This window comes from Rubneribacter badeniensis (genome assembly GCF_002899695.1).
Lineage (GTDB): Bacteria > Actinomycetota > Coriobacteriia > Coriobacteriales > Eggerthellaceae > Rubneribacter > Rubneribacter badeniensis.
In genome coordinates, this window is record NZ_PPEL01000001.1 from 57,672 (window position 1) to 154,742 (window position 97,071).

Sequence of the window (97,071 nt, forward strand, 5' to 3'; positions counted from 1 at the left end):
GGGTCCCTGCGGATCTCACGCGATTCCAATGCGGTTCAAGCATGAAGCTTGCAAAAAGTAATCCCAGATCAAGTGCTATATTTGCGCTGGAAAAGACAGGGGTTGCGTGTTAGAATCTTCCGCGTCGGCGATGTCCGTGCCCGGCGGGTGGCGCCTCGAGAGAGGAGGAACCCTATGGATAGTTTCAACGTGGTCGCAGGAGTATGCTCCGTGCTGTCGTTTCTCATGGCGGCAGCCGACTGGGTGAGGCGAAGGCGGAAGACGAAGGGCAGCGCGAAAGCGAAAAAAATAGGCGGCTAGAGAGGCAACTCTAACCGCCCAATCTACCCAGCGTCACCCGTCCGGAGCTTACAACCTCACGGGCATCGCCGATGCCTTCATTATACATATCGGCCCGCACGGTGCAAGGCCGTCCGCGAACATCGCGGAGAAAGCGCGTCGGGAGGAGCGGCTGGGCGGCGGGGTGCTATGATCGAGGCGGGCAGGGTTCGAGCGAAAGGGGCGGGAATGGCGGGCATCGAGGCGGCACAGGCGGCGCGGGAGGCGCTACGGCGGCATTTCGGATACGGAAGCTTCCGGCCGGGGCAGGAGGGCGTGGTCTCGGCCATCCTTGGCGGCCGCGACGCGCTGGCGGTCATGCCCACGGGCGCGGGCAAGTCGATCTGCTATCAGGTGCCCGGCATCGTGCTGGACGGCCTCACGCTTGTGATCAGCCCGCTCGTGTCGCTCATGGGCGATCAGGTGCGCGCGCTCATCGACGCGGGCGTGCGCGGGGCGTATCTGAACTCCACGCTCACGCCCGGCCAGCAGGCCACCGTGCTGCGCCGTGCGGCGCAAGGGGCCTACCAGATCATGTACGTGGCGCCCGAGCGCCTTTCCGATCCGCGCTTCCTCGAGTTCGCCCAAGCCGCGCGCGTCCCGCTCGTGGCTGTGGACGAGGCGCACTGCGTGTCGCAGTGGGGGCAGGATTTCCGCCCGTCGTACCTCGCCATCGGCGACTTCATCGCGCAGCTGCCCACGCGTCCGGTCGTCGCGGCGCTCACCGCCACGGCCACCGCGCGCGTGCGGCGCGACATCGTGCGCCTTCTGGGTTTGCGCGACCCCTACGAGGCGGTGACCGGGTTCGACCGCCCGAACCTCTTCTTCGGCGTGGAGCGCTTGGAGCCGAAGCGCAAGCTGGCCCGCATCGCCTCCTACGCGCTGGAACACGCCGCGGAAAGCGGCATCGTCTACTGCTCCACGCGCAAGGATGTGGAGAAGCTGCACGAAGCGCTGGTGGCGGCCGGCGTGCGCGCGACGCGCTACCACGCGGGGCTTTCCACGGCCGAGCGGCAGGAGAACCAGCGCGCGTTCATCGCCGACGACGCGCCGGTGATGGTGGCCACGAACGCGTTCGGCATGGGCATCGACAAATCGAACGTGCGCTACGTCATCCACCACAACATGCCCGGATCCATCGAGGCGTACTACCAGGAGGCGGGCCGCGCCGGGCGCGACGGCGAACCGAGCGAGTGCCTGCTGTTCTGGAGCGACGGAGACGTATCCACCTGCCGCTTCTTCATCGAGCGGGAGCTGGGCAACGAGGAGCTTTCACCTGTGGAGGTCGATGTCGTGCGTGCCTCGCGTCGCCGCCTCTTAGAGGCGATGTGCGGCTACTGCCTGACGACGGGCTGCCTGCGCAAGTACATCCTGGAGTATTTCGGGGAGCGCGAGCGGGAGGAGGAGGCGGAAGGGGGAGCCGCCGAGGAAAGCGGCGCGAACGGCGGGTCCGCCTCGGTGGAGAAGGCCGACGGAACCTGCTGCTCTAACTGCTCGGGAGACTTCGAGGCGGTGGACGTGACCGAGATGGCGCGGGCCGTGGTGCGGTGCGTGCACGAGCTGCGCGGGCGGTTCGGCAAGGGCGTCGTGGCCGACGTGGTGCGCGGCGCGGACACCGCGAAGGTGCGGGAGCTGCGCCTTGACGCGGCGGCCAGCTACGGCACGGCCGACGCGCCCGCCGCGCAGCTGAAAGAGGTCATCGAGCTTCTGGCGGCGGCGGGCTACCTCGACATCACGGAGGGATCGTACCCGGTAGTGGGCTTGGGCGCGCGCTTCCGCGAGGTGGGCGGCGAGGGCTTCAAGTTGGAGATGAAACGCGTGGCGCGCAAGCCCGCCCGCACCGGTGCGGGCGCGGGGCGGGTGTTCGGCGGTTCCGGCTCCGCGGCGTCCTCCGAGGCCGACCCTGCGCTGTTCGAACGGCTGCGCGCCCTGCGCAAGCGCATCGCCGATGCGGCCGAAGTGCCGCCCTACATCGTGTTCTCCGATGCGGCCCTGCGCGACATGTGCGCGAAGCTGCCCGCCACCGACGACGAATTCCTCGAGGTCAGCGGCGTGGGGGCTACGAAGCTCGCTCGATACGGTGAGGCTTTCCTCTCTGAAATCGCCGCATACGGCCGCGAGCGCGGCATCGAAGGGGAGTGAGCGGGCGAAAGGCGGGGTCTGCGGGAGGATGGGCGATCCGGCGCGTTCGGTCGCTGCGCGGGCGTGGAAGTCCGCGAGGGACGGGGTAGGGTCGCCCTTGACGTCAAGATGTCCGTTCAGTGTTGGTCCATTGTGTCGAGCAGGTCGAGAAGCTGCTGCTTGCTGTGAATGTCAAGCTTGCCGTAGATGTTCTTCACGTAGGTGCGCACGGTGTTTTCGGAAATGAACAGCTTTTCGCCAATGGCGGTCTTGCTACGGCCCTGCGCCAGGTGGCGGACCACTTCGCATTCGCGTTCGGTGAGGAAGCGCCTTTCCCGTAGCAAAGCGAGTTTCGCATCGAGGGGGTCGGTCAGCGCAGGGGGCTCCTTCTTCGAGGAGCCGAACGCCGCCTGAGCGGTTCGAACCTGATCGCTCGGATGGAGCAGTTCGGCGAACAGGGGACGGGCAACGGGCGTTTTATCGCTGAGGAGGAAAGCCATGCTCGCAGCCAGCAGAAGAACGATGACGGCGGCGACGGCCATCGCCGCTTCGGTGCGGGGCTCGGCGGCCCAGATGAGCGCTCGGCCCGTCTCGCGCGGCGCGATATGGGCGACCCACGCCAGACCCAGCACAATGGGGGCGGGCAGACTCGTGTGGCGGGCGAGATCGTAGCAACTGAACCACAGAAGCCCGACGGCGAAGGTGTTCGCCACCGCCACCGCTGCCGCACCCCAAGGCTCCACGTTCGGCTGCGCGGCGGCCAACGTGAGCGCTCCCAAGACGATGAAGGTCATCGAGACGTTCCACAATGCCGAGAACCCCAGCCTTCTTTTGGCAACGAGCGCTCGCCAGATCACGTATGCGCAGAGGATGGCGACAGACGCCTGATGGATCGCTTGAAAAGGCGTGGGAAGATCGATGGACGAGCCGTGGGGAAACCCTCTGGCCATGCCGAGCGCGAGGTTGAACAGGACGATGCCGAATATGAGGCGGACGAACGTCGAGCGCGGCTCCTCGTCGTACACGGTGTCGCGTGGGGCGTCGAGGTTCCGCTCGTCGAGAAACCTCTCGGCCCGTTCGTAGGCCAGATACGAAAGCGGCGGCATGAGCATGGCCAAGAGATAGGTGACGTTCTCGGGCATGAGCCCAAGGAGGAATCCGACCAGCGCGCTCGCTCCGAGCGAGGCGAACGCGTACAACAGGGCCTCGTCGGTCGAAAGTCGCACGTACAGGCATATCCACCGCCCGCCGCCCCAGGCGATGCCGAACCCGGCCAGAAGGCATGCGGTCCACAGCAGCGAAGGGGAGGGGGCCGCCGTGTTGGCGAGGAAGAGCGCGCTCGCAAGGGTCATGGCCGCTATCGACGCGGCGAACAGGCGGCTGCGGGCGCGCTCGGTGAACTCGCGTTTCATGACGAGGGAGATGAGGGCGAGGATGACCATGACGCGAAACAGGTTCGACGCTATGGTGACGATGCCCGAATCGGTGGAGAGGTAGCGGTCGTAGAGATTGCATTGGATCCAGATGCGAACCGCCACGAGCCCGAACAGACTAAGGGAAAGCGCCGGGGCGCACGCGATGATGCGCCCCAAAGCGCTCTCTTTCCTCTGAGCGTCCATGCCCCTCCTCGACCGTTCGCCGTAACGGGGAAAGCATATCACAACGTTGGGCTCTAACTCGGCTTGTCAAGGCTCGGAAGGGAAGCCGGGTTTCAGCTTGGAGCGTTTACCTGGAGATGCCGAGGTAGGCGACGGCGCTTTCGGCTGCGCGATGCCCGAACACGTTGATGTCGCAGATGGCGTTGCCTCCCAGCCGGTTGCCTCCGTGGATGCCCCCGGTCACCTCTCCTGCTGCGAACAGGCCGGGGATGGCGTTTCCCGCGGTGTCGAGCACCTTCGCTTCCGTGTCGATGCGCACGCCTCCCATGGTGTGGTGGATGCCTGGCGCCACCTTGACGGCGTAAAACGGCGGCTCGTCGATGGGGTAGCGGCTTTTCCAGCGTCCGAGCGGATCGTCTGCTCCCGAAGAGATGGCCCCGTTGTACGCCTCCATCGTAGCCAGGAACGACTCAGGGACGGTCTCCATCTGGGCGGCCAGGCCCTCAAGCGTGTCGGCCGAAAGGGCAAGCCCCTTCTTCTCGAACTTCTCTTTGATGCTCTTGTTCTCGTCGTACACCTTTCGGTCGAATACGGCGTACGCCCAACCGCCCGGCTGTTCCCATTCCGCAGCCGATACCACGTCGCGCGTGAGCAGCTCGTCGGTGAAACGGTTTCCCTCGCTGTTCACGAGCACCGCGCCGTCTCCGCGGATGCCTTCGCTCAGCAGGATGGACGTGCTCTGTTCCACGGTGGGGTGCACCTGGATCTGCTCGATGTCCACGACGTCGGCGCCCACCGCCTGCGCGATCAGGATGCCCTCGCCTTGAGCGCCCGGTTGATTCGTGGTCACGGCGTTCAGAAGCTCGGGGCGGTACTGCGCGAGCATTTCGTGGTTCGCTCCGAATCCACCGGAGGCCACGATGACGACCGGGGCGCGGTATTCGGTGACGTGGCCGTTTCGGTCGTCGAGGGCCCGCACGCCTGCCACCTTGCCCTCTTCCATGATGATCTCCTTGGCCGATGTGCGGGTGGCGATTTCGATGCCCTGCTCTTGGCAGCGCGCGCAGAGGTGCTTCACCAGGTATTTGCCCACGGCGCTGCCGTCTTCGGGGCGGTGGATGCGCGGCACGCTCGCGCCCCCGGATGTGGAGAGCTTCGTGAGGGGCATGCCCCGCTCGGCCAAGCGCTCGAGCGCCTCGTTCGAGTGCTCGCACATGTAGGTGACGAGATCCGGGTTTCCCAGATTGTGGCCTCCTGTGAGCGTGTCCTCGACGAAGAGCTCGACGCTGTCCTCGATGCCCTCATCGGATTGCGGTTGCGTGCAGCAGGCGTTCATGCCCCCTTCGGCGAAACAGGTGTTCCCGCCCGGCACGAACATCTTCTCCAGCACCATAACGCGCGCCCCCGCATCGCTCGCTCCCAGGGCCGCCGTCATGCCCGCCCCTCCTGCTCCGACGATGACGATGTCGAACGTTCCTCCCGAATGCACCTCGCTCGCGTCTGCCGCGCGCGGGGCGCAGCCCGTTAAGCCTCCCAATCCAAGCGCTGCGAGCGCGGATGCCCCAAGCGCGCCGGCAAGGAGCGTGCGGCGGTCGATGGGCCGATGCGGATGGCTTTCGGCACCTTTCAAGACCTGCTCTTGTTCTTGGCGCATGATGGAATCCCCTTTCTTCGAACGCGGCTGGCGCGAACGGCCGACCGCATGCCTTGCAACAAAGGGAAAGGCTAGGCCGAATCGCGTTTTCGCGGCAGCGAAGATACGGGGGAGTCCTACACCCGAATCGGGTGGTTTCTGGTTGATTCAGCTTTTTCCTCAGGACGGGCGACTTTTCCTGACGAAGGAAGGCGGGCGGCTCGCCTCTTCCCCTACTTTCCGCCGAGGGCCTTCACGACGTCCTCGGCCGACGCGCCCAGACCGTCGGAGAGGGCCGAGGGGACGGTGACCACGGTGCCCCCGGACTTCTTGATACTCTCGTACAGAAGGTGCATCGTGCGGATCTTCAAGGCGGCCTCGTTGCCGTCGTAGACGCCGCTTGCGCTCGCGATCATCTCGGAGATGTCCTCCTCGGCGCTGGCCAACACGAGGCGCGCGTTCTTTTCGCGCTCGGCCTGGGCTTCGAGCGACATGACCTCCTGCAGCTCGGCGGGGATGACGATGTCGCGCACCTTCACCGACAGGATGGCGATGCCCCATGGCTCCGTCTCGCGTTCGATGGACTCTTTGAGTTCCTTGTCCAGCTGCTCGCGCGACAGCGCCACCTCGGCCACGCTCATGCGCCCGATGGCGTCGCGCATGGCGGTCTGCGCAACGTAGAGGACGGCGGCGGGGTAGTCCTCCACCTCCATGCACGCCTTCTGCGCGTCCCACACCATCCAGAACAGCACCGCGTCGATGTCCACGGGCACAAGGTCGGAGGTGAGCGTCTTCTCGGCGCCGAACGACGTGGTCACGGTGCGCAGGTCCACATGGCACGCGGCCTGCTCCACGATGGGCACCATGAAGATGAGGCCCGGTCCCGCCACGCGGTTGAACGCGCCGAAACGGCAGATGACCACGCGCTCCCACTCCATGGCGATGTGGATGCACAGCGCGAGCGCCACGGCCAAAACGAGCGCCAGCGCAAGCACCCACGGCCCCATGATGCCGAACCCGAAATACGCCACGGCCACCACGGCCGCGAACACGGCGGCCGCGAGCGCGAGCGAGAACAAAACGACGCCGTTTCTCGTGGCCTTCATGGGCGCGAACGGAGCGGATGCGGGCTCCACAAGGGCCGTCTGGCCGGACGGGCGCTCTGCCGGGGCGGATTTCGTGCGGTGTGCGTTCATGGCTTCCTCCGATGCGGTCGATCGTGCGGACGGCGGCCGAAGGCCGCTCACGCGTCCCCTTTGAATCCCTCGAGTGCCTTCGCGAAGCGGCGCTCCACGTCGTCTGCGGTCATCCCCAGCTCAAGGCATTGGCGGATGGCTTCGACGAGCACGGCGTCGCCCGACGTCACGTCCTCTTCGGCGTCGCCCTCCTTGCTGACGAACGCCCCGCGTCCGCGCTTCGAGCTGATGTAGCCGTCGTGCTCGAGGCTCGTGTACACCTTGTTCACCGTGTGGTAGTTCACATTGAGGTCGGCGGCCAGCGCCCGCACCGTGGGCAGACGGTCGCCGTTTCGGTAGTGGCCTGAGTCGATGAGGTACATGAGGCGGTTGCGCAGCTGAACCCAGATGGGTATGCCGCTGCGTTCGTCCACCTCGATCAGGGCCACGTCCTCACCTTTCCTCGCACCTTCGGGATCCATCGCCGAGCCGACCGTCTCGCGCTACGTCCAGGGCACGTTGACGATGCAGTACCGCAGGAAGAAGCCGCCTGCCAGCACCAAGGGCACGGCGGCGGCAGCCAGCGCGACGCGACCGCATCCAGTGTAGGAGAAATCGAGGGCGAGCGGGAGCGCGAGCGCGCACGCGACGAACCCAATCCAGAAGAACCACATGCCCGGGCCGAACAGGAACGCTTCCACCGCCTCGGCCTGCCCCGATCCGAATGCAGCCGAGGCCAGATAGGCTGTCAGCACAAGCGCTTCGACTGCGATGACCGCGCTGTCGGCCCGCGCGAGCGCGCGCAGAAGACGCGGCGCGCGGCGCGCATCGGGCAGCGCCGCCGCCATCGCGCAGGCGACGCCCACGGAAAGCGACGAGCAGGTGAACAGCGCGGGCAAGAAGGGGCTTCCCCACAGGGGGACGAACCCGATCTGCGCGAGCAGCACGCCGGTGTAGGCGGTGGTGGCCAGGCCGAGCGCAAGGGCTGCCCACTCGAGCGTCCGCACGAGGGCGACGGGCGTCCGGGCGCTTCCGAACAGCGCGATGCCGCCGAGCGCCGCCGCGCAAACGATGGTGGCCGCCAGCACGTACGAGCCGAACGTCAGCACGGAGGCCGTGGGGAGCGCGAGCACGTACAGGAACCGCTCGGGACGCCCGAGCTCGAACAGCAGGCAGAGCGCGCCCAGGACAAGCGCGACGGTCGCTGCGAGGTAGCCGCGCGCGAAGAGGGGCCGCGAGAGCTCGTCGGTCCAGGCGAGGCGATCGCTCCGACCGAGCCTGGATCGGTGGGCGAACAGCAGGTCGCATGCGGCCAGCACCGCCGCCGCTCCCGCGCCGCCGCCTCCGAGGAACAGGTACCAGATGATCGAGTCGCCGAACACGGATCCTCCCTACGCCCGCCTCTGCGCTTTCGCGCGGCGATCTCGGTTTCGCTTCGCCGCGAGGCCCGCGGCTGCGGCCAGCGCCGCCGCGGCCGCTCCCGCGCCGGCCACGACCGCGGGGTTTCCCTTGCCGACGCGGCCGTCGGCGGTCTGCGATCGCGATGCGGGCGCGTAGTAGCGCTCGGTCACCACGCGCCCTATGTCGAGCCCGCGCCCGCCGTCGGCGTAGAGGACGCCCGTGCCGGGGACGGGCCGCGCGCCCGTTTCGGCGGCGAAGGCGCTCGCGGGGCTTTCGGGGTCGTCGAGGTCGCCGAAGGCGCGCGCCTCCACGGGGCATGCCCCCACGCAGGCCGGAAGCAGCCCGACCTGCACGCGCTCGATGCAGAAGGTGCACTTCTCGGCCACGCCCACGCGCCCCTCTCCTTCTATCTCGTAGGGAGCGGGCGACGGCGCACCGAAGTGCCACGCGTCTTCGCGGTTGAGGGTCCGCGCGCCGTAGGGGCAAGCCGTCAGGCACACGCCGCAGCCGATGCAGCGCGCCTCGTCGATGCCCACTGTGCCGTCGTCGCGCTTGTGGCTGGCGGCGGTGGGGCACACGCTGACACAAAGGGGCTCGTCGCAATGCAGACAGGCGTGGGGGAGGAAGGCGTGATCGGCATCGGGCCAGCGGCCCCATTCGAGCGCGTCGACCGCGCACCACGCCACGCCGGGCCTGAGCGCATGGTGCATCTGGCATGCCACCACGCAGGTTTGGCAGCCGGTGCAGCGCGCCATGTCGATGGCCATGCCGAACCTCGTCACGTCGCCTCCTTCGATTCCCTCGAAGGCATTCTACCAGGTGCCGGGCGAAGGCGCCATCGTCGGCGCTCCGCCGCGAGGCTCGTCAGCCGAGCAGCTGTTCCACGAGCGCGCGGTCCTCGTGCAGGTGCGCGACGAGGAGGAGCGCGACGCCGCGGTAGAAGTCCGTCCGGGCGGTTCGCTCCATGGTCTCGGCGAACACGGGCACCCAGTTCAGCAGATGCCGGTCGAGGAAGCTCGTCTGCTTCGACAGCAGGTCGTCTGCGGCCCCTTCGTCGTTCGCCGAGGCCGCCTCGACCGTGCGCGCGGCGAGCGTCTGCATGAACTCGAGCTCGAGCGCCACGTGGTCCTCTCCGAGCCGCCACGCGTCGGCGGCCCTCACGCCCTCGGCGCGAAAGAGGGAGCGCACCTCGTCGCGGGCCCCGTCCATTCGCAGGTGCTCTGTGGAGGTGTGCACCGACTCGTTGGGGTAGGGGGCCGCGCTCTCCGAACGCTTGCGCACGACGAACAGGCGCGCGAAGTCGACGGCCAGATCCGTGAGCGCGCGCTGCGCGTCGCCGTCCTCGTTCCCGATTCCGGCCAGGTAGCCCCCCATGAGGCGGTTGCCCTCGTCGAGATCCGCGCTGTACGCGGCGGTGGGGAGATCCGCAGTGTTGTCGCGTCTGCCCGGATCGTCCGCGTCGCTCGCGTCGTTCGGGCGAACGGCTTCGTCCGCGGCGAAGGGCAGCGCGCGCAGCTCGGCGAGCAGCTCCTCGTCCACCTCTCGGTTGAGCAGACGCGCGAGCAGCCCGTAAGCGGCCGTGCGGCCTTCGAGCGCGCTGCGCAGCATCTCGTCCATGTTCGCTCCTTCCTCCGTTGCCCTTCGTCGTCCTTCATCGATCCCGCTTCTCGCGGTTGCCCCCGAGGGCGTCTTCGACGCCGTGCGACCGGCGGGAACCCGTTCGGCGCTGGCTCTCGGCCGCGCAAGGGAGAACGGGCTCCCGCCGATCCGGCCTTTCCGCCCTTGTGCGGCGGGCCGTCCCGACCTCGCGCCGAGGGTGCGGCGCGAGGTCGGGGGAGGGGCCGAGCGCTAGATCTTCTCGATCTCGCAGAGGGCGTCCTTGAAAGTGGGGAAGCCCGATATGGGGTCGAACGTACGGTCGATGAGCAGACACGAGTTCGCCTGCTCCCAGCCGTGGAGTATCTCCACGTTGCCGGGGTGCAGCATGTTCGTGACCTCCACCTTGGCCTGGATCTCGCCCAGCTGGTTGAACATGCGCGCCCGGTCGCCGTCGGCAAGCCCGCGCGCTTCGGCGTCCTCGTGGCTCATGCGGATGAGCGGCTCGGGCATGAACTGGTTGAGCCAGGGCGTGTGGCGGTACTTGCTGTGCACGTACCACGGCACGCGGTTGCCCGTGGTGAGGATGAGCGGGTACTGCTCGAAGAGCTCGGGCGTGGACACGGGGCTCACCGAGGGCTCCTCGTAGACGGGCAGCCCTTCGAAGCCCAGCTGCTCGAGCATGCCCGATTTGAACTCGACTTTGCCCGACACCGTGCCGAATCCGGTTTGCTCGTACTGCCTCGGTTGCCACTCGCCCGACATCGGCAGTTCGTAGACGCCGGGCAGGGCGGCCTGGATGTCCTCGACCGTGGCGCCCGATCCGCCGGCGTCGAGGTAGGCTTGCATGCACGCATGCAGGTCGCCGTGGAAGCACTCCTCCTCGAAGCCGAGCGCGCAGCCCAGGTCGAGCAGAAACTGCCAGTCCTCCTTGGCTTCGCCGGCGGGCTTCATGGCGGCTTGGCTGCCGATGATGCCGTTCGGCTGCGCCTGGAAGGGGGCGACGCGCTCCCAGCACACGGCGGCGGGCAGCACCATATCCATGTAGTCGTGCGTCCAGGGGTTCAGGTGGATGTCGCAGGCCACGGCGAAGTCGAGCGTGGAGACGGCCTCCTGCAGAAGCGGGGTCTGGGCGAAGTTCATGAGGTTCGTCCCCAAGAACAGCCCCGCGTGGATGAGCCCGTCGTTGATGTACTCGAGCAGGCCGTTGTTCTGGTAGTACGTCGACATGGCCGACCACACGGGCCAGCGATCGACGCCGGCGCGGCCGGGTGCGAGCTCGGCGATCTTGTCGGCCAGCTGAAACGCCGAGTCGTCCGTTCCGGTGACGCCCGGGGCCACGGTGCGGCAACCCTCGTAGTCCCAGTAGCCCATGAGGGCCGGCAGCAGCGTGATGGCACGGGTGCTCTGCACGCCGTTGGTGTGGTGCGTGGTGGAGTGCGGGCTCACCCACATGGTGCCGGCGCCCGCCTCGGCCCACATGCGCGCCGCCTCGCGGATCTTGTCGGCGGGCACCCAGGTGATCTCCGCGGCCTTCTCGGGCGTGAACTCCTTCACGTACTCGGCGTACTCGGAGAAGCCCTCGGTCCAGTTCTCGACGAAGTCGTGGTTGTAGAGATCCTCCTCTATGATGACGTTCGCCATGGCCAGCGCCAGCGCGCCGTCCGTGCCGGGGCGCGGCTGCAGGTAGAGGTCGGCCAGCTGCACCGCGGTGGGGGTGAGGCGCGTGTCGATGACGATGTACTTGCATCCTGCGCGCTTGGCGTCGAGCATGCCCTTGTACGCGGTGGGCTGGGGATACATCGACCAGGCGATGTTGGAGCCCCACTGCAGGTGCACCTTCGTCTGGGCGGCGGGCATGGTCATGATGGTGTTGCCGTAGTTCAGGATGCTTGCCATGGCCAGGGCGAAGGCGCATTGCGCGCCGCCCCATGACACGTTCGGCGTGCCGAAGAGCGCGGCCACGCGGCAAAACACCGGCAGGTGCTCCTTCGGGTCGCCCGAATGGAACGTGACCGACGCCGCGCCGTAGGTCTCCTTGGCCTTGTTGAACTCCGAAGCGATCGTCTCAAGCGCCTCGTCCCAGCCGATGCGCTCCCATTTCGGATCCTCTCCGATGCCCTTTTTGGGATTCGTGCGCTTCACGGGGTACAGCAGGCGGTTCGGATCGTAGACGTTCTGCAAGCTCGTGAGGCCCTTGAGGCAGGGCTTGGGCTTGGAGTGCTGGTCGTTGCCCTCCACGCGCACGAGCTTGCCGTCCTTCACGGTGCCCTTGAGGCCGCAGAACACGGACTGGTTGCACATGGGGCAGGACGTGTAGACGTACGTCTCGCCGCCCGCCTCCTCGGCGAAGGCGTCCTCGGGGGCCGCCGCCTCAAGGCCGCCCGCGGCCAGCGCGGCCGTGCCGAGCGCCGCCGCTCCCATGAACGCGCGCCGCGAGAAGGTGATGTCGTTCAGGCTCTTCATGCTACTCGTCCTTTCCCTCGACGCGGTCGGCCGCCTTCTTCCCCCGGGCGTTGCCGGCCGCGAAGCCCGCGCCGGCCGCGACTGCGGCCACCGCCACGGCGCCGACGCCGATGACCGCCGCGTTCGGCGCCTGCTGCTCGCCGACGGGCCCTGCGGACTCCGCTTCGTCGGCGATGATGTTCGGCACGTTCGAGACGTTGGTCATAAGCGCCTCGCGCAGGTTGAGGTCGTGGCCTCCCTTCACATAATACAGCGACGTGCCGCGCAGGTTCTCGGCGTTGTTCTGCTCGATGTAGGCGCTGACGTCGCTTGCGGGATCCTCCACGTCGCCGAACACGCGCGCGGCCATCGGGCATGCCTCCACGCAGTGGGGCAGCGCGCCGTCGTCCACGCGGCTGGCGCAGAAGACGCACTTCTCGGCCACGTCCGCGTGCGGCGTGCCGTAGCTCTCGTAGGGAGCCGCCTCGGCGGCGTCGAAATTCCAGCCGTCCTTGAAGCTGATGGTGCGCGCCTCGTACGGGCACACCATGACGCACGCTCCGCAGGCCAGGCACGTGTCGTAGTCCACCGTGACGATGCCGTCGTCGCGCTGCACGCTGGCACCGGTGGGGCAGACGTTCACGCACGGGGCGTCATCGCAGTGCATGCAGGAATGGATGAGGTAGAAGCGGTCGACGTCGGGGTAGATGCCCTGCTCGACGCTGTCGACGGAGCTCCACTTCACTCCCGGCCTCTGGTTGTTGTGCATCTGGCACGTCACCACGCAGGTTTGGCACCCCGTGCAGCGCGTCAGATCGATCACCATGCCGTACTTGGCCATGGTTCCCCCTTTCTTTGAGAATGTCTCATCTCGTCCTCGCGTCCGCGCGTCTGCGCGGACGGCGCTCCCGCGCGGATGAGTCCGAGCGGGCCGGAGGCATGTCGGCGTGCGCGTTTCTCCTCCCTTCGGTTCCCCGTGCCGATCAGATCGCCTCCTTTGTTCTATCGTTATATTATTCTATATAAGTAGAATAATCAAGGGGGAAGGTTCGCATCTCCCGCATCGCTGCGGGCCGAAAGGTCTGCTATCATGGTCAGGTCATGTTTTCACCCGCTCCACCAACGTCGGCCGACCATGCTCGCGGCGGCGTTGCGTGAAAACGAGAGAAGGAAAGAGCAGCCCTATGGCCCAACACCTCACCGAGCGCGACGTCCGCGGCATCGCGGAGTACGCGCGCATCGGGCTGGACGAGGCCGAGGTGGCGCAGATGACCGCCGACCTCAACGCCATCATCGACAGCCTGAAGCCCATCACCGAGTACGACCTTGCGGGCGTCGAGCCCACGTTCCATCCCATCGGAGGCCTTTCAAACGTCATGCGCGAGGATGCGGAGGAGCCCGGCTTCGCGCAAGAGGTGGCGCTGGCGAACGCGCCCGCGGCGCAGGACGGGTGCTTCCTCGTCCCGTCCATCTTGGGCGAAGGGGGCGATCGCTGATGGCCGCCGCAGAACGCGCCTTCCCGGCGATGGGCGTCCGCGAGATCCGCGCCGGCCTCGCCGCGCGCGAGTTCAGCGCCCGCGAGATCGCCGAGGCGTCGCTTGCGCGCATCCGCGCCCTCGACGGCGCGACGCACGCCTACCTCGAGACGACCGAGCGCCTTGCGCTCGATCAGGCCGAGCGCATCGACGCGGCCGTGGCCGCGGGCGAGCTTTCCGCGTGCGGTCCGCTCGCCGGCGTGCCCGTGGCGTTCAAGGACAACATGAACCTCGCGGGCACGCACACCACGTGCTCGTCGGCCATGCTCGCCAACTACGTGTCGCCCTACACGGCCACGTGCGTCGCGCGCACCATCGAGGCCGGCGGCATCCCGCTCGGCAAGCTCAACATGGACGAGTTCGCGTTCGGCTCCTCCACGGAGACGAGCGCGTTCGGCCCGAGCAGAAACCCCTGGGACCTCGAGCGCGTGCCCGGCGGCTCGTCGGGCGGCAGCGCGGCGGCGGTGGCCGCGGGGCTGGCCACCGTCGCGCTCGGCTCCGACACGGGCGGCTCCATCCGCCAGCCCGGCAGCTTCTGCGGCACCGTGGCCGTGAAGCCCACGTACGGCGTGGTGAGCCGATACGGCGTGGTGGCCTTCGGCAGCTCGCTCGATCAGGTGGGGCCGTTCGCCCGCTCGGTGGAGGACGCGGCGCTGGCATGCAACGCCATCGCCGGGCGCGACGCGCTCGACTGCACGAGCCAGGACGTCCGGACCGACTTCACGGCGAACCTCGCCGAGGGCGTGCGCGGCATGCGCATCGGCGTCGTGCCCGCGTTCATGGAGGCCCAGGGCCTCACCTCCGAGGTGAAGGCCAAGGTGGAGGAGGCCGCGAATCATCTGAGCGCCCTCGGCGCAAAGCTTGTGGAGGTGGATCTGCCCAACGCGCAGGCGGCCATGAGCGCCTACTACGTGCTCGGCCCGTGCGAGGCGTTCTCCAACCTGGCCCGTTTCGACTCGGTGCGCTACGGCTATCGCGATCCCGGCCACAAGGACTTGGGCGGCCAGTACGAGGCGAGCCGCGCCGCGGGCTTCGGCCCCGAGGCGCGCCGCCGCATCATGCTGGGCAGCTACCTTCTGTCCGCGGGCGTGTACGACACCTACTACTACCCCGCGCAGCAGGTGCGCACGCTCATCACGCAGGATTACGCGCGCGCCTACGAGCAGGTGGACTGCATCCTCGCGCCCGTGTCGCCGCGCACGGCGTTCCGGTTCGGCGAGGTGAGCGATCCCACCGACATGTACCTGTCGGACATGTTCACCATCTCCATCAACATCGCGGGCAACGGCGGCATGAGCATGCCGGTCGGCCTCGGCGCCGACACGAATCTGCCCGTGGGCGTGCAGCTCATCTCCCCCCAGTTCAAGGACGAGAACATGCTGCGCGCGGCCGCTGCGCTTGAAACGGTGTACGGCCCGGCTCCCGTGGCCCCGGGCTTCGCGCCCGACGCCGTCGAGCCGCTCGGCAGACCTGCGTCGCTGCCCGATGCGGCCGACGCCGTCGCGGGGGTCGACCTGCCGGGGCTGGCCGGCGCGGACGGAAAGGCGGGTGAGTAGCATGCGCGTGCTCGAAGAGGTGCTGCGGGATTGGGAGGCCGTCATCGGCCTGGAGATCCACGCGGAGCTGACGACGCTCGAGACGAAGATGTTCTGCGGCTGCAAGCTGGAGTTCGGCGCGCCGCCGAACACGCACACCTGCCCCGTGTGCCTGGGGCTTCCGGGTGCCCTGCCCGTGCCGAACAAGGCGGCCATCGAGTCCATCGTGTTGGCGGGCCTCGCCACGAACTGCGACATCGAGCGCCGCAGCATGTTCTACCGCAAGAACTACATGTACCCCGACATGGCGAAGAACTTCCAGACCACGCAGGGGCCGGTGGCGTTCTGCATGCGCGGGCACCTCGACCTTGCGGTGGACGGCCCGGCGGCGCGCGAGCGCGTGGACGCGGCGGCGCTTTCGGAGGGCGAGGCGCTTGGCAACATCGTGCGCACGGCCGAGGGCTACACCGCGCACGTGGGCATCACGCGCATCCACATGGAGGAGGACGCGGGTAAGATGGTGCACGTGGGCGGCGGGGAAGGGCGCATCGCCGGAGCCACGCACTCGCTCGTGGACTACAACCGCGCCGGCACGCCGCTCATCGAGCTCGTCACCGAGCCCGATCTGCGCACGCCCGAGGAGGCGCGCCTGTTCATGCAGAAGCTGCGCCAGATCTACCTCGCCATCGGCATCTCCGACTGCTCGATGGAGGAGGGGAGCCTGCGCTGCGACGGAAACGTGAGCCTGCGCCGCCGCGGCGAGGCGGAGTTCGGCGTGAAGACCGAGCTCAAGAACATGAACAGCTTCAAGAACCTCCACGACGGGCTGGCCTACGAGATCTGCCGTCAGGCCGAGGTGCTGGAGGAGGGCGGGCGCGTCCTTCAGGAGACGCGGCATTGGGATCCTTCGGCCAAGCGCACCATCGTCATGCGCACGAAGGAGACGGCCGACGACTACCGCCTGTTCCCCGAGCCCGACCTCGCGCCGTACAACCTGTCGGAGGAGTTCGTCGAGCGCGTGCGCGCGAAGCTGCCCGAGCTGCCCGACGCGCGGGCGGCGCGCTTCGAGCGCGACTTCGGGCTCTCGCCCTACGACGCGCGCCACCTCGTGGAGAGCGCCGAGGTGGCGGCGTTTTTCGAGGCGTGCATGGACGAGGCGGCCGCCGAGGCGGGCGCGCTTGCGAAGCCGGTGGCGAACCTGCTCATCAACGACGTGACCGCGCATCTGAACGCCCATGCGGGCGAGGCGCTGGCCGACCTTCCGCTCACGCCCGCGCGCGCCGTGGAGCTGGTGCGCCTCGTGTCCGAGGACGCCATCTCGTCCAAGCAGGGCAAGGAGGTGTTCGCGGCCGTCCTCGCCGAGGACGAGGATCCCGCGGTCATCGTGGAGGCGCGCGGCATGCGGCAGGTGAGCGACGCCGGCGCCATCGAGGCCGTGGTGGACGCCGTGCTGGCCGCCAACCCCGACAAGGTGGCGCAGTACCAAGGCGGCAAAACGGGGCTCATCGGGTTTTTCGTGGGACAGTGCATGAAGGAGATGCGCGGCCAGGGCAACCCGAAGGTCATAAACGAGCTTCTGGCGAAGAGGCTCGGGTAGGAGCGTCCGTTGTGCCGCGCCCGCCGCGCGGCACAACGGACGATGAGAAAAAGGAGGCTTATGGAAGAGATGCTCATCGGACTGACCGGCCAAGTCAGTGATTTTCTGTACACCTACATATTGGTGATCCTGCTCGTGTTCACGGGCGTTTCGTTCACCATCCGCACGAAAGCGGTCCAGATCCGCTACATCAAGGACATGTTCACGCAGCTGACCGAGCGCAAGCACGTGAAGGGCGAGCGATCCATCTCGTCGTTCCAGGCGCTCATGGTGTCCACCGCCAGCCGCGTGGGCACCGGCAACATCGCCGGCATCGCCACGGCCGTGGCCACGGGCGGCCCAGGCGCGGTGTTCTGGATGTGGGCCATGGCCGTGGTGGGAGCGGCGTCGGCGTTCATCGAGTCCACGCTCGCACAGATCTGGAAGGTGCGCGGCAAGGACGGCGAGTTCCGCGGCGGTCCGGCGTACTACATCGAGCGCGCGCTCGGCAAGCGCTGGCTCGGCGTGCTGTTCGCCATCCTGCTCATCATCTGCTACGCCTACGGTTTCAACGGGCTGCAGGCGTTCAACATGGCGAGCGCGCTCGAGTACTACATCCCCGACTACGCCACGAACGGCGCGGCCGTGGCGCTCGGCATCGTGCTCATGGTCATGACCGCGTTCGTCATCTTCGGCGGCTCGAAGCGCATCAGCGTCATCGCCTCCATCATCGTGCCCGTCATGGCCATCGCCTACGTTGGCCTGGCCATCGCCATCACCGTCATGAACATCGGGCTTCTGCCCGAGGTGTTCTCCGTGATCTTCGCTTCGGCGTTCGACTTCCAGGCCATCTTCGGTGGGTTCGCCGGCTCGGTGATCATGCTGGGCATCAAGCGCGGCCTGTTCTCGAACGAGGCCGGCATGGGCTCGGCGCCGAACGCCGCGGCCACGGCCAGCGTGTCGCACCCGGTGAAGCAGGGCCTCGTGCAAAGCCTGTCAGTGTACATCGACACGCTTGTCATCTGCACGTGCTCGGCGTTCATGGTGCTCATCTTCTACGTGCAGTCCGGAAACACGTTCGGCGACCTCAACGGCATGCCGCTCGTGCAGATGGCTGTGAACGCGGGCGTGGGCGAGATGGGCATCCACTTCGTCACGTTCGCGATCTTCGCGTTCGCGTTCTCCAGCCTCATCGGCAACTACTTCTACGCCGAGGGCAACATCCGCTTCATCACGAAGAGCACGACGGTGCTCACGGTGTTTCGGCTCACGTGTCTGGCCGCCATCATGGTGGGGTGTCTGAACAACTTCACGCTCGCGTGGAACTTCGCGGACATCACCATGGGCTTCATGGCGATCGTGAACCTCGTGGCCATCCTGCTTCTGGGCAAATGGGCGCTCAAGGCGCTCGACGACTACACCGCCCAGCGCAAGCGGGGCGAGGATCCGGTGTTCGTGGCCGATCGCGTCGAGGGCATGCCGAAGACCGAGTGCTGGCATGTGGACAAGCTCAATGACTACGGCGAGCCGCCGGTGAAGGAGTACCTCGACGAAGCGTTCGATGCCGAGCGCGCCTGACGCAGCTCGAAGCGGCGAGAGGACGAGAGAGCAGTGCCGCATCGGCGGCGAGGGAAAGGAACCGGCATGGGCGAAGACGGCAGAAGGCCCGGCGATTGGCAGAGGCGCGAGGAGCGCGAGGCGGCAGACGATCTTGTGCGTTCGCCAGACGAGCGGAAGTGGTACGACCAGACGTTTTGGATCGTGTTCTTCCTCGTCGTGTTCTGCCCTGTAGGGCTTGTGCTCATGTGGCGCACCGGCTGGAACGTCGTGGTGAAGGCGGTCGTGACGCTGTTCGTTGTGGCGGCCGTGTGCTTCAACTTCGCTATGGTACAGTCGGTTCAGCAGATGCAGGGGTGATGCCGCGTCGCCGTTCGCCTGCGAGAGGCGCCCGTCTCCTTCGGGGGACGGGCGCTTTTTCGTGGATGCGCGCTGTTCGGGGGCGCGACGGCTGGGGATACCCGCGATGCGAACCTCGACGGCGAGACGAACCGTTCGCGAGGGCGGCGCACGACGGCTGGAGGCTGGTTCTTGCTCGCAGGCGTCGGCTCTGCGCGGCGGTGTTGCGATGTGCGATGCCCTTCGTCCGCGTATCGGGCGCATCACGGTAACGAATCTGATGTTTTTCGATGATATTTTACCATGACTGCTCCCGTATCGGATGTCACGGTAAAGATTCAAGAATGTTGGGAAAATATTTTACCGTTGGCAGCATATGAAGGGTGGATTTCGCTGATTTTCGCTTTACGGGGCGGTCTGTTCGAGGTGCTGCGGTCAAATATGGATGAAAATATCACAAATCATTACCGTTACGAAATGCCTATCGAATGTGGGGCGTTCGTGCGCTGGCTCGTGGGGTCGAGACGAGGGTTCTTGATCGGTTGCGGAAGGGGATCGTGCGAAGGAATGGGCTCAGGCGGGGGGATCGCCGCGCGCGGAGGCGCTTGTCGGCGTGCGGCTCCGTCGTTCAGGGTGGTGTCGGAAATCTCTACGCTAAACCAGGATTGACATGGGCTGGGTCGGCTCGCCGAACGGAGCCCCGCGGGCATCGCAGGAGGTCCCGCCCGCACAGGAGGGGGCCTTCCGAAGCGCTCGGTTAGAGAGAGGGGGGGTCGGCTCGAGAGTTGATGGACATAAGCTCATGTCAATTTTGGCTTGACGTAGAGTCGGAAATCGTTTGGCACCTCGTGGCGCGACGGTCGGTCGGCTGTGCGGTTTTTTCGTAACCGTGCGGTGACGCTGTCCTTTATGCGGTCGGTGCGCTATCATTCCGATCGAAACAACAACCCAACCGCTACGAATTCGACAAGGATGTTCCCATGACCCGATTCATCAACGGCCGCACGACGGTCCTGGCCGGGCACGGCTTCGACGATGCGACCGGCCCGTACCTGCTCGTCAACGACGTGGACGCCAGAGAGCAGCACCGCTTCGCCGTGCGCGGCCGCACGTTCTCGCTACGCCGTCTGCCGCGCCGCCGCTGCGTCGGCCGCTTCGATCTGGCCACCTACGAGAAGAGCTGCTGTCCGCTCAACGTGGAGCTTCTTCCCGATGCCAAGGAGACGATGTGTCCTGCGTGCATCGAGGCAACCGGCTTCAACCCGTCGTTTTACTACGCCGACTTCGTGTCGCCGCAGCAGCGCGCCTACAACCTTACGCCGCATTTCGCCTACCTCGCGTATTTCTCGCCTCAGCATGTGAAGGCCGGCATCTCCTCCGAGACGCGCGGCATCGAACGGCTGCTCGAGCAGGGTGCGCGGGCGGCGCGCATCGTGGGGCGCTTCTCGTGCGCCGACGAGGCGCGCGAGCTGGAGGCGGCGCTGTGCGCGCAGCCGGGCATCCTCGAGACGATGCGCGCGTCGCTCAAGACGCGCCTGCTCGTGGAGGAGCGCTACGACCCTGCCGAGGCCGTGCGCGTTTTGGACGAGCGGGCGGCGGGGCTTGCCGAGGTTCCCGCGGTGGCGCAGACGGGGTTCGCCCCCGAGCCGGCTCAGGATCTCTCGCCGCATTATTTCGGCGGGCCGTCGCCCGACTGCCACGACCTGCAGGTGCCCGAGGGCCACGACGGCGAGTGCGGCGGCCGCTGCATCGGCATGGTGGGCGGCGCGCTCGTGTTCGAGCAGGGCGGCGCGAACTACGTCGTGTCCGTGAAGGAGTGGGAGTCCCACGAGGTGGAGCTCCTTGTGGACGAAGTGGTCTGCGAGTACGACTTCGAGCCGCAGCAGTTCTCGCTGTTCTAGGGCGCCGGCGCCTTCGGAGGAGCCGGCCTCCTACGGTCGCCCGCGAGTCTGCGGCTGCGGAATGCGGCGGTTGCGAAGGGCGTCGTCGTCGCGCTCGAGGCCCAATCCGCACGAACGGAACGAGGCGTGGCCGAGATCCGATCCGCACGATCGGCTGCGAACGCCGTCTCCTTTGGCAAGAGGCGACCGCAAGCCGCGCGTCCAATGCGCGCCTCGGTTTCCGAACGACATCGTCGGGAGGCCGAGGCGCGGCCCTTTTTCGATGTCCCCGACGCTTCTGTGTCGTAAAATCATGCAGATCGGAAAATCTCGTCACTTTATCACTCTACTGTGATAAAGTGACGGCAACGAACATGCCGCCTGCAATGCGGCAGGCGATGACGGACGAAGGGAGGCGGGGCATGGACCTGGCGACGCCGGCGGGGTTTCGGGACGTGCTGCCCGATGAGGCGACCGCGCGCGAGCGCATCGCCCGAGCGGTGCAGGACGCGTTCGCCGCGCGCGGCTACGCGCCCATCGAGACGCCGACGCTCGAGATCATGGACGTCATGCGCGCGGGCGGGCGGGTGAGCGCGTCGCCCTTTAAGCTCTTCGACGCGCGCGGCGACCTTCTGGCCATGCGCCCGGACGTGACGATGCAGGTGGCGCGCATGTGCGCCACGCGCTTGGTGGACGAGCCGGGGCCCTTGCGCCTGCGCTACATGCAGCGCGTGTTCCGCGAGGCCGACGGCAGCATGCGGGCCGAAGCGCGCGAGATGACGCAGATCGGCATCGAGTGCGTCGGCGCGTCCGGCGCCGAGGCCGACGCCGAGGTGGTGGGGCTGCTCGCAGAGGCGCTCTCGCTGACGGGGGCCGACGAGTGCATGCTCGCGCTCGCCACAGTGGGCGTGCTGCGCGCGCTCCTTGCGGCGTGCGGCGCGTCGGCCGCTTGGAAGGAGCGGGTGCTCGACGCCTACCACCGCTCGAACTTCGTGGAGCTCGACCGCCTCGTCGCCGAAGGCGCCGGCGACGGGGGAGCGCCGCCTGTGTTCGCCGAGGCCATTCGGAAGCTGCCGCGCATTCGCGGAGGCCGCGAGGCCATCGGCGAGGCGCGCGCGCTCGTCGGGCCTTTGGGCTGCGAGGACGGCCTCGATGCCTTCGAGGCGACCTTCGACGCGCTCGAGCGCCGCGGCCTAGGCGGGCGGCTGCTCGTCGACTTCTCGGTGATGAGCTCGTTCGACTACTACACGGGGCTCGTGTTCGAGGCGTACGCGCCCGGCATGGGCACGCCTGTGGGAAGCGGCGGGCGCTACGACAGCACGATCGCCCCGCGCGGCGTCGCGCGTCCCGCCGCAGGGTTCGCCTTCTTCCTCGAGCGCGCCATGGAGGCCGCGTCGGCGACGGGGCGGCCTCGGGCCTCCGGAAGGCCGGGAGAGAACGCCGCACCGCGCGAGGGGTCCTTCGACGGCGCGGTGGATCCCCCGCTGCGCATCGCCGTGCCCAAAGGGTCGCTCAACGCCGACGCCGTCGCGGCGCTCGCGGCGGCCGGCCTCGACGTGACGGGCCTCGCCGACCCTGGCCGCGCGCTCATCGTGCGCAACCCCGGCGTGGAGTACGTCATCGTCCGGCCCACCGACGCGCCCGCGTTCGTGGCGTCGGGGGCGGCGGACTGCGGCATCTGCGGCGAGGATTCGCTGCTCGAGGCCGAGCCGGACGTCGTGGAGCTGGTCGACCTCGGCTTCGGGGCGTGCCGCTTCGTCGTGGCCGAGCCCGCCGGCGCCGCCGCGGACACGCTCGAGCACCAGCGCCGCCTCGGCTCCATCCGCGTGGCCACGAAGTACCCCCGCATCGCCGCCGCGCACTACGCGCGACGCGGCGCGCAGGTGGAGATCGTGAAGCTCCACGGCAACATCGAGCTGGCTCCGCTCACGGGGATGGCCGAGCGCATCGTGGACATCACGGCCACCGGCACCACCCTGCGCGAGAACGACCTCGTGGTGGTCGAAGAGGTGCTCTCCTCCACCGCCCGCTTCTTCTCGAACACCTGCGCGTTTCGCACGGACGCGCGCATCATGCACCTGGCCGACGAGCTCGCGCGAAACGTGCGCCGATCGTCGACCGCACGCGAGGAAAGGAAGTAAGACATGCGCCGCATCATCCTCGAATCTGGCGAGGCGTTCACGAACGCCCACCTCAAGCGCACAGGCGCGTTCAACGCCGAAGCGCTCTCGACCGCCACGGCCATCGTCGCTGACGTGCGGCAGCGCGGCGACGTGGCCCTGCGCGAGCTCACGGAGCGCTTCGACGGCGTGCGCGTGGAGGACTTCCGCGTGAGCGAGGACGCCCTCGCCGAGGCGGCGTCCCGGATGGATGCCGACGTGGCCCGCGCGCTGCGCCAGGCCGCCGAGCAGATACGCGACTTCCACGAGCGCCAGAAGCAGCAGAGCTGGTTCTTCGCGCGCGAGGACGGCGCGCTCGTGGGCAGCAAGGTGGAGCCGCTCTCGTCCGTGGGCATCTACGTGCCGGGCGGGCGGGCGCTCTATCCCTCCACCGTGCTCATGAACGCGCTTCCGGCCGCCGTGGCGGGCGTTGAGCGCATCGTGTGTGTCACGCCTCCCGCGAAGGACGGTACGCTCGACCCCGCCATCGTCGAGGCGTGCCGCATCTGCGGCGTCACCGAGATCTACATGGTGGGCGGCGCGCAGGCCGTGGCCGCGCTGGCCTACGGCACGGAGTCCATCGCGCCGGTGGACAAGATCACCGGTCCCGGCAACGCGTACGTGGCCGCGGCGAAGAAGGTGGTGTCGGGCGATGTGGGCATCGACATGATCGCCGGCCCCTCCGAGGTGTGCGTGGTGGCCGATTCCACGGCCGATCCTTCGCTTGTGGCCATCGACCTCATGGCGCAGGCCGAGCACGACCCGCTGGCGGCGTGCTACCTGGTCACGTTCAGCGAGGAGTATGCCGATGCGGTGGAGCGCATGGTGAAGCGGCACCTGTCCTCCTCCACGCGCGCCGAGATCACCTCGGCCTCCTTGGCCGATCAAGGGCTTGTCGTGGTGTGCGCCGACCTGCCGCAGGCGCTCGAGGCGGTGAACGTCATCGCGCCCGAGCATTTGGAGCTGCACATCGACCACGCCCTCGACGCGCTCGGCGCCGTCCGCAACGCGGGGGCCATCTTCCTCGGCGCATGGACGCCCGAGGCCGTGGGCGACTACGTGGCCGGCCCCAACCACACGCTGCCCACCGGCGGCACGGCGCGCTTCTCCTCGCCGCTTTCCACCGACGAGTTCGTGAAGAAGTCGAGCGTCATCCAGTACTCGCCGGCGGCGCTCGCCCGCGACGCGGACGCCGTCATGGCCATCGCCCGCCACGAGGGCCTATGGGCGCACTCCATGAGCGTCGAGATGCGCAAGAGCCTGCTGGACGCGGGCGGCGCCTCCGAGGCGGGGGCGGCGGGCGCGTCTGCCGGAGACGGAGGGCGCGCGAAAGGCGGCGCCGATGCGTAGCGTCCGGCCAGCGGCGCCGCAGCTGGCGGGGCTTGAGCCGTACGACCCGAAATACCTGCCGGCTTGCGCGCTGCTCTCCGCGAACGAGAACCCTCGCGACGTGGGGGAGAAGCTGCGCCGCGAGATCATGCGCGAGGTGGCGCGCGTGCCGCTCAACCGCTATCCCGACCCGCTGGCGAACGACCTGCGCGACCTTATCGCCGAGGCCAACGGCCTGTCCCGCGAGCAGGTGCTCGTAGGCAACGGCGGCGACGAGCTTTTGTTCGACGTGGCGCTCGCGTGGGGCGGGCCGGGGCGCACGTTTCTGAACCTGCCGCCGACGTTCTCGGTGTACGAGGCGAATGCGCGCCTCACCGGCACTGCCGTGGCAAGCGTGCCGCGCCGTGCGGACTTCTCCATCGACGAGGAGGCCGTGCTCGCGCGCCTGGCCGAGGGCGATGTGGACTACCTTGTCATCACGAGTCCGAACAACCCCACGGGCGCGCTCGCGCGCGAGGAGTTCGTGCTGAGCGTGCTTGACGCCACCGACGCGCTCGTGGTGGTGGACGAGGCGTACTTCGAGTTCTCGCGCAGGACCGTGCGGCCGTATCTGGCGCAGCACGAGAACCTCGCCGTCTTGCGCACGTTCTCCAAGGCGTTCAGCTTGGCGGGGGTGCGGATGGGCTACCTTCTGGCCGGCGAGCGGGTGGTGCGCGAGCTTGCGAAGGTGCGCCAGCCGTACTCGGTGGACGCCGTGTCGCAGGCCGTCGCGCGCGTCGTGTACGAGAACCGCGCGGAGTTCGAGCCGGGCATCCAATCCATCATCGAGGAGCGCGCCCGCGTCGCGGAGGGGCTGCGCGCCATCCCCGGCGTCACGCCGTTTCCGTCGGATGCGAACTACGTGCTCTTCCGCATGGAGGACGCTTCGAGCGCGTGGGAGGCGCTTTACGCGCGCGGCGTGCTCGTGCGCGACTTCTCGCGCGCGCCGTACTTGGAGGGCTGTCTGCGTGCGAGCATCGGAACGCCCGAGGAGAACGACGCCTTCCTGCGCGCCCTGCGCGAGGTGGCGATGGGGAAGTGCGACGTGAGGGTTCCGTCGGCGAGGACGACGGAACGGGCTGACGCTGCGGAACCCCGCGCTGACTGATTCGGACTTGCGAGAGAGAAGGGATTCATGACCAGAACCGCCGCCATCGCCCGGGCCACCACCGAGACGGACATCGAGATCTCCCTCGATCTCGACGGCGTCGGCGCGGCCGACGTCGAAACCGGCATCGGGTTCTTCGACCATATGCTCGAGGCATTCGCCCGCCACAGCCTGATCGACCTGACGGTGCGCGCGCAGGGGGATTTGCACGTGGACGGCCATCACACGGTCGAGGACACGGGCATCGTGCTGGGGCAGGCGATCCTTCGCGCGCTCGGAGACAAGCGCGGTGTGCGTCGCTTCGGGTCGCTCGCGCTGCCCATGGACGAGGCGCTTGTGCTCGCAGCCGTGGACGTGTCGGGCCGCGGCCAGCTGCACTGGGACGTGGCGGTGCCGCCTGTGATGATCGGCGCGTTCGACGCGTCGCTTGCCAAGGAGTTCTTCATCGCCCTCGCCGCGAACGCCGGCATCACGCTGCACGTGCGCAGCCTTGCGGGCGAGAACGCGCACCATGTCGTGGAGGCGTCGTTCAAGGCCGTCGCGCGCGCTCTGCGGCAGGCCGTCGAAGCCGATCCTCGCATGGGCGACGCCCTGCCGTCCACGAAAGGAAGCCTGTGATGGCACCGCGCATCGTCGTCGTCGACTACCACAAGGGGAACCTGAAGAGCGTTGAACGCGGTCTTGCGGCGGCGGGCGCGGAGGCGTTCGCCTCCGACGATCCGGCTGCCATCGTGCGTGCGGACGCCGTCGTGCTGCCGGGCGTGGGCGCGTTCGCCGATGCCGCTGCCACCATGGAGGCGCTTGGGCAGGCGGAGGCCGTTCGCGAGCGCATCGCCGCCGGTGCGCCGTTTCTCGGCATCTGCCTGGGCATGCACCTCATGTTCGAGGAGGGGGTCGAAGGCGCTCCCGAAGAGGACGACGAGGCCTCCACGCACAACGCGCGCGGTCTGGCCGTGCTGCCGGGCGTGGTGGGGGCCTTGCCGAAGTCCGATGCGGCAGGGCGCGCGTACAAGGTGCCGCACGTGGGGTGGAACACGGTGGTTCCACCGGATTGCCAGCTGTCGGAGCTGCTCGACGTTGCGGTTTTCCCCAGCACCCGACCTTCGCGCGATCCCGGAATGCCCTGCCTCGGCTCTGCCGAGCAGGGCGCGCCCGCTCGGGCGCATAGCGTGGGATCGAACGGCCCGTTGGGTTGTTCGATGCGCACCGAAGTGCGCGGCGCCTCCGCGATCCCGCGAATCTCGGGCGTTGGGGAAACCCTCGCTGACGTTGATGGATCTGCGAGCGATTCAAAGTTTTCATGTCCCCTCTTTGAGGCGATTCCCGCAGGAGAGTATTTCTACTTCACGCACGGCTACATCGCGCCCGACGGGCCGTTCGTCATCGGAAAGACCGCGCACAGCGTGACGTTCCCAAGCGCAGTGCAGTACGGTGAAGCGGCGTTCGGCGTGCAGTTCCATCCCGAGAAGAGCTCGGATGCCGGCGCGCAGCTTTTGCGCAACTTCGTCAACATCGTGAAAGGGGCGTGAGCCGTGTACCTGCTGCCGGCCATCGACATCTTGGGCGGCAAGGCCGTCCGTCTCGCCAAGGGCGACTACGACCGCGTGACCGTGTACCATGACGACCCTGCCGCGCAGGCGCAGCTGTTCGAAGAGGAGGGCGCGACGTGGCTGCACGTCGTCGACCTCGACGGCGCGCGCTCGGGTTCGCCCGAGAACGTGCGGCACATCGAGCGTATCCTGGAGAAGACGCGGCTTCGGGTGGAGGCGGGCGGCGGCGTCCGCTCGCTCGACACCATCGCGCGCCTCGTCGACGCGGGCGTGTCGCGCGTGGTGCTGGGCACCTCGCTCGTGGCCGACCCCGCCTTCGCCGAGGCCGCCGTCGCGCGCTACGGCGAGCTGCTTGCGGCCGGCATCGACGCGCGGGGCGGGGAGGCGGCCGTGGCGGGTTGGCGCGAGGGCTCCGGCGTGGCGGCCGAGGAGCTGGCGCGCCGCGTGGCCGACTTGGGGTTCCACCATCTCGTGTACACCGACATCGCGCGCGACGGCATGCAGACGGGCATCGATCCGGCGGCTTACGAGCGCATGGCGCAGGCGTTCGGGCATCCCGTCATCGCCTCGGGCGGGGTGGCGGGCCTCGCCGACATCGAGGCGCTCGGTCGGGTGGCGGGCTGCATCGAGGGCGTCATCGTGGGCCGCGCCGTGTACGAGGGCGCGCTCTCGGTGGCCGACGGCGTGCGCGCCTGCAGGATCGCGTCGGCTTGACGGCCGACGCGATCTGCCGACGCTGCGGCTTTCCGCGGCACCCCGCCTCGCGGCGAAGCCGAAGGCTCGCGTGCCGAAGCGCGCCACGCCTTCGCCTTCCCTGCGATTCGAGACGCTGCGGAAACCCTTGCCGACATTACGAACGACCAGCGAGTTTGCCACTGTTGAAAGGAGGCGCGCCATGCTAGCCAAACGCGTGATCCCCTGCATGGACGTCAAGGATGGGCGCGTGGTCAAGGGCGTCAATTTCGTGAACCTGCGCGACGCGGGCGATCCCATCGAGCTTGCGCAGCGCTACGACGAGGAGCGCGCTGATGAGGTGATCTTCCTCGACATCACGGCCACGAGCGACGACCGCGCCACCACGGTGGACCTCGCCAGCCGCGCGAGCGAGCAGCTGCACCTGCCGTACTGCGTGGGCGGCGGTTTCCGCAGCGTGGCCGACATCCGCACGATGATCGCCGCCGGTGCCGACAAGGTGTCGGTGAACTCGGCCGCGGTGGACAACCCCGCGCTCATCACCCAGGCCGCCGCCGCATTCGGCAGCCAGGCCATCCTCTGCGCCATCGACGCGAAGCGCGTTGCGGGCGCGGGAGACAAGTGGGAGGTGTACGTGCACGGCGGACGGGTGGCCACGGGCATCGACGCCGTGGCCTGGGCGCAGGAAGCCGCCCGCCGCGGGGCGGGGGAGATACTGCTCACCAGCATGGATCGCGACGGCAGCCGCGACGGCTTCGACTGCGCGCTCACCCGTGCCGTCGCGCGCGCGGTGGACGTCCCCGTCATCGCGAGCGGCGGCGTGGGAAAGCTCGAGCACTTCGCCGAGGGCGTCATCGAAGGCGAGGCCGACGCCGTGCTGGCCGCAAGCGTCTTCCACTTCGGCGAGCTCACCGTGCGCCAAGTGAAGGAGCATATGGCAAGCCAGGGCATCCCCGTTCGCTTGTAAGCGTCTCGGCATGCGATAAGCATGCGTATTGACAGCGAACAATTGTACTGATATTATGGGTAGAAGGTTGGCGAACGCCTAACCGGAGCCTGCAGAGTTCGCAGCTTTTGGGACAGCCCATGATTCTGTCGAAGCTGGAGAAAGGGGCGTCTCATGCTTGCGAACAGCGACGAGTATATGGATGTGCTCGAGCGTGCGAAACGCGAGATCGCAGAATCGCGTCAAAGGGCGGTCACGAGCACTAATGCCGAACTGGTGTTTCTGTATTGGCGCATAGGGACCCTAGCCAACGAGCGCTCGGAGTGGGGAAACGGCTTCGTCGAGTCTTTGTCGAGGGATATCCGCGCTGCCTTCCCTGGCTTGAAGGGCTTTTCGGTTCGCAGTTTGAAGTACATGGCGAAGTTCGCTCGAGAAGTGAATTTGGAATTGTGCAACAGCTGTTGCACAATTCCCTGGGGGCACATCACGCAGTTTCTCGACAAGACGAAACCCGGTCCCGAACGCGAATGGTATGTGAACGCAACCATAGAAAACGGTTGGAGCCGCGCGGTGCTCGTCCATCAAATCGAATCGAAGTTGTACAAGCGGCAAGTGCTTGCGGGCAAGGTGGACAATTTCGAGCGAACGCTGCCTGCTCCCGAAAGCGAGCTCGCGCAGCAGGCGCTCAAAGATCCGTACATCTTCGACTTCATCACCGCGCGGCAGGGTGCTGTCGAGCACGAAGTCGAGGAGAGGATGATGGAGAATCTCACCGGTCTTTTGCTTGAGCTCGGCACCGGGTTCGCTTTCATGGGCAGACGGCACCATCTTGTCGTAGGAGGCCAAGATTTCTATATCGACCTGCTGTTTTACAATGTCAAACTGAGAAGCTGCATCGTCGTCGAGTTGAAGAACGCCCCGTTCAAACCGGAGTTCGTCGGGAAGCTGAACTTCTACCTGTCAGCCGTCGACGATCTGCTGTGCTCGGAGCATGACAATCCGAGCATCGGTTTGCTTCTGTGCAAGACGAAGGACAACGTGGTGGCCGAGTACTCGCTTCGCGACGTCGAAAAGCCCATCGGCGTGAGCGAATGCCGGCTCGCCGACGTCCTGCCCGAGGGGTTCGCCGATCTGCTGCCGTCGGCAGAGGATATCGAAAAACGCCTTTGATCGACCGTTTGGGTGTTCGGTCGCGAAAGGGCTGGTGCATAATGGTTTGTCGCAGAACAAAAGGAGGAGAGCATGCCGAACCTTCCCGAGCTGGCCTACAACGCCGACGGCCTCGTCCCCTGCATCGTGCAGGACGCGGACACGCGCGAGGTGCTCATGATGGCGTGGATGAGCGCCGAATCGCTTTCGCTCACGCTCGAGCGCGGCGAGACGGTGTTCTGGAGCCGCAGTCGCCAGGAGCTCTGGCATAAGGGCGCCACGTCGGGAAACGTGCAGAAGGTCGTGGAGCTGCGCTACGACTGCGACGCCGATACGCTGCTCGCGCTCGTGCGTCCGGCCGGGCCCGCCTGCCACACGGGCGCGCGCTCCTGCTTCTTCCGCCCGATCGGCGCGGACGGCTGACGGATCCTCGCGCGGCGTCTCGCATGCCGTGCGATCCGCCTCTTTCCGTTCGGTGCCCCGCGCATCGATCCGTAGCCCCGCCTCCACCGCAAATCCACGAACAGGCCGCCTTCGCGCTTGAACGAAGGCCGGACATGCGATACTATAAAACTCAGTTCTGACGTCTTCCAAAGGAAGAAAACCCATCACAATGCATCTCCCCATCACGGAATCCTGCGCGCATCCGTGCGCGCTTTCGAACCGGAAAGCCAACCTATAAGGAGGATTGGGTGAAGTTCTTTCTCGACACCGCCGATCTCGCCGAGATCGAAGAGGCGGCCAGCTGGGGCGTGCTCGCGGGCGTGACCACGAACCCCACGCTCTACGCGCGCACGGGCGGCAAGCTCGCCGACTTCCACAACCACATCAAGCGCATCTGCGAGATCGTGGACGGTCCCGTGTCTGCTGAGAGCGTGGCCATGACGCGCGACGAGATGATCCGCGACGGCCGCGAGTTGGCCGCCCTCGCCGACAACGTGGTGGTGAAGCTGCCCACCATGATCGAGGGCTTGGCCGCCACGAGGCAGCTGTCCAGCGAGGGCATCCCGGTGAACATGACGCTGTGCTTCACCGTGCCGCAGGCCATCATGGCCGCCCGCGCCGGCGCCCGCTACATCAGCCCGTTCGTGGGCCGCTTCGACGACATCTCCGAGAACGGCCTTGCACAGCTCGAGGATGTGGTGGCAGCTGTGAACAACTACGATTTCGGCCACGAGGTCGAGATCATCGCCGCATCGGTGCGCAGCGCGAACCACGTGGCCCAGGCCGCCCTCATGGGCGCCGACATCGCCACGGTGCCCTTCGCTGCGCTCAAGAAGTGCGTGCAGCATCCGCTCACGGATCGCGGGCTCGATGCGTTTCTGAAGGACTGGGAGAAAGTGCAGGGCGCATGAGCGAAAACGAAGCGGTCCAAACGCACGCCGCCCCTGCGGGCGCTGCCGAGCAGAAGGAGAAAGCGCCGACGCGCCGCCGCACCACGAGCGTGAAGGCCGTCAAGCCCGCCAAGGAGGCGACCGACGCCGCCAAAAGCGATGCCTCGTCGTCCGTCCGCGCTGCGCGCACGCCGCGCAAATCGGTGAAGGCCGTCGGCCAGGGCGCGAGCCAGGGCAAGCGCCCAGGCGGCGCGGGTGCCTCTGGCAAGCAGGGCGCGGGCGGGAGCGCCCGTCAGAGACAAGGCGGCGGCCAGGGCAAGCAGGGCAACGGTCGAAACGGCGCCCAGAACCCCCGCCGCCAGCGTCGCCAGCACGGCAACCAGGGGCCGCGCGAGGTGCAACCGAGCGTGTCGCGCGAGGATCTGGCCAAGCTCAAGGTGGCCGAGCTGCGCGAGAAGGCCGCCGAGTTGAACGTGGACGTGACGGGCCTGAAGAAGGCCGAGCTCGTGGAGGCCGTGTTCGAGGCTAGCGTGCGGGCCGAGGGCTTCATCGAGGTGTCGGGCATCCTCGACATCCTCGCCGACGGCTACGGCTTTCTGCGCACGCAGGGCTATCTGCCCAGCGAGACGGACTGCTACGTGGGGCTGTCCACCATCCGGCGCAACGGCCTGCGCAAGGGCGATCTCGTGTGCGGCCAGACGCGTCCGGCGCGCGAGAACGAGAAGTACGCCGCCATCCAGAAGGTCACGTCCGTGAACGGCACGCCGGTCGACCAGCTGGGCGCGCGCGTGCGCTTCGGCGACCTCACGCCGGTGTATCCGGACGAGTGCCTGATCATGGAGCACGGCAAGCACACCGTCACCGCCCGCGTCATCGACCTCGTCAGCCCTATCGGCAAGGGCCAGCGCGGGCTGATCGTGAGCCCGCCCAAAGCGGGCAAGACCACCATCCTGAAGGACATCGCCGCCTCCATCAGCGCCAACAATCCCGAGGTGCACCTCATGTGCCTGCTTGTGGACGAGCGCCCCGAAGAGGTCACGGACATGCAGCGCTCCATCAAAGGCGAGGTGATCTCCTCCACGTTCGACATGCCCACCGAGAACCACATCGCCGTGTCGGAGCTCGTCATCGAGCGTGCGAAGCGCCTTGTGGAATGCGGCAAGGACGTCGTCATCCTGCTGGATTCGCTCACGCGCCTCGCGCGCGCCTACAACCTGGCGCAGCCCGCGTCGGGCCGCATCCTGTCGGGCGGCGTGGACTCCACGGCGCTCTACCCGCCGAAGAAGTTCCTCGGCGCCGCGCGCAACATCGAAGGGGGCGGCAGCCTCACCATCCTCGCCTCGGCGCTCGTGGAGACGGGGTCGAAGATGGACGAGGTCATCTTCGAGGAGTTCAAGGGCACGGGCAACATGGAGCTCAAGCTCGACCGCAGCCTGGCCGACCGGCGCATCTTCCCGGCCATCGACCCGGTCGCCTCCGGCACGCGCAAGGAGGATCTGCTGCTCGACCCGCAGGAGGCGCCGCTCATCTGGGCCGTGCGCCGCATCTTGGCCAACACGAGCAGCACCGAGCGCGCCATGGACATGCTCATCAAATCGCTCAAGCAAACCGACACCAACCAGGAGTTCTTGCTGCGCACGGCCAAGAAGGCCCAGCACAGCAAGGCCGACGGCGCCATCGAGTTCTGATCGGCCCCTCGCTTCCGCTGCCCGATCGAGCGCGGGCGGCGGGGCGGCTTCGAAAAGGAAGGGAGAAGGCGGGTCGCGCTCGTGGAGATGCCCGGGACAACCGCTTTCGACCGACGCGGTCTTTTGAGTTTCGCGGTAGTATGGTTCCACGTCCGACTGAGGAGGGAGCATGTCCCAAGACAATGGCAACTGGCAGCAGCAGGTGTGGCAGCAGCCCGCCTCGCAGCCTGCGTGTCCACCGCCAGTTCCGGGCGCGTTTCAGCAGCCCGCCTACGCGCCGCCGCCGAGGAAAAGCCGCGGCTGGATCGTCGCGCTCGTGGCGGTTCTGTGCGTGTTCGCGCTTTCGGCCATCGGCATGGTGTCGTGCACGTCGATGTTCGCATCGTCCATGGGCTCTTTGGGCTCCGGCGGCGCGAGCGACCTCGACTACCTCACCGGCGATGCGGTGGCCGTCATCGACATCGAGGGGACCATCCAATACGACGGCACGACGTGCAGCCCCGAGGGCTTGAAGGCGCAGCTCGACGTCGCCGCGGACAACGACCACGTCAAGGCCGTGGTGCTGCGCGTGGACTCCGGCGGCGGCACCGCCACAGCTGGCGAGGAGATGGCCGCCTACGTGCGGCAGTTCCGCGAGGACACCGGCAAGCCCGTCGTGGTGTCGAGCGCCTCCATGAACGCGAGCGCCGCCTACGAGATATCCTCGCAGGCCGACTATATCTTCACCGCCAAGACCACGGCCATCGGCGCCATCGGCACGGCCATGCAGATCACCGATCTGTCCGGGCTCATGGAGAAGCTCGGCATATCGGTGGACAACGTCACGAGCTCCGACAGCAAGGACTCGAGCTACGGCACGCGCCCGCTCACCGAGGAGGAGCGCGCGTACTACCAAGACCAGGTCGACCAGATCAACGAGACGTTCATCCAGACCGTGGCCGAGGGTCGTGGCATGACCGAGGACGAGGTGCGCACGCTGGCCACCGGGCTCACGTTCACCGGCATGGAGGCTGTGGAGAACGGTCTGGCCGACGAGATCGGCACGAAGGAGGATGCGGTGGCGAAGGCGGCCGAGCTGGCGGGCGTCGAACGCTATGCGACGACCGATCTGGGGCCGGCGGGCGACGGCCTGTCCAGCTTGCTCGACCTGATGTCCGCACGCGGCGCCTCTGCCGACGATATCGCACTTGCGTTGAAGGAGCTTGAAGACGATGGCAGCATCGCACACTAACACAGAACGCACGTCCTGGCCCAAGCGGGCCGTCGTCACGGCGGGCATGCCCTACGGCAACAAGGCCCTGCATTTCGGCCACATCGCCGGCGTGTTCGTGCCGGCCGACGCCTTCGCGCGCTTTCTGCGCGACCGCATCGGCGCGGCGAACGTCCGCTTCATCAGCGGCACGGATTGCTTCGGCTCGCCCATCAACGAGGGCTACCGCAAGCTTGTGGAGGCGGGGGAGTTCGACGGCACTATCGAGGAGTACGTGCTGGCCAACCACGAGCGCCAGAAGGCGACGCTTTCGGCCTTCGGCATCAGCCTCGACATCTACGAAGGCTCCAACATCGGGCATTCGGGCGATGTGCACCAGCTCATCAGCGAGAAGTTCATCGAGAAGCTGCACGAGAACGGGCATCTGCACAAGCGCGCCACGCTGCAGTTCTACGACGCCGAGGCGGGCACGTTCCTCAACGGCCGGCAGGTGCAGGGCCGCTGCCCCGTGCAGGGCTGCAAGTCCGAGCACGGCTACGCCGACGAGTGCGACCTCGGCCACAGCTACGCGCCCGAGGACCTCATCGCGCCGAAGTCGACGCTCACGGGCACGGTGCCCGAGATGCGCCCGGTGGAGAACTGGTACTTCGACCTGCCCGCGTTTGCCGACTTTCTGCGCGATCACGTGGCGGCGCTCGAGGCCGACCCGGACGTGCGCGCCATCGTGCCGCAGACCATCAAGGAGTTCTTGGCGCCCCCGGTCATCTACGTGAAGAACGAGGCGCGCGAGGCCTACGAGGCGGTGGCGGGAGAGCTGCCGCCGCATGCGCTGCGCGAGGCCGAGAAGGGCAAGCAGAGCTTCGAGATCGAGTTCGCCGACATCGAAGCGCGCGACGCCGCGCGCGAGGTGCTGGCCCGCGCGGACATCCGCTTCCGCACGGGCAAGGCGCTCGTGCCGTTCCGCATCACCGGCAACATCGAATGGGGCGTCGCGGCGCCCGTCATCGACGGCTTGGAGGGCCTTACCGTGTGGTGCTGGCCTGAAAGCCTGTGGGCGCCCATGTCGTTCACGATGGCGGTGAACGACCAGATGGGCTTGCCGCGCGGCAGCTGGCGCGACTGGTGGTGCTCGGAGGACGCCGAGGTCTTCCAGTTCATCGGCCAGGACAACCTGTACTTCTACGGCGTGGCGCAGCCCGCCATGATCGAGGCGCTGCGCCCCGGCGACATCCTCGCCCCCGGCCCGTCGGAGCATCCCATCCGCCAGACCACGCTCGTGGCGAACCATCACATCCTGTTCGGGGACAAGAAGGCCTCCTCGTCGGGGGCGGTGAAGCCGCCGTCTGCCGACGAGCTGTTGGATCATTACACGGTCGAGCAGCTGCGCGCGCATTTTCTTGCGCTCGGCCTCGATCAGAAGTCGGTGGGCTTCAAGCCCAAACCCTACCTTGCCACGCCCGAGGAGCTGGCCGACCCGCGCGTGGCCGATCCGGTCCTCAAGGAGGGCGCGCTGCTCACGAACGTGTTCAACCGTCTGGCGCGCAGCTGCTTCTACGAGGCGCAGAAGAGCTTCGAGGGGTACCTGCCGCTCGGAGAGGTGTCGTCCGAGGTGGTGGAGAAGGCTCAGGAGACGCTGACAGCCTATGACGAGATGATGCATCGCGTGGAGCTGCATTCCGTCATGTCGCTCATGGACGGGTTCATCCGCTGGGCGAACAAGCGCTGGACCGACGGCATCCGGCAGGCGGAGCTTGCGGGCGACGACGCGGCGCGCCGCCAGGTGCTCGTGGATTCGTTTTTCCTTTTGCGGGTGGCGACGCTGCTCATGCACCCCGTGGTTCCCTTCGGCACGGAGCGGATCTGCGACTACCTGAGCTTCGAGTTCGACGACTTCTTCAGCTGGAACTACGATTTCGAGGGCATGGACGAGCTGTGCAGCGCCAGCGAGCAGGACGAGGGCCGTCACCGCATCCGCGAGCTGCCCCCGCGCTTCGACTTCTTCGAGAAGCACCCGAGCCAGCGCAAATAGGATGGAGGGGCCCTGCCGCTCGGCGGGCCCTCTTCTTTTTGCGGAGGCCCCCTTTTTCTGGCGCGTGGCTTGGCAGGGGCGCGGGCGTTCCCAGCCGCGCCGACAGCACGCCGCGCCCTTCCCGAATCGACGCGGCGCGCCCCTTTGCCCGCGGATCGCCTCCCGCGCCGAAAGAAGGGTTCCGAGCCGGGGAGCAGGCCCGCGCCAAGAGGAGGGTTTCGCGCCGCCAGCTCGAACAGGAAGGATTGCCTCATGGGGTTTCTGCTGGTGATTCCTTTGTTTCTCATTCGGTTCGGCTTGCTGTACGCCGTGAGCAAGGACGCGCTTGCGCGGGCGGCGCGCTTTGCGCCGCTGGCGGGTCGCGAGAAGATCGCCTACGGACTGTACCAGATCTCCAACGTCGCCCTCATCGTGTTCCCGTGCTTCCTCAGCATCAAGTTGGAGCCGCCGTGCCTGTTCGGCGCAGGAGTCGTCGTGCACGGGGCGGGCGTTGTCCTGCTCGCCGTGTCGACGGTGCAGTTCGCCCATCCGTCGCCGAGCGGCCTTGTGGACCGCGGCGTCTACCGCCTGTCGCGCAACCCGATGTACGTGGCGTACTTCCTGTACTTCGCCGGGTGCGCGCTGCTTTTGCAGTCCGTCGCCCTGTTCGTTCTCCTCGCGGTGTTCCAAGCGTCGGCCCATGGGATCATCAAGGCCGAAGAGCGCTGGTGCCTCGCCACCTTCGGCGATGCCTACCGCGCCTACCTGGGCACCGTGCGCCGGTACCTATAGAAACGCCCCGTCTGCAAACGGCAGGCGGGGCGCACGGTGCGAGCGATCTCGGCCTAGGCCACTTCGAACACGAGGGTTGCCGCGAGGGGCGACACCTCTCCGTCGGCGGTTTTGGCGCGCACGGTCATGCGGTAGTCGCCCGCCTCCTCGAACGAGGTGGTGAACTGCCAGTTCACCCATTTGTCGGCCGTGGCCCCCTCGGTTGCGCACGACGTCCAGGTGGCGCCGTTGTCGAAGGAGAACTCGACGGCTGTGATGGGGCTTCCCATATCGTCGGCAACGCCTTCGAACGTGATCTCGTCTCCGGCCTTGAACACGCATCCGTCGGCGTAGTTCATGATGTTGACCTTGTTGCGGTAGCACGGATCGACCGTCTGAAGCTCCGGCTCTTCGGCCTCCTTCGTCAGCTCGATGTCCACGACGTTGCGCGTGAAGTAGCGCGCCACGGTCTCGGGCATCCACAGTTGAAGGCTGGAGTCGGCGGTCGAGGAGAGTTCTTCTCCGTTCACTTGGTACACGAGCAGCGCGTTCTTCTCGAGCGCGTAGCGCAGCGGCAGCGGCTGCCCGAATCCGTCCGCGCCGTAGGCCGTCACCGTGTTCACGCCGTCCTCGAGGTCGGCCATCTCCACGACAGCCGACAGCGGAACGCCCATGACGGTCGCCTGGCCGAAGGGCATGCCGGTGGCGCACGAGCACGCCATCGTCGTCTCCTGGCTCTTGTCTTCGGCAAGGTCGCGCACGTCCACGGTGAAGGTCTTCTTCACGTTCCCGCCCACGTTGACGTAGAAGTTCGCCACGCCGCCCTCGGCGTCGGCGAGCTCGACGGCGGGCTTCGAGCACATGCTGGTCAAAGCCGTGCCGAACACGTTGAACAGCTCGTCGTTGGGCGTCGTTCCCTCCTGGTTGAAGGAGAAGGACCCTTCGACGTTCGCGAGGCGCACCGAGGCGTCGTCCACGTCGATCCAGTGCGCGAGCACCTCGCGGTCGTTCACCACGTGCGTGGTGGAGGAGGGGTCGGCGTCGGCGATCTGGGGCTGGGCAGCCGCCGCGCCCCCTGCCGCCGTCGCAGCGCCGAGCGCGAGCAAGGCGGAGCCTGCCACGCCGCCGGCGACCCTTCGAGTGGTTTTGAAAGCCATGGCGTCCTCCTATTCGCTCTGCTCTTCGGACTTCGCGGCCTCGACCTTCGGCGGGACGAGCGACGCCGTTTCAAGCACGGTCGTCTCCTCGGGGCTGGGCAGCTTGTCCTTGGCGTTGAACATGACGGTCTGCGTCTCGTAGCTCTGCTGGCCGCTTTCGGTGGTGGCCCGGATGGTCAGGCAGTATGCCCCTTCCAGCTCGGGCGTGTAGGTGAAGCTCCACCACACGAGCTTGTTGCGGTCGGTGTCGCCCAAATCGTACTTCGTCCATGTCTTGCCTTGGTCCATCGAGAATTCGACGCTTGCGATCTTCTCGTCGAAGCCGTCCACGTAGCCGTTGAACGTGTAGGGCTGGCCGTTCTGCACGAGCAAGCCGTCGGGCACGCCGAGGATGGTGGCGTTGGGCTTGTTCATGGCCACGCCGTCCTCGTTCTGCCAGCCGTTGGGGTTGCCGGCCCATTTGTCGGCGTAGTCGATGTCCTCGTCGGTGACGTGGTAGGTGTCGATCTGCTTCGAGTTGATCTGGGCGTCCACGCCCTCGACCCAGTTCGTGCACGGATAGCCGCGCGTCGCGTCGAGGTACTCGCCGCCGATCTTGTACACGAGCAGCGCCTCGTCCGATTCGACCTTCGCCTTGGGGAACGCGCGCTTGGAGCTGCCGTCTGCGCGCAGCGCCTGCACGCCGGTGGCGCCGTCGGTCATGCCGCCGGCCTTCTCGACAAGCCAGCTCACCGGAATGCCCGTGATCTCGGTGTTCGTGACGCCGCCACCTCCCACCGGATTCCAGTTGCACACCATCTTCGAGGTCTTGGTCACCACGGCGCCGTCCGCCTCGGCTTCGGCGATGAGGTCGGGCAGCTTCGCGGTGTACGGCGCGTTCACGCTGCCGTCGACGGTGATGGTCCATTCGTCGAACAGGCTTTGCGGCATCTCGAGGTTGAGGCCGTTCACGCCTGCGCCGTGGCGCATGTTGTCATAGTAGGCGTGCATCCAGTCGTACGAGAACACGCCGCTTTGGTCCTGGGTTTTCTCCTGGTCGATCGAGAACTCGCCCTGCACGTTCTCCACGTCGTTGATGCCCCACAGGCGGTCGTACTTCGTGGCATCCCACAGCTCCAGCCCTTCGCCGTTCTCGGTGGCGTTGTGGCAGGACATGCAGTCGCCTTGATAGTCGTTGGCGAACTCGGTTTTGTTGCGGCTGCTGTAGTGGACTGCGTGCATGAGCGTGCCGAACTCGTACTGCTTGGAGATGTAGCCGGGCGCGTACGAATGGCAAAACAGGCACTGCTGAACGGTCATCTTACTGTCCAGCTCGTCGTTCCAGGCCACGGGATGCTCGTAGGGGAGGTTCTTCAGCAGTGCGTTCATGTCGGCATGGCAGGATTCGCAGCCGCGGTTGTCGGCATCGAGCCAGTAGGTGTTGTACGAGTTGCTGCCCGCCTGAATCTGCCACGCGTCGGGGTCGACCGCATACTCGGTGGGCGTGCGCTGCACCATCTGCCCGTTGGGAAGCGTCCTCACCTCGGGCGCGTACTCTTCGCCGATCGCCTCCCAACGATCCCACAGGCCGTCGAGGTACTCCTTGCCGGGGTAGACGTCCTCGTTGATGTCGGCGTCGGTGGTGCCTTCGGCTCCGTCCACGACGGCTTGCTGCTCGGGCGTGAGGGTCTGCTCCTGCTCGCCTTGCGATTGCGACGCCGAGCCGTCTTCCGCGGCTTTGCCACCGTCGGCTGCTTGCTGCGGCGCGCATCCGGCTGCGAGCGCGACTCCGCACACCAGGCAGGTCGTCGCGACCACGAGGTGCTTGTTGAATCTCATCGGTCCCCCTCTCCTTGTCGGTTTTCCTCTCGTTCGTTTCGTTCCGTCTGCGGCGCGCGTGCGTCCCTCGAATTTCGCGCCTCGCCCGTCTCGCTCCCTCCTTTCATCTCGTGCGGCGCTGCGGGCGCGCTTCGGCGCTCGACGGTTGAGGCCATCGTAGGCTTCGCTTGCGCCCGCGCGCCATCCCCCAGGGGTCGTATTCGCCTCGCTTTGGTGCCCGCGCGTATCGGACATTTTGGTGGATGCGCTTTTGACCTCGAAAAATAAATCCATCATTGGTGGCTGGGCAGAAAGATGAGGGATGCGCTGGGCGCTTGGTCGTGCGATAATGTCCGACATGCTCGTGAAAGCACGGGCGGTTCGGAACGGATGCGGGGGGGGGGGCTCTTTGCGATGGCGAGGAAGCTGGGCTTGCATATGAACGCGTGTGTGGCGCTTGCGGCGTGCGGGCTGGGGCTCAACCTGGTGTGGTGCACGCTCATGGGCCATACGCTCGGCTTCCTGTCGTCGGCTTCGGGCATGGAGGACTGGATGAACCCGCGGCTGTTCTTCCTGGCGGGCATCCTTGCGTCATCCCTTGCGTTCGCACTTGCTCCGCGCGCCCTCAGGCACGCCGACGGCGTGCTCAGGTTCGTCTTGCCGCTTCTGGCCGCGTTCGGCACGGCCTGCTTCGGGCTTTCGTACCATCAGACGTTCTTCGACGCCTCGGCGCTTGCCGTGGGCGGGCTGTTCGTGGCGGGCGCGTGCTACTTCTGGCTCGTCGCCCGCTTCGTCCTCTTGCTCGTGCGCGCTCAAGGGCAGACTTGCACGGTGGCCGCCGTCGCAGGGGGCCTTGTGGTCAAGCTTCCCGTCCTTCTGCTGCTCACGGCGTGCGTCGATCCTGGCGGGCAGGTGGTCGCGGCCATGGCGGCGCCGTTGGCCTCTGCGTTCGCATTCGAAGGGGCCGTCGCCGCCGCGCGGGCGGGTTCGGGCGGCGGCGAGGGTTCTGCGCGGCAGGAGGTGCCTCGCGTGCGCACGGTGTTCGGCGTGCCGTCGCGGCCTCGTCCTCCCGCCTCCTCGGTGGCGGATCGTCGCGCCATGGCCATCCTCCTGGCCACTGCGGCCGTGGTGCTCGCGGTCATCAGGTCGGTCAGCTATCTGGGCATGTGGGGCGACACGAACGCGAACATCTCAGCCGATCTCCCCTGGTTCACCGGCGTCGCGTTGCCCGCGGGCTGCGTGGCGCTGTTCGCCTGGGCCGCTCTCGTGCGCATGGCCGACAGCGCGCTGGCTGTCCGTTTCCAGCCAGCGCTCCTGCTCATCTTGGCGGGCTTGTTCGTCGTGGCCATACAGGCGAACCCGACTGCGGAGCCGCTCAGGTTCCTCACCGGGGTCATCCAGATCGACGAGCTGCTCGCGCACCTGCTGTTCTGGGCTGTCGTCGCGTGCGCGCTCGACGTGCTCGACGTCTCCCCGTACCGCGTGATGGGCGCGGCCTGCTTCGTCTACGCCCTCACGTCCGTCGCCTGGGTTCTGCTGCTCAGCCGCGCGGCCATCGTCGACACGCTGCTCGTCATGCTGGCCACCTACGCGCTTGTGGTCGCGGCCCTGTGCGCCACCTGGTTCGCCGGCCGGCGCGACGGGGAGGCGGTCTGCCGTGCGGGGGAGGCCTCGCCGCTGTCGGAGACGGTGGCCGACACATGCTCGGAGATCGCGCGGCGCTACGGGCTGTCGCCGCGCGAGACGGAGGTGTTCACGCTGCTCGCGCAGGGCCGCACGCGCGCGTTCATCCAAGAGGAGCTCGTGTTGTCGGGAGGGACGGTGAAGACGCACGTCACCCACATCTACGCGAAGATGGGCGTGCACGACCGCCAGGAGATGATGGACCTCATCTGGAAGTGAGGCGGCTCGAGGGCGCCGCATGGTATGATGCTGCCCTCGTTTTGATCCCGATGCGAAAGGCGCACGCCGTGCTCCATGTAGATATCTTCACCGACGGGGCGGCCCGCGGAAACCCCGGGCCGGGCGGCTTCGGCGCCCTCATGCGCTTCGTCGACCGCAACGGGCGCGTGCATGAAAAGGAGCTCTCCCAGGGCTTCGAGCGCACGACGAACAACCGCATGGAGCTGCTCGGCGTCATCGCGGCGCTCGAAGCGCTCAAAAGCCCCTGCGACATCACGCTGTACTCCGATTCCCAGTATGTGGTGAACGCCTTCAACCAGCACTGGGTGGACGGCTGGCTCAAGCGCGGATGGAAAAACGCGCAGAAGCAGCCCGTGAAGAACGCCGATCTGTGGAAGCGGCTGCTCGAAGCCAAGCGACCGCACAAGGTGGAGTTCGTGTGGGTGAAAGGGCACGCGGGGCATCCCGAAAACGAGCGGTGCGACGAGCTGGCCACCGCCGCCGCCGACGGGAAGGGCCGTCTCGTCGATGCGGGGTTCGAAGGGTAGGGGCTCGGTCGCGGTCGGGCGCGCCCGCGCCGTGTGCCAAGGGCCTGGGCTTTCGAGCGCGCGGGCCCGCCGGGAAGCGAAGGGCTCGCGCGCTGGCTCCTCGTCGAGGTGATCGCGGAAGCGCCGAGGCCGCCCAGGTCGGCCTCGGCGCTCGCATCCTTCGCGACGCGCTCGGGGCCAGTGCGGCGGCGGGTTGCCGCCGTCCTCTGCCTCCGACACTTCAGCCGTATGCGCCCGAAGGCGTTACGGCTCCCGGGTCGCCGCGGCCGCGATGAGCGCGCGCAGCTCGTCGATGCCCGTGCCCTTCTCCGACGAGCACACCACCACGGGCACGTCGGAGGCGAGGCCCAGCTGCCGCATGATGGCGCTTCTCTGCTTCATCTGCTGCTGGCGGCTCAGCTTGTCCGCTTTCGTAAGGGCCACGGCGAAAGGCAGACCGACCTCGCGCAGAAAGCCCACCATCCCCTCGTCGAGCGCCGACGCCGCGTGCCGGATGTCCACGAGCGACACCACGAGCGCCAAGTCGCGATCTTGGTTGAAATAGCCCTCGATGAGCTCCGACCAGCGTTCCTTCTCGGATTTCGACACCTTGGCGTAGCCGTATCCCGGCAGGTCGACGAAGCGCACGCCGTCGCACGCGAAGAAGTTGATGGTGGCGGTCTTGCCCGGCGTCTGGGACACCTTCGCCAGCCCCTTGCGGTTGAACAGCTTGTTCAGAAGCGACGACTTGCCCACGTTCGATCGTCCGGCGAACGCGATCTCGGGCAGGGTGGAGGCGGGCAGCTGCGACGACGTGCCGAACGACCGCTCGAAAACCACGTTGTTGATGTTCATGGGCGCGCCCCTTTCGGCTGCTTTCGGCCCTCGGCACCGAGGGCCGAGAGGCGGTGGTCTACCTGGTTCGCCGCCATGGTACCCGAAGGAGGGCGCGGGCGGGAGGGGAGGCGCGCGGACTTCGCCGAACCTTCGCGAACGGCGTCCTCTGCGTGCCTCCCCTCCCGCCCGTCCGGCGGTACGGAGCTCCCGTCCGCGCCCTCCTTCGGCGCTGCGACCTTAGCGGTGCTTCTTTCCGGTGTAGAACGCCAGGACCATACAGGCCAAGCTCGCCCAAGCCCAGAATCGATGCTGCTTCATGAAAGACGCTCCTTCCGAGTTCGCCGGGCATACGCCGTTTCATGGGGCGCACGATCCTTCGATCTGCGCGAGCCTCCGGTTCGCGGCGCTTTCCGATTGACTTTTGAACCTGGTGCCAGTATCTTAAAAAAGTTAATGAGGTGCAACTGTCAAGTTGCACGAGGACGGAGAACGTCGGAAAGGGGACGCATCATGGATTTTCCGAAGAAGGGCGGCTGGCTGATCGGCGCGGGCTTTCTGCTGGGCACGGTGGGCGTGAAGCTTCTGACCAGCCAGACGGCCAGGAAGTGCTACGTGCACGGCGTGGCGAAGGGCTTGCAGGCCAAGGCCGCCTACGAGGGCATCGTCGAGCAGGCCAAGGCCGAGGTGGACGACATCGTGGCCGAGGCGACGTACCTGAGCGTGCAGACCGCCTCGGAGCCCGCGCCCGAGGAGGCGCCCGCGCCGGCTTCCGAGGAGAAGGCCGCCAAGAAGTCTTCGAAGTAGCTCGGCGATGGAGTTCTCGATAACGAGGGAGATCCCGGGGCGCGTGCGCGTGAGGCTGGCGGGCCCTGTGCCCGCGGCCGACGTGGACGCGCTGTGCCGGGCGGTGGGGGCATGCCCGGACGTCGTGCGCTCGACGGCGTATCCGCGCATCGGCGCCCTTGCGGTGGCGTACCGAGGTGGCGAGGACGCGCGCGGGCGCGTGCTCGCGCATTTGGCGGGGATCGACGCGGAGGCGGTCGAACAAGCGCGTGCGGGATGCGGGCTGGCGCTTGCCTCGCGCTCGCAATCGCTTCTCCTCGATCTTGCGCGCCTGGCGGGAGAGCACTTCCTGCGCCGGTGGTTCCTTCCCAAGCCGCTCGCGGCGGTCGTGACCGCGTGGCGCTACCGGCACTTCCTGCGCGCGGGGCTGCGCTCGCTTGCCAGCGCGCGGCTCGACGTGCCCGTGCTGGACGCCGCCGCCATCGGCATGTCCTTCGCCAAGCGCGACCCGCGCACCGCCGGACAGACCATGCTGCTTTTGAACGTGGGCGAGACGCTCGAGGAGTACACGCGCTCGCGTTCGGAGGGGGCGCTCATCGAGGCGCTGCTCGACCTGCCGGAGACGGCGCAGCTGCTCGACGGCGACGAGGAGCGCCAGGTACCCGCCTCCGAGCTTGCCCCCGGAGACCTCATCGCGGTGCGCACCGGCATGCCCGTGTGCGTGGACGGCGAGGTGGTGCGCGGCACCGCGATGGTGAACCAGGCGGCGCTCACCGGCGAGCCTTTGTCCGTGGAGCGCGTCGCCGGGGACAACGTGTTCGCCGGCACCGCCGTGGAGGACGGCGAGATCGTCGTGCGGGTGACGGCGGACGCGGGAGAGACGAAGCTGCGCTCCATCGTGTCGTTGGTGGAGCAGTCGGAGGCGTTCAAGTCCGAGACGCAATCGCGCATGGAGCGGCTTGCCGACCGCATCGTGCCGTGGAACTTCCTTTTGGCGGGCGTCGTGGCGCTTGCGACGCGCAGCCTTGCCAAGACGTCGGCCGCGCTCATGGTGGACTACTCCTGCGCGCTCAAGCTGACCGGCTCCATCGCCGTGCTGTCGGCCATGCGGCAAAGCGCTCAGGCCGGCTTCACGGTGAAGGGGTCGAAGCACTTCGAGGCCATGGCGCGCGCCGACACCATCGTGTTCGACAAGACCGGCACCCTCACCGAGGCCACGCCGAAGGTGGCGTGCGTGCTCGCGCTCGACGGATGGAACCGCCGCGAGGTGCTGCGCCTTGCGGCCTGCCTTGAGGAGCACTTCCCCCATCCGGTGGCGCGGGCCGTGGTGCGGGCGGCCGCCGAGAAGAACCTCAAGCACCGCGAGCGGCACGCCGACGTGGAGTACATCGTGGCCCACGGCATCGCCTCGTCGCTCGACGGCAAGCGGGTGGTCATCGGATCGGAGCACTTCGTCGTGGAGGACGAGGGGGTTCCCATCTCGGCCGAGCAGGCCGAGCGCGTCGCCCGCGAATCCGAGGGCCTCTCGCCTCTGTACTTGGCGGTGGACGGCGAGCTCGTCGGCGTCATCGGCATCGAGGATCCGCTCAAGGAGGGCGTGGCGCGGGCGGTAGCCGAGCTGCGCGCGCTCGGGTTCGAGCGCGTGGTGATGCTGACGGGCGACAACGAGCGCACTGCCGCGCGCATCGCGGCCGAGGCGGGCGTGACCGAGTTCGAGGCGAACCTGCTGCCCGAGGACAAGCACGCGTTCGTCGAGCGCCTGAAGGCCGAGGGGCGCACGGTGGCGATGGTGGGCGACGGCGTGAACGACGCGCCCGCGCTTTCGCTGGCCGACGTCGGGATAGCCATGGGGCAGGGGACGGCGGTGGCCCGCGAGGTGGCCGACATCACGCTGACCGGCGGGGACCTTTCGGCGCTTGTGTCGCTTCGCCGTTTGAGCAGCGAGCTGACCGAGCGGCTGGACTCCTCGTTCAAGGAGGTCGTCGCCATCAACTCCGCTCTTTTGGCGGCGGGCATCGGAGGGCTCGTCACGCCGCAGGCCTCCTCGCTTCTGCACAACGCCTCGACGGTTGCGCTGAGCTTGCGCAACGCGGGTTCTTACCGAACGTAGGCCCTTCGGCGCGATCGCTGACGCGGCGCGCGGGTTCGTCCCGCGCGCCGCAAGCGCCGCGTGCCGGGTCGCATGCCGCCGCATGTCGCATGCCGCGCGAAAGCGCTGTTTGCAAATCATCGATCCTGTGGTACACTTCTGAGGTTTCTTATTACGCATGCTCGCGCGACCCGCTCCGCCAGTGGCCAACCGAAAAAGGCTGCGGAGGCAGGGGACGACCGCGGGCAGAGGACTAACGAATGGAGAGAGCTATGACGAAAGTCGGCATCAAGACGCTGCTCGACGCGGGCAGCCACTTCGGCCATCAGACGCGCCGTTGGAACCCCAAGATGAAGCCCTACATCTTCGGCAGCCGCGGGGACATCTACATCATCGACCTCAAGCAGACGCTCGTGGGCCTCGACCAGGCGTACACGTTCGTGTCCGAGCTCGCCAAGAAGGGCGGCACCGTGCTGTTCGTGGGCACGAAGAAGCAAGCGCAGGAGGCAGTCTCCGAGGCGGCGAACCGCTGCGGTATGCCGTACGTGAACGCCCGCTGGCTCGGCGGCATGCTCACGAACTTCGTCACCATCCGCTCCCGCGTCACGCGCATGGAGGAGCTCGAGGCCATGGAGGCCGACGGCCGCATGGCGGTGCTGCCGAAGAAGGAGCAGATCCTCCTTCGCAAGGAGCTGTCGAAGCTGCAGACCAACCTCAACGGCATCCGCAACATGAAGCGCACGCCCGACGCCGTGTTCGTCATCGACACGAACCGCGAGGCCATCGCTATCCATGAGGCCCGCCGCCTGAACATCCCCGTCGTGGGCACGCTCGACACGAACTGCGACCCGGACGACGTGGATTACGGCATCCCCGCGAACGACGACGCCATCCGCTCCGTGCGTCTGCTCGCCGACTTCGTGGCCGACGCCGTCGTGGCCGGCGTGGGCGCGCCGGTGACGGCCGCCGAGATGGCGGGCGAGGCCGAGGCCGTCGAGGCCCCTGCGGCTGAAGCCCCCGCTGCTGCCGAGGCTCCCGCCGCTCCGGAGGCCGCCGAGGCTCCTGCCGCGGCTGCCGAGTAGCCGCCCTTCCCACCGAACGAACGCGCCGCCGTCCGGGCGGCGCTCCCACCCCGCGCGCCGCATCGAGGCGCGCATCGCGAGAGAAAGGAACAACGTGGCTGACATCACCGCTTCCATGGTCAAGGAGCTTCGCGAGATGACCGGCGCCGGCATGATGGAGTGCAAGAAGGCGCTCGTCGAGGCCGAAGGCGACATGGACAAGGCCGTCGACGTGCTGCGCACCCGCGGTCTGGCCGCCGTGGCCAAGAAGGCCGGCCGCGCCACGAACGAGGGCACGGTCATGGCCATCGTCTCCGACGACGCCACGACGGGCGCCGTCGTCGAGATCAACTGCGAGACGGACTTCGTGGGCATGAACGACAAGTTCAAGGCCTACGCCGAGAAGATCGCCCGCGCCGCGCTGGCCGCCAAGCCCGCCGACCTCGAGGCCCTCAAGGCCGCCGACGCCGAGGGCGAGACGGTGGAGGCCGTCGTGACCGACGCCATCCACACGCTCGGCGAGAACGTGCAGCTCGCCCGCTTCGCCGTCGTCGAGGGCGGCGCCGTGTCGTCCTACATCCACGGCGGCGGCAAGATCGGCGTGCTCGTGCAGTTCGACGTGGAGGGCATCGACCCCGCGTCCTCCGAGTTCGCGCAGTACGGCCGCGACGTGGCCATGCAGGTGGCCGCCGCCGCGCCGGTCGCTGCGAACCGCGAGGCCGTCGATCCGGCCATCGTGGAGCACGAGAAGGCCATCTACATGGCTCAGGCCGCCGAGTCCGGCAAGCCCGAGGCCATCCAGGAGAAGATGGCCACCGGTCGTTTGGAGAAGTTCTTCAAGGAGAACACCCTTACCGAGCAGGCCTTCGTGAAGAACCCGGATCAGAGCGTGGCCGACTACACCGCCGAGGTGGCCAAGAGCCTGGGCGGCGACATCAAGATCACCGGCTTCAAGCGCTTCGTCCTCGGCGAAGAGGCGTAAAGCTTCTGCGTCATCGCTTGCGCAAGGCCCGAAGCCTTTCGGCTTCGGGCCTTTTTGCGTTCTCGTCGCGCGCATTGTCGCCCGTAAGGCGGCGCAACGGCAGTCGCGATTCGCAAGGCGCGTTCGCGGTCCTTCTGCTTTCGTTGTGAAGGGGCGGGGCGGGCGCTCCTCCGCCTCCTTCAAGCTTCCTATAATGGTGGCAATCGATTCCGGACGCGACGAGCGTCCGTCTTTGAACGGGGGACGGCCATGGCAGAAGAGATCATCATCGTGCAAGGCAACGACACGCTCGCCGGCGAGGTGGCCGTGTCCGGCGCGAAGAACTCCGCGCTCAAGCTCATCGCCGCGGCGCTGCTCGGCCATGGGGCGACGACGCTTCGCAATGTCCCGCTCATCTCGGACATCGACATCATGTCCGAGGTGCTGCGCCGTCTGGGGGCCGTCGTCGAGCGCGACGGGCACAGCCTGCTCGTGGACACGGCCGCCGTGGCCGCATGGGAGACTCCTTACGAGCTCGTGTCGAAGATGCGCGCGAGCATCTCGGTGCTCGGGCCGCTCATCGGACGCTTCGGGCGCGCCCGCGTGGCCATGCCGGGCGGCTGCCAGATCGGCGCGCGCAAGATCGACATGCACCTCGTGGGCCTCGAGGCCATCGGCGTCGAGTTCTCGATGGATCACGGATTCCTCGAGGCCTCCACGCCGCGGGGTCTGCACGGCGCGCACGTCGTGCTCGACTTCCCCAGCGTGGGCGCCACGGAGAACCTGCTCATGGCGTCCGTCGTGGCCGAGGGCCGCACGGTCATCGAGAACGCCGCGCGCGAGCCCGAGATCGTCGACCTCGCGAGCATGCTCTCGTCCATGGGCGCGCGCGTGAGCGGCGCTGGGGCGGCCATCATCGAGGTGGATGGCGTCTCGCTCGGCGATCTGCATCCCTGCGAGCACACGACGGTGGGCGATCGCATCGAGGCCGGGACGTTTCTGGCGGGCGGCGCGCTGACGGGAGGGCCTCTCGCCGTGCGGGGGATCGACCCGTCGTATCTGCGCGTCGCGCTCATGAAGCTCTCGTCCATGGGATGCGACGTGGAGACGGGAGAGGACTGGGTGAGCGTGCGGCGCACCCGTCCGCTTCGCCCCATCGACATCCAGACGCTGCCGCATCCTGGGTTCCCCACCGACCTTCAGGCGCAGTTCATGCTGCTCGCGGCGCGCGCCGAGGGCATGTCGGTGATCACGGAGAACGTGTTCGAGAACCGCTTCATGTTCGCGAGCGAGCTTGCCCGCATGGGCGCGGACATCGCCATCGAGGACCATCACGCCCTCGTGCGCGGCGTGGGCGTGCTGCAGGGCGCCGACGTGTCCTCGACCGACTTGCGCGCGGGCGCGGCCCTCGTGCTCGCGGGCATCGCGGCAGAGGGGGAGACGCGCGTGCACAACATCGCGCACATCGACCGGGGCTACGAGGACTACGCGGGCAAGCTGCGCGCCCTCGGAGCGGACGTCGTGCGCGCCGAGATGGACGCGGCGTCGGGCCGGTAGGGAAAGCGCATGGCGTTTCGTCGCAAGAAGGGCTTCACGGCGACCCGCTCGAAGCTGACCTCGCGCCGTCTGCGCACGGCCACGGTGGGAACCCACGTGCCGCGCCGTTCGCGCGCGGACACGAACGCGGCGTCCGTGGGGTTCTCGAACCCGCGCAAGCAGCGGCGCGCCACCCGGGGCTACGTGGACACCATCCTGCCGTCCACGGCCACGCGGGAGAGCTCGTCGCAGTACGCGCGCCGCGTGAGCCGCCGCGAGTTCGCCGACGAAGTGCGCCGGCATGCTCGCACGCGGCGCATCGCGGTGTTCGTCGCGTGCGCGCTCGTCGCGCTCGTCGCAGCCGGCGTTGCGGGTGCGGCTGCGTTCTTCGGGTCGCTCGACTCAAGGATGGGGCTTGCCGGCTCGGACGCCTCCTCTGCGCTCGCTGCGGAGAAGGAAGGCGAGCCGTTCTACGCGCTCGTCGCGGCCGATTTGGATGAAGCCGGTTCGGCCGGGGCCGTCGAGGGCCCGGACGCCTTGGCGCTCGTTCGCATCGACGAGGCTGCGCGAGCGGTCTCGGTCGTGTCGATCCCCGCGAACCTCAGGGTCGTGCTCTCGGACGGGGAGGCGCATCCCGTGCGCGACGCGGCGGCGAGCGGCGATGCGGCGCTCGTGAAGGCGGTGTCCGATTTCGCCGGCGTCGATATCGCGCACTTCGTGAAGACGGACGCTGCGGGCATCATGCGGCTCGTCGACGCGGCGGGGGGCGTCGAGACGGAGATCTCGGAGGAGGTGGACGATCCGACTGCGGGCGACGTGTACTTGCCCGCCGGGCGCCAGGTTCTCGGCGGCCGCGAAGCCCTCACGCTTCTGCGCGCGTCGAACTTCGAGAGCGGTGTCGAGCAGCAGGCGTCTAACCAGCGCGCCGTGCTCGGGGCGCTCTCGCTCAAGTTGCTCGGCGGTGGCACGCTCGATCTCCTCTCGCTGCTCGACGAGGTGGGCGGGTCCTTCCGCACCGACCTCGGCGCGCAAGGCGCGCTCTCCCTGGCCGGCAAGCTGCGCGGCATGGACGCCTCGGCGGTGAGGGGCGCGCTCGTTCCCGGCCAGGAGCTCCAAAGCGGCGGGACGAGCCTGTACGCGGCCTCGTCGGACGCGTGGTCGGCCATGATGGAGCGCGTCGAAGCGGGGGAGGATCCGGCGGTTGCGGACGAGGCGTCGAGCGTCGATCCCGCCAGCTTCACGATCACCGTGCGCAACGGCTCCGCCATCACCGGAGGGGCGGCGCAGCTTGCGGGAACGCTCGAAGGCCGGGGCTTCAAGGTCGTCGAGACGGGCAACACCGACGTCTACGCCGCCTATGACGAGACGCTCGTCGTCTACAACGACGACGCTTACGAGGCGGCGGCCCAGACGGTGGTCGATGCGCTCGGGTTCGGGCGCACGGTGGCGGGCAACGGGTTCTACACGTTCGAAAGCGACGTGCTCGTGGTGCTCGGGGAGGATTGGAAGCCCACGGCGTAGCGCCGCCGCTCGTCCCGCGCGTCCGATGCCCTCCGTACGGCGCGGCAGCCCCTGCGCATTCTCTCCGCATTTCGCCGACGCTCGCAGCGCAGCGGGCGGTCTGTGGTAGAATCGGCACCCGAGAACAGCCAATTCGGAGAAGGAGCGATTCCATGGTAGAGAGAAGCGATGTGGCGGCCGTGCTCGACCTCATCCGCCCGAGCCTGCAGGCCGACGGCGGCGACGTGAAGCTCGTCGACGTCGATGAGAACGGCGTGGTGTCCGTCGAGCTGCAGGGCGCCTGCAAGGGCTGCCCGATGTCCCAGATGACGTTGGCCAACGGCGTCGAGCGCATCCTCAAGGAGCGCGTTCCCGGCGTGACGAAGGTCGTCCCCGCCGACCTGTAGGGCCGTGCGAGACGAGAGAGCGGAGGGGAGGACGGTGGCGCGGTGCTGGGAGCTGCGCGGCTGCGACGAGGAGATGAGGTCGCGCTGCCCGCACAACATCCCCGGCGAGCCGTGCCCCGCCGACTGCCGGTTCGCGGCGTGCGAGCGCGACACCCATGTGGTGTGCCAGGACTTCAACGTGCTGCTCAACCCCGAGCGCGACTACGACGCCGCCGTCAAGGAGGTGTGCCGCTTCTGCGAGCACTTCCTCGTGCGGGGGCCGAGCGTGGCCGATCGCGAGGCAGGGGCCGTGGCGCGCCAGGGCAACCCGAACCGGTTTTTGCTGTGATCCGAGCGGCCGCCTGCGGGCGGCCGCTCCGCGTTGCGGGGAACGCGGAGTGGGGAGGAGGGGGCGACGCCCCGCATTCGCGACTGCTCTTTCCGGCGGTTCTGCTACAATGGGCGACGAAGGAAGCATGCGAGCGAGCGAAGGAGCGTGAGACGATGAGCCAGGGCGTGTCGTGTCCCGCCTGCGGGAGCGAAAAGCTGGATGTGCGTCGCTACGACGCCATGATGGTGGTTCGCGCCGATCTGGCTTTGTTCACCCTGCGCTGTCCGCGCTGTGGAGCCGTCGTGTCGAGCATGCAGCGCATCCCCGCCGAGCTGCTCGACGAGGTGCGGTTCGCCGCCATCGAGGTGGGTGCCGGCATGGGCCGGGAGTGACGCCGCCTCGCCGGCCGTTCTCCGTCCGTCTTGGCCGTGCGTCCGAGGCGGTCATCCGCGCGCTCCTTGTCCGAGCGTTTGCTTCGGGCCTCGAGCGGCATCTTCTGAAGACGAAGAAGGAATTTCATGCTCAACGACATCTACCAAAGCATCGATCCCGTCCTGTTCTCTCTCGGGCCTTTCACCGTGCGCTGGTACGGCGTGGCCTACGTGCTGGGATTCGTGTGCGCCGCCCTCGTCGTCTGGCGCGTCGCGCGCCGCTGGCGCGTGCGCGTGGATGCGGACTCGCTGCTCACCATCATGTTCTGCGTCATCGTGGGCGTCATCGTGGGCGGGCGTTTGGGCTACGTGCTCTTTTACGGCGACGGGTACTATCTGGCGCATCCCGAGAAGATTTTCGCGTTCAACGAGGGGGGCATGAGCTTCCACGGCGGCCTTATCGGCGCGCTTCTGTCGGGCCTTGTGGCCGGGAGGCTCACCGGCATTCCGTACCTCACGCTGGCCGACCTCGGCTGCATCGGCGCGCCGCTCGGCCTTCTGTTCGGCCGTTGTGCGAACTTCATCAACGGAGAGCTGTGGGGCGCACCCACCGACGCGCCGTGGGGCGTGGTGTTCGGCGGCGCGGCGGGCACGATGGCGCGGCACCCCTCGCAGCTCTACGAGGCGCTGCTCGAGGGCGTCGTCATCTTCGCGGCGCTCTACCTGCTGTCGCGGCGTCTGCCGCCGCGGCCCCGCGGCACGTTTCTCGGGCTGTTCTTGGTGATGTACGGCTGCTTCCGCTTCCTCGTCGAGTTCGTGCGCGAACCCGACGTGCAGCTGGGGTACCTGTGGGGCGGGTGGCTCACGATGGGGCAGCTTCTGTCGGCGCCGCTCGTCGCGGTGGGGGCGGGCGTGCTCGTTTATGCGCTTGTCGTGAAAAAACCGCAGCAGGGGCTTCCTGAAATGCAATGCAAAGAGTAACATATAGGTCGGAAACCAAACGATAGAAGGGGGACTCACCATGGATCTCAAGTTCTACAAGTGCCTGCACTGCGGAAACGTGGCCGTCAAGCCTTTCGACGCGGGCGTGCCGCTCGTGTGCTGCGGCGAGCCGATGGCCGAGCTTACGGCCAACACCACCGACGCCGCCGTCGAGAAGCACGTGCCCGTCGTCACTGTTGACGGCGCGAACGTCCACGTGGAGGTGGGCAGCACGCTGCACCCCATGACCGACGAGCACCTGATCTCCTTCATCTGCCTCGTCACGAAGAACGGCTACCAGATCCGCGAACTCACGTCGGCCGATGCGCCGACGGCCGACTTCGCCGTGGCAGAGGGCGACGCGCCCGTCAAGGTGTACGAGTACTGCAACCTCCACGGCCTCTGGGTCGCCGAGGTGTAACCCTCGCCTTCGAGGTCTGCGCTGCGGTTCGGACCGCCTTGAGCGCCCGTCCCGATCATCGGGGCGGGCGCTTTTTGCGTGCCGCTGCGAAGGTCGTGCGACGGGGACCGAGCGCACGATGGAGGTTCGGCTGCGCGACGGGGCCGCGCGCCGGGCGACGGGGCTTGGCCCTTTTGGAGCTTGCGTCGGGCCGCTTTTCGCGGGAGGGGGCCGTGCTACAATCGAAGGCGAGGGCGCGCCGGTTGGCCGACGGGGCTTGCGGCGCACGGCTGCGGACGAAAGGACGATCATGGGATTTCTCGACAACGCGCAGGAGATGCTCGACAAGGGCGTGTCGGCGGCGAAGGGAGCCGTCTCGGGCGTGGCCGTGGAGCAGCAGGCGTTCGCCAAGGCGTTCGTGCGCCTGTGCGCCGACGGGTGGGGCCAGGGCTGGCACGAGGGCAACGGCGGCAACCTGTCGTATCGCCTCGCGCCCGAGGACGTGGCCTCGTGCCGTTCGTTTTTCTACGACAACCCCAGCTCGTGGGTTCCCCTCGGGGTTCAGGCGGACGGTTTGCGCGGCGAGTTCTTGATGGTGACGGCGGCGGGCGCGCATCTGCGCGCGGTGCCGCTCGACCCCGACGCCGCGGCGGGCATCGTGGAGATCGGCCCCTCGGGCGACGCGTGGCGCATCGTCTGGGGCTTCAAGGGCGGCGCGGTGCCCACGAGCGAGCTTGCGAGCCATGCGACCGTCCACGCCGTGCGCAAGGAGGTCACCGGCGGGGCCGACCGCGTGCTCTACCATGCGCATCCCGCCGACGTCGTGGCGCTCACGAGCGTGCTGCCGCCCGATGCGCGCACGTTCACGCGCGCTCTGTGGAAGGTGCTCATGGAGAGCATGGTGGCGTTCCCGCGCGGCATCGGCGTGGTGCCGTGGACGGTGCCGGGAGGGCCCGCCGTCGCCGCGGCCACGGCCGAGGCGATGCGCTCCTTCGATGCGTGCGTGTGGGCGCACCACGGCGCGTTCTGCCCTGGCCCCACCTTCGACGCGGCGTTCGGGCTCATGCACGCCCTCGCGAAGGCCGCGGGCATCTATGCGAGCGTGCGCGCGATGAGCGGCGGCGAGCCTCCCTTCTCGATCCCCGACGAGGGCTTGCGCGGCATCGCCGAGGCGTACCGCCTTCCCGTGAACGAGGCGTTCCTTTCGTAGCGGGTCGTTTCCCGTCGCACGAGGGGGAGGGAGGCTATGATCATCAGCGCGAGCAGGCGCACTGACATCCCGGCGTTCTACTCGGAGTGGTTCTTCGAGCGGGTGCGGGAGGGGTTCGTGGTCACGCGCAACCCCTTCAACGCGGACCAGATGGCGAAGTGGCGGCTCGACCCCGAGGCGGTGGACGCCATCGTGTTCTGGACGAAGGATCCCGCTCCGATGCTCGGGCGGCTGCGCGAGCTGGACGAGCGCGGGTTCTCCTACTACTTCCAGTTCACCCTCACGCCGTACGGCAGGGACGTGGAGCCGGGCGTGCGCGGCAAGGGCGAAGTGGCGGACACGTTCAGGCGGCTTGCGGAGGCCGTGGGCCCCGAGCGGGTGATCTGGCGCTACGATCCCATCTTCCTCGGCGATGCGCACACCGAGGCATGGCATGCGGAGCGGTTCGGCGGCTTAGTGGATGCGCTGCGCGGATGCACGGAGCGCGTGGTCATCAGCTTCTTGGACGAGGGTTACCGCACCGTCCGCAGAATGGGGCGGGAGGGGCTGCGCGGCGGCACGGCCGAGGAGCAGGACCGTCTTGCGGGGACGCTGGCCGGCATCGCGCGGGCGGCGGGCCTTGCGATGGCCGCCTGCGCCGAGGAGGTTGACTTGACGCGCCACGGCATCGAGCGGGGATGCTGCGTCGACGCCGCGCTGATCGAGCGGATATCCGGCGGCGCGCGGGCGGGGTGCGCCTTGCGGGCCGCGAAGGACAAGAACCAGCGGGATGCGTGCGGGTGCGTCGAGAGCGTGGACATCGGCGCGTACAACACGTGCGCGCACGGGTGCGCCTACTGCTACGCGAACTTCAACCCGGGCACCATCGCCCGCAACCGCGCGCGGCACGACCCCGCCTCCCCGGTGCTTCTGGGGGAGTGCGACGCGGCGGCGCTGGAGTTCCGCGCAGGACAACGCAGCCTGTGGGAGGATCAGGGGCGCCTCTTTTAGAGGGGCTGCGCGGACGGCGGCGGCGCTTTCACGGGCGTTGTCCCGCACCGTGCCTCCGGGCCTTCCCTCGAAATGACGGGAATGCGCGCTTGGCGAACTGCTTTGCCGCCCGCGTGGCTTCGGCATCCGCGCAAAGAGGTTTCGCTTGCGGCGTTTTCCCGGGTCGCCGAAACGAGCGATCGCCTCTCCTTCGGTTTCCCTGCGATCGTCGAAACCCGTTCGCCAAGCGCGCATTTTGCGGCGATTGGCGAATCCTTTCGCAATAGCGCGAGGGCGTGCGAGGGATCCTGTGGATTCTTGCGAAATCCCTGAGAACCCCGTGCATGATCGGGCGGGCTGTGCTATAGTGCAAAGGCTTGTCTTCGCCTTGGTCGGAAACCAAGGCTCGTAAAGGAGAACCAGGAACATGAAACAGGGAATTCATCCGGAGTACATGGAGTGCACGGTCAAGTGCAGCTGCGGGAACACGTTCACGACGCGTTCCACGAAGCCCGAGCTGAAGATCGACATCTGCAACGTGTGCCATCCGTTCTACACCGGCCAGCAGCGCTTCGTCGACACCGGCGGGCGCGTCCAACGCTTCGCCGACAAGTTCGGCGCCGCCAAGGAGACGGTGGCCGAGCGCGAGGCCGCCCGCAAGGCCGCGCGTGCCGCCGCGGTGGCCGAGGCCGAAGCGAAGCGCAAGGCCGAGCGCGAAGCGAAGGCCGCCGAGAAGGCCAAGCGCGCCGAGGAGTTCGCGAAGAAGGCCGCTGCCGCCGAGGCTAAGAAAGCCGCCGAGGAAGCAGCTGTCGAGGCCGGCACCGAGGCGGAGGTCGCTGGAGAAGAGGCCGCCGCTGCGGATTCCGTGGTCGTGGAGGCCCAGGAGGCCGCTGCGGAGGCTCCTGCCGCCGAATAGCGCCTTTCGCGCCGACATTCCATGTCAGACGAGCGCCCGGTCATCGACCGGGCGCTTTCGCGTTCATTCGAGGGTGCGCCGGGCTGTGCGAGGAGCGGAGGGCGCAGGCTTCGGGCCGCAACCCCCGTGCCCCTCCTTTCCTCGCAACCCTCCCTCGTGCGCTCCAGGGCGGTTTGCCGCTTGCGGAAGGAAAAGCGCTCACCTCTTCTCGATGAACTCCTCGCCGCGTAACAGCTCCACGTCGAGCACGTCTCCCTTGTCCCACCCCGCTTCGCCGAGGGGCGAGACGCGCTGGGCGTTCGACGTCATGCACGCGGCCAGCTCTCCGGCCTTGAAGTCGAGGAAGTGCGCCATGTAGCCCTCGTCGTCTCGCGTCACGCGCACGCGGGCGATGTTCGCCATCTTGGGGATGCTCGCCTTCGCGGCATCCGCTCGCGCCCGCACGGTCGGATGCCGGCGCACGGGGATGCCGAGGATGCGCGCCGTGACGGCTTGCAGGCACCATTCGGAGCCGAAATAGGCGGCCATGACGGGTCCGGGCAGGTTGACGACCGGCTTGCCATCGACCACGGCCATCATGAGCGGCCGTCCCGGCACGGCGGCGATGTAGTGGTGCACCACCTGCCCGCGCCCCTCGATCAGCTTCGCGTTGAAATCCTCTTCGCCGAGGGCCGAGCCTCCGTTGACCACCACGACGTCGGCGGTGGAAAGCGCCGCCTCGAAAGCGCGCTCGAGCTCGGCGGGATCGTCGTGCACGAGGGGGAACACCACGGGCTCGGCACCGTACTCGATGAGGAGGTGCTTGCACATGAGGCTGTTCGCGTCCACGTTCTGCCCGCGCCGGGGCTTGATGCCGGCGGGCACGAGCTCGCTGCCCGTGGGTATGAACGCCACGCGCGGTTTGGCGCGCACGGGCACCATCGAGATCCCGCCCATGGCGAGCGCGGCCAAGTCGGTGGGGCGGACGATGCTGCCGGCGCTCATGAGCGGCTCGCCCTCGCGCAGCGTGGAGCCGCGCGGGCGCACGCCCGAACCGGGTTCGACCGCCACATCGTCGTCGAACGTCACGGAGCCGTTCTCCCCGATGGCCGCCTTCTCGATCATCACCACGGCGTCGAACGCGTCGGGGAAGTCGTCGCCGGTGTCGGCGCGCACGTAATCTGCCCCGGGCCTCCATCCGCTCGCATCGGGCACGCCGTTTTTAAACGCCGACGCCCTCACCGCGATGCCGTCGAACGACGACGCGCGCACCACCGGCAGCGTGTTTCGCGATGCGAGGTCGCAGGCGAGCACGCGCCCGACCGCGTCGTCGAGCGCGACGTGCTCGACGCGCCGCATCGGCTCCCAGGCGGCGAAGAAGTCGGCGAGCGCCTCTTCGCGCGTGGGGAAGCCGTCCATGATCTTCTCTCCCATATGCACCTCCTCGGTTGGTTTTCCCCTGATGATAGCAGGAAAGCCCGACGAGCGCCGGGCTTTCCTCGGATGCGTTCGCAACAGCTGAGCGGCGCTAGGCCTTGGGCTGGGCGTTCGCGGCGATCTCGTCGAACTCGGCCTCGGAGAGGTCGTAGCCGTAGAACGTCTTGAAGTAGCCGGCCACCGTCTCGTACAGGTCGTCATCGTACTGATCGGGGTACAGAAGGCGCGGCAGCCACTGCATGCCCAGCACCTGGTTCACCGTCGGCGGGCTGTTGAGCCAGTTCCACGGCGTGGTGGGCACCTCGTAGTAAGCGCTGTTCTTGACGGCGTCCAAATCGGCGAAGGCCGCGTCGTCTCCCACGGTGTCGTAGATGCTGCCCTCGGCGAACAGGATGAGCTCGGGGTTCCACAGGGCCAGCTGCTCCATGCTGATCTCCACGCCCTGCCCGCTCCCGGACACTTCGCCGAGGTCGGCCACGTTGTTCGCCACGAGATCCACCACCTGGCCCTGGTAGGAGTTTTTGGCGATGGTGTTCGTGCCCTTGTCGCCGAGCAGGTAGGCCACGCGCACGCGCTCGTCGTCGGGAATGCCCTCCACGACGGAGGTCGTCTCCTCGTAGGCGCTCTTGCAGTACTCGGACAGCTCGCGTCCGCGCTCCTCCATGCCGAGGAGCTCGCCGAGCATCTCGTAGGCGTCGGCATAGGTGTCCATCGTCGTCTCGATCATGACGACGGGGATGCCCAGCTGCTCTTGCAGCGTGTCGAGGTCTTCGGCGATGTTGTCCTTCAGCTCGCCGGTGTCGATGAGGATCTGGGTGCCGGAAGCCGCCACGGCCTCTTTGTTGAGGTCGCCCTTCGCGCCGAAGGCCGCGCCGGTCACGGGCAGCTCGGCGTAGCTTTCGCCCAGGTACTTCGCCTGGTCGTCCGAAAGCTCTTGGGACAAGGTGACCATCTTCTCGGGCGCCATGGTCAAAAGCACCTGCGTGGCGGTGTGGCCCGCCGGGGCGATGCGGTCGATCTGCGCCGGCACCTCCACCGTGCGTCCGGCCGAGTCGGTGAACGTGCGGGTCTCGCTCTCGGCGGCCTGTTGCTCGGCGGCAGATCCCCCCGAGGCGTCCTGGCCGCCTTGTCCGCTTTGCGAGCAGCCGACGACGCCGATCGCAAGCCCGCAGCACAAAGCGGCTGCGAGCGCGATGCCGGTCGCCCTCCTTCTTTTGGACATCGGTTCCTTTCTCATCGTTCTGCTTCCTCCCTTGCTTGCTTGCGGTCCAATTCGCTAACAGGCACGCAGACGCGCACCTTGTCGCCGTACAGGGAACAAACCTCCACGTCCACGTGGTAGATGGCGCTCACGAGCTCCTTGGTGACCACGTCTTTCGGGTCGCCGTAAGCGCAGACGCGGCCCTCGTTGAGCACGAGCGTCCGGTCGGCGTAGAGAAACGCTTGGTCGGGCTGGTGCGTCGACTGCACGATAGACATGCCTTCGCGCGCGAGCTGGCGCACGGCAGACAGCACGCGCACCGTGTTGCCGTAGTCGAGAGCGCTCGTGGGCTCGTCCATCACGATGGTGCGCGCGTCTTGGGCGATGGCTCGGGCGATGAGCACGAGCTGCTTCTCGCCTCCCGAGATGCGGGTGTAGGGGCGGTGCCCCAGGTGCGCGACGCCCACGCGTTCGAGCGCCTCCCACGCCCTTTCCACGTGGCGTTTCTTCGGCGAGCCGAACATCCCGACGCCGCCGCTGGCGCTCATGAGCACCACGTCGAGCACGTTGTAGTCGTAGACGGAGGAATGCGACTGGGGGATGTAGGCGATCTCGCGGGCGCGCTCGCGCACGGAGAGCGATCGGAGGTCCCTTCCGTTCACCGTGATGCTGCCCGTCCAGCCCGTGTTCAGGCAGAGGATGCAGCGGAACAGGGTGGATTTGCCCACGCCGTTGGGGCCGAGCACGTTCACGAGCATGCCGTCCGGTATGGAGAAGCTCACGTCGCGCAGCACGTCGCGACGCCCGTAGGAGAAGCCCAGTCCCTTCACATCGATGCTCATAGCTGCTGCTTCCTCCTCGTGATGAGGTAAAGGAAGAACGGCGCGCCCACGAAGGCCGTGAGGATGCCGATGGGTATCTCGGAGGACGCCATGAGGCGGGCGAGGTCGTCGACGACGAGCAGGAAGGTAGCGCCCATGAGCATGCTCGCGGGCAGAAGCTTGCGGTAGTCGCAGCCGATGATCATGCGGGAGAAGTGGGGGATGACGAGCCCCACCCAGCCGATCATGCCCGATATGGACACGCTGGCCGCGGTGACGAGCGTTGCCGCGAGGATGACCAAAAGGCGCACGCGGCGCGCGTTCACGCCCATGGTGGACGCCTCGTCATCGCCCATGGTGAGCACGTTGATGCGCCAACGCAGGGCGAACAGCACGACGAGGCCGACGGCTATGGGCGCGGCCGCCAGGGCCATGTCGCCCCATTTCGCCCCGGTGAGGCTGCCCATGAGCCAGTAGGTGATGGCGGCGAGCTGGTCGGACGGGTCGGCGACGAGCTTGGTGTAGGAGACGCCCGCCGAGAACAGCGAGCTCACCATGACGCCGGCGAGCACCACGATGAGCAGGTGGTTGCCCCGGGCGCGGCTGCCGATGAGCAGCACGAGCAAAACGGCGGCGATGGAGAAGAGAAACGCGCTCACCGAGATGAAAAGCGATGTGCAGCCGAGCAGGATGGCGACGGCTGCGCCGAACGCGGCGCCCTGGGAGGCTCCCAGGATGTCGGGCGAGACGAGCGGGTTTTGGAACGTGCCCTGGTAGGCTGCGCCCGCGGCGGCGAGGCTGCATCCCACCAGGAGCGCGAGCACGATGCGGGGCAACCGTACTTGGAAGAAGAGCGTCTCTTGCTGCGAGGTCCAAAACGGGTCGAAGGGGACGGCCAGGTGGGCGAGCATGCCCACCGCCTCGGCAGGGTTGATGGGGTAGCGGCCCAGCATGAGCGAGACGAGGGAGCTTGCCACGAGCAGCGCTGCGAGAACGGCGATCGCGAGGTTGGAGCGGCGAGCGCTGCGCCTTGAGGCGCAGCGCGCTTCGTCTTGGTCGGCGGCGCGGCGAGGGGACGTCCCCTCGCCGTCAGCGGGGCATGCCCCGCTGACGGCTCGCGGCTCTCCGGTACCGTTTCCCATGCCCCTCCCTCTCTTTATTTCCTTGATCGAGAATAATACTTAAATGAGTATATAGAAAAATGGAAATAAATTCAACGGGGAAAGGAGGCGTTGCCGAAGGGGGCGGCGACAGGTTGAGCGTTGGCCTTGGCGAGGGCACCGCGAGATATCGGCATCCGATTTCGAGAGGCGTTCGCTTCCGAGGGGCACCCATCCGTAGGAGGGCTTCGTTTCCTCCTCTTTGCAAAACCGAAGCCGATGTGAACTTGTGTTCGCCGGACCTCGGGCCGTGCTTTTTGCGATCGGGCATCGCGGAGGGCGCCTTCGTCAGATCAGGGGCTTCAGCTGCGCTAGTGGGGCTTTGGGTAGCGGGTGACCCGATCCCTGTCGATGCTGGTTTGACGGAGAGCGGAGAGACTCTCTGTCAAACCAGCATCGACACGAACCCATATTCTTTCATCATCGAGTCGAGCTTCCCCCTGAACGGGTGCCTCGGAAGCCCCCTCCCCGCCCGGCGGGGCCTCCTGCGACGTCGGCGAGTGCCTTGCCCGGCGGGTCTACCTGGCCTCTGCCAATCCTGGCCCAACAGCGGCAGGGGAGGCGACTAGCACAAAATGACGGTTAAGAACGATTTCCCTGCTTCCTGGAGGAGCGTTTTCGGAGAAACGCCAGGTCGCAAAATTCGATCTAGTCGAAAAATCGTTCTTAACCGTGATTTTGTGCTAAGGGGATCGCCTGTCCCCGTTAAACCGAGATTGATGCAGGCCAGATCGACCCGACGGGCAACGCCCCGCCGACGCCGCAGGGCCCCCGCCCGCCGGGCGGGCGGGGGCCTTCCGAAACCCCGGCCAGAGCAAACCCGGCTCAAGGATTGGCAAACATGGGTTCGTGTCAATCCTGGTTTGACAGAGATGCGGGAAATCAGGGGCGCGAGAGGGCGGCCCTAGAGCTAACCGTCTTGTTCGGCTGGGAGCCGGAAGCGTTTTGCCGCCGGCTCCGCAGGCTCGCGGCGCCGCTCGCCAGCGAGGAGGGCGGGGCGTCTCCTCTCGCGAGGCTACAGGCGGGAGAGCGAGGCCATCGCCAAAGCCTCCCCGAAGAACCGCCCCGCCCCGTTCTTCACGGCGAAGCGCACCTTTTCGGGGTCGGCGACCACGCTGCCGGCGAGCACGTCCGCACCGTGCTCGAAAAGCGCGGGCGACATGACCACGCTGGGCCCTACGAGCACGGTTTCCGCGCTGGATGCGAGTTCGAGCAGACGCGGTGCGGTCTTGTTGATGAGGGTGACGCCCGTGAAGAATGCGAAGTCGGCGCCGGGCAGCACGTACTCGCAGGCGGGGTCGGGCGTGTCGAGGTCGTGCGCGCAGTTGCGCTCGAGCACGGTGAGGTTCGCGTACTCGGCGATGCGCCCGACATGGGGGAAATGGCCGACCACCACCACGTTCTTGGACGCCGACGCTTCGATGCGCGGACGGTGCAGCTCGAAGGCGTCCATCTTGCGGATGGCGTCGTCGGGAAGCTCGATGGGATCGTCGTAGGATGCGCCGAGGCCGTCGAGGAGGGAACGCTGGGCGTAATAGGCGTTAAGGGCCGCCACGCCGAGCGTGGCCTCTTCGAAGCGCCACGACATAGACAACCGCGCCGCCTCGCGCAGGGGCAGTCCGCGCAGGTCGCGCGCCTCGCGTCCGCGCGCGCCTCCCTTGCAGGTGAAGCTGACGCCCATGCCGCAGTCGGCCTCGACGTAGGACCAGTGCGTGCCCAGACAGTAGTCGCGCACGCACGGGCCGTCGGGAACGCCCTCGATCAGCGTGCGGTAAAGGCTCCAGGGGTCTGTGCGCTCTGTGCGTTCGCGAGGGTTCATGGCGTGCTCCTTTTCTCGTATTTCGCGTTCCCGGGCTGTCGAGAGAGTATAATGCACGTTTGAGGATAATCAAGCGAAAAGGAGGGGAGGAGCCATGCTGTTTTTGCTCACCGGCGACGTGCAGATCGGCAAGACGCGCTGGCTCGAGCGCCTAGCCTCGGAGCTTTCTGCGGAAGGGTGCGAGGTGGCGGGCGTGGTGGCTCCCGGCGTGTGGCGCGCGGCGGGGGAGGGCGGGTTCGAGAAGCTCGGCATCGACAACGTGCTGCTGCCGGACGGCGAGCGCGTCGCGTTCGCGCGGCGGCGCGACCTCGCGCGCGCCGAGGGGTCGTTCGATCCGGAAAGCCAGAGCGAGGCCGCGCAGCTGGTTTGGCACATCTCCGATGACGCTCTTGCGCGTGTGAACGCGCACTTCGGGCTCATCGCCGAAGGCATGCGCGGCGGCGCGGAGGAGGGGGAGGCGCGTCCGAGGCTGCTCGTGGTGGACGAGCTCGGACGGCTCGAGCTCGAGCGCGGATGCGGCCTCGTCGCGGCGACGGAGCTGCTCGCCCGCGGCGCGACGGCGCGTTTCCCCCACGCGCTCGCCGTCGTGCGCGACTGGCTGCTTCCGCGCGCCGTCGAGCGTTTCGGCGCGGCGTGGGGAGGTGCGAGGGCGATCTCTCCCGACGACGGCGCGCGCGGCCTCGTGCGCGCCGCGTGCGGCCTCGCGTCCTGAGGGGCCTTCCGGCCCTTCGCAGTCGCGCAGCTTTTCGATTCCGGCCCCCTGCTTCTGCCTCCTTGTTTCGCGCTTGCGGCAAAGTTCTCGCACGGGGGCGAAGGGCGTCGGCATCGGAAGGGCCTCTTTCGCCATCGAGATCCTTTCGGCCTCGCCTCCCAGCGCGGTTGCGCTCCGCGACCCCTCGGCGGGGTTGCGCCTCGTTTGGGGACGAGCGCGCTTGCCGTCCCGCCTTCGCCATGTTTCGCGTCCCCTCCCTTGCTCTTCCGCGTCGCCATCCTCGCGCGCCGCACCCCACGCCGTTCGCTTCCTGCTCGCGCCCTCGTCTTGTCGCGTCATTGCCCTCCCGCCTCGCTACGGCGCATGGGCTCCTCGTGCTCTGCGCCTCCCGCGCTTCTCACCCGCATCCTCTAGTCTGCCTTTCTTCGCTCTATATTGAACCAGGATTGACACGAGCTTGCATTCGCCCAATATCGAGCCGAGCTTCCCCTGGCCGGGCGCTTCGGAAGATCCCTTCCCGCCCGACGGGCGGGGCCTTCCGAAGCGCCGGCGGGGCCTCGCTCGGCGGACTGGCCCGGCCTACATCAACCTTGGTTTGACATAGAGCTTCCCCGTTCGTGGCGGGAATTGACGGAAAACCTCCGTCGGAGGGCTCGGCAACCCGTCGATCACGCTGCGTCTTTTCGGTATCCCCTGGTCGGTTGCGAGCGTTTTCAAGATGCGTCGAAGGCGATGGCGGATTTCCGAAAAAACCTGCCAAAAGGAGGGGCCCTTCTGCCGGAACGACATCGGTGGGCCGATGGGTGCGACGGATGCGGCGTTTCGGATGCGGCGTTCCGGATTCGGCGACAATCGTCCTTGTGCTTCTTAATGAGAACGATTATCATTTTATGGGTAACCGCACCGTCGAAGGAAAGGCGCTCCATGATCGATAAAACCGCGTTTCGCAGCTTGAGCTACGGCCTCTACCTCGTCGCCGCTACGGACGGCGAGCGTCGCGCCGCCTGCGTTGCCAACACGTTTCAGCAGGTCACGTCTTCGCCGTTGCAGGTGAGCGTGGCGCTGAACAAAGAGAACGCCACCACCGGCGTCATTGCCGACTCGGGCCGGTTCGCCGTGTCGTGCTTGGCGCAGGACGCCGCTATGGAGCTTATCGGCATGTTCGGCTTTCGGTGCAGTCTCGATGTCGACAAGCTGGCCGCGTGCGAGACGGGTGTCGATGGGGCGGGCGTTCCTTTCGTCTCCGAGCAGTGCGTTGCGCGGTTCTCCGTGCGCGTGGTGCAGACGGTGGACCTCGGCACGCACGTCCTCTACGTCGGCGAGGTGGAGGAGGCAGAGGCGCTGCGCGACGGCGAGCCGATGACCTACGCGCACTACCATCTCGTGAAGGGCGGCAAGACCCCGCCGAAGGCGTCGAGCTTCCTGCCCGAGGAGCCCTCCGAGGGCGCGGGCGGCGCTGCGGGCGCGGATGCGTCGGAGCCGACGAAGCCGAGGTTCGGTTGGCGTTGCACGCTGTGCGGCCACATCGAGTACGTCGACGAGCTGCCCGATGACTTCGTCTGCCCCGTCTGCGGGGTGGGCAAGGACATGTTCGAGCGCATCGAGCTGTAGGGGCGCCTCGCGCTTGCGCAAGCGGGTTCGGGCCGTCGGGTCCGAACCCGCTTCGCATCATATGTTCCAAGCGAGGAAGGCCCAGGTGACGACGCGGGGCTCGCGCAGACGCAGGGCCTTTTCGGGGACGCCTTTCTTGTCGGGCCGCCCCGCCCGCTCGTTGGCCACGAGGTTGTCGGCAAGCCAGGGGCGCAGGCGCGCGAGCGCCGCGGCGCGCTCCTTTTCGCCGACGAGCGCCGCGGTGGCGTCGTTCGCCATGCGGGCGAACGCGTCGTAGGCCTCGTCGGAGGAGTCGAACGTGTCGGTGCGCGTGCTGTCGATGTAGGCCACCTCGGGTCGCAGCCCCTCGTTCGCCAGGATGTTGAAGGCGTAGAGGTAGTCGCGGCCGAGCACGCTCTTGAGGCCGATGGCATTGAGGATGCGCTCGTCGGTGCGCGGGGACGTGCCCGTGGCGAGCGTGACGCACACGCGGCGGCGCGCCACGTCGGTGAGGCGCAGAAGCGAGTCTTTGAGGTCGGCCGTCGCCACCGAGCGCGAGGCCAAGGCGACGTCCGCCGCACCGGGGCGCACGCCGAAGCTGGGCCAATCGTCTTCCCAGCTCATCTGCTTGAGGGTTACGGTGCTTACGCCCTCTCGGTCAAGCGCCGCCCGCAGCTGGTCGAGCATGCCGCGCGAGAAGTCGGCCGCCACCACCTTATGGCCTCGCTTGCCGAGCGGCACCGACAGCGCGCCCGTGCCGCAGCCCATGTCGAACACCGTCTCGCCCGGCTCGATTCCGGCCAGCTCGAGGAACCGTTCGACATAGGGGTTCGGCGCGTCTTTCGTGGAGAACGTGGCGGCGCGCTTGTCCCAGTAGCCGGCGTCGTCGAACCGGCGTCGCTTCTGCTGGAGCCGCTTCCACTCGTCGTTCCAGTCGCGGGTGGTCAGCTGAAACTCGGCGGGTTCGGACATGTTGTTTTCGGGCATGGGAGGGCCTCTCGCTTCGCTGGTTGCCGGCATCGGCTACTATAGTAGCGAAAGGCGGCGCCCTTGTGCGCGCGGATCGCCGAATTTATCCCGAAACGAGGAGCATCCATCCCATGCACGTCGAACTGCTGTACCACACGCCCGACCCCGAGCGCGCCATCGCCACGGCGGCGCGCCTGTGCTACGCGCCCGTCGGCGCGGCCGAGCTCATGGAGACGATGCCCGAGGAGCGCGTGAGAAGCGTGCTGTCCACCATCATGGGCAGCGGCCACTTCTCCGCGCTCGAGCACGCCAGCTACACGTTCGCCGTCGACGGCGTGTCGCGCGCGCTCACGCACCAGCTCGTGCGCCATCGCATCGCCAGCTTCAACCAGCAGAGCCAGCGCTACGTGAGGTTCACGGACGGCCTGGCCACGGTGAAGCCCGAGAGCGTCGCAGCGAGCGAAGAGACGAGCACGGTGTTCGACGAAGCCATCGAGGCCGCCATCGCCGCCTACGAGAAGCTGCTGGCCGCCGGCGTGCCCGCCGAGGATGCGCGCTACCTCTTGCCCAACGCGGCCGAGACGAAGATCGTCATCACCATGAACGTGCGCGAGCTGCTGCACTTCTTCTCCTTGCGCTGCTGCAACCGCGCGCAGTGGGAGATCCGCGCCATGGCGCACCGCATGCTGGAGTTGGCGCGGCCCACGGCGCCGTTCATCTTCATGGACGCCGGCGCGCCGTGCATCCGAGGGAACTGCCCCGAGGGAAAGATGACCTGCGGAAACCCGTATCCGCGCGTGAAGAGAGGCTAGCATGGCCGAGCGGAAGGGCGATCTCGCGCGCGCGTTTACCGAGGACGGCGCGCTGAAAACCCACGTCGGCGGCCAAGCGCTCATCGAAGGCATCATGATGCGCGGCAAGCACAACTGGTCGGTGGCCGTGCGCGAGCCGAACGGCGGCATCTACGTGGAGGAGCACGACCTTCCCGGCCCGAAGGGCGGCGCGGACTGGCTGCGCTGGCCGCTTGTGCGCGGATGCCGCGCCATGGTCGAGTCTTTGGTGCTGGGGTACAAGGCGCTCGAGATCGCGGCGCTGCACGCGTTCGGGGAGGAGGAGCCCGACGAGCACGCGCGCCAGCCCCGCGCGGCTGGCGAGCCGGTGCCGCCTCCTGCAGCGCCTGGCGAACCCACGCCCCGTTCCATGGTGGCAGGCGAGCCGGCGCCGCCTTCCATCGCGCCCGTCGACGGGCCCGCTGGCGACGGGGGTTCCTCCGCAGACTCAAGGAATGAGGGCGCTGGTGACGAGCGCCCCTCTGCGGGCGCAAAGAGCGGGAGCGCCGGCGGCGGGAACGAGGGCACGGTCCCTTCGCAGCCCCTTTCGACGTCCCCGTCCTTCTCCTGGAAGGACGACTTCGGGCGCCCCGACACGATGATCGACGCGCTCGGCGCCCAGCGCGCGCTCGAGGTGGTCGAGGAGCCCGAGCCTCGGTCCGAGAAGAAGTCCTTCATGGACGAAGAGGTGGAGTTCGGCAAGAGGGAGATGGCGGTTTCCATGGCGCTCGGCCTCGTGCTGGGCGTGGTGCTGTTCATCGCGGCGCCGGCCTATCTCACGAACCTCGTCGTGGGCGAGTACGACTCGAACACGCTTCTGTGGAACGTCGTGGACGGCCTTCTGCGCGTGGGCGTGTTCGTGCTCTACCTCTGGCTCATCGGGCGCATGTCCGACATCAAGCGCATGTTCGGCTACCACGGAGCCGAGCACAAGGCCATCCACTGCTACGAGCACGGGCTTCCCCTCACGCCCGAGAACGCGCGCAGCTTCCCGCGGCTACACGTGCGCTGCGGCACGGCGTTCCTCATCATGGTGATGATCATCGCCATCTTCGTGTACACGGTCACGCCCATCAACGGCCTCATCGAGCTGTGGGGCGTGCCGGACGGGGCGCCGAAGCTTCTGCTCGTCATCCTCGCGCGCATCCTGCTCATGCCCGTCATCGCCGGCGTCTCCTACGAGATCACCGTGAAGTGGGCGGGCAGCCGCCCCGAGAACCCGCTCGTGAAGGTGGTGCTGTGGCCCGGCATGCAGATGCAGTACCTGACCACGAACGAGCCCGACGACGGGCAGATCGAGTGCGCCATCGCCGCCATGGAGCGCGTGCTCGAGCGCGAGCGCGCCGAAGAGAAGCGCGCCGTCGCGGGCGCATCCGGGCGCGCGTCCGCTGCCGCCTAGGGCGCATAGGGCGGCGCGCCGAGCGCGCGGAAGGCGATTGCTCCTGCGCCGAAGGCTTCGCCTGCGGTTCGCTTCGAGGGGCGCGATCCCGGAGCGGCCGGGGAGATTTCGCGTGGTTCGCGCGATTTCGCTTGCCCCCCCCCCCTGCGCTTTCTTGCTATACTCGTCCGAACTTGTTTCCGATTCGTTTTGGAGAGGTGGGCCGATGGAGCCAGCCCTGTCCGCACGGGGGTTGCGGAAGTCCTTCAAGCTGTCTGCCAAGCAGCGCAAGCTCGAACGCACCGACGTTCGCGTGAAGACCGCCGTCGACGGCCTTTCGTTCGACGTCGCGTTCGGAGAGGTTTACGGACTGCTCGGACCGAACGGCGCCGGGAAGACCACGACCCTGCGCATGCTCGCCGCGCTCGTGAAGCCCGACGAGGGGGACGCGTTCGTGGAAGGCGCGTCGGTCGTGTCCGACCCCATGCGCGTGCGCAGCCGCGTGGGATTCCTCACAAGCGAGCTCAAGCTTGAGGACGCGTTCTCGCCCGACTACCTGTTCGACTTCTTCTCCGAGCTGCGCGGCGTCGACGCGTCGTCGCGCGACGAGCGCAAGCGCGCGCTGTTCGCCCGTTTCGGCATCGACCGCTTCGCCCAGACGAAGGTGGCCGACCTGTCCACCGGCATGAAGCAGAAGGCGTCTTTGGCCGTGTCGCTCGTGCACGATCCGCGCGTCGTCATCTTCGACGAGCCCACGAACGGCCTCGACGTGCTCACGGCCAAGACGGTGACCGACTTTCTGCTGGAGCTGGCCGCCGAGGGCAGGACGGTGCTCCTGTCCACCCACATCTTCAGCCTCGTGGAGAAGGTGTGCGACCGCGTGGGCGTCGTCATCGACGGACGCATGGCGGCCTCGGGCACGTTGCCCGAGGTGACGGGTGGGCGCTCCCTTGAAGACGCGTTCTTCGACCTGTACGCGGCACGGGCAGGTGAGGCCCTATGAGCAGATGCGCCTTCGTCATCGCGCGCAAGGAGCTGGCGCGCTTCTTCAGCAGCAAAGTCTCGGCGTTCGTGTCCATCGCGCTGCCCGGCTTGCTGATCTTTTTCATGTGGACGTTCATGGGCGACGCGATGGGCAGCATGTTCGCTCCCGACGAGGCGAAGCGGCCCGTGGTGGCCGTGGTGAACGAGCCGGCCAGCGTCGCGGCGTTCGCGTCGTCCGCGGGCATCGACACGGCGGCTGAGGACGCGCTTCCCGGCGCCGAGGAGATGCGCGAGCGCATAGCGCAAGGGGACGTGCAGGCGTTCGCGGTGTTCCCCGAGGGCTTCGACGAGGCCGTGGCCGCCTACGACCCCGCGTCGGGAGAGGCGGCGCCCCAGGTGGAGGTGTACTTCAACTCCGTCGAACCCGACTCGGCCCAAGCGTACTCGATGTTCTCCTCGCTGCTCGACGCCTACGAGTCGTCGCTGTCGAACCGCTTCGACGTGAACGCGGGGGCGGGAGAGTACGACGTGGCCGACGAGCGCGAGGTCGCCGGCAGCGTCATGGTGTCCGTCGTGCCGCTTCTGCTGGTCATCCTCGTGTTCACGAGCGTCATGTCCATCGCCGCCGAATCGGTGGCGGGGGAGAAGGAGCGCGGCACCATGGCGACGCTTTTGGCGACGCCCGTCAGCCGGCGCGACATCGCGTTGGGCAAGGTGCTCGCGATCACGGCTATCGGGCTGCTCATCGCCGCTTCGAGCCTGCTCGGCATCCTCGCGGGGCTTCCGAGCATCATGCAGGGCGCCGTGGACGTGAACGTGTACGGGCCGGCCGACTACCTGCTCTTGGCGCTCGTGGTCCTGTCGACGACGCTTTTCGTCGTCATGCTGGTGGCCGTGGTGTCCACGCTGGCCAAGTCGGTGAAGGAGGCCACGATGCTCATGACGCCGCTCATGATCGCGGTTATGCTGGTGGGCGTCCTCGGCATGTTCGGAAGCGCTCGGGCCGAGGTGGGGTACTACCTCATCCCGCTGTACAACTCGGTGCAGTGCATGATCGGCATCCTCTCGTTCGACCTTCAGCCCGTCAACGTCGCGGCGTGCGTGGCGAGCAACCTCGCGGTCACTGCCGTGGGCGTGCTCGCGTTGCAGCGCATGTTCGACAGCGAGCGGCTCATGTTCGCCCGCTGACGTCCGCGCCGCGCTCGAATCCGAGGCGTTCGTTCGTCGAGCGAGAGTCCTCGGGGAAAGAGGCCCGGACGGCGCGCCGTCCGGGCGCGGGCTTCTGCCGGCCCCTGCCCGAAAGGCTCCTTTCGGAGGGGCTTTTGCTTTTTTTGCGAGTCGATTCCCTCGCTGTGGCTTCAGCGCGCTTGCCGTTTCGCCCGCTCTGCCTCCGATGCGTGCTCGGTGGTCTCGTCAAGCATCCGTAAACTCCCCGCCATCTGGGACGATGGCGCGCGTGCTAGACTTGGTGGACGTTCAGTCGGTGTTGGTCGGCCGCGGCGCCCTTCGCCATTCGCGGCCTTGAAGCGCAGGGGAGGGACATCTCGTGGCTCAGGCGATCGCGGTCGAGGACATCCGCAAGAGTTTCGGCGCGGTCGAGGCGCTCAAGGGCGTGTCGCTTTATGTTGACGAGGGCGAGAAGGTGGTCGTCATCGGCCCGTCCGGCTCGGGCAAAAGCGTGCTCATCCGCTGCATCAACGGCTTGGAAGTGCCCGACGCGGGCACGGTCGTGGTGGAGGGGATGAACCTGGCCGACCGCAAGGTGAACGCCCGCGCGCTCGCCCGAGACGTGGCCATGGTGTTCCAAAGCTACAACCTCTACCCGCACAAGACCGTGCTCGAGAACGTGACGCTCGCCCCCGTCAAAGTGCTCAAAGTCCCGCGCGAGCAGGCAGAGCGCGACGGCCTCGCCTACCTTGAGCGCGTGGGGCTGGAAAGCAAGGTGGACAAGTACCCCGACGAGCTCTCCGGCGGCCAGCAGCAGCGCGTGGCCATCGCCCGCGCCCTCAACATGCACCCGAAGATCATGCTGCTCGACGAGCCCACGAGCGCGCTTGACCCCGAGATGGTGCAGGAGGTGCTCGACGTCATCAAGTCGCTCGCCGAGACGAACATGACCATCGTCATGGTCACCCACGAGATGGGCCTGGCCCGCGAGGCGGCCGACAAGGTGGTGTTCATGGAGAACGGGCTGGTGGTGGATGAGGGCACGCCGCGCTACCTGTTCGACGAGACCGACAACGCCCGCGTCAAGAGCTTCCTGTCGAAGATACTGTAGGCGCGCATCCATGATCGCGAGGAGGACATTCATACGAGCATCGGCGATGGCCGCGGTCACGTTCGCGCTCGGCGGCGCGGCCGGCCTCTCGGGGTGCGCGTCCGATCCCAACGTGCTGCGCGTGGGCACGAAGATCGACGTGCCCGGTTTCGGGTTTCAGAACCCCGAGACGGGCAACATCGAAGGGTTCGAGGTGGACATCGCGCGCGAGTTGGCGAAGCGCATCAAGGGCAGTCCCGACGCCCTGCAGGTGACCGGCGTGAACGTGACCACGCGCGGCGCGATGCTCGACAACGGCACGCTCGACGCGACGTTGGCCACGTTCACCATCACCGAGGAGCGCAAGAGAAGCTACAACTTCTCGCGTCCGTACTACACCGACCACATCGGCGTGCTCGTGAAGCGGTCCTCGGGCATCGTCGATCTGGCGGGCCTCGACGGCAAGACCGTGGGCGTGGCGCTTTCGGCCACGACGCGCGACAAGCTCACGGCGGCTGGCGACGAGATCGGCATCCATATGAAGTTCGCCGAATACTCGACGTATCCCGAGATCAAGATCGCGCTCGTGGCGGGAAGGGTGGACGCGTTCTCGGTGGACCGCTCCATTCTGAACGGCTACGTGGACGACTCCACCATGCTTTTGGACACGCACCTCTCGCCTCAGGAGTACGGCGTGGCCACGAAGAAGTCGAACACGGAGCTGGCGGGGCGTATCGACGACGCCGTCGCCGCCATGCAGGCCGACGGCACGCTCGGAGCGCTCGAGGAGCGCTGGGGCCTTTCGGACGATGCTCCTGATCAAGGCGACGCGGACGGCGGGAAGGGAGGGTCGTAGCGTGCTCGACGTCTTCGCTCCCTACAAATGGCAGGCCCTGCTCGAGCGTTGGCCCGACATCCTTTCGGCGTTCGGCACCACGGTGGGCATCTCGGTGCTCGCGCTCGTCATCGCGCTTGCGCTCGGCATCCTGTTCGGCGTGCTGTCGGTGTCGCGCATCGCGGTGCTGCGCGGCGTTGTGCGCGTGTACGTGGAGATCGTGCAGAACGTCCCTTTGCTTTTGCAGGTGTTCGTGCTCTACGCCGTGTTCCCGCTTCTGGGGCTGTCGCTTGCGGCGTTCTGGATCGGGGTGCTGGCCATCGGCGTCTACCATGGCGGCTACATCTCCGAAGTGGTGCGCAGCGGCGTCGGATCCATCCATCGCGGGCAGTTCGAGGCCGCGAAAAGCCAGGGGTTCTCGTACTGGCAGACCATGTTCGTCATCGTCTTGCCCCAGGCGCTGCGCATCATCATGCCCCCTTTGGCCGTTCAGGCGGCCAACCTCGTGAAGAACACGTCGGTGCTCGCGCTCATCGCGGGCGGCGAGCTCATGTACTTCTCGAACTCGTTCGCGGGGGCGACGAGCTACTACGGGCCCGTGTACGTGGTGGCGGCGCTTCTGTACTTCGCCGTCTGCTTCCCCTTGTCGCGCTTGGCGCTCTACCTCGAGCGGCGCACGCGGGCGCATCGCCATCTGGCGACGGGCGATGCGACCGAGGAGCTGGGCGAGGATCCCCTCGAGGTCACGCCGGGCACGCACGACATCACGGGGCGCGCCGCCGCCGAGGCGCTGGCCGGCGGCGTGGGCACCATGTTCGAGACGGTGGACATCGCGCCTGCGCGCCGTGCTCCCTCGCCGCGCCACCCGCTGCATGTGCTGGGCGAGGCGCCGGACGGGCGCGGGCCGATGGAGCAGGCGTTCACCGGGCGCGTGGCGGCCGAGATCGCCGACGAGATCGGGCGCGAGATCGCCCAGGAGATCGCCGAGGAATGCGGCGGCGACGCGGCGTGCGCCGCGCGCGTCATGCGCACGAAGGCCGGCCGCGTGAAGGCGCACCGACGGCTCGAGCGGCGCGTGGCCGCGCGCCGGGGTCTCGAAGGGGCTGCGGGATCGGCGAACGCCGCCGAGCCCGCAACGTCCGACGCCGCCGCGGAGGGAGCGCGCGACTTCGGGGAGAGGGCCGGCTCGCGCTCAGCCCAGGCCGACGAGGTGCTCGCCTCGCGCGCCGAGACGGCTGCGAGCGACCGCATCAGCAGCGAGGCGCGCCGCCGCGCCGACCGGGTCGCCGAGGCACGCCTTGCCGAAGACGCGTTCCTCGACAACGTCGGCGCGCCCGGATCCGACGCCGCGGCCGCGCGGTCCGGTCGTGCAGGGGCGCCGCTCGACGAGGCCGCCCTCGATGCAGAGGCCGAGGGCGCGGCGTATCGGCGCGAGCGCGCAGAGCGCTGGCGGGAAGGCGATGCGGCCGCGCGGACGGGCGGGCCCGAAACGGCTGGATCCGACGAGGCCGAACTGGAAGAGGAGGCTGCGCGTGCCGAGCGCGAGGCGGATCGCGCCGCGCGCGAGGCCGAGGGCGCGAGCCGGGGAAAGGAGGATCGATGAGCGGGGTCGCCGAGCTTTTCACCTGGGTGAACATGCGGTTTCTCCTGCAGGGCCTCGGGATGACGCTGCTCATCTCGGCGCTTTCCATCGCGTGCTCGATCGTGCTGGGCACCGTGGTGTCGATCATGCGCACCTCGGGCAGCCGCGCGCTGCGCGCCGTCGCCGCGGCTTACATCGAGCTGTTCAAGAACACCCCGCTTCTGCTGTGGATCATGTTCACGTTCTTCGTGGCACAGCTGCCGCCCATCGGCGCGGCCGTGCTCGCGTTCACCCTGTTCACCAGTGCGAGCGTGGCCGAGATCGTGCGCGGCGGCCTGGCGAGCGTGCCGCATGGGCAGTACGAGGCCGCCCGCTCTCAGGGCTTCGGCACGGCGCAGACCTACGTTCAGATCGTCCTTCCGCAGGCACTGCGCAACATGGTGCCCGCGCTGCTCTCCCAGTTCGTGACCACCATCAAGGACACGAGCTACCTCTGGGGCGCCATGGCGCTGCAGGAGCTGATGGGCCGTGGCATGATCCTCATGAACAGCTACAACTCCACCGCGCAGATATTCGCCATCTTCGCCATCATGGCCGTGATCTACTTCGCCGTGTGCTTCGCGCTCTCGCAGATCGTGCGCGCCTACCAGCGGAGGCTGAGAGGCGCGCGCTGAGCGCGCCGCGCGTTCGGCCGCGGCGCGAAGAGCGCGGATCGCGACCGCTTCGTTGCGGCATCCCGGCTCCTGTCGCGCGGCGGCTGCTTCGGGGCGTCTTCGGGTGGCTCCCTCTTTCCTTCGAAGCCGCTTGCGGCATCGGGGAGGGCGACGCGCCGTCACTGCGCGGACGCGAGGTAGGGGAGGTAGGCTTGCGCGCTCTCGGGCACCTGGAACGTGACCGTTTGGCCGTAGGCCTCCACGGTGACGTAGCCGGGATCGTCGTAGGTGGTGACGGCGCCCTCGACGCCGGCGAAGGCTCCGTCGTAGGTGGCGGCGGGCTGCGCGTCGGCGGGCAGCGGGGCGGCCTTCCAGCTGTCGATGGCGAGCCCGTCGATGGCGGCGTCGAACTCGGCGCCCGAAAGCCCGGTGGCTTGGGCGATGCCGTCCCGGTTCGCCTCCAGGGTGTCCCTCACCCGGTCCTTCAGGCCGCTCATGTCGAGGGCGGCGTTCGTCGCGGTCGCCTTCGCCTCCTCGGCGGCGTCCGACAGCGCGCCGGGCAGCATGCCCCGCTCCGACAGGGCGAATGCGCCCGCTCCTGCGACGGCGGCGATGACGGCGAGTGCGAGGAGCGTTTTGAGTGCCTTTCCCATGGTGGCCTCTCCTTTCCGGTTCGGGCCTTTCTCTGGGAGGCCGCCGCGTGCGCGTCGGTGCTGCGTCGATGCTGCGAACGTGGGGCCTTTCGGCGGCGTTCCCTCCCATCAGCCTACCCGAGAACACGCCGCTTCACAAAACGCCCTCGGCATCTTCAGCGGACGGTTACGAAACCGCCATCCGATCTCCGGAAGCGATGGGGCCGGCGGGGGTGCCGCCTCGCGAGCCTGTGCGGGGCTCATGTTGGAAGGGCGTTCGATTCGCGTTTGAAGCGCGGAAGCGGCGCGTCGGCGCGGCGCTCGGAGCGCGCGTCCTGCGCATCGGGCACGCGCAAGGTCGGGTGGAGCTTTCGCTGGACGCGCGCCATGCCCGCGCAAGGTTCGCCCGCTATGCTGGATGCATGCGGACGAGCGGGCGGATCCTTGCATTTATAACAAATATGTTATAAACTGGCAGGGCCCCAGATACGGGGGAGGCATGGAGTTCGAAGTGGTGTTCTACCGGAAGGCCGACGGAACGCGTCCCATGGACGGCTTTCTGGACGGTCTGGAATCGAAGATGCGGGCCAAGACGGTGCGCGATATCAGGGCATTGCGGAGCAACGCGAACTTGCTGCGCGAGCCGCATTCGAAGTCTATGGGCGAAGGGCTGTTCGAGCTTCGCGTGCGGCAGGCGAACGGTGCCGTTCGGGTGTTCTTCTTTTTCTTCGCCGGTCGTCGGATCGTGGTGCTGAGCGGGTTCGTGAAGAAGAGCCAGAAGACGCCTCGCTCGGAGCTGAGGCGCGCGCTGAGGTATAAAGCTGATTGGGAGGAGCGGTTCGGCCATGGACGATCTTGACAAATACCATGAGGAGCAGATGGCGAAGGATCCCGAGTACGCTGCGGCGTACCGGGCTCTGCAGCCGGAATACGACATCATCGACGCGCTCATCACGGCGCGCGCCGAAGGGAACCTCACGCAGCGGGAGCTCGCCGAGCGCTGCGGCATGAGGCAAAGCGCCCTCGCCCGCATCGAGTCGGGCAACGCGAACCCCACGCTCAAAACGCTCAAGCAGCTCGCCGAGGGCATGGGAAAGGAGCTGCGCATCTCGTTCGTGTGACGCCGCGCCTTCGCGCGACCTGCTCAGACGGAGCCACCGCGCGGTTTCTTGCGCGGTCAGAGCCGAGCCGTGCGGGGACGCCCTCGCGCGTCCGGCCCGGCGCGGGACATTCCGTCGCCTCTGCAAGGCATCCCTTGTCCTCGCCCCTTGTCCCCGCGTCTTTCCGGGTCGCGCCGATTCTGCGCCGCTTCCGGCCAAAATCGTGTATGCTTACGTCTGCCGCGCGCAGACGGCGCGGCGAGCGCGCCGAAGCGCGTCATCCCCGCACACGTTAATAAACCATCGGGGCAGCCGTGTGAACGAAGACGGGCCGCGGGAGGCGGCCGGAAAGACAGGAGGGAACCGCGTGAAGCTGGTGGTAACCGAGAAGAACGACGCGGCGCAGAAGATCGCCGATCTTTTGGGCGCGAAGAAGCCGAAGGCGGACAAGGTGTACTCCACGCCCGTGTACCGCTTCGAGGTGGACGGCGAGGAATGGGTGACCATCGGTCTGCGCGGCCACATCCTCGAGCCCGATTTCACGCCGGCGATGGTGTACAAGAAGCGCGGCGGCTGGCAGGGCGTCACCGAGGAGGGCGAGACGTATCCCGCCGAGCTGCCCGACGTGCTGCCGAAGCCCCCGTTCAAAAAGAAGAAGCCCTTCACCGAGGACGGCGTGGAGCTCAAGTCGTGGAAGATGGACGCGCTGCCCTATCTCGTGTACGCTCCCATCAAGAAGCTGCCGAAGGAAAAGGAGATCATCCGCTCCCTCAAGAACCTCGCGAAGAAGGCCGACTCCGTGGTCATCGCCACCGACTTCGACCGGGAAGGCGAGCTCATCGGCTCGGACGCGCTCTCCTGCATCCGGGAGGTGAACCCGAAGGCGCCGGTGTCCCGCGCGCGGTACTCCGCGTTCACGAAAGAGGAGATCGCGCACGCGTTCGGCAACCTCGTGGCCGTGGACGACAACCTGGCCTCTGCCGGCGCGTCGCGCCAGGACATCGATCTGATCTGGGGCGCGGTGCTCACGCGCTACCTCACGCTCGTGAAGTTCGCCGGCTACGGCAACGTGCGCAGCTCGGGCCGCGTGCAGACGCCCACGCTCGCGCTCATCGTGGCGCGCGAGCGCGAGCGGCTGGCGTTCAAGCCGGAGGACTACTGGGTGATCAAGGGCGCGTTCGACGCCGACGCGCGGACGGGCCCCACGTCCGGCGAGGGCCCCGGCGCGTTCGAGGCGCCGCACGCCACGGCCCGCTTCAAGAAGGAGGCCGAGGCCGCCGCCGCGATGGCGCGCGTGGAGGGCGCGGCCAGCGCCACGGTGAGCTCCATCGAGAAGAGGAAGCGCACGGTGGCCCCGCCCGCCCCGTTCAACACCACCTCGCTCATGGCGGCCGCCTCGGCCGAGGGGCTTTCCCCCGCGCGCACGATGCGCATCGCCGAGAGCCTGTACATGGACGGCTACATCTCCTATCCGCGCGTGGACAACACCGTCTACCCCTCGTCGCTCGATCTTGCCGAGACGGTGCGCGCCATCTCCGGCAACCCGGCCTACGCGCCGTACTGCAAGGAACTGTTGGCGAAAGGCAAGCTCACCGCTACGCGCGGCAAGAAGGAGACGACGGACCACCCGCCCATCTACCCCACGGCCAAGGCCACGCCCGACGATCTGGCGCCCGCCGACTACAAGCTGTACAACCTCGTCGCGCGCCGCTTCCTGGCCACGCTTTCCGAGGCGGCCGTCGTGGAGGGCACGAAGGTGTCGCTCGACGTGAACGGCGAGCTGTTCGTGGCGAAGGGCGACGTGCTCGTGAAGCCGGGCTTCCGCGCCATCTACCCCTACGGCCTCAAGAAGGACGAGCAGCTGCCCGCGCTCTCGGAGGGCGCGCGCATCGCGTTCAACGGCGCTGCCTGCGCGAAGAAGCAGACCGAGCCGCCTGCGCGCTACAGCCAGGGCAAGCTCATCCAAGAGATGGAGAAGCTCGGCCTCGGCACGAAGTCCACGCGCCACGCCATCATCGAGCGCCTCTACACGGTGAAGTACATCCAGAACGACCCCATCGAGCCCTCGCAGCTTGGCATGGCGGTGTGCGACGCGCTCGACAAGTTCGCGCCGCACATCACGCATCCCGAGATGACGGCCGAGCTGGAAGAGGAGATGGACAACATCGCCGAGGGCCGCACGACCAAAGACGCGGTGGTGTCCACCTCGCGCAACCTGCTCGCCGAGCAGCTGGCCAGCTTGCTGCCGCACTCCGAGGAGGTCAAAGACGCGCTCGCCGACGCCGTAGCCGCCGACGCCTACGTGGGCCCGTGTCCGAAATGCGGCAAGGATCTGCAGCTGCGCGCGAGCCAGAAGACGCGCGGCATGTTCATCGGCTGCGCCGGCTGGCCCGACTGCGACGTCACCTACCCGCTGCCGAAAGGCAAGGTGGAGGCCGTGCCCGAGAAGTGCCCCGTCTGCGGCATGCCGCAGGTGAAGGTGACGGCGTTTCGGAGCAAGCCGCGCACCGTCTGCATCGACCCGAACTGCGCGACGAACAAGGAGCCCGACGTGGTGGTGGGCGAGTGCCCGGCGTGCAAAGCCGCCGGCAAGAAGGCGAGCCTCGTCGCTCAGAAGAACCCTCGCACCCTGAAGCGCTTCATCCATTGCGAGAACTACGACGAATGCGGCACGGGCTACCCGTTGCCCCAGTACGGCAAGCTCGAGGCCACGGGGGAGGTGTGCGAGCACTGCGGCGCGCCGATCGTGGTCGTCACCACCGCGCGCGGGCCGTGGAGGCTCTGCCCCAACTTCGACTGCCCCGGCAAAGAGCAGGACGGCGAGGGGAAGGCCGGCGGGAAGGCGCCCGCGCGCGGCGGACGCGCGGCCTCGACCAAGAAGGCGCCTGCGAAGGGGGCGCGGAAAGCGTCGGGCAAGGCGGCTTCCCGGAAATCCTAGCCCCTCCCTCCGTCGTCCGCTTGGCCCTTCTGTTCGTCCTCGGCCCGGTCGCGGCTTTTCGCCGCGCCGGGCCGCTCTCTTCTCGGATGCCTCCGCCCTTTCTCCTCCTCTCCTTCGCGCCCGCGCGAGTCCGCTCGCCGGCGCGTTGGCCGAACGGAGGCCTGCCGGATCGGCGGGAGCGTCCCTCTCTCGCCGTCGCTTTCGCCGCTCGTGCCGCGTTCGTCTCCTCCCTTCGCCTCTTCTCGGGCCTTCCGGCGCGCGCTTCCCCGTCTGTCGTACGTCGCTGCCGCGCCCTTGCTCGCGGCGCCCGTCGACGTGCCGTCCGGCATGCCGCCCGCCGGCCCCTCCAGACCGCTCGCGGCCCGTCTCGCATCGCGCGCCTCGTTCGCCGAACCTTCGCTCCTTCCTTTCCCGTCTTCGCTCCCTTTGCTGATCACACCCCATTCCATCAGGCAAAACGCACAAAACGCCACTCGGGGGTGTAGACGCTTCTCTCTGGCGACACGCATGATGGAAGGCGCTGCGTACCCGAGGAGAGAGGAGAGAGCCCATGGCAGAAACGCAATCGTTTGGCCGAAGAACCGCCGCAGCGAAGGCCAAACAGAAGAAAGGGGAGCCGAAGAAGGAGGTGAATTGGGTCAAGCTGATCGCCGCCGCGCTCGTCGGCATCGTCATCTGGTTCATCCCCGCACCCGCGGGCTTGGAGGCGCAGGCGTGGCACATGTTCGCCATCTTCGTGGCGACCATCGTGGCGCTCATCATCAAGCCGATGCCCATGGGGGCCATCGCCATCGTGGCCATCGCCCTGTGCGTGCTCACCGGCGTCACGTCGCTGTCCGATGGGCTGTCCGGGTTCTCGAATTCCACGATCTGGCTCATCGTCATCGCCTTCTTCATCTCGCGCGGCTTCATCAAGACGGGGCTGGGATCGCGCATCGCCTACCTGTTCGTGGAGAAGTTCGGCAAGAAGACGCTCGGGCTGTCCTACGCCCTGACGGCGACCGACCTCGTGCTCGCTCCGGCGATGCCCTCGAACACCGCCCGCGCCGGCGGCATCGTGTTCCCGCTCGTGCAGTCGCTGTCGAACACGTTCAAGTCGCGTCCCGACGACGGCACCGCGAACCGCATCGGCTCGTTTCTGCACTTGACGGCCTACCAGGTTGACATGGTCACGTCGGCCATGTTCATGACGTCGATGGCGGCCAACCCGCTGATCGTCCAGTTGGCGGCTGAGGCGGCGGGCATCGAGATCACCTGGGTGGGCTGGATCATGGCATCCATCGTTCCCGGCATCATCTCGCTTATCGTCGTGCCGATGGTGATCTACCGCCTCAGCACGCCCGAGGTCAAGGAGACCCCCGACGCGTCCGACATGGCCAAGGGCAAGCTGGCCGAGATGGGCCCCATGACCCTGCCCGAGAAGAAGATGATCGTCGTGTTCATCCTCATCCTCGTGCTGTGGATCGCGGGATCGAGCATCGACCTCGACGCCACGGCCACGGGCTTCATCGGCCTGGGCGTGCTGCTGCTCTCGGGCGTGCTCACGTGGGACGACGTCAAAAGCGAGAAGGGCGCGTGGGACACGCTCGTGTGGTTCTCCGCGCTGGTGATGATGGCGGGGCAGCTGAACACCCTCGGCATGATCCCGTGGTTCGGCGACCTCATGGGCGGCTTGGTGGGCGGCTTGAACTGGATCGTCACCCTGCTCGTCCTGGGGCTTGTGTACTACTTCGCGCACTACCTGTTTGCCAGCCAGACGGCACACGTCACCGCCATGTACGCGGCCTTCTTGACCGTGGCCGTGGCCGCGGGCGCGCCTCCCATGCTGGCGGCGCTCATCCTGGGCTTCTTCAGCAACCTGAACGGCGCGCTCACGCACTATGCGTGCGGCCCTGCCCCCATCTTCTTCGGGGCGGGCTACGTGTCGCAAGGCAAGTGGTGGTCGACCGGGTTCGTCGTGTCGGTGGTCAACATCGTCATCTGGATGCTCATCGGCGGCGTCTGGTGGAAGGTGCTCGGCCTTTGGTAGCGGCCTAGCGGCGCGAGGGTCGGACGGGGCCCGGGCGAAAGGGCCCCGTCCGGCTCGGCTGTAGGCTATCTGGTGAATCAGCGGAGAGAAGGAGAGAGGCATGAAGGAAATCAACGTCGAGCGGATCGCTTCGGAAGTGAAGCGCCTGTGCATCGAGGCCGCGTGCGACTTGCCGGTGGACGTGGAGAAGCTCATCGTTCACGCCGCGCAGACCGAAGAGTCGGACTTCGGCAAGTACGCCATGGAGAAGGTGTGCCGCAACGTGAAGATCGCTCGCGAGAACGAGGCGCCCATGTGCCAGGACACCGGCATGGTCATCGCGTTCGTCGAGATCGGCCAGGACGTGCACATTACAGGCGGTCTTCTGGAGGACGCCATCAACAAGGGCGTGTCCGAAGGCTACGTCGACGGGTACCTGCGCAAGTCAACCGTGATAGACCCTGTCTTCAACCGCAAGAACGCGGGCGACAACACGCCGGCCATCGTGTACACGACGCTCGTCGAAGGCGACGAGCTGCGCATCACCATCATGCCGAAGGGCGCGGGCAGCGAGAACATGAGCAAGCTCAAGATGCTCAAGCCGGCCGACGGCCTGGAGGGCGTGAAGCGCTTCATCGTCGACGCGGTGGTGAACGCCGGCGGCAACCCCTGCCCGCCGACCATCGTGGGCGTGGGCATCGGCGGCAACGCCGACAAGGCCATGCTGCTGTCGAAGGTGGCGCTGCGCCGCGAAGCCGGCGCTCCGAACCCCGATCCCGCATACGCCGAGCTCGAGCGCGACCTTCTGAGGGAGATCAACAAGTCGGGCGTGGGGCCGCAGGGCTTCGGCGGGCGCAACACGGCGCTCGCGGTGCAGATCGAGACGTATCCCACCCACATCGCCACGATGCCCGTGGCCGTCACGCTCAACTGCCATGCCGCGCGCCACAAGGAGGTCGTGCTGTAGGCGCGGCGCGCACGACGAGGTTTCCGAACAAGCTCGAACAAGAGGAGAGAAATCATGGCTGAAGCAAAGCAAGTCGTCACTCCGCTCACCGACGACGTGGTGAGGTCGCTCAAGTGCGGCGACATGGTCAACGTCTCGGGCGTCATCTACACCGGACGGGATGCGGCCCACAAGATCATGGTGGAGATGATAGAGAAGGGCGAGCAGCTGCCCGTGGACTTCCAGGGCCAGGTCATCTACTACGCCGGCCCCACGCCCGCCAAGCCCGGCCGCGTCATCGGATCGTGCGGCCCCACGACGTCCGGGCGCATGGACGCGTACTCGCCCGCGATGATGGAGCAGGGGCTCAAGGGCATGATCGGCAAGGGGCCGCGCTCCAAGGAGGTCGTCGACGCCATGGTGAAGAACAACGTGGTGTACTTCGCGGCCATCGGCGGTGCGGCGGCGCTCATCGCCGACAGCGTCAAGGAGTGCGAGGTCGTGGCGTTCGACGACTTGGGTCCCGAGGCCGTCCGCCGTCTGCGCGTGGAGAACTACCCTTGCATCGTCGCCATCGACTCCGAGGGCAACAACCTCTACGAGCAGGGCGTCGAGCAGTACAAGATCGCCGAATAGGGGACGGGATGCAAACGTACGACATCGTCATCGTGGGGGCGGGAGGCGCCGGCATGGCGGCCGCCCTCAACGCCAGCAAGGACCCCTCGCTGAGCGTGGCCGTCCTATCCAAGGTGTTCCCCACCCGCTCCCACACCGGAGCCGCGCAGGGCGGCATGAACGCGGCGCTCGCGTACCGCGACCCCGAGGACACCGTGGAAAGCCACTTCTTCGACACGGTCAAGGGCAGCGATTACCTGGCCGACCAGGATGCCGTCGAGTTCTTCGTGTCCGGTATGCCGGAGCTTGTGCTGGAGCTCGAGTCGATGGGCGTGCCCTACTCGCGCGACGAGCAGGGCCGCATCGCCCAGCGCCCGTTCGGCGGCGCGTCGAGCCCGCGGTGCTGCTACTCGGCCGACAAGACGGGGCACGTGGTGCTGCATGCCCTGTACGAGACCTGCGTGAAGAACGGCGTGCATTTCCTCGAGGAGTTCAACCTGCTCGACATCGCGGCCGTAGACGGCCAGCTGCAGGGGATCGTGGCCATCGACCTGCGGAACGGCGAGATCGTGTCGTTCCGCGCCCGCGCGGTGGTCATCGCCTCGGGCGGGTTCGGCCGCGTCTACTGGACGCGCACCACGAACGCCACGAACATGACCGGCGACGGCGTGGCGGCGTGCCTGCGCGCGGGCATCCCCGTGAAGGATCCCGAGTTCGTGCAGTTTCATCCCACCGGGCTGGCCTCCACGGGCGTGCTGCTTTCCGAGGCGGCGCGCGGCGAGGGCGGCATCCTCGTCAACAACAAAGGCGAGCGCTTCATGGAGCGCTACGCGCCCGACAAGATGGAGCTCGGGCCGCGCGACCTCGTGTCTCGCTCAATCGAGACGGAGATCAAGGAAGGGCGCGGGTTCGGCGAGGGCATGAAGAGCTACGTGCTCATCGATCTGCGCCACCTCGGGGCCGAGAAGATCCTCGAGCGCCTTCCGCAGGTGCGCGAGCTCGCCATGAACTTCGAGGGCGTCGACATGATCGAAGAGCCCGTGCCCATCCGCCCGTCGAACCACTACATGATGGGCGGCATCGACGTGGTCGATTACAAGACGTGCGGCACGGCCATCGACGGACTGCACGCCGCCGGCGAATGCAGCTGCATCTCGGTGCACGGTGCGAACCGTCTCGGTGGCAACTCGGTCTCCGAGGTCGTGTTCTTCGGCACCCAGGCCGGCAAGGCGGCGGTGCAGACGGCCCATCGGCGGCAGCTGGGGGCTACCGACCGCCTGGAGGAGCTCGAGGCCCGTTGGAACGAGCGCTTCGACTCTTTGCGCTCCAAGCGCGAGGGGGCGAGCCTGTACGGCATCCGCGACCGCATGGCCAAGGCCATGTGGGATGGCGTGGGCATCTTCCGCGACGGCTCTTCCATGGAGGAAGCCGAGCAGGTGGTGGACGAGTGCCTGGAGGCCTACCGCGGCGCGGTCATCGGCGACGGGTCGCGGCGCTACAACACCGCGTTCATGAACTACGTCGAGGTGGGAAACGTGCTGCAGCTGGCCAAGACCGTGGTCATGGGCGCCCGCGCGCGCACCGAGACGCGCGGGGCGCACTCGCGGCAGGACTGCCCATCCCGCGATGACGCGAACTTCCTCAAGCACACGCTCGTGAGCCTCGACGGCGGCGCCTTCAAGATCGGCTACCGACCCGTGGCCGTCACGAAGTTCCAGCCGCAGGAGAGGAAGTACTGATGGAAACGATCACCTTCAACATCAAGCGCTTCGACGGGGAGCGGACCTGGAACCAGGAGTACCGCCTTCCCCGCGAGACGAGCACGCTTCTGGGGTGCCTCACGAAGATCCGCGAGGAGCAGGACCCCACCTTGAACTTCACGAGCAACTGCCGCGCCGCCATCTGCGGCAGCTGCGCCGTGCAGGTGAACGGCAGCGCGTTTCTCGCCTGCGAGACGCAGCTCGACGCGCTTCTGGACACCTACCAGACCACGACGCTGTACCTGGAGCCGCTCAACCACTTCCCGGTCGTCCGCGACCTCGTGGTGGACTTCGCCCCGGTCGAGAAGGGCATGCGCAAGGTGGATGCCTGGCTGTGCCCGTCGAAGGAGCGGCGCGACCACCTGCAGTCCGAGGCCGACTTCCACAAGATAGCCAAGCCCGCCGACTGCATCCTGTGCGGCGTGTGCGTATCGGAGTGCCGCGAGCTCGCCTACGACGACGGCACGTACCTGCCGCCGGCCATGATGAACAAGGCCTACCGCTTCGAGCGCGACTCGCGCGACGGCGAGCGCGGCAAGCGCGTCTTGGCCGCGCTGAAGAACAACCTGTGGAAGTGCATCCACTGCGAGCAGTGCTCTTCGAAATGCCCGAAGAAGATACCTGTGGCCGACGAGGTGTCGTACCTGCGCCGTCGAGCCATCGCCCTCGGCGAGACGAAGAGCGAGGGCGCGCGCCACGCGTTCTCGTTCTACGACGACGTGCGCGCAACCGGCCTTCTGAACGAGACGATGCTCGCTTTGCGCACCGAGGGGCTGGGAAAGACCGTCGCCAACCGCATGCCCTTCGCGATCCGCATGGTGGCGGCCGGCAAGATGAACCCGCTGCACGCCCCCAAGCCGGTGCCGGGGATCGAGAGCGTGCGCAAGCTCTATGAGTTCTCGCAGAAGATGGAAAAGGAGGTCTAGCATGGCGAAGCTTCGCTACGCGTTCTTCCCGGGATGCACGCTCGAGTCGGCGGCCGGCGAGCTGAAAGTGTCCACGGAAAAGACCTGCAAGGCCCTCGGCATCGAGCTTGCGGAAGTGCCCGGATGGACGTGCTGCGGCGCCGCCCAGATCCAAGACATCGACGACTTTCTGGGCGTCGCCATCAACGCGCGCAACATAGCGCTCGCCGAAAAGGCGGGCTTCGACAAGATGCTCACCGTGTGCAACACCTGCACGCTCATGCTGCGCACGGCCAAGAAGCGCCTCGACGAGGACGAGGCGCTGCGCGCCAAGGTGAACGAGGCGCTCGTCCCTATGGGGCTGAGATACGAGGGCACCTGCGAGATCACCCACTACCTGTGGGCCCTTGTGCAGGACTACGGGCTCGACAACCTCAAGAAGCGCGTGAAGAGGCCCCTCTCGAACCTGAGCGTGGCCAACTTCTACGGGTGCCACATCCTCATGCCACCCGACGTCATGGGCTTCGAGAACCCGCGCAACCCCCGCTCCATGGAGATGCTCGCCGAGGCGCTGGGCGCGCGCAACGTGGACTTCGAGCAGCGCTTGGCGTGCTGCGGGTTCCACGCCATCTACCCGGCGGAATGCGAGGCGCTCGCCTCCAACGGGGTGAGCTGCCTCACGGCGCGTGCGGCGGGGGCCGACTGTCTGGTCACGCCCTGCCCGCTGTGCCATATGGCCATCGACATGTGGCAGGCCGACTCCCAGAAGCGCTTCGACGCGGACATCACCATGCCCGTCTTGCACCTGCCTCAGCTCGTGGGGCTGGCGCTCGGCTTCACGCCGAAGGAGATGGCCATCGACCGCCACGTGGTGAAGGCCGCGCCCATGCTGGAGAGGAAGCTGACATGAGCGACGTTCCGGCCGACGCGCTCGAGCGCATCGAGGAGCTTCGCCGCCGCATGGAGGAGGAGGGGGAGCCGGTCGCGGACGCCGTCGCGGCCGGCTCCCTCGACGGGGAGCTCGTGCTCGAGCAGAGGATGAGGCTCGTGGGCCGCCCTGGCTCCGCTTGGTACGCCGTGCCCTCGGACGAGGACTGGATGCACGACGCCCTGGCCGACGAGGCGTCCGTGGCCGGCACCCTGTACGCGTCCGACGAGCCGTTCCCCCTCGGGGCCGCCGCCGTCACGGGCTATTTCCAAGCCGACGGGGACGGGCGGTGGGCCCGGGTGGTTGCCGGGCGCGCGGAAGTGGGCGAGGGCGGTGCGGGATGGAGGGCGCACTTGGAGGATTTTCCCGAGGTCGTCGCCCAGTTCGAAGAATGCATGAGGGTTTCCGAATACCGGCACGCAGCCGAGCAGGCCGCCATGAAGCTCCTGGCGAGCGGCGGTTGATCCGACGAGGGCCGGTCTCGCGCGAAACGAAAGGAGTGAACGATGTTCATCGAAGTCGGATTCGGGAGCGGCACGCAGTCCGTCGAGGTGCCCGACGGCAACCTCATGGGGGTGCTCGCGCCCAACCGCGTCGAACACGATCTGACGGGCGTCGACGAGGTGATCCGGGCGCTCGAGAACCCCATCGGCACGCCCCGGCTGCGCAACATCGTGCGGCCGGGCGAGCGGATCGCCGTCGTCACAAGCGACATCACGCGCCCGTTTCCCACCTACGCCGTCATGCCGGCGCTCCTGGACGAGCTCTACGCCGCCGGCGTCGATCCCGCCGATATCACGCTCGTGTTCGCCTTGGGCAGCCACCGCTTCCACACCGAAGAGGAGCGGCGCCATCTGGCGGGCGAGCGCGCCTGGCGCGAGATCCGCTGCATCGACGGCGACCCTTCGTCGTGCGTGCACGTGGGAAAGACGAAAGCCGGCACGCCCGTGGACATCGTGGACGTCGTGGCCGATGCCGACCGCCGCATCTGCCTGGGCAACATCGAGTACCACTACTTCGCCGGGTACTCGGGCGGGGCGAAGGCCCTCATGCCGGGAGTGTCCACGCGCGAGGCCATCCAGGCCAACCACACGAAGATGGTCGATCCGCGCTCCTGCGCCGGAAACCTGGACGACAACCCGGTGCGCCAGGACATCGAGGAGGCGGCGGCCATGGTGGGCTGCGACTTTTTGCTGAACGTCGTGCTCGACGAGCGCAAGCGGATCGTCAAGGCGGTGGCCGGCGATCTCGTGCGGGCCCATCGCGAGGGATGCCGCTTCCTCGATTCCCTGTACCGCGTGGAGGTGCCCCGCCGCGCCGACGTCGTCATCGTGTCCCAGGGCGGCGCGCCGAAGGACCTCAACCTCTACCAAACCCAGAAGGCCCTCGACAACGCCAAGCACGTCGTGGCCGAGGGCGGCGTGGTCGTCCTCGTGGGCTCATGCGCCGAAGGCCTGGGCAACAAGACCTTCGAGGACTGGATGACACGCGCGAAAAGGCCCCGCGACCTTATCGATTGGGTGCAGGCGGACTTCAAGCTGGGGGGCCACAAGGCGGCGGCCATCGCCATGGTCATGGAGCATGCTGACGTCTACCTCGTGTCGGATTTGGATCCGGGGCTGGCGAGCGATCTGTTCTTCACCCCGTTCTCGACGCTGTCCGACGCCTACGCGGCTGCCATGGAGAAGATGGGGCCGGACGCCAGCGTGCTCGTCATGCCCTACGGCGGCTCCACGCTGCCGAAGTTGGCCGAATAGCGAAAGGCCGCCGCGCCAGCCTTTTCGGCGATGCCCGGAAGGGCTGGCGCGGGCGGGTCGTGCGGGCGCGCGATCGGATCCGCGCCCGCTCACGGAAGGGGAACGGATGCTGTACTGCGATCGATGCGCGCGCGGCGCGCGAAGGCGAGGGAGGGCGCTGATGGCCGACGAAGCTGCGCGTCGCGGGCAGAGGGTGGCGTTCTCGTGCTCCGCAGTCGGGTTGTCATGCATGTTCGGGGGCATCTGGCTGGGCGACAGGGAGGTGCTCGAGGCGAGCGGGCTGGAAAGCCCGGTTCTGTCCATGCGCATCTGCTCGCTGCTCATGTACGTCGTCCTGTTCGCCGTCGCGTGCCGGATCGTGCGCCGCCGCGTGGACGTGCGCCTGTTTCTGGGGGCGTGCTCGGCGCTCGGCTTGGCGCTGTTCGCCGCGGGCGCGCTCGTCGTCTTGGCGGTGATGCCGCAGCTTCCGGCCGACTGCGTCGATCGGCGGCTGGCCGGTTTGGCGGGGCTTTCGCTCACCAAGTTCGTCGGCGCGCCGGTGAGCGTTTGGCTTGCGTGCGCTTTCGCGCTGCTCGACCGAACCGCCGTGATGCGCGCGTGCGCCCTGGGCATGCTCGGCGCCTTCGCGCTGTACTCGACGCTGTCGCAGGCGGGCGTGGCGCAGCTTCTGGGAACCGTCGGGACCGTGGGCGCTGCGGGCCTTCTGCTCGTGTGCTCTGTCGCCCTGTGCATGACGGGGACGGAGCTTTCCCCTCGGACGGCCTCGCGGCGCGTGCCTCCCGGCGCGCTCGGGGCCGCGTTCGCCGCGCCTGGCGTGGTGAAGCGTCCGCTGTCGAAGGTGCTCACGCCCGGGTACGCGGTCGCCATCGTGCTGTCGGCCATGATGCTGGGCTTTCTGCGCAACGGCCTCGAGGTTGGCGCCTCCGCGGTGGGCGACCCCCATGCCGACCCCGCGTCGCTCGTCGCCCTCGTCGCGCTTTTGGCCGTCGCGCTTCTGTGGAAGGGTCTGCGCACCGAGCACGTGTTCTACGGGGCGCTTCTGTTCGCCACGGCGGGCATCCTTTTGCAGCCGGTGCTGTCCGTGGCCGCGCCGGGGGCCTCCGGGGTGCTGTGCGGCCTGGGCACTGCGCTGTTCGAGGTGGTCATGTGGTCGCTTGTGGTCTGGGTCGCCCGCAACAGCACGGACGCGTTCGTCGCGGCGGCCGCGGCGCGCCTGGTGGCGGTGGTCGGCCATCTTGCGGGCACGGCGGTGGTGATGGGCGTCGGCCTGATCTTGGGCTCGTCGCTTCAGGACACGCTGCATGCGAGCGGCCTTGTGGTGGTGCTCGTGTACGTGCTGCTGCTCGTGGCGCAGCTGGGCTTCTCTCCCCAGCTGCAGGTCCCGTTCCTGTCGCCGCCCGTCGCCGACGCCGACGCGTGCGGTGCGAGCGGCCCCGCTTCGCAGGACGCGGAAGGCGGCCAGGGAGAGTTCGCGGACGCGTCGCGCTCGGAGAGCGAGGCCGACATCGACCGGCGCTACTGGGTCGAGCCGTGCGACGCCGTCGCCGACATGTACCGTCTGACCGCGCGCGAGCGCGAGGTGCTCGAGCTGATGGCGCGGGGCCGCGACATGCCCTACATGGGCGAGACGCTGTGCATTTCCCGCAATACGCTCAAGATGCACATACGCCACATGTACACCAAGCTCGACGCCCACAGCCGCCAGGACGTCATCAGCATCGTCGAGGAGGCCCGCCAGCTGTCCTAGGCCCTCCGTCCGCTGCGGGACGCGTCGACGACCAGGACGTTGCAGGGGGCGGCGCGAAGGAGGGCGGCTCCCACGCCCGTGGCGACGCGGCAGCGCAGTCGGGCGGTCCTGCATCGTCCGCACACGACCAGGTCGGGCTCGAACGGCAGCATGAGCGACTCCACCACCGTCCGAACGGCGGGTCCCGCCTCGACGGCCAGCTCGAACGACGCGATCCCCTTGCTTTCCCGGGCGTCTTTCAGCACGTTCGCCAAGTTGCGTTCGAGGCGCTCTTTCGCCGAGCGGCGAAGCGCCTCGAGGTCGCCCATCGTCGCCTCGCGGGGAAGGGCGTCTGCGACATGGCCGAACAGCAGGCGCCCTTTGTCCCTTTCGGCCAGCGCGAGCGCGGTGCGGGCGACGGCTTCGCTCGCCGGCGTCTCGTCGAGCGCTGCGAAGATGCGCTGTCCTTCGGTGTCCATCATTCGCTCCTCTCCTCGGTTCCCGCATCACGGTTTACCATGCGCGCCCTTTCGGCGATACGCCCCCGAGGGGCGTAATCGTGCGGACAGGTATATAATTGCGTGGAATGACCGAACCGACTGCGAGGATGGACGATGGAGAACAAAGAAGAGCCGCTGCGCCTGCACCGCCAATGGCGCGGCAAGCTGGAGACCGTCCCCAAGATGAGGATAGCCACCCGCGAGGACCTGGCGCTCGCCTACACCCCCGGCGTGGCCGAGCCCTGCCGGGCGATCGCGGACGATCCGGATGCGGCCTACGCCTACACGATGAAGGCGAACACGGTGGCCGTGGTGAGCGACGGCAGCGCCGTTTTGGGCTTGGGCAACATCGGGCCGCTCGCCGCCCTGCCCGTCATGGAGGGCAAGTGCGCGCTGTTCAAGGCGTTCGGAGGGGTGAACGCGGTGCCCGTCTGCCTGGACACGCAGGATGTGGACGAGATCGTGGAGACGGTGATCCGCATCGCGCCCGCGTTCGGAGGCATCAACCTGGAGGACATCTCGGCGCCGCGCTGCTTCGAGGTGGAGCGCCGCCTCGTCGAGGCGCTCGACATCCCCGTGTTCCACGACGATCAGCACGGCACCGCCATCGTGGTGCTCTCCGGCGTCATCAACGCGCTGCGTTTGGTTGGCAAGCGCAAGGAGGAGTGCCGCGTGGTGGTCAACGGCGCGGGCTCGGCCGGCATCGCCATCGCGAAGCTCCTGCTCAGCTACGGGTTCCGGCATTTGACCCTCGTGGACCGCTGCGGCATCGTCAGCTCGCGCTCCGAAGGCATCAACGAGGCCCAGCGAGCCATGCTCGCGGTGACGAACCTCGACGACGTCGAGGGCGGGCTGGCCGACGCGCTCGTAGGCGCCGACGTGCTCGTGGGCGTGTCCGCTCCCGGCATCGTGAGCGCCGACATGGTGCGCTCGATGAACGACGACGCCGTCATCTTCGCCATGGCCAATCCCGAGCCGGAGATCTACCCCGACGAGGCCAAGGCCGCCGGCGCGCGCGTGGTGGGCACGGGTCGCTCGGACTTCCCGAACCAGATCAACAACGTGGTGGCGTTCCCCGGCATCTTCAAGGGCGCGCTCGAGGGCCGCGCGCGCCGCATCACGGAGGAGATGAAGCTCGCAGCCGCCCAGGCGCTGGCCGACCTCGTGTCCGACGAGGAGCTGAGCGAGGACTTCATCATGCCCGAGCCGTTCGACCCGCGCACCGTGGAGCGCGTGGCGAAGGCCGTGAGGGACTGCGCCGCCCGCGAGCGCGAGGGCCGGCCGTGCTGATCGAGGTGGACGAGGGCCGCTGCGTCGGCTGCGGCAGGTGCGCGGCGGACTGCGTGGGCTCGAACCTGCGGGTGGAGGCGGGCGTCGCGCGCGTGCGGGGGCGCTGCATCCTGTGCGGGCACTGCGTGGCCGTGTGCCCGGAGGAGGCGGTGTCCATCCCCTGCCTCGACATGGCCGACGTGGAGCCCGCCGCGCCCGCGGCCGAGACGATCGACGCGGCCGCGCTCCTGCGCGCCATCAAGTCGCGGCGCAGCGTGCGCGACTACCTTCCGCGGCGGGTGGGCGACGAGGCGCTCTCGCTCGTGCTCGAGGCGGGCCGCTACACGGCCACGGCGAAGAACGCGCAGGGGTGCCGCTTCATCGTCGTGCAGGACGGGCTCGAGGAGCTGAAGCGCATCGTGTGGGACGGCATCGACGGGCTGCTCGAGCTGCCGGCGTCCGAGGCGCCGCGCTGGACGGGGCCCTACCGGTCGTTCGCGCGCGACGTGCGACGCGATCCTGCGCGCGACTTCCTGTTCCGCAACGCCCCTGCGGCGCTGTTCGTGGCCGCCGAGCGCGCCGACGACGCGGGCCTCGCGGCGCAGAGCATGGAGCTGGTGGCCGCGTCTGCGGGGCTGGGCGCGCTCTACAACGGCTACCTCTGCCGCGCGGTCGAGGCTATCCCGCAGGCGCGGGCGTTCGTCGGAGCCGACGAGAGGCCGCTGCAGGTGTGCATGCTGCTGGGGTATCCGGCCGTCTCCTACGCGCGCACGGCCCCGCGCAAGCCCGGAGACTTCGTGGTGAGGTAGAAGCGCCTGGGGCCGCGGCGGCGCGTGGCGCGGGCCGAAGGCGGGTCGGGTCGGCCCGCAGCCTTGCGGGCCGCATGTGCGTGCCGCTGCGGCGCGCTTGCGGTATAATCGTCCGCATGGAATTCATCGTCACGAAATCACAGGTCGCGGACGCGGTGCGCGCGGCTGTTCCGCGACTTGCGTGCGCGCTGCCCTCCGATGTGGAGGCCGCGCTCGTTGCGGCTCGCGACCGGGAGGACCATCCCCGTGGGCGCGTCGTTCTCGACCAGCTGGTCGAGAACGCCCGCATCGCCGCGCGCGAGCGCGTGCCGGTCTGCCAGGACACCGGCACCGTGTGGGCGTGCCTTGAGGTGGGGCCGGACGTGCTCGTGCGCGGCGACGTGTTCTCCGAGGTGGACGGGGCCGTGGCGAGCGTCCGCGCCGAGGCGCGGCTGCGCGCCTCGGTCGTGCGCGACGCCGCGTTCGACCGCGCGAACACAGCCGACAACACCCCGGCGTTCTGCGAGGTCCGCTTCGTGGACGAGCCGGGCGCGGCGCGGCTGCACGTCATGCTCAAAGGCGGCGGGTCGGACAACGCGAGCCGCGTGGTCATGCTCGCTCCGGGAGCGGGCATGCAAGGCGTCGTGGACGAGGTCGTGCGCTGCGTGCGCGAGAAGGGCGCGAACGCGTGCCCGCCGCTCGTGATCGGCGTCGGCGTCGGGGGCACGTTCGACAAGGTGGCCGGCCTCGCGAAGCGGGCGCTCATGCGCCCCGTGGGCGAGCCGGCGGCCGATCCGCGCGCCGCGGAGCTCGAAAAGGAGCTGCTCGCAGCCGTGAACGCCACGGGTGTGGGCCCCGGGGGCCTGGGTGGTCGCACGACCGCGCTTTCCGTGCGCGTGGCCACGGCGCCGTGCCACATCGCGGCGCTGCCGCTGGCCGTCAACATGGGATGCAGCGCGATGCGGAGGGCGACCATCGACTTGAGGGAGGCGGCTGTCGAAGGCGGCGGGCCCGGGCGCGCGACGCTGTCCGCGCCGGAGCGCGTCGGGCGCATCGGAGGGGAGGAGAGGATCCGCCTTTCCCTGCCGCTTGACCGCGAGCGGATGGCCGAGCTCAAGGCGGGCGATGCGTGTTTGCTCACCGGCGTGCTGTACACGCTGCGCGACGCGGGCCACGTGCGCCTCGTGGACGAGCTTGCGCGAGGAGGCGGGCGGCTGCCGTACGGCCTCGACGGCCAGACGATCTTCTACGCGGGTCCGACGCCCGCGGCGGCCGGACGGCCCTTCGGGGCGATCGGCCCCACGACGGCGAGCCGCATGGACTTCGCCGCTCCGGCGCTTTACCGGGCGGGCGTCGCGGCCACGGTGGGCAAGGGGCGCCGCGGGCGCGAGGTGCGCGAGGCGTGCCGCGAGACGGGTTCCGTTTATTTCGTGGCGTGCGGCGGCGCGGCGGCGTATCTGGCCCGGTGCGTGGCATCATCGGAGACGGTGGCGTACGACGATCTGGGGACGGAGGCGCTTCGCCGCATCGAGGTCGTGGACTTCCCGGTGTTCGTGGGCGTCGACGCGCGCGGCGCCGACGTGCACGAGCTCGCGTGAGCCGTCCGTCCGTTTCCCGAGAGAAGGATCGAAGAGGCATCCGTGACACAGGACCAGCAGCAATCCGATGCCCCTCGCGGCATCTTCATCACGTTCGAAGGCGGCGAGGGCGCCGGCAAAACGACGCATATCCGATTTCTGTCCGAGGCGCTCAAGGCGCGCGGACGAGAGGTTGTGCGCCTGCGCGAGCCCGGCGGCACCGACATCGGCGAGCGGCTGCGCGGCGTCCTGCTCGACCCGCGCAACACCGCCCTGTCCGACGAGGCCGAGCTTCTGCTCTACGAGGCGGCGCGCGCCCAGATCGTCGCCGAGGTGGTGAAGCCTGCGCTCGAGCGCGGCGCGGTGGTGCTCTGCGACCGCTTCACGGACTCCACGGTTGCCTACCAGGGCTACGGACGCGGCCTGTCCCGCGCGTTTATCGACGAGGCGAACGCGTTCGCCTGCCAGGGCGTCGCGCCCGATCGCACCATCCTGCTCGTCGCCGGCGGCGACGCGCGCACGGGCCTCGCGCGCGCGACGCATCGCGGGGCCGACCGCCTCGAGCGCGCCGGCGAGGAGTTCCACGCCCAGGTGAACGACGCGTTCCTCGAGATCGCGCGCGCCTGTCCCGAGCGCGTGCGCGTCGTCGAGTCGGACAGGCGCAAGTCGCGCACCGCGGCCGCGGTGTTCGCCGAGCTTTCCGACCTGTTCCCGTGGATGGAGGGCCTAGCCGAGGCCGACCCCGCCTTTTTCGGGCGGCTCGACGCGAAGCGCTCGAAGGTGAGGGCGTGATGCCCGTGTCCGACGCGTTCGAGAACATCCTCGGCCAGCCGAAGGTGCGCGAGCTCCTCCGCGCCGCCGTGGCGCAGGACAGGGTGAGCCACGCCTACCTGTTCACGGGCCCCGCCGGCTCGAACAAGACGCTCGCCGCCTATGCCTTCGCCCAGGCCGTCCTCTGCCCGAAGGGCCCCGGCGGGCCGTGCGGCGGCGAGTGCGGCGCCTGCGACGCCTGCCGGCGCATCATGCGCCGCAAGCACCCCGACGTGCGCTTCTTCTCGCCCGAGGGGGCGAGCGGCTACCTCGTCGATCAGATCCGTGACATCGTGGCCGACACGGCGCTTTCGCCCATCCAGGCCGCGCGCAAGGTCTACATCCTCGACAGGGTGGACCTGCTCGGCGTGCAGGCCGCCAACGCCTTCCTCAAGACGCTCGAGGAGCCTCCGGCCGACGTGGTGCTCGTGCTTCTGGGCCGCACGCGCGAGAGCGTGCTGCCCACCATCGTGTCGCGCTGCCAGGTGGTGCCGTTCCGCTTCATCCCGCCCGCCGAGGCCGCGGGCATCATCGCGCAGAACTCCGGCGCCTCTCCCGAGCTGTCGCGCGTGGCGCTCGCGGCGTGCGACGGCTCGATCACGCGCGCGGTGGAGTTCCTCCGCTCCAACGAGCGCCGGGCGTTCCGGACGCGCGTGCTCGAGGTGCTCGCCTGCCTGCGCTCCGCCGACGACTGGGATCTCCTGGGCTTCGCGGGCGAGCTTCTGACGCTGGCCAAGGCCCCGCTCGACGTCGTGCGCGCCGAGCAGGAGCAGGAGCTGGCCGACAACGCCGACTTCTTGGCGAAGTCGGCCATCCGCCAGATCGAGGCGCGCAACAAACGGCAGCTCACGGCCAAGACGCTCGAGTCGCTGCGCCAGCTCGCCGCCATCGCGCGCTCGTGGCTGCGCGACGTCGCGGCCGTGTGCGCCGAGGCGCCCGAGCTCGTGATCAACACCGACGCGCTCGCGGGCATCCGCGAGGCGGCCGCCTCGACCGACGAGGCCTGCGTCGCCGCCGCGCTTGCGGCCGTGCGCCGCTGCGACGAGGCGATCTCGTATAATGTGTCCCCGGAAACCTGCGTCGACGCGCTTCTGATCGAGGTGCGCGACCTTCTGTACGAAGCGAAATCCCCCGCCCTTGCGCGCGGGTCGAGATAGACGAGGAGGGCCCCGATGGCTCGGATAGCTCCCGTGAACCTGTACTACAACCCCAAGACGCTCTGGTTCGACGCCGGAGAGCTCGACATCAAGGCCGGAGACGGGCTCGTGGTGTCCACCGCCCGCGGAACCGAGTTCGGGCGCGCGGCGGGCGAGGTGTTCGAGGCCGACGCGGCCAAGGTGAAGAAGCTCAAGACGCCGCTCAAGCCCGTCAAGCGCCTCGCCACGCCCGAGGACGAAAGGCGGGCGGCCGAGATGGAGCGCAAGTCGCGCGAGGCGCTGCCGGTGTTCAAGGAGATGGCCGCCGAGGCGGGGGCCGACATGCGCCCGGTGTCGGTGGAGTACCTGCTCGACGGCGACAAGGCGGTGTTCTACTTCGAGGCCGAGGAGCGCGTGGACTTCCGCGACCTCGTGCGCAAGCTGGCGGCGCGCTTCCACGTGCGCATCGACATGCGCCAGATCGGTGTGCGCGACGAGGCGCGCATGGTGGGCGGCCTCGGCCATTGCGGCCAGGAGCTGTGCTGCAAGCGCCTGGGCGGCGAGTTCTGCCCCGTGTCCATCCGCATGGCCAAGGAGCAGGACCTCTCGCTCAACCCCCAGAAGATATCGGGCGTGTGCGGGCGGCTCATGTGCTGTCTGCGCTACGAGTTCGAGGCGTACAAGGACTTCAAGAGCCGCGCGCCCAAGCAGAACTCGACCGTGGACACGCCCGCCGGCCCGGCGAAGGTGGTCGATCTCGACGTGCCGCGCGAGACCGTGTCGCTCAAAGTGGAGGGCGAGAAGCCCGTGAAGGTTCCGCTCGCCGACTTCGAGCCGCCCGAGGAGGACTCGGCGCGCCCGAAGGCGGTGGGGGAGGAGGCGTGGGAGGCTGCGAGCGCGCGCACGGCCGCAGGAGCGGCGGGCGAGAGCTCCATCTTCGCCACCTCGCAGCTGACCGGCGCCGACAAGCTGGCCGATCCGGGCGCGGTGCGCAGGGTGGGCCGCGGGGGGCAGCGCTCGGCCGCCCCGGCGCGCGACGGACGCTCCGGCGCGGGCGAGGGG

The 97,071-nt window shown here is 67.9% G+C and carries 86 protein-coding genes; 66 read left to right on the forward strand and 20 right to left on the reverse strand.

Going from position 1 to position 97,071, the window contains the following annotated elements:
* Positions 1 to 174 precede the first annotated feature (174 nt).
* Complete coding sequence (locus C2L80_RS14510; RefSeq protein WP_255396424.1) at positions 175 to 300, forward strand: hypothetical protein; 126 nt, start codon at positions 175 to 177, stop codon at positions 298 to 300.
* A gap of 207 nt (positions 301 to 507) precedes the next feature.
* Complete coding sequence (locus C2L80_RS00235) at positions 508 to 2,460, forward strand: RecQ family ATP-dependent DNA helicase (RefSeq protein ID WP_087194646.1); 1,953 nt, start codon at positions 508 to 510, stop codon at positions 2,458 to 2,460.
* A gap of 116 nt (positions 2,461 to 2,576) precedes the next feature.
* On the opposite strand, the gene C2L80_RS00240 is transcribed toward C2L80_RS00235, so the two are convergent.
* The 9 genes from C2L80_RS00240 to C2L80_RS00280 all read right to left on the reverse strand — a co-directional run bounded on the left by C2L80_RS00240 (position 2,577) and on the right by C2L80_RS00280 (position 13,128).
* The gene (locus tag C2L80_RS00240) at positions 2,577 to 4,058 is read right to left on the reverse strand and encodes a LuxR C-terminal-related transcriptional regulator (RefSeq protein ID WP_087194645.1); all 1,482 of its coding nucleotides are present in this window, start codon (positions 4,056 to 4,058) and stop codon (positions 2,577 to 2,579) included.
* A gap of 106 nt (positions 4,059 to 4,164) precedes the next feature.
* On the reverse strand, positions 4,165 to 5,691 hold the full coding sequence (locus C2L80_RS00245; RefSeq protein ID WP_087194644.1) for an FAD-dependent oxidoreductase: 1,527 nt from the start codon (positions 5,689 to 5,691) through the stop codon (positions 4,165 to 4,167).
* A 212-nt stretch (positions 5,692 to 5,903) separates the two neighbouring features.
* Positions 5,904 to 6,866 (reverse strand): slipin family protein, encoded by a 963-nt coding sequence (locus C2L80_RS00250; RefSeq protein ID WP_224759132.1) that lies wholly within the window; start codon positions 6,864 to 6,866, stop codon positions 5,904 to 5,906.
* A 47-nt stretch (positions 6,867 to 6,913) separates the two neighbouring features.
* The gene (locus C2L80_RS00255) at positions 6,914 to 7,294 is read right to left on the reverse strand and encodes a GntR family transcriptional regulator (RefSeq protein ID WP_171899985.1); all 381 of its coding nucleotides are present in this window, start codon (positions 7,292 to 7,294) and stop codon (positions 6,914 to 6,916) included.
* Positions 7,295 to 7,348: 54 nt separating this feature from the next.
* Positions 7,349 to 8,227 carry an NrfD/PsrC family molybdoenzyme membrane anchor subunit gene (nrfD, locus tag C2L80_RS00260; protein WP_087195397.1) on the reverse strand — a complete coding sequence of 293 codons (879 nt, stop codon included), beginning with the start codon at positions 8,225 to 8,227 and terminating at the stop codon, positions 7,349 to 7,351.
* 9 nt (positions 8,228 to 8,236) lie between these two features.
* Entirely contained in the window at positions 8,237 to 9,028 is a 792-nt protein-coding gene (locus C2L80_RS00265) for a 4Fe-4S dicluster domain-containing protein (RefSeq protein WP_087195396.1), read from the reverse strand.
* Between the two features lie 82 nt (positions 9,029 to 9,110).
* Positions 9,111 to 9,863, reverse strand: coding sequence for a TorD/DmsD family molecular chaperone (locus C2L80_RS00270; protein WP_087195395.1), 753 nt, complete (start codon positions 9,861 to 9,863; stop codon positions 9,111 to 9,113).
* A gap of 231 nt (positions 9,864 to 10,094) precedes the next feature.
* Positions 10,095 to 12,308: a molybdopterin-containing oxidoreductase family protein gene (locus C2L80_RS00275; protein ID WP_087195394.1), complete on the reverse strand. Its 2,214-nt coding sequence runs from the start codon at positions 12,306 to 12,308 to the stop codon at positions 10,095 to 10,097.
* 1 nt (position 12,309) lies between these two features.
* Positions 12,310 to 13,128 carry a 4Fe-4S dicluster domain-containing protein gene (locus tag C2L80_RS00280; RefSeq protein WP_103262371.1) on the reverse strand — a complete coding sequence of 273 codons (819 nt, stop codon included), beginning with the start codon at positions 13,126 to 13,128 and terminating at the stop codon, positions 12,310 to 12,312.
* A gap of 343 nt (positions 13,129 to 13,471) precedes the next feature.
* Here C2L80_RS00280 and gatC point away from each other — a divergent pair, with 343 nt between their 5' ends.
* The 20 genes from gatC (at position 13,472) to C2L80_RS00385 (ending at position 36,714) form a co-directional block, all read left to right on the forward strand.
* Positions 13,472 to 13,783: an Asp-tRNA(Asn)/Glu-tRNA(Gln) amidotransferase subunit GatC gene (gatC, locus tag C2L80_RS00285; protein ID WP_092198568.1), complete on the forward strand. Its 312-nt coding sequence runs from the start codon at positions 13,472 to 13,474 to the stop codon at positions 13,781 to 13,783.
* The gene (gatA, locus tag C2L80_RS00290) at positions 13,783 to 15,378 is read left to right on the forward strand and encodes an Asp-tRNA(Asn)/Glu-tRNA(Gln) amidotransferase subunit GatA (protein ID WP_092198565.1); all 1,596 of its coding nucleotides are present in this window, start codon (positions 13,783 to 13,785) and stop codon (positions 15,376 to 15,378) included. Before gatC ends, gatA begins: the two co-directional genes overlap by 1 nt.
* A gap of 1 nt (position 15,379) precedes the next feature.
* Complete coding sequence (gene gatB, locus C2L80_RS00295) at positions 15,380 to 16,954, forward strand: Asp-tRNA(Asn)/Glu-tRNA(Gln) amidotransferase subunit GatB (protein WP_092198563.1); 1,575 nt, start codon at positions 15,380 to 15,382, stop codon at positions 16,952 to 16,954.
* A gap of 60 nt (positions 16,955 to 17,014) precedes the next feature.
* A complete protein-coding gene (locus tag C2L80_RS00300; protein WP_092198560.1) occupies positions 17,015 to 18,511 on the forward strand; it encodes an alanine/glycine:cation symporter family protein in 1,497 nt (498 codons plus the stop codon).
* A 66-nt stretch (positions 18,512 to 18,577) separates the two neighbouring features.
* Positions 18,578 to 18,850 carry a holotricin-3 gene (locus C2L80_RS00305; RefSeq protein WP_087195388.1) on the forward strand — a complete coding sequence of 91 codons (273 nt, stop codon included), beginning with the start codon at positions 18,578 to 18,580 and terminating at the stop codon, positions 18,848 to 18,850.
* Between the two features lie 959 nt (positions 18,851 to 19,809).
* A complete protein-coding gene (locus C2L80_RS00310; RefSeq protein ID WP_087195387.1) occupies positions 19,810 to 20,730 on the forward strand; it encodes a DUF2797 domain-containing protein in 921 nt (306 codons plus the stop codon).
* A 401-nt stretch (positions 20,731 to 21,131) separates the two neighbouring features.
* The gene (hisG, locus tag C2L80_RS00320; RefSeq protein ID WP_087195385.1) at positions 21,132 to 22,850 is read left to right on the forward strand and encodes an ATP phosphoribosyltransferase; all 1,719 of its coding nucleotides are present in this window, start codon (positions 21,132 to 21,134) and stop codon (positions 22,848 to 22,850) included.
* Positions 22,851 to 22,853: 3 nt separating this feature from the next.
* Positions 22,854 to 24,218 (forward strand): histidinol dehydrogenase, encoded by a 1,365-nt coding sequence (gene hisD / locus C2L80_RS00325; RefSeq protein WP_087195384.1) that lies wholly within the window; start codon positions 22,854 to 22,856, stop codon positions 24,216 to 24,218.
* Positions 24,211 to 25,344 (forward strand): histidinol-phosphate transaminase, encoded by a 1,134-nt coding sequence (hisC, locus tag C2L80_RS00330; RefSeq protein ID WP_087195383.1) that lies wholly within the window; start codon positions 24,211 to 24,213, stop codon positions 25,342 to 25,344. Before hisD ends, hisC begins: the two co-directional genes overlap by 8 nt.
* A 27-nt stretch (positions 25,345 to 25,371) precedes the next feature.
* On the forward strand, positions 25,372 to 25,962 hold the full coding sequence (hisB, locus tag C2L80_RS00335; protein WP_087195382.1) for an imidazoleglycerol-phosphate dehydratase HisB: 591 nt from the start codon (positions 25,372 to 25,374) through the stop codon (positions 25,960 to 25,962).
* Positions 25,962 to 26,873: an imidazole glycerol phosphate synthase subunit HisH gene (locus C2L80_RS00340; protein WP_087195381.1), complete on the forward strand. Its 912-nt coding sequence runs from the start codon at positions 25,962 to 25,964 to the stop codon at positions 26,871 to 26,873. Before hisB ends, C2L80_RS00340 begins: the two co-directional genes overlap by 1 nt.
* A gap of 3 nt (positions 26,874 to 26,876) precedes the next feature.
* Positions 26,877 to 27,608, forward strand: coding sequence for a 1-(5-phosphoribosyl)-5-[(5-phosphoribosylamino)methylideneamino]imidazole-4-carboxamide isomerase (hisA, locus tag C2L80_RS00345; protein ID WP_087195380.1), 732 nt, complete (start codon positions 26,877 to 26,879; stop codon positions 27,606 to 27,608).
* A 181-nt stretch (positions 27,609 to 27,789) separates the two neighbouring features.
* Complete coding sequence (gene hisF, locus C2L80_RS00350; RefSeq protein ID WP_087195379.1) at positions 27,790 to 28,554, forward strand: imidazole glycerol phosphate synthase subunit HisF; 765 nt, start codon at positions 27,790 to 27,792, stop codon at positions 28,552 to 28,554.
* 153 nt (positions 28,555 to 28,707) lie between these two features.
* A complete protein-coding gene (locus C2L80_RS00355; protein ID WP_087195378.1) occupies positions 28,708 to 29,703 on the forward strand; it encodes a PDDEXK nuclease domain-containing protein in 996 nt (331 codons plus the stop codon).
* Between the two features lie 72 nt (positions 29,704 to 29,775).
* Positions 29,776 to 30,105: a phosphoribosyl-AMP cyclohydrolase gene (gene hisI, locus C2L80_RS00360; protein WP_087195377.1), complete on the forward strand. Its 330-nt coding sequence runs from the start codon at positions 29,776 to 29,778 to the stop codon at positions 30,103 to 30,105.
* Between the two features lie 269 nt (positions 30,106 to 30,374).
* Positions 30,375 to 31,037: a fructose-6-phosphate aldolase gene (gene fsa, locus C2L80_RS00365; RefSeq protein ID WP_087195376.1), complete on the forward strand. Its 663-nt coding sequence runs from the start codon at positions 30,375 to 30,377 to the stop codon at positions 31,035 to 31,037.
* Entirely contained in the window at positions 31,034 to 32,704 is a 1,671-nt protein-coding gene (gene rho, locus C2L80_RS00370) for a transcription termination factor Rho (protein ID WP_087195375.1), read from the forward strand. Before fsa ends, rho begins: the two co-directional genes overlap by 4 nt.
* Before the next feature lie 169 nt (positions 32,705 to 32,873).
* A complete protein-coding gene (gene sppA / locus C2L80_RS00375; protein ID WP_087195374.1) occupies positions 32,874 to 33,935 on the forward strand; it encodes a signal peptide peptidase SppA in 1,062 nt (353 codons plus the stop codon).
* Positions 33,916 to 35,943: a methionine--tRNA ligase gene (locus tag C2L80_RS00380; RefSeq protein WP_087195373.1), complete on the forward strand. Its 2,028-nt coding sequence runs from the start codon at positions 33,916 to 33,918 to the stop codon at positions 35,941 to 35,943. The genes sppA and C2L80_RS00380 overlap by 20 nt, the downstream gene beginning before the upstream one ends.
* Positions 35,944 to 36,195: 252 nt before the next feature.
* Positions 36,196 to 36,714, forward strand: coding sequence for a methyltransferase family protein (locus tag C2L80_RS00385; RefSeq protein ID WP_087195372.1), 519 nt, complete (start codon positions 36,196 to 36,198; stop codon positions 36,712 to 36,714).
* Between the two features lie 53 nt (positions 36,715 to 36,767).
* Here the strand turns inward: C2L80_RS00385 and C2L80_RS00390 are convergent, their stop codons facing one another.
* Together C2L80_RS00390 and C2L80_RS00395 are read right to left on the reverse strand one after the other, a co-directional pair.
* On the reverse strand, positions 36,768 to 37,850 hold the full coding sequence (locus tag C2L80_RS00390) for a molybdopterin-dependent oxidoreductase (RefSeq protein WP_087195371.1): 1,083 nt from the start codon (positions 37,848 to 37,850) through the stop codon (positions 36,768 to 36,770).
* Positions 37,851 to 37,859: 9 nt separating this feature from the next.
* Entirely contained in the window at positions 37,860 to 39,668 is a 1,809-nt protein-coding gene (locus C2L80_RS00395; protein WP_087195370.1) for a molybdopterin-dependent oxidoreductase, read from the reverse strand.
* 417 nt (positions 39,669 to 40,085) lie between these two features.
* On the opposite strand from C2L80_RS00395, the gene C2L80_RS00400 reads away from it, so the two are divergent.
* Positions 40,086 to 41,549, forward strand: coding sequence for a helix-turn-helix transcriptional regulator (locus C2L80_RS00400; RefSeq protein ID WP_087195413.1), 1,464 nt, complete (start codon positions 40,086 to 40,088; stop codon positions 41,547 to 41,549).
* Between the two features lie 68 nt (positions 41,550 to 41,617).
* Entirely contained in the window at positions 41,618 to 42,097 is a 480-nt protein-coding gene (gene rnhA, locus C2L80_RS00405) for a ribonuclease HI (protein ID WP_224758758.1), read from the forward strand.
* A 243-nt stretch (positions 42,098 to 42,340) separates the two neighbouring features.
* On the opposite strand, the gene yihA is transcribed toward rnhA, so the two are convergent.
* Positions 42,341 to 42,931, reverse strand: coding sequence for a ribosome biogenesis GTP-binding protein YihA/YsxC (gene yihA, locus C2L80_RS00410; protein WP_087195369.1), 591 nt, complete (start codon positions 42,929 to 42,931; stop codon positions 42,341 to 42,343).
* A 492-nt stretch (positions 42,932 to 43,423) separates the two neighbouring features.
* On the opposite strand from yihA, the gene C2L80_RS00415 reads away from it, so the two are divergent.
* From C2L80_RS00415 to rpmE, 14 genes are all read left to right on the forward strand, one after another.
* Positions 43,424 to 43,717 carry a DUF6110 family protein gene (locus C2L80_RS00415; protein WP_087195368.1) on the forward strand — a complete coding sequence of 98 codons (294 nt, stop codon included), beginning with the start codon at positions 43,424 to 43,426 and terminating at the stop codon, positions 43,715 to 43,717.
* A 7-nt stretch (positions 43,718 to 43,724) separates the two neighbouring features.
* Positions 43,725 to 45,806, forward strand: a complete 2,082-nt coding sequence (locus C2L80_RS00420) for a heavy metal translocating P-type ATPase (RefSeq protein ID WP_087195367.1) — start codon at positions 43,725 to 43,727, stop codon at positions 45,804 to 45,806.
* A gap of 251 nt (positions 45,807 to 46,057) precedes the next feature.
* Positions 46,058 to 46,867: a 30S ribosomal protein S2 gene (gene rpsB, locus C2L80_RS00425; protein WP_087195411.1), complete on the forward strand. Its 810-nt coding sequence runs from the start codon at positions 46,058 to 46,060 to the stop codon at positions 46,865 to 46,867.
* A gap of 94 nt (positions 46,868 to 46,961) precedes the next feature.
* A complete protein-coding gene (gene tsf, locus C2L80_RS00430) occupies positions 46,962 to 47,828 on the forward strand; it encodes a translation elongation factor Ts (protein ID WP_087195366.1) in 867 nt (288 codons plus the stop codon).
* A 249-nt stretch (positions 47,829 to 48,077) separates the two neighbouring features.
* Complete coding sequence (murA, locus tag C2L80_RS00435) at positions 48,078 to 49,364, forward strand: UDP-N-acetylglucosamine 1-carboxyvinyltransferase (protein WP_087195365.1); 1,287 nt, start codon at positions 48,078 to 48,080, stop codon at positions 49,362 to 49,364.
* Positions 49,365 to 49,373: 9 nt separating this feature from the next.
* Positions 49,374 to 50,864: an LCP family protein gene (locus C2L80_RS00440; protein ID WP_087195364.1), complete on the forward strand. Its 1,491-nt coding sequence runs from the start codon at positions 49,374 to 49,376 to the stop codon at positions 50,862 to 50,864.
* 152 nt (positions 50,865 to 51,016) lie between these two features.
* Positions 51,017 to 51,250 carry a NifU family protein gene (locus tag C2L80_RS00445; protein ID WP_087195363.1) on the forward strand — a complete coding sequence of 78 codons (234 nt, stop codon included), beginning with the start codon at positions 51,017 to 51,019 and terminating at the stop codon, positions 51,248 to 51,250.
* 34 nt (positions 51,251 to 51,284) lie between these two features.
* The gene (locus tag C2L80_RS00450; protein WP_087195362.1) at positions 51,285 to 51,578 is read left to right on the forward strand and encodes a hypothetical protein; all 294 of its coding nucleotides are present in this window, start codon (positions 51,285 to 51,287) and stop codon (positions 51,576 to 51,578) included.
* A gap of 155 nt (positions 51,579 to 51,733) precedes the next feature.
* Complete coding sequence (locus C2L80_RS00455) at positions 51,734 to 51,952, forward strand: UDP-N-acetylmuramoylalanyl-D-glutamate--2,6-diaminopimelate ligase (protein WP_087195361.1); 219 nt, start codon at positions 51,734 to 51,736, stop codon at positions 51,950 to 51,952.
* A gap of 126 nt (positions 51,953 to 52,078) precedes the next feature.
* Positions 52,079 to 52,912 carry a prolipoprotein diacylglyceryl transferase gene (gene lgt, locus C2L80_RS00460; protein ID WP_087195360.1) on the forward strand — a complete coding sequence of 278 codons (834 nt, stop codon included), beginning with the start codon at positions 52,079 to 52,081 and terminating at the stop codon, positions 52,910 to 52,912.
* A 40-nt stretch (positions 52,913 to 52,952) separates the two neighbouring features.
* Complete coding sequence (locus tag C2L80_RS00465; RefSeq protein WP_087195359.1) at positions 52,953 to 53,333, forward strand: desulfoferrodoxin family protein; 381 nt, start codon at positions 52,953 to 52,955, stop codon at positions 53,331 to 53,333.
* Positions 53,334 to 53,622: 289 nt separating this feature from the next.
* Positions 53,623 to 54,522, forward strand: coding sequence for a rhamnulose-1-phosphate aldolase (gene rhaD, locus C2L80_RS00470; RefSeq protein ID WP_087195358.1), 900 nt, complete (start codon positions 53,623 to 53,625; stop codon positions 54,520 to 54,522).
* 36 nt (positions 54,523 to 54,558) lie between these two features.
* Positions 54,559 to 55,512, forward strand: a complete 954-nt coding sequence (locus C2L80_RS00475; RefSeq protein WP_087195357.1) for a DUF1848 domain-containing protein — start codon at positions 54,559 to 54,561, stop codon at positions 55,510 to 55,512.
* Positions 55,513 to 55,918: 406 nt separating this feature from the next.
* Positions 55,919 to 56,407, forward strand: coding sequence for a 50S ribosomal protein L31 (rpmE, locus tag C2L80_RS00480; protein WP_092200817.1), 489 nt, complete (start codon positions 55,919 to 55,921; stop codon positions 56,405 to 56,407).
* 198 nt (positions 56,408 to 56,605) lie between these two features.
* Here rpmE and C2L80_RS00485 read toward each other — a convergent pair whose 3' ends face one another.
* From C2L80_RS00485 to C2L80_RS00505, 5 genes are all read right to left on the reverse strand, one after another.
* On the reverse strand, positions 56,606 to 57,820 hold the full coding sequence (locus C2L80_RS00485; RefSeq protein ID WP_103262373.1) for a molybdopterin molybdotransferase MoeA: 1,215 nt from the start codon (positions 57,818 to 57,820) through the stop codon (positions 56,606 to 56,608).
* Positions 57,821 to 57,914: 94 nt separating this feature from the next.
* A complete protein-coding gene (locus C2L80_RS00490; RefSeq protein WP_103262374.1) occupies positions 57,915 to 59,060 on the reverse strand; it encodes an ABC transporter substrate-binding protein in 1,146 nt (381 codons plus the stop codon).
* Entirely contained in the window at positions 59,057 to 59,866 is an 810-nt protein-coding gene (locus tag C2L80_RS00495; protein WP_103262375.1) for an ABC transporter ATP-binding protein, read from the reverse strand. Before C2L80_RS00495 ends, C2L80_RS00490 begins: the two co-directional genes overlap by 4 nt.
* The gene (locus tag C2L80_RS00500) at positions 59,863 to 60,987 is read right to left on the reverse strand and encodes a FecCD family ABC transporter permease (protein WP_103262376.1); all 1,125 of its coding nucleotides are present in this window, start codon (positions 60,985 to 60,987) and stop codon (positions 59,863 to 59,865) included. The genes C2L80_RS00495 and C2L80_RS00500 overlap by 4 nt, the downstream gene beginning before the upstream one ends.
* A 1,033-nt stretch (positions 60,988 to 62,020) precedes the next feature.
* Positions 62,021 to 62,824 (reverse strand): DUF364 domain-containing protein, encoded by an 804-nt coding sequence (locus tag C2L80_RS00505; RefSeq protein WP_092200733.1) that lies wholly within the window; start codon positions 62,822 to 62,824, stop codon positions 62,021 to 62,023.
* A gap of 94 nt (positions 62,825 to 62,918) precedes the next feature.
* Here C2L80_RS00505 and C2L80_RS00510 point away from each other — a divergent pair, with 94 nt between their 5' ends.
* Together C2L80_RS00510 and C2L80_RS00515 are read left to right on the forward strand one after the other, a co-directional pair.
* Positions 62,919 to 63,536, forward strand: coding sequence for a nucleoside-triphosphatase (locus C2L80_RS00510; protein WP_103262377.1), 618 nt, complete (start codon positions 62,919 to 62,921; stop codon positions 63,534 to 63,536).
* A gap of 924 nt (positions 63,537 to 64,460) precedes the next feature.
* On the forward strand, positions 64,461 to 65,147 hold the full coding sequence (locus C2L80_RS00515; protein ID WP_087195349.1) for a flavin reductase: 687 nt from the start codon (positions 64,461 to 64,463) through the stop codon (positions 65,145 to 65,147).
* Positions 65,148 to 65,204: 57 nt separating this feature from the next.
* On the opposite strand, the gene C2L80_RS00520 is transcribed toward C2L80_RS00515, so the two are convergent.
* Positions 65,205 to 66,113, reverse strand: coding sequence for a class I SAM-dependent methyltransferase (locus tag C2L80_RS00520; RefSeq protein ID WP_103262378.1), 909 nt, complete (start codon positions 66,111 to 66,113; stop codon positions 65,205 to 65,207).
* Positions 66,114 to 66,226: 113 nt separating this feature from the next.
* Here C2L80_RS00520 and thyX point away from each other — a divergent pair, with 113 nt between their 5' ends.
* The 8 genes from thyX to C2L80_RS00560 all read left to right on the forward strand — a co-directional run bounded on the left by thyX (position 66,227) and on the right by C2L80_RS00560 (position 74,635).
* Positions 66,227 to 66,907: an FAD-dependent thymidylate synthase gene (gene thyX, locus C2L80_RS00525; protein ID WP_087195347.1), complete on the forward strand. Its 681-nt coding sequence runs from the start codon at positions 66,227 to 66,229 to the stop codon at positions 66,905 to 66,907.
* A gap of 1 nt (position 66,908) precedes the next feature.
* The gene (locus C2L80_RS00530; RefSeq protein WP_103262379.1) at positions 66,909 to 68,324 is read left to right on the forward strand and encodes a DUF1385 domain-containing protein; all 1,416 of its coding nucleotides are present in this window, start codon (positions 66,909 to 66,911) and stop codon (positions 68,322 to 68,324) included.
* 205 nt (positions 68,325 to 68,529) lie between these two features.
* Entirely contained in the window at positions 68,530 to 69,306 is a 777-nt protein-coding gene (locus C2L80_RS00535; protein ID WP_103262380.1) for an ABC transporter ATP-binding protein, read from the forward strand.
* Complete coding sequence (locus C2L80_RS00540) at positions 69,303 to 70,475, forward strand: ABC transporter permease (RefSeq protein WP_103262381.1); 1,173 nt, start codon at positions 69,303 to 69,305, stop codon at positions 70,473 to 70,475. The genes C2L80_RS00535 and C2L80_RS00540 overlap by 4 nt, the downstream gene beginning before the upstream one ends.
* Before the next feature lie 358 nt (positions 70,476 to 70,833).
* Positions 70,834 to 71,565, forward strand: coding sequence for an amino acid ABC transporter ATP-binding protein (locus C2L80_RS00545; protein WP_103262382.1), 732 nt, complete (start codon positions 70,834 to 70,836; stop codon positions 71,563 to 71,565).
* Between the two features lie 46 nt (positions 71,566 to 71,611).
* Complete coding sequence (locus C2L80_RS00550; protein WP_239938613.1) at positions 71,612 to 72,400, forward strand: transporter substrate-binding domain-containing protein; 789 nt, start codon at positions 71,612 to 71,614, stop codon at positions 72,398 to 72,400.
* A 1-nt stretch (position 72,401) separates the two neighbouring features.
* A complete protein-coding gene (locus C2L80_RS00555) occupies positions 72,402 to 73,982 on the forward strand; it encodes an amino acid ABC transporter permease (RefSeq protein WP_103262384.1) in 1,581 nt (526 codons plus the stop codon).
* Positions 73,979 to 74,635 (forward strand): amino acid ABC transporter permease, encoded by a 657-nt coding sequence (locus C2L80_RS00560; protein WP_103262385.1) that lies wholly within the window; start codon positions 73,979 to 73,981, stop codon positions 74,633 to 74,635. Before C2L80_RS00555 ends, C2L80_RS00560 begins: the two co-directional genes overlap by 4 nt.
* A 158-nt stretch (positions 74,636 to 74,793) precedes the next feature.
* Here C2L80_RS00560 and C2L80_RS00565 read toward each other — a convergent pair whose 3' ends face one another.
* A complete protein-coding gene (locus tag C2L80_RS00565) occupies positions 74,794 to 75,267 on the reverse strand; it encodes a hypothetical protein (protein WP_087195339.1) in 474 nt (157 codons plus the stop codon).
* Between the two features lie 526 nt (positions 75,268 to 75,793).
* On the opposite strand from C2L80_RS00565, the gene C2L80_RS00570 reads away from it, so the two are divergent.
* The 12 genes from C2L80_RS00570 (at position 75,794) to C2L80_RS00630 (ending at position 89,950) form a co-directional block, all read left to right on the forward strand.
* Positions 75,794 to 76,105, forward strand: coding sequence for a type II toxin-antitoxin system RelE/ParE family toxin (locus C2L80_RS00570; protein ID WP_224758749.1), 312 nt, complete (start codon positions 75,794 to 75,796; stop codon positions 76,103 to 76,105).
* A complete protein-coding gene (locus C2L80_RS00575; protein WP_087195337.1) occupies positions 76,092 to 76,367 on the forward strand; it encodes a helix-turn-helix domain-containing protein in 276 nt (91 codons plus the stop codon). The genes C2L80_RS00570 and C2L80_RS00575 overlap by 14 nt, the downstream gene beginning before the upstream one ends.
* A gap of 346 nt (positions 76,368 to 76,713) precedes the next feature.
* Entirely contained in the window at positions 76,714 to 79,284 is a 2,571-nt protein-coding gene (locus tag C2L80_RS00580; protein ID WP_103262387.1) for a DNA topoisomerase I, read from the forward strand.
* Between the two features lie 550 nt (positions 79,285 to 79,834).
* Positions 79,835 to 81,313 (forward strand): anion permease, encoded by a 1,479-nt coding sequence (locus C2L80_RS00590; protein WP_087195334.1) that lies wholly within the window; start codon positions 79,835 to 79,837, stop codon positions 81,311 to 81,313.
* 100 nt (positions 81,314 to 81,413) lie between these two features.
* On the forward strand, positions 81,414 to 82,259 hold the full coding sequence (locus tag C2L80_RS00595) for a fumarate hydratase (RefSeq protein WP_087195333.1): 846 nt from the start codon (positions 81,414 to 81,416) through the stop codon (positions 82,257 to 82,259).
* A gap of 54 nt (positions 82,260 to 82,313) precedes the next feature.
* Complete coding sequence (locus tag C2L80_RS00600; RefSeq protein WP_087195332.1) at positions 82,314 to 82,874, forward strand: Fe-S-containing hydro-lyase; 561 nt, start codon at positions 82,314 to 82,316, stop codon at positions 82,872 to 82,874.
* An 8-nt stretch (positions 82,875 to 82,882) separates the two neighbouring features.
* Positions 82,883 to 84,592 carry an FAD-dependent oxidoreductase gene (locus C2L80_RS00605; RefSeq protein ID WP_103262388.1) on the forward strand — a complete coding sequence of 570 codons (1,710 nt, stop codon included), beginning with the start codon at positions 82,883 to 82,885 and terminating at the stop codon, positions 84,590 to 84,592.
* Complete coding sequence (locus tag C2L80_RS00610) at positions 84,592 to 85,539, forward strand: succinate dehydrogenase/fumarate reductase iron-sulfur subunit (RefSeq protein ID WP_103262389.1); 948 nt, start codon at positions 84,592 to 84,594, stop codon at positions 85,537 to 85,539. The genes C2L80_RS00605 and C2L80_RS00610 overlap by 1 nt, the downstream gene beginning before the upstream one ends.
* A gap of 1 nt (position 85,540) precedes the next feature.
* The gene (locus C2L80_RS00615; RefSeq protein ID WP_103262390.1) at positions 85,541 to 86,428 is read left to right on the forward strand and encodes a CoB--CoM heterodisulfide reductase iron-sulfur subunit B family protein; all 888 of its coding nucleotides are present in this window, start codon (positions 85,541 to 85,543) and stop codon (positions 86,426 to 86,428) included.
* Positions 86,425 to 86,910 (forward strand): hypothetical protein, encoded by a 486-nt coding sequence (locus C2L80_RS00620; RefSeq protein ID WP_103262391.1) that lies wholly within the window; start codon positions 86,425 to 86,427, stop codon positions 86,908 to 86,910. Before C2L80_RS00615 ends, C2L80_RS00620 begins: the two co-directional genes overlap by 4 nt.
* Before the next feature lie 42 nt (positions 86,911 to 86,952).
* Positions 86,953 to 88,203: a nickel-dependent malate racemase, LarAH6 family gene (larAH6, locus tag C2L80_RS00625; protein ID WP_103262392.1), complete on the forward strand. Its 1,251-nt coding sequence runs from the start codon at positions 86,953 to 86,955 to the stop codon at positions 88,201 to 88,203.
* A 160-nt stretch (positions 88,204 to 88,363) separates the two neighbouring features.
* The gene (locus tag C2L80_RS00630; RefSeq protein WP_129589864.1) at positions 88,364 to 89,950 is read left to right on the forward strand and encodes a response regulator transcription factor; all 1,587 of its coding nucleotides are present in this window, start codon (positions 88,364 to 88,366) and stop codon (positions 89,948 to 89,950) included.
* On the opposite strand, the gene C2L80_RS00635 is transcribed toward C2L80_RS00630, so the two are convergent.
* Positions 89,947 to 90,411 (reverse strand): universal stress protein, encoded by a 465-nt coding sequence (locus C2L80_RS00635; protein ID WP_087195325.1) that lies wholly within the window; start codon positions 90,409 to 90,411, stop codon positions 89,947 to 89,949. The two genes, C2L80_RS00630 and C2L80_RS00635, sit on opposite strands and share 4 nt — an antisense overlap.
* Positions 90,412 to 90,543: 132 nt before the next feature.
* Here C2L80_RS00635 and C2L80_RS00640 point away from each other — a divergent pair, with 132 nt between their 5' ends.
* The 6 genes from C2L80_RS00640 to C2L80_RS00670 all read left to right on the forward strand — a co-directional run.
* Positions 90,544 to 91,719, forward strand: coding sequence for an NAD(P)-dependent malic enzyme (locus C2L80_RS00640; protein WP_103262394.1), 1,176 nt, complete (start codon positions 90,544 to 90,546; stop codon positions 91,717 to 91,719).
* Positions 91,713 to 92,507 carry a nitroreductase family protein gene (locus tag C2L80_RS00645; RefSeq protein WP_103262395.1) on the forward strand — a complete coding sequence of 265 codons (795 nt, stop codon included), beginning with the start codon at positions 91,713 to 91,715 and terminating at the stop codon, positions 92,505 to 92,507. Before C2L80_RS00640 ends, C2L80_RS00645 begins: the two co-directional genes overlap by 7 nt.
* A gap of 116 nt (positions 92,508 to 92,623) precedes the next feature.
* On the forward strand, positions 92,624 to 94,084 hold the full coding sequence (locus tag C2L80_RS14225; protein WP_239938615.1) for a fumarate hydratase: 1,461 nt from the start codon (positions 92,624 to 92,626) through the stop codon (positions 94,082 to 94,084).
* 42 nt (positions 94,085 to 94,126) lie between these two features.
* Entirely contained in the window at positions 94,127 to 94,855 is a 729-nt protein-coding gene (gene tmk / locus C2L80_RS00660; RefSeq protein WP_103262396.1) for a dTMP kinase, read from the forward strand.
* The gene (locus tag C2L80_RS00665) at positions 94,855 to 96,030 is read left to right on the forward strand and encodes a DNA polymerase III subunit (protein WP_420820248.1); all 1,176 of its coding nucleotides are present in this window, start codon (positions 94,855 to 94,857) and stop codon (positions 96,028 to 96,030) included. The genes tmk and C2L80_RS00665 overlap by 1 nt, the downstream gene beginning before the upstream one ends.
* 15 nt (positions 96,031 to 96,045) lie before the next feature.
* The coding region (locus C2L80_RS00670; RefSeq protein ID WP_275668717.1) for a PSP1 domain-containing protein at positions 96,046 to 97,071 on the forward strand (1,026 nt) is incomplete at its 3' end.

Coding starts and splice junctions, on each gene's coding strand:
- C2L80_RS14510 (WP_255396424.1), top strand. CDS start 175: ATGGATAGTTTCAACGTGGTCGCAGGAGTATGCTCCGTGCTGTCGTTT.
- C2L80_RS00235 (WP_087194646.1), top strand. CDS start 508: ATGGCGGGCATCGAGGCGGCACAGGCGGCGCGGGAGGCGCTACGGCGG.
- C2L80_RS00240 (WP_087194645.1), bottom strand. CDS start 4,058: ATGGACGCTCAGAGGAAAGAGAGCGCTTTGGGGCGCATCATCGCGTGC.
- C2L80_RS00245 (WP_087194644.1), bottom strand. CDS start 5,691: ATGCGCCAAGAACAAGAGCAGGTCTTGAAAGGTGCCGAAAGCCATCCG.
- C2L80_RS00250 (WP_224759132.1), bottom strand. CDS start 6,866: ATGAACGCACACCGCACGAAATCCGCCCCGGCAGAGCGCCCGTCCGGC.
- C2L80_RS00270 (WP_087195395.1), bottom strand. CDS start 9,863: ATGGACGAGATGCTGCGCAGCGCGCTCGAAGGCCGCACGGCCGCTTAC.
- C2L80_RS00275 (WP_087195394.1), bottom strand. CDS start 12,308: ATGAAGAGCCTGAACGACATCACCTTCTCGCGGCGCGCGTTCATGGGA.
- C2L80_RS00280 (WP_103262371.1), bottom strand. CDS start 13,128: ATGGCCAAGTACGGCATGGTGATCGATCTGACGCGCTGCACGGGGTGC.
- gatC (WP_092198568.1), top strand. CDS start 13,472: ATGGCCCAACACCTCACCGAGCGCGACGTCCGCGGCATCGCGGAGTAC.
- gatA (WP_092198565.1), top strand. CDS start 13,783: ATGGCCGCCGCAGAACGCGCCTTCCCGGCGATGGGCGTCCGCGAGATC.
- gatB (WP_092198563.1), top strand. CDS start 15,380: ATGCGCGTGCTCGAAGAGGTGCTGCGGGATTGGGAGGCCGTCATCGGC.
- C2L80_RS00300 (WP_092198560.1), top strand. CDS start 17,015: ATGGAAGAGATGCTCATCGGACTGACCGGCCAAGTCAGTGATTTTCTG.
- C2L80_RS00305 (WP_087195388.1), top strand. CDS start 18,578: ATGGGCGAAGACGGCAGAAGGCCCGGCGATTGGCAGAGGCGCGAGGAG.
- C2L80_RS00310 (WP_087195387.1), top strand. CDS start 19,810: ATGACCCGATTCATCAACGGCCGCACGACGGTCCTGGCCGGGCACGGC.
- hisG (WP_087195385.1), top strand. CDS start 21,132: ATGGACCTGGCGACGCCGGCGGGGTTTCGGGACGTGCTGCCCGATGAG.
- hisD (WP_087195384.1), top strand. CDS start 22,854: ATGCGCCGCATCATCCTCGAATCTGGCGAGGCGTTCACGAACGCCCAC.
- hisC (WP_087195383.1), top strand. CDS start 24,211: ATGCGTAGCGTCCGGCCAGCGGCGCCGCAGCTGGCGGGGCTTGAGCCG.
- hisB (WP_087195382.1), top strand. CDS start 25,372: ATGACCAGAACCGCCGCCATCGCCCGGGCCACCACCGAGACGGACATC.
- C2L80_RS00340 (WP_087195381.1), top strand. CDS start 25,962: ATGGCACCGCGCATCGTCGTCGTCGACTACCACAAGGGGAACCTGAAG.
- hisF (WP_087195379.1), top strand. CDS start 27,790: ATGCTAGCCAAACGCGTGATCCCCTGCATGGACGTCAAGGATGGGCGC.
- C2L80_RS00355 (WP_087195378.1), top strand. CDS start 28,708: ATGCTTGCGAACAGCGACGAGTATATGGATGTGCTCGAGCGTGCGAAA.
- hisI (WP_087195377.1), top strand. CDS start 29,776: ATGCCGAACCTTCCCGAGCTGGCCTACAACGCCGACGGCCTCGTCCCC.
- rho (WP_087195375.1), top strand. CDS start 31,034: ATGAGCGAAAACGAAGCGGTCCAAACGCACGCCGCCCCTGCGGGCGCT.
- sppA (WP_087195374.1), top strand. CDS start 32,874: ATGTCCCAAGACAATGGCAACTGGCAGCAGCAGGTGTGGCAGCAGCCC.
- C2L80_RS00380 (WP_087195373.1), top strand. CDS start 33,916: ATGGCAGCATCGCACACTAACACAGAACGCACGTCCTGGCCCAAGCGG.
- C2L80_RS00385 (WP_087195372.1), top strand. CDS start 36,196: ATGGGGTTTCTGCTGGTGATTCCTTTGTTTCTCATTCGGTTCGGCTTG.
- C2L80_RS00390 (WP_087195371.1), bottom strand. CDS start 37,850: ATGGCTTTCAAAACCACTCGAAGGGTCGCCGGCGGCGTGGCAGGCTCC.
- C2L80_RS00395 (WP_087195370.1), bottom strand. CDS start 39,668: ATGAGATTCAACAAGCACCTCGTGGTCGCGACGACCTGCCTGGTGTGC.
- C2L80_RS00400 (WP_087195413.1), top strand. CDS start 40,086: ATGAACGCGTGTGTGGCGCTTGCGGCGTGCGGGCTGGGGCTCAACCTG.
- yihA (WP_087195369.1), bottom strand. CDS start 42,931: ATGAACATCAACAACGTGGTTTTCGAGCGGTCGTTCGGCACGTCGTCG.
- C2L80_RS00415 (WP_087195368.1), top strand. CDS start 43,424: ATGGATTTTCCGAAGAAGGGCGGCTGGCTGATCGGCGCGGGCTTTCTG.
- C2L80_RS00420 (WP_087195367.1), top strand. CDS start 43,725: ATGGAGTTCTCGATAACGAGGGAGATCCCGGGGCGCGTGCGCGTGAGG.
- rpsB (WP_087195411.1), top strand. CDS start 46,058: ATGACGAAAGTCGGCATCAAGACGCTGCTCGACGCGGGCAGCCACTTC.
- murA (WP_087195365.1), top strand. CDS start 48,078: ATGGCAGAAGAGATCATCATCGTGCAAGGCAACGACACGCTCGCCGGC.
- C2L80_RS00440 (WP_087195364.1), top strand. CDS start 49,374: ATGGCGTTTCGTCGCAAGAAGGGCTTCACGGCGACCCGCTCGAAGCTG.
- C2L80_RS00445 (WP_087195363.1), top strand. CDS start 51,017: ATGGTAGAGAGAAGCGATGTGGCGGCCGTGCTCGACCTCATCCGCCCG.
- C2L80_RS00455 (WP_087195361.1), top strand. CDS start 51,734: ATGAGCCAGGGCGTGTCGTGTCCCGCCTGCGGGAGCGAAAAGCTGGAT.
- lgt (WP_087195360.1), top strand. CDS start 52,079: ATGCTCAACGACATCTACCAAAGCATCGATCCCGTCCTGTTCTCTCTC.
- C2L80_RS00465 (WP_087195359.1), top strand. CDS start 52,953: ATGGATCTCAAGTTCTACAAGTGCCTGCACTGCGGAAACGTGGCCGTC.
- rhaD (WP_087195358.1), top strand. CDS start 53,623: ATGGGATTTCTCGACAACGCGCAGGAGATGCTCGACAAGGGCGTGTCG.
- C2L80_RS00475 (WP_087195357.1), top strand. CDS start 54,559: ATGATCATCAGCGCGAGCAGGCGCACTGACATCCCGGCGTTCTACTCG.
- rpmE (WP_092200817.1), top strand. CDS start 55,919: ATGAAACAGGGAATTCATCCGGAGTACATGGAGTGCACGGTCAAGTGC.
- C2L80_RS00485 (WP_103262373.1), bottom strand. CDS start 57,820: ATGGGAGAGAAGATCATGGACGGCTTCCCCACGCGCGAAGAGGCGCTC.
- C2L80_RS00490 (WP_103262374.1), bottom strand. CDS start 59,060: ATGAGAAAGGAACCGATGTCCAAAAGAAGGAGGGCGACCGGCATCGCG.
- C2L80_RS00495 (WP_103262375.1), bottom strand. CDS start 59,866: ATGAGCATCGATGTGAAGGGACTGGGCTTCTCCTACGGGCGTCGCGAC.
- C2L80_RS00500 (WP_103262376.1), bottom strand. CDS start 60,987: ATGGGAAACGGTACCGGAGAGCCGCGAGCCGTCAGCGGGGCATGCCCC.
- C2L80_RS00505 (WP_092200733.1), bottom strand. CDS start 62,824: ATGAACCCTCGCGAACGCACAGAGCGCACAGACCCCTGGAGCCTTTAC.
- C2L80_RS00510 (WP_103262377.1), top strand. CDS start 62,919: ATGCTGTTTTTGCTCACCGGCGACGTGCAGATCGGCAAGACGCGCTGG.
- C2L80_RS00515 (WP_087195349.1), top strand. CDS start 64,461: ATGATCGATAAAACCGCGTTTCGCAGCTTGAGCTACGGCCTCTACCTC.
- C2L80_RS00520 (WP_103262378.1), bottom strand. CDS start 66,113: ATGCCCGAAAACAACATGTCCGAACCCGCCGAGTTTCAGCTGACCACC.
- thyX (WP_087195347.1), top strand. CDS start 66,227: ATGCACGTCGAACTGCTGTACCACACGCCCGACCCCGAGCGCGCCATC.
- C2L80_RS00530 (WP_103262379.1), top strand. CDS start 66,909: ATGGCCGAGCGGAAGGGCGATCTCGCGCGCGCGTTTACCGAGGACGGC.
- C2L80_RS00535 (WP_103262380.1), top strand. CDS start 68,530: ATGGAGCCAGCCCTGTCCGCACGGGGGTTGCGGAAGTCCTTCAAGCTG.
- C2L80_RS00540 (WP_103262381.1), top strand. CDS start 69,303: ATGAGCAGATGCGCCTTCGTCATCGCGCGCAAGGAGCTGGCGCGCTTC.
- C2L80_RS00550 (WP_239938613.1), top strand. CDS start 71,612: ATGGCCGCGGTCACGTTCGCGCTCGGCGGCGCGGCCGGCCTCTCGGGG.
- C2L80_RS00560 (WP_103262385.1), top strand. CDS start 73,979: ATGAGCGGGGTCGCCGAGCTTTTCACCTGGGTGAACATGCGGTTTCTC.
- C2L80_RS00565 (WP_087195339.1), bottom strand. CDS start 75,267: ATGGGAAAGGCACTCAAAACGCTCCTCGCACTCGCCGTCATCGCCGCC.
- C2L80_RS00570 (WP_224758749.1), top strand. CDS start 75,794: ATGGACGGCTTTCTGGACGGTCTGGAATCGAAGATGCGGGCCAAGACG.
- C2L80_RS00575 (WP_087195337.1), top strand. CDS start 76,092: ATGGACGATCTTGACAAATACCATGAGGAGCAGATGGCGAAGGATCCC.
- C2L80_RS00590 (WP_087195334.1), top strand. CDS start 79,835: ATGGCAGAAACGCAATCGTTTGGCCGAAGAACCGCCGCAGCGAAGGCC.
- C2L80_RS00595 (WP_087195333.1), top strand. CDS start 81,414: ATGAAGGAAATCAACGTCGAGCGGATCGCTTCGGAAGTGAAGCGCCTG.
- C2L80_RS00600 (WP_087195332.1), top strand. CDS start 82,314: ATGGCTGAAGCAAAGCAAGTCGTCACTCCGCTCACCGACGACGTGGTG.
- C2L80_RS00605 (WP_103262388.1), top strand. CDS start 82,883: ATGCAAACGTACGACATCGTCATCGTGGGGGCGGGAGGCGCCGGCATG.
- C2L80_RS00610 (WP_103262389.1), top strand. CDS start 84,592: ATGGAAACGATCACCTTCAACATCAAGCGCTTCGACGGGGAGCGGACC.
- C2L80_RS00615 (WP_103262390.1), top strand. CDS start 85,541: ATGGCGAAGCTTCGCTACGCGTTCTTCCCGGGATGCACGCTCGAGTCG.
- C2L80_RS00620 (WP_103262391.1), top strand. CDS start 86,425: ATGAGCGACGTTCCGGCCGACGCGCTCGAGCGCATCGAGGAGCTTCGC.
- larAH6 (WP_103262392.1), top strand. CDS start 86,953: ATGTTCATCGAAGTCGGATTCGGGAGCGGCACGCAGTCCGTCGAGGTG.
- C2L80_RS00630 (WP_129589864.1), top strand. CDS start 88,364: ATGGCCGACGAAGCTGCGCGTCGCGGGCAGAGGGTGGCGTTCTCGTGC.
- C2L80_RS00635 (WP_087195325.1), bottom strand. CDS start 90,411: ATGATGGACACCGAAGGACAGCGCATCTTCGCAGCGCTCGACGAGACG.
- C2L80_RS00640 (WP_103262394.1), top strand. CDS start 90,544: ATGGAGAACAAAGAAGAGCCGCTGCGCCTGCACCGCCAATGGCGCGGC.
- C2L80_RS14225 (WP_239938615.1), top strand. CDS start 92,624: ATGGAATTCATCGTCACGAAATCACAGGTCGCGGACGCGGTGCGCGCG.
- C2L80_RS00665 (WP_420820248.1), top strand. CDS start 94,855: ATGCCCGTGTCCGACGCGTTCGAGAACATCCTCGGCCAGCCGAAGGTG.